At 69.4% G+C, this 112,981-nt stretch carries 108 protein-coding genes, 2 tRNA genes, 1 pseudogene and 1 riboswitch (1 of these 112 only partly in view); of the genes and pseudogenes, 71 read left to right on the top strand and 40 right to left on the bottom strand.

The genetic code is table 11. The features are described from left to right. The first annotated feature begins 56 nt into the window (after nt 1-56). On the top strand, nt 57-1,064 hold the full coding sequence (locus QJS31_RS17220; protein ID WP_282785578.1) for a 3-isopropylmalate dehydrogenase: 1,008 nt from the start codon (nt 57-59) through the stop codon (nt 1,062-1,064). A 202-nt stretch (nt 1,065-1,266) separates the two neighbouring features. Here the strand turns inward: QJS31_RS17220 and QJS31_RS17215 are convergent, their stop codons facing one another. Continuing rightward, nucleotides 1,267-2,460 (bottom strand): MFS transporter, encoded by a 1,194-nt coding sequence (locus tag QJS31_RS17215; RefSeq protein ID WP_306357146.1) that lies wholly within the window; start codon nt 2,458-2,460, stop codon nt 1,267-1,269. Nucleotides 2,461-2,775: 315 nt separating this feature from the next. Here QJS31_RS17215 and QJS31_RS17210 point away from each other — a divergent pair, with 315 nt between their 5' ends. From QJS31_RS17210 to QJS31_RS17195, 4 genes are all read left to right on the top strand, one after another. Further along, nucleotides 2,776-3,549 (top strand): fumarylacetoacetate hydrolase family protein, encoded by a 774-nt coding sequence (locus tag QJS31_RS17210; RefSeq protein ID WP_029930121.1) that lies wholly within the window; start codon nt 2,776-2,778, stop codon nt 3,547-3,549. A 15-nt stretch (nt 3,550-3,564) separates the two neighbouring features. Then, nucleotides 3,565-5,064: a glutamate--tRNA ligase gene (gene gltX, locus QJS31_RS17205; RefSeq protein WP_306357145.1), complete on the top strand. Its 1,500-nt coding sequence runs from the start codon at nt 3,565-3,567 to the stop codon at nt 5,062-5,064. 120 nt (nt 5,065-5,184) lie between these two features. Continuing rightward, a tRNA-Gln gene (locus QJS31_RS17200) sits at nt 5,185-5,256 on the top strand. Nucleotides 5,257-5,296: 40 nt separating this feature from the next. After that, a tRNA-Glu gene (locus tag QJS31_RS17195) sits at nt 5,297-5,369 on the top strand. Between the two features lie 79 nt (nt 5,370-5,448). Here the strand turns inward: QJS31_RS17195 and QJS31_RS17190 are convergent. Continuing rightward, nucleotides 5,449-5,949 (bottom strand): pyridoxamine 5'-phosphate oxidase family protein, encoded by a 501-nt coding sequence (locus QJS31_RS17190; RefSeq protein ID WP_306357144.1) that lies wholly within the window; start codon nt 5,947-5,949, stop codon nt 5,449-5,451. 140 nt (nt 5,950-6,089) lie between these two features. Between QJS31_RS17190 and QJS31_RS17185 the strand changes: the two genes are divergently transcribed. Beyond that, complete coding sequence (locus QJS31_RS17185) at nt 6,090-6,227, top strand: hypothetical protein (RefSeq protein ID WP_306357143.1); 138 nt, start codon at nt 6,090-6,092, stop codon at nt 6,225-6,227. 122 nt (nt 6,228-6,349) lie between these two features. Here the strand turns inward: QJS31_RS17185 and QJS31_RS17180 are convergent, their stop codons facing one another. Further along, nucleotides 6,350-7,051 (bottom strand): IclR family transcriptional regulator, encoded by a 702-nt coding sequence (locus QJS31_RS17180; protein ID WP_029930118.1) that lies wholly within the window; start codon nt 7,049-7,051, stop codon nt 6,350-6,352. A 120-nt stretch (nt 7,052-7,171) separates the two neighbouring features. Here QJS31_RS17180 and leuC point away from each other — a divergent pair, with 120 nt between their 5' ends. The 3 genes from leuC to QJS31_RS17165 all read left to right on the top strand — a co-directional run bounded on the left by leuC (nt 7,172) and on the right by QJS31_RS17165 (nt 10,073). After that, nucleotides 7,172-8,596 (top strand): 3-isopropylmalate dehydratase large subunit, encoded by a 1,425-nt coding sequence (gene leuC, locus QJS31_RS17175; RefSeq protein WP_282786165.1) that lies wholly within the window; start codon nt 7,172-7,174, stop codon nt 8,594-8,596. 45 nt (nt 8,597-8,641) lie between these two features. After that, nucleotides 8,642-9,250 carry a 3-isopropylmalate dehydratase small subunit gene (gene leuD, locus QJS31_RS17170; protein ID WP_029930116.1) on the top strand — a complete coding sequence of 203 codons (609 nt, stop codon included), beginning with the start codon at nt 8,642-8,644 and terminating at the stop codon, nt 9,248-9,250. Between the two features lie 157 nt (nt 9,251-9,407). Continuing rightward, nucleotides 9,408-10,073 (top strand): HU family DNA-binding protein, encoded by a 666-nt coding sequence (locus tag QJS31_RS17165; protein WP_282786164.1) that lies wholly within the window; start codon nt 9,408-9,410, stop codon nt 10,071-10,073. A 405-nt stretch (nt 10,074-10,478) separates the two neighbouring features. Here QJS31_RS17165 and QJS31_RS17160 read toward each other — a convergent pair whose 3' ends face one another. From QJS31_RS17160 to cofC, 3 genes are read right to left on the bottom strand one after another with little or no spacing between them, the layout of a single operon-like run. Further along, the gene (locus QJS31_RS17160; RefSeq protein WP_282786109.1) at nt 10,479-11,438 is read right to left on the bottom strand and encodes an NUDIX hydrolase; all 960 of its coding nucleotides are present in this window, start codon (nt 11,436-11,438) and stop codon (nt 10,479-10,481) included. Between the two features lie 17 nt (nt 11,439-11,455). After that, the gene (locus tag QJS31_RS17155; RefSeq protein WP_306357142.1) at nt 11,456-13,642 is read right to left on the bottom strand and encodes an RNA degradosome polyphosphate kinase; all 2,187 of its coding nucleotides are present in this window, start codon (nt 13,640-13,642) and stop codon (nt 11,456-11,458) included. A 52-nt stretch (nt 13,643-13,694) separates the two neighbouring features. Continuing rightward, nucleotides 13,695-14,606, bottom strand: coding sequence for a 2-phospho-L-lactate guanylyltransferase (cofC, locus tag QJS31_RS17150; protein WP_306357141.1), 912 nt, complete (start codon nt 14,604-14,606; stop codon nt 13,695-13,697). Nucleotides 14,607-14,778: 172 nt separating this feature from the next. On the opposite strand from cofC, the gene QJS31_RS17145 reads away from it, so the two are divergent. The 3 genes from QJS31_RS17145 (at nt 14,779) to QJS31_RS17135 (ending at nt 17,339) form a co-directional block, all read left to right on the top strand. Continuing rightward, nucleotides 14,779-15,774 carry an NAD(P)H-dependent glycerol-3-phosphate dehydrogenase gene (locus QJS31_RS17145; RefSeq protein WP_306357140.1) on the top strand — a complete coding sequence of 332 codons (996 nt, stop codon included), beginning with the start codon at nt 14,779-14,781 and terminating at the stop codon, nt 15,772-15,774. A gap of 81 nt (nt 15,775-15,855) precedes the next feature. Next, nucleotides 15,856-16,956, top strand: coding sequence for a D-alanine--D-alanine ligase family protein (locus QJS31_RS17140; protein WP_306357139.1), 1,101 nt, complete (start codon nt 15,856-15,858; stop codon nt 16,954-16,956). Between the two features lie 95 nt (nt 16,957-17,051). After that, on the top strand, nt 17,052-17,339 hold the full coding sequence (locus QJS31_RS17135) for a DUF6191 domain-containing protein (protein WP_081592640.1): 288 nt from the start codon (nt 17,052-17,054) through the stop codon (nt 17,337-17,339). 6 nt (nt 17,340-17,345) lie between these two features. On the opposite strand, the gene QJS31_RS17130 is transcribed toward QJS31_RS17135, so the two are convergent. Then, entirely contained in the window at nt 17,346-17,951 is a 606-nt protein-coding gene (locus QJS31_RS17130; protein ID WP_282784283.1) for a DUF3515 domain-containing protein, read from the bottom strand. Nucleotides 17,952-18,155: 204 nt separating this feature from the next. Between QJS31_RS17130 and QJS31_RS17125 the strand changes: the two genes are divergently transcribed. Genes QJS31_RS17125 through QJS31_RS17115 form a run of 3 tightly spaced genes read left to right on the top strand, consistent with a single transcriptional unit; the run spans nt 18,156 to nt 20,118 of the window. Further along, nucleotides 18,156-19,100 (top strand): thiamine-phosphate kinase, encoded by a 945-nt coding sequence (locus QJS31_RS17125; protein ID WP_306357205.1) that lies wholly within the window; start codon nt 18,156-18,158, stop codon nt 19,098-19,100. A 39-nt stretch (nt 19,101-19,139) separates the two neighbouring features. Next, nucleotides 19,140-19,817, top strand: coding sequence for a uracil-DNA glycosylase (locus QJS31_RS17120; protein ID WP_282784284.1), 678 nt, complete (start codon nt 19,140-19,142; stop codon nt 19,815-19,817). Nucleotides 19,818-19,857: 40 nt separating this feature from the next. Next, nucleotides 19,858-20,118 carry a hypothetical protein gene (locus tag QJS31_RS17115; protein ID WP_282784285.1) on the top strand — a complete coding sequence of 87 codons (261 nt, stop codon included), beginning with the start codon at nt 19,858-19,860 and terminating at the stop codon, nt 20,116-20,118. A 36-nt stretch (nt 20,119-20,154) separates the two neighbouring features. Here the strand turns inward: QJS31_RS17115 and QJS31_RS17110 are convergent, their stop codons facing one another. Both QJS31_RS17110 and rpmB read right to left on the bottom strand, forming a co-directional pair. Further along, entirely contained in the window at nt 20,155-20,664 is a 510-nt protein-coding gene (locus tag QJS31_RS17110) for an N-acetyltransferase (RefSeq protein WP_282784286.1), read from the bottom strand. A 115-nt stretch (nt 20,665-20,779) separates the two neighbouring features. Next, on the bottom strand, nt 20,780-20,971 hold the full coding sequence (gene rpmB / locus QJS31_RS17105; protein ID WP_011210730.1) for a 50S ribosomal protein L28: 192 nt from the start codon (nt 20,969-20,971) through the stop codon (nt 20,780-20,782). 313 nt (nt 20,972-21,284) lie between these two features. On the opposite strand from rpmB, the gene QJS31_RS17100 reads away from it, so the two are divergent. From QJS31_RS17100 to QJS31_RS17080, 5 genes are all read left to right on the top strand, one after another. Continuing rightward, nucleotides 21,285-23,168 carry a DAK2 domain-containing protein gene (locus QJS31_RS17100; RefSeq protein WP_282784299.1) on the top strand — a complete coding sequence of 628 codons (1,884 nt, stop codon included), beginning with the start codon at nt 21,285-21,287 and terminating at the stop codon, nt 23,166-23,168. After that, nucleotides 23,169-25,433, top strand: coding sequence for an ATP-dependent DNA helicase RecG (gene recG, locus QJS31_RS17095; protein WP_282784301.1), 2,265 nt, complete (start codon nt 23,169-23,171; stop codon nt 25,431-25,433). A gap of 29 nt (nt 25,434-25,462) precedes the next feature. Further along, nucleotides 25,463-26,377 carry a DMT family transporter gene (locus QJS31_RS17090; RefSeq protein WP_282784302.1) on the top strand — a complete coding sequence of 305 codons (915 nt, stop codon included), beginning with the start codon at nt 25,463-25,465 and terminating at the stop codon, nt 26,375-26,377. Between the two features lie 119 nt (nt 26,378-26,496). Then, on the top strand, nt 26,497-27,237 hold the full coding sequence (locus tag QJS31_RS17085; protein ID WP_306357138.1) for a FadR/GntR family transcriptional regulator: 741 nt from the start codon (nt 26,497-26,499) through the stop codon (nt 27,235-27,237). Further along, entirely contained in the window at nt 27,218-27,919 is a 702-nt protein-coding gene (locus tag QJS31_RS17080; protein WP_282784721.1) for a sterol desaturase family protein, read from the top strand. Before QJS31_RS17085 ends, QJS31_RS17080 begins: the two co-directional genes overlap by 20 nt. A gap of 11 nt (nt 27,920-27,930) precedes the next feature. Here QJS31_RS17080 and QJS31_RS17075 read toward each other — a convergent pair whose 3' ends face one another. After that, nucleotides 27,931-28,566, bottom strand: coding sequence for a response regulator transcription factor (locus tag QJS31_RS17075; protein WP_306357204.1), 636 nt, complete (start codon nt 28,564-28,566; stop codon nt 27,931-27,933). Further along, on the bottom strand, nt 28,566-29,729 hold the full coding sequence (locus QJS31_RS17070; RefSeq protein WP_282784723.1) for a sensor histidine kinase: 1,164 nt from the start codon (nt 29,727-29,729) through the stop codon (nt 28,566-28,568). Before QJS31_RS17070 ends, QJS31_RS17075 begins: the two co-directional genes overlap by 1 nt. A 131-nt stretch (nt 29,730-29,860) precedes the next feature. Here QJS31_RS17070 and QJS31_RS17065 point away from each other — a divergent pair, with 131 nt between their 5' ends. Then, complete coding sequence (locus QJS31_RS17065; RefSeq protein ID WP_282784724.1) at nt 29,861-30,817, top strand: SDR family NAD(P)-dependent oxidoreductase; 957 nt, start codon at nt 29,861-29,863, stop codon at nt 30,815-30,817. A gap of 123 nt (nt 30,818-30,940) precedes the next feature. Beyond that, entirely contained in the window at nt 30,941-31,240 is a 300-nt protein-coding gene (locus tag QJS31_RS17060) for a DUF1540 domain-containing protein (protein WP_029930094.1), read from the top strand. A gap of 68 nt (nt 31,241-31,308) precedes the next feature. Here QJS31_RS17060 and QJS31_RS17055 read toward each other — a convergent pair whose 3' ends face one another. Both QJS31_RS17055 and QJS31_RS17050 read right to left on the bottom strand, forming a co-directional pair. After that, a complete protein-coding gene (locus tag QJS31_RS17055; RefSeq protein WP_282784727.1) occupies nt 31,309-32,025 on the bottom strand; it encodes a hypothetical protein in 717 nt (238 codons plus the stop codon). 175 nt (nt 32,026-32,200) lie between these two features. Then, nucleotides 32,201-33,622 (bottom strand): short-chain fatty acyl-CoA regulator family protein, encoded by a 1,422-nt coding sequence (locus tag QJS31_RS17050; protein WP_282784729.1) that lies wholly within the window; start codon nt 33,620-33,622, stop codon nt 32,201-32,203. Between the two features lie 390 nt (nt 33,623-34,012). Here QJS31_RS17050 and QJS31_RS17045 point away from each other — a divergent pair. Next, nucleotides 34,013-34,657, top strand: a pseudogene (locus QJS31_RS17045) (YitT family protein); the annotation flags it as partial. 380 nt (nt 34,658-35,037) lie between these two features. Continuing rightward, complete coding sequence (locus QJS31_RS17040) at nt 35,038-35,853, top strand: alpha/beta fold hydrolase (protein ID WP_306357137.1); 816 nt, start codon at nt 35,038-35,040, stop codon at nt 35,851-35,853. A gap of 120 nt (nt 35,854-35,973) precedes the next feature. Here the strand turns inward: QJS31_RS17040 and metE are convergent, their stop codons facing one another. Continuing rightward, nucleotides 35,974-38,238, bottom strand: a complete 2,265-nt coding sequence (metE, locus tag QJS31_RS17035; RefSeq protein WP_306357136.1) for a 5-methyltetrahydropteroyltriglutamate--homocysteine S-methyltransferase — start codon at nt 38,236-38,238, stop codon at nt 35,974-35,976. Between the two features lie 136 nt (nt 38,239-38,374). Further along, nucleotides 38,375-38,566, bottom strand: a riboswitch (cobalamin riboswitch). Nucleotides 38,567-38,780: 214 nt separating this feature from the next. Here metE and QJS31_RS17030 point away from each other — a divergent pair. From QJS31_RS17030 to coaD, 3 genes are read left to right on the top strand one after another with little or no spacing between them, the layout of a single operon-like run. After that, nucleotides 38,781-42,185 carry a pyruvate carboxylase gene (locus tag QJS31_RS17030; RefSeq protein ID WP_306357135.1) on the top strand — a complete coding sequence of 1,135 codons (3,405 nt, stop codon included), beginning with the start codon at nt 38,781-38,783 and terminating at the stop codon, nt 42,183-42,185. After that, complete coding sequence (gene rsmD, locus QJS31_RS17025; protein WP_282785610.1) at nt 42,182-42,748, top strand: 16S rRNA (guanine(966)-N(2))-methyltransferase RsmD; 567 nt, start codon at nt 42,182-42,184, stop codon at nt 42,746-42,748. Before QJS31_RS17030 ends, rsmD begins: the two co-directional genes overlap by 4 nt. Before the next feature lie 23 nt (nt 42,749-42,771). Beyond that, on the top strand, nt 42,772-43,257 hold the full coding sequence (gene coaD, locus QJS31_RS17020) for a pantetheine-phosphate adenylyltransferase (protein WP_306357134.1): 486 nt from the start codon (nt 42,772-42,774) through the stop codon (nt 43,255-43,257). Between the two features lie 54 nt (nt 43,258-43,311). On the opposite strand, the gene QJS31_RS17015 is transcribed toward coaD, so the two are convergent. The 3 genes from QJS31_RS17015 to QJS31_RS17005 form a co-directional block, all read right to left on the bottom strand. Next, nucleotides 43,312-43,584 carry a hypothetical protein gene (locus tag QJS31_RS17015; protein WP_282779422.1) on the bottom strand — a complete coding sequence of 91 codons (273 nt, stop codon included), beginning with the start codon at nt 43,582-43,584 and terminating at the stop codon, nt 43,312-43,314. 64 nt (nt 43,585-43,648) lie between these two features. Next, nucleotides 43,649-44,659 (bottom strand): hypothetical protein, encoded by a 1,011-nt coding sequence (locus tag QJS31_RS17010; protein WP_306357133.1) that lies wholly within the window; start codon nt 44,657-44,659, stop codon nt 43,649-43,651. Between the two features lie 492 nt (nt 44,660-45,151). Further along, the gene (locus QJS31_RS17005; protein ID WP_143982094.1) at nt 45,152-45,667 is read right to left on the bottom strand and encodes a GtrA family protein; all 516 of its coding nucleotides are present in this window, start codon (nt 45,665-45,667) and stop codon (nt 45,152-45,154) included. A gap of 250 nt (nt 45,668-45,917) precedes the next feature. Between QJS31_RS17005 and QJS31_RS17000 the strand changes: the two genes are divergently transcribed. The 6 genes from QJS31_RS17000 (at nt 45,918) to QJS31_RS16975 (ending at nt 49,949) form a co-directional block, all read left to right on the top strand. Further along, a complete protein-coding gene (locus tag QJS31_RS17000) occupies nt 45,918-46,664 on the top strand; it encodes a DivIVA domain-containing protein (RefSeq protein ID WP_029930082.1) in 747 nt (248 codons plus the stop codon). A 151-nt stretch (nt 46,665-46,815) separates the two neighbouring features. Next, nucleotides 46,816-47,445: a DUF177 domain-containing protein gene (locus tag QJS31_RS16995; protein ID WP_282779425.1), complete on the top strand. Its 630-nt coding sequence runs from the start codon at nt 46,816-46,818 to the stop codon at nt 47,443-47,445. Between the two features lie 2 nt (nt 47,446-47,447). Further along, entirely contained in the window at nt 47,448-47,630 is a 183-nt protein-coding gene (gene rpmF, locus QJS31_RS16990; protein WP_029930080.1) for a 50S ribosomal protein L32, read from the top strand. A gap of 25 nt (nt 47,631-47,655) precedes the next feature. Next, nucleotides 47,656-48,411: a ribonuclease III gene (gene rnc / locus QJS31_RS16985; protein WP_029930079.1), complete on the top strand. Its 756-nt coding sequence runs from the start codon at nt 47,656-47,658 to the stop codon at nt 48,409-48,411. Continuing rightward, nucleotides 48,411-49,268: a bifunctional DNA-formamidopyrimidine glycosylase/DNA-(apurinic or apyrimidinic site) lyase gene (gene mutM, locus QJS31_RS16980; RefSeq protein WP_306357132.1), complete on the top strand. Its 858-nt coding sequence runs from the start codon at nt 48,411-48,413 to the stop codon at nt 49,266-49,268. Before rnc ends, mutM begins: the two co-directional genes overlap by 1 nt. 99 nt (nt 49,269-49,367) lie before the next feature. Continuing rightward, entirely contained in the window at nt 49,368-49,949 is a 582-nt protein-coding gene (locus QJS31_RS16975; RefSeq protein WP_029930077.1) for a dihydrofolate reductase family protein, read from the top strand. 107 nt (nt 49,950-50,056) lie between these two features. Here the strand turns inward: QJS31_RS16975 and QJS31_RS16970 are convergent, their stop codons facing one another. The 8 genes from QJS31_RS16970 to QJS31_RS16935 all read right to left on the bottom strand — a co-directional run bounded on the left by QJS31_RS16970 (nt 50,057) and on the right by QJS31_RS16935 (nt 54,902). Continuing rightward, the gene (locus tag QJS31_RS16970; protein WP_143982092.1) at nt 50,057-50,500 is read right to left on the bottom strand and encodes a DUF350 domain-containing protein; all 444 of its coding nucleotides are present in this window, start codon (nt 50,498-50,500) and stop codon (nt 50,057-50,059) included. Between the two features lie 64 nt (nt 50,501-50,564). Further along, a complete protein-coding gene (locus tag QJS31_RS16965) occupies nt 50,565-51,728 on the bottom strand; it encodes a glutathionylspermidine synthase family protein (RefSeq protein WP_282779414.1) in 1,164 nt (387 codons plus the stop codon). Then, a complete protein-coding gene (locus QJS31_RS16960) occupies nt 51,728-52,378 on the bottom strand; it encodes a hypothetical protein (RefSeq protein WP_306357131.1) in 651 nt (216 codons plus the stop codon). The genes QJS31_RS16965 and QJS31_RS16960 overlap by 1 nt, the downstream gene beginning before the upstream one ends. Before the next feature lie 27 nt (nt 52,379-52,405). Next, nucleotides 52,406-52,687, bottom strand: coding sequence for an acylphosphatase (locus QJS31_RS16955; RefSeq protein ID WP_029930073.1), 282 nt, complete (start codon nt 52,685-52,687; stop codon nt 52,406-52,408). Then, nucleotides 52,684-53,148 (bottom strand): OsmC family protein, encoded by a 465-nt coding sequence (locus QJS31_RS16950; RefSeq protein WP_039816362.1) that lies wholly within the window; start codon nt 53,146-53,148, stop codon nt 52,684-52,686. The genes QJS31_RS16955 and QJS31_RS16950 overlap by 4 nt, the downstream gene beginning before the upstream one ends. Nucleotides 53,149-53,246: 98 nt before the next feature. Beyond that, nucleotides 53,247-53,843 carry an HD domain-containing protein gene (locus QJS31_RS16945; RefSeq protein ID WP_306357130.1) on the bottom strand — a complete coding sequence of 199 codons (597 nt, stop codon included), beginning with the start codon at nt 53,841-53,843 and terminating at the stop codon, nt 53,247-53,249. A gap of 64 nt (nt 53,844-53,907) precedes the next feature. Further along, a complete protein-coding gene (locus QJS31_RS16940; RefSeq protein WP_306357129.1) occupies nt 53,908-54,357 on the bottom strand; it encodes a hypothetical protein in 450 nt (149 codons plus the stop codon). 98 nt (nt 54,358-54,455) lie between these two features. Beyond that, the gene (locus tag QJS31_RS16935; protein ID WP_195147135.1) at nt 54,456-54,902 is read right to left on the bottom strand and encodes a MarR family winged helix-turn-helix transcriptional regulator; all 447 of its coding nucleotides are present in this window, start codon (nt 54,900-54,902) and stop codon (nt 54,456-54,458) included. Nucleotides 54,903-55,098: 196 nt separating this feature from the next. Between QJS31_RS16935 and QJS31_RS16930 the strand changes: the two genes are divergently transcribed. Next, entirely contained in the window at nt 55,099-56,337 is a 1,239-nt protein-coding gene (locus QJS31_RS16930) for a Dyp-type peroxidase (protein WP_306357128.1), read from the top strand. Here the strand turns inward: QJS31_RS16930 and QJS31_RS16925 are convergent. From QJS31_RS16925 to QJS31_RS16910, 4 genes are read right to left on the bottom strand one after another with little or no spacing between them, the layout of a single operon-like run. After that, on the bottom strand, nt 56,334-56,996 hold the full coding sequence (locus tag QJS31_RS16925; protein WP_306357127.1) for an HAD family phosphatase: 663 nt from the start codon (nt 56,994-56,996) through the stop codon (nt 56,334-56,336). The two genes, QJS31_RS16930 and QJS31_RS16925, sit on opposite strands and share 4 nt — an antisense overlap. Before the next feature lie 25 nt (nt 56,997-57,021). Then, on the bottom strand, nt 57,022-57,723 hold the full coding sequence (locus tag QJS31_RS16920) for a response regulator (RefSeq protein ID WP_282779400.1): 702 nt from the start codon (nt 57,721-57,723) through the stop codon (nt 57,022-57,024). Continuing rightward, entirely contained in the window at nt 57,720-60,269 is a 2,550-nt protein-coding gene (locus tag QJS31_RS16915; protein WP_282779398.1) for a sensor histidine kinase KdpD, read from the bottom strand. The genes QJS31_RS16920 and QJS31_RS16915 overlap by 4 nt, the downstream gene beginning before the upstream one ends. Continuing rightward, on the bottom strand, nt 60,266-60,415 hold the full coding sequence (locus QJS31_RS16910) for a hypothetical protein (RefSeq protein ID WP_195147129.1): 150 nt from the start codon (nt 60,413-60,415) through the stop codon (nt 60,266-60,268). Before QJS31_RS16910 ends, QJS31_RS16915 begins: the two co-directional genes overlap by 4 nt. Nucleotides 60,416-60,673: 258 nt before the next feature. On the opposite strand from QJS31_RS16910, the gene kdpF reads away from it, so the two are divergent. The 4 genes from kdpF to QJS31_RS16890 are packed head-to-tail and all read left to right on the top strand — an operon-like array spanning nt 60,674 to nt 65,547. Then, a complete protein-coding gene (kdpF, locus tag QJS31_RS16905) occupies nt 60,674-60,862 on the top strand; it encodes a K(+)-transporting ATPase subunit F (RefSeq protein WP_306357126.1) in 189 nt (62 codons plus the stop codon). Next, a complete protein-coding gene (kdpA, locus tag QJS31_RS16900) occupies nt 60,863-62,533 on the top strand; it encodes a potassium-transporting ATPase subunit KdpA (protein WP_306357125.1) in 1,671 nt (556 codons plus the stop codon). Between the two features lies 1 nt (nt 62,534). Continuing rightward, complete coding sequence (kdpB, locus tag QJS31_RS16895; protein ID WP_306357124.1) at nt 62,535-64,676, top strand: potassium-transporting ATPase subunit KdpB; 2,142 nt, start codon at nt 62,535-62,537, stop codon at nt 64,674-64,676. A 1-nt stretch (nt 64,677) separates the two neighbouring features. Further along, entirely contained in the window at nt 64,678-65,547 is an 870-nt protein-coding gene (locus tag QJS31_RS16890; protein ID WP_306357123.1) for a potassium-transporting ATPase subunit C, read from the top strand. A 124-nt stretch (nt 65,548-65,671) separates the two neighbouring features. On the opposite strand, the gene QJS31_RS16885 is transcribed toward QJS31_RS16890, so the two are convergent. Continuing rightward, nucleotides 65,672-66,121, bottom strand: a complete 450-nt coding sequence (locus tag QJS31_RS16885; RefSeq protein ID WP_306357122.1) for a PaaI family thioesterase — start codon at nt 66,119-66,121, stop codon at nt 65,672-65,674. A 105-nt stretch (nt 66,122-66,226) separates the two neighbouring features. On the opposite strand from QJS31_RS16885, the gene QJS31_RS16880 reads away from it, so the two are divergent. Beyond that, nucleotides 66,227-66,781 (top strand): TetR/AcrR family transcriptional regulator, encoded by a 555-nt coding sequence (locus QJS31_RS16880; protein ID WP_306357121.1) that lies wholly within the window; start codon nt 66,227-66,229, stop codon nt 66,779-66,781. A gap of 1 nt (nt 66,782) precedes the next feature. On the opposite strand, the gene QJS31_RS16875 is transcribed toward QJS31_RS16880, so the two are convergent. The 3 genes from QJS31_RS16875 to QJS31_RS16865 form a co-directional block, all read right to left on the bottom strand. Beyond that, nucleotides 66,783-68,867, bottom strand: coding sequence for an acyltransferase family protein (locus tag QJS31_RS16875; RefSeq protein WP_306357120.1), 2,085 nt, complete (start codon nt 68,865-68,867; stop codon nt 66,783-66,785). Nucleotides 68,868-68,957: 90 nt separating this feature from the next. Then, nucleotides 68,958-70,241, bottom strand: a complete 1,284-nt coding sequence (locus QJS31_RS16870; RefSeq protein ID WP_306357119.1) for an ArsB/NhaD family transporter — start codon at nt 70,239-70,241, stop codon at nt 68,958-68,960. Between the two features lie 28 nt (nt 70,242-70,269). Then, on the bottom strand, nt 70,270-70,713 hold the full coding sequence (locus QJS31_RS16865; protein WP_029930056.1) for a CBS domain-containing protein: 444 nt from the start codon (nt 70,711-70,713) through the stop codon (nt 70,270-70,272). 167 nt (nt 70,714-70,880) lie between these two features. On the opposite strand from QJS31_RS16865, the gene QJS31_RS16860 reads away from it, so the two are divergent. Next, a complete protein-coding gene (locus tag QJS31_RS16860; RefSeq protein WP_306357118.1) occupies nt 70,881-71,348 on the top strand; it encodes a hypothetical protein in 468 nt (155 codons plus the stop codon). A gap of 66 nt (nt 71,349-71,414) precedes the next feature. Continuing rightward, nucleotides 71,415-72,785, top strand: coding sequence for an NAD(P)/FAD-dependent oxidoreductase (locus QJS31_RS16855; RefSeq protein ID WP_306357117.1), 1,371 nt, complete (start codon nt 71,415-71,417; stop codon nt 72,783-72,785). 89 nt (nt 72,786-72,874) lie between these two features. On the opposite strand, the gene QJS31_RS16850 is transcribed toward QJS31_RS16855, so the two are convergent. The 3 genes from QJS31_RS16850 to QJS31_RS16840 all read right to left on the bottom strand — a co-directional run bounded on the left by QJS31_RS16850 (nt 72,875) and on the right by QJS31_RS16840 (nt 75,810). Further along, complete coding sequence (locus QJS31_RS16850; RefSeq protein ID WP_306357116.1) at nt 72,875-73,315, bottom strand: carboxymuconolactone decarboxylase family protein; 441 nt, start codon at nt 73,313-73,315, stop codon at nt 72,875-72,877. 135 nt (nt 73,316-73,450) lie between these two features. Further along, a complete protein-coding gene (locus tag QJS31_RS16845; RefSeq protein ID WP_306357115.1) occupies nt 73,451-74,575 on the bottom strand; it encodes an acyl-CoA dehydrogenase family protein in 1,125 nt (374 codons plus the stop codon). A 2-nt stretch (nt 74,576-74,577) separates the two neighbouring features. After that, nucleotides 74,578-75,810 (bottom strand): acyl-CoA dehydrogenase family protein, encoded by a 1,233-nt coding sequence (locus QJS31_RS16840; RefSeq protein WP_143982073.1) that lies wholly within the window; start codon nt 75,808-75,810, stop codon nt 74,578-74,580. 146 nt (nt 75,811-75,956) lie between these two features. Between QJS31_RS16840 and QJS31_RS16835 the strand changes: the two genes are divergently transcribed. Together QJS31_RS16835 and QJS31_RS16830 are read left to right on the top strand one after the other, a co-directional pair. Then, nucleotides 75,957-76,409 (top strand): DUF1707 domain-containing protein, encoded by a 453-nt coding sequence (locus tag QJS31_RS16835; protein WP_306357114.1) that lies wholly within the window; start codon nt 75,957-75,959, stop codon nt 76,407-76,409. 10 nt (nt 76,410-76,419) lie between these two features. Beyond that, entirely contained in the window at nt 76,420-76,887 is a 468-nt protein-coding gene (locus QJS31_RS16830; RefSeq protein WP_306357113.1) for a hypothetical protein, read from the top strand. A gap of 17 nt (nt 76,888-76,904) precedes the next feature. Here the strand turns inward: QJS31_RS16830 and QJS31_RS16825 are convergent, their stop codons facing one another. After that, nucleotides 76,905-77,729 carry an isocitrate lyase/phosphoenolpyruvate mutase family protein gene (locus tag QJS31_RS16825; RefSeq protein ID WP_306357112.1) on the bottom strand — a complete coding sequence of 275 codons (825 nt, stop codon included), beginning with the start codon at nt 77,727-77,729 and terminating at the stop codon, nt 76,905-76,907. Then, nucleotides 77,726-78,436, bottom strand: coding sequence for a hypothetical protein (locus QJS31_RS16820; RefSeq protein ID WP_306357111.1), 711 nt, complete (start codon nt 78,434-78,436; stop codon nt 77,726-77,728). The genes QJS31_RS16825 and QJS31_RS16820 overlap by 4 nt, the downstream gene beginning before the upstream one ends. Nucleotides 78,437-78,500: 64 nt before the next feature. Here QJS31_RS16820 and QJS31_RS16815 point away from each other — a divergent pair, with 64 nt between their 5' ends. The 5 genes from QJS31_RS16815 (at nt 78,501) to QJS31_RS16795 (ending at nt 85,748) form a co-directional block, all read left to right on the top strand. Continuing rightward, nucleotides 78,501-79,208 (top strand): helix-turn-helix transcriptional regulator, encoded by a 708-nt coding sequence (locus QJS31_RS16815; protein WP_306357110.1) that lies wholly within the window; start codon nt 78,501-78,503, stop codon nt 79,206-79,208. Between the two features lie 75 nt (nt 79,209-79,283). Further along, the gene (smc, locus tag QJS31_RS16810; protein ID WP_282780601.1) at nt 79,284-82,892 is read left to right on the top strand and encodes a chromosome segregation protein SMC; all 3,609 of its coding nucleotides are present in this window, start codon (nt 79,284-79,286) and stop codon (nt 82,890-82,892) included. Nucleotides 82,893-83,015: 123 nt separating this feature from the next. After that, entirely contained in the window at nt 83,016-83,675 is a 660-nt protein-coding gene (locus tag QJS31_RS16805; protein ID WP_143982066.1) for an HAD family acid phosphatase, read from the top strand. A gap of 173 nt (nt 83,676-83,848) precedes the next feature. Continuing rightward, nucleotides 83,849-85,222, top strand: coding sequence for a hypothetical protein (locus QJS31_RS16800; RefSeq protein ID WP_306357109.1), 1,374 nt, complete (start codon nt 83,849-83,851; stop codon nt 85,220-85,222). A 112-nt stretch (nt 85,223-85,334) separates the two neighbouring features. Beyond that, on the top strand, nt 85,335-85,748 hold the full coding sequence (locus tag QJS31_RS16795; protein WP_306357108.1) for a hypothetical protein: 414 nt from the start codon (nt 85,335-85,337) through the stop codon (nt 85,746-85,748). Nucleotides 85,749-85,829: 81 nt separating this feature from the next. On the opposite strand, the gene QJS31_RS16790 is transcribed toward QJS31_RS16795, so the two are convergent. After that, entirely contained in the window at nt 85,830-86,306 is a 477-nt protein-coding gene (locus tag QJS31_RS16790; protein ID WP_306357107.1) for a pyridoxamine 5'-phosphate oxidase family protein, read from the bottom strand. Nucleotides 86,307-86,499: 193 nt separating this feature from the next. Here QJS31_RS16790 and QJS31_RS16785 point away from each other — a divergent pair, with 193 nt between their 5' ends. Further along, nucleotides 86,500-87,609, top strand: a complete 1,110-nt coding sequence (locus QJS31_RS16785) for an FAD-dependent monooxygenase (RefSeq protein ID WP_282786240.1) — start codon at nt 86,500-86,502, stop codon at nt 87,607-87,609. Nucleotides 87,610-87,681: 72 nt separating this feature from the next. Here QJS31_RS16785 and QJS31_RS16780 read toward each other — a convergent pair whose 3' ends face one another. Next, nucleotides 87,682-88,071, bottom strand: a complete 390-nt coding sequence (locus tag QJS31_RS16780; protein WP_029930042.1) for a DUF2237 family protein — start codon at nt 88,069-88,071, stop codon at nt 87,682-87,684. 259 nt (nt 88,072-88,330) lie between these two features. Here QJS31_RS16780 and ftsY point away from each other — a divergent pair, with 259 nt between their 5' ends. The 22 genes from ftsY to QJS31_RS16670 all read left to right on the top strand — a co-directional run. After that, nucleotides 88,331-90,004: a signal recognition particle-docking protein FtsY gene (gene ftsY / locus QJS31_RS16775; RefSeq protein ID WP_306357106.1), complete on the top strand. Its 1,674-nt coding sequence runs from the start codon at nt 88,331-88,333 to the stop codon at nt 90,002-90,004. Between the two features lie 281 nt (nt 90,005-90,285). Further along, on the top strand, nt 90,286-91,545 hold the full coding sequence (locus QJS31_RS16770) for an ammonium transporter (protein ID WP_282784038.1): 1,260 nt from the start codon (nt 90,286-90,288) through the stop codon (nt 91,543-91,545). 3 nt (nt 91,546-91,548) lie between these two features. Continuing rightward, nucleotides 91,549-91,887, top strand: a complete 339-nt coding sequence (locus tag QJS31_RS16765) for a P-II family nitrogen regulator (protein WP_029930039.1) — start codon at nt 91,549-91,551, stop codon at nt 91,885-91,887. Between the two features lie 196 nt (nt 91,888-92,083). Beyond that, on the top strand, nt 92,084-94,582 hold the full coding sequence (locus tag QJS31_RS16760; RefSeq protein ID WP_372341610.1) for a [protein-PII] uridylyltransferase: 2,499 nt from the start codon (nt 92,084-92,086) through the stop codon (nt 94,580-94,582). A gap of 182 nt (nt 94,583-94,764) precedes the next feature. Beyond that, nucleotides 94,765-95,049, top strand: a complete 285-nt coding sequence (locus QJS31_RS16755) for a hypothetical protein (protein ID WP_029930037.1) — start codon at nt 94,765-94,767, stop codon at nt 95,047-95,049. 66 nt (nt 95,050-95,115) lie between these two features. Next, nucleotides 95,116-96,687, top strand: a complete 1,572-nt coding sequence (gene ffh / locus QJS31_RS16750; RefSeq protein ID WP_306357104.1) for a signal recognition particle protein — start codon at nt 95,116-95,118, stop codon at nt 96,685-96,687. A 22-nt stretch (nt 96,688-96,709) separates the two neighbouring features. Beyond that, a complete protein-coding gene (locus tag QJS31_RS16745) occupies nt 96,710-97,804 on the top strand; it encodes an amidohydrolase family protein (RefSeq protein WP_306357103.1) in 1,095 nt (364 codons plus the stop codon). Between the two features lie 488 nt (nt 97,805-98,292). Continuing rightward, nucleotides 98,293-98,739 carry a 30S ribosomal protein S16 gene (gene rpsP / locus QJS31_RS16740; protein WP_282784033.1) on the top strand — a complete coding sequence of 149 codons (447 nt, stop codon included), beginning with the start codon at nt 98,293-98,295 and terminating at the stop codon, nt 98,737-98,739. After that, nucleotides 98,739-98,981 carry an RNA-binding protein gene (locus tag QJS31_RS16735; RefSeq protein WP_029930032.1) on the top strand — a complete coding sequence of 81 codons (243 nt, stop codon included), beginning with the start codon at nt 98,739-98,741 and terminating at the stop codon, nt 98,979-98,981. Before rpsP ends, QJS31_RS16735 begins: the two co-directional genes overlap by 1 nt. After that, complete coding sequence (gene rimM, locus QJS31_RS16730; RefSeq protein ID WP_306357102.1) at nt 98,982-99,518, top strand: ribosome maturation factor RimM; 537 nt, start codon at nt 98,982-98,984, stop codon at nt 99,516-99,518. It begins immediately after the preceding gene. 5 nt (nt 99,519-99,523) lie between these two features. Further along, a complete protein-coding gene (gene trmD, locus QJS31_RS16725; protein ID WP_195122015.1) occupies nt 99,524-100,207 on the top strand; it encodes a tRNA (guanosine(37)-N1)-methyltransferase TrmD in 684 nt (227 codons plus the stop codon). Nucleotides 100,208-100,327: 120 nt separating this feature from the next. Next, the gene (locus tag QJS31_RS16720) at nt 100,328-102,724 is read left to right on the top strand and encodes a Tex family protein (RefSeq protein ID WP_372341611.1); all 2,397 of its coding nucleotides are present in this window, start codon (nt 100,328-100,330) and stop codon (nt 102,722-102,724) included. A gap of 375 nt (nt 102,725-103,099) precedes the next feature. Further along, nucleotides 103,100-103,960, top strand: coding sequence for a hypothetical protein (locus QJS31_RS16715; RefSeq protein ID WP_306357202.1), 861 nt, complete (start codon nt 103,100-103,102; stop codon nt 103,958-103,960). Between the two features lie 208 nt (nt 103,961-104,168). Next, nucleotides 104,169-104,510: a 50S ribosomal protein L19 gene (gene rplS, locus QJS31_RS16710; RefSeq protein WP_029930025.1), complete on the top strand. Its 342-nt coding sequence runs from the start codon at nt 104,169-104,171 to the stop codon at nt 104,508-104,510. Between the two features lie 96 nt (nt 104,511-104,606). Then, the gene (gene lepB, locus QJS31_RS16705) at nt 104,607-105,395 is read left to right on the top strand and encodes a signal peptidase I (protein WP_029930023.1); all 789 of its coding nucleotides are present in this window, start codon (nt 104,607-104,609) and stop codon (nt 105,393-105,395) included. 165 nt (nt 105,396-105,560) lie between these two features. Next, a complete protein-coding gene (locus tag QJS31_RS16700) occupies nt 105,561-106,250 on the top strand; it encodes a ribonuclease HII (RefSeq protein ID WP_282786498.1) in 690 nt (229 codons plus the stop codon). A 53-nt stretch (nt 106,251-106,303) separates the two neighbouring features. Then, nucleotides 106,304-106,609, top strand: coding sequence for a DUF2469 domain-containing protein (locus QJS31_RS16695; protein ID WP_011210678.1), 306 nt, complete (start codon nt 106,304-106,306; stop codon nt 106,607-106,609). Between the two features lie 435 nt (nt 106,610-107,044). After that, nucleotides 107,045-107,410: a YraN family protein gene (locus tag QJS31_RS16690; RefSeq protein ID WP_143984237.1), complete on the top strand. Its 366-nt coding sequence runs from the start codon at nt 107,045-107,047 to the stop codon at nt 107,408-107,410. Further along, nucleotides 107,410-108,918: a YifB family Mg chelatase-like AAA ATPase gene (locus QJS31_RS16685; protein ID WP_282784269.1), complete on the top strand. Its 1,509-nt coding sequence runs from the start codon at nt 107,410-107,412 to the stop codon at nt 108,916-108,918. The genes QJS31_RS16690 and QJS31_RS16685 overlap by 1 nt, the downstream gene beginning before the upstream one ends. Before the next feature lie 350 nt (nt 108,919-109,268). After that, nucleotides 109,269-110,681 carry a DNA-processing protein DprA gene (dprA, locus tag QJS31_RS16680; RefSeq protein ID WP_306357101.1) on the top strand — a complete coding sequence of 471 codons (1,413 nt, stop codon included), beginning with the start codon at nt 109,269-109,271 and terminating at the stop codon, nt 110,679-110,681. A gap of 611 nt (nt 110,682-111,292) precedes the next feature. Then, nucleotides 111,293-112,216, top strand: coding sequence for a tyrosine recombinase XerC (locus QJS31_RS16675; RefSeq protein ID WP_306357100.1), 924 nt, complete (start codon nt 111,293-111,295; stop codon nt 112,214-112,216). Between the two features lie 105 nt (nt 112,217-112,321). After that, nucleotides 112,322-112,981: the 5' portion of a siderophore-interacting protein gene (locus tag QJS31_RS16670; RefSeq protein ID WP_306357099.1), read on the top strand. The gene runs 117 nt beyond the window's last position; only the first 660 of its 777 coding nucleotides appear in the window; its start codon is at nt 112,322-112,324; its stop codon lies beyond the right edge, outside the window.

Raw genomic sequence — 112,981 nt, 5'->3', positions numbered from 1 at the left:
CCGTCGATGCGGCGGAGCGCAACTCACGGGCGTCATATCCGAACGGAGCAAAGTTCATGAAACTCGCTGTCATCCCGGGCGACGGTATCGGTCCCGAGGTCATCGCCGAGGCCCTCAAGGTGCTCGACGTGGTGGTGCCCGGTGTCGAGAAGACCGAATACGACCTGGGAGCCAAGCGGTTCCATGCGACCGGCGAGATCCTGCCGGACTCCGTGCTGCCCGAGTTGAAGCAGCACGACGCTATTCTGCTCGGTGCGATCGGTGACCCGTCGGTGCCCAGCGGCGTGCTCGAGCGCGGACTGCTGCTGCGCACCCGGTTCGAACTCGATCACCACGTGAACCTGCGCCCGTCCAAGCTCTACCCCGGCGTCACCTCGCCGCTGTCGGCCAACCCGGAGATCGACTTCGTCGTCGTGCGGGAGGGCACTGAGGGCCCGTACACCGGTACCGGCGGCGCGATCCGGGTGAACACCCCGCACGAGGTGGCCACCGAGGTCTCCACCAACACCCGCTTCGGCATCGAGCGCGTGGTGCGCTACGCCTTCGAGAAGGCCAAGCAGCGCCGCCAGCATCTCACCCTGGTGCACAAGAACAATGTGCTCACCTACGCCGGTTCGCTGTGGCAGCGCACCGTGAACGAGGTCGCCGTCGAGTACCCCGATATCGAACTGGCCTACCAGCACATCGATGCCGCGACCATCCACATGGTCACCGATCCGGGCCGCTTCGACGTGATCGTCACCGACAACCTGTTCGGCGACATCATCACCGACCTGGCCGCCGCCGTCTCCGGCGGTATCGGCCTGGCCGCCTCCGGCAATATCGACGCCTCCGGCGCCAACCCGTCCATGTTCGAGCCGGTGCACGGCAGCGCCCCCGATATCGCGGGCCGGTCCAAGGCCGACCCCACCGCCGCCATCCTCTCGGTCTCCCTGCTGCTCGCCCACCTCGGCGACGCCGAGGCCGCCGCCCGTATCGAGGCCGCCGTCGCCAAGGACCTCGCCGCCCGCACCGGCGCGGCGTCTACCGTCGAGGTCGGCGACCGCATCGCCGCCTCGGTGTGATTCGGCGGGCCTGAGCTCTCGCGCCGCGGCGGCCGCCGATCGCGGCAACCCTTCGTGTTGTGGCTTCAACCTCGAAAACGCCCGTGCTGGAAGACCTTTCCGGCGCGGGCGTTCGGTTGTCCGAGGGTGATGCGCGCGGGCGGATCACCAGCGTGGATGTGTATGTCACATCAGTCGCTTCCGTGTATCGGTGTCACGGGAGTCACTGTGTTGCCCCTGGTTTCGGGTCGGCGGGCACCAATGGGACGGCCGCCACGGCGATTACGGCGGCCAGGAGGTAGGCGGCGGGGAAGCCCGCGACGGTGATGAGGGCCCCGAAGGTGGGGGCCAGGGCCGCCGAGGCCAGGTTCTGGCCGGTGTTCTGGATGCCCAAACCGCGTCCGCTCCAATACGGTCCGGCGATTTCGGCGACCGCGGTGAAGGCGAGGCCATTGTCCGAGACGGTGATGACCGAGGCCGCGAACATGATCGGGACCGCCAGCCACCACCATTCCAGCCAGGCCGTGACGCCCAGGGCGGCCATGGAGATCACGGCCGCGACGGCCACCGTGCGCAGCGGTCGCAAGCGGCTGCCGACCCGGTCGGACCAGATGCCCGCGCCGATGCGGCCACCCGCGCCCAGCAGCTGGGTGGCGGTGACCACCGCCCCGGCCACCGGCAGTGACCAGCCGATATCGCGGTGCAGCCACAGCAGTGCGAAGGTCCACAGCGCCGCCTGCGGGATGACCAGCAGCACCGAGACGATATGGATGCGCCACAGGGTGGCGTCACCTCGGTACGGATTGGCCGGTCGGCCGTACGCGCCCGTGGGTTCCGGGCGCGGCGGATCGACGATGCCGAGAAGGCAGCCGATGGCGGCGAGCCCCGCCATCACGGCCGGAACCAGGATGGCGGTCGAGAAGCCGTGCGCCGCAGCGACGGTGGGGATGCTCAGCGCGCCGATGCCCACCCCCAGCGGCTGGGCCGTCTGCCGGATGCCCATGGCCAGGCCGCGGCGCTCGGGCGGGAACCAGCCCACGATCACCCGGCCGCTCGCGCCATTGGTGCTGGCAGCGCCCATGCCGCCCAGGAACAGCAGTGCGCCGAGCGCGGCGTAATCGGTGACCGTGGCCGCTGCCACGCCCGCGACCAGCATCAATGCCGGTCCGGCCACCAGCACCCGGTGTTCGCCGATGCGGTCCACCACGTAGCCCCAGGCGATCAGCGTGCACACCAGGCCCACTGTGGGCATGGACACCAGCAGACCGGCCGTGGCCAGCGACAGTCCGCGCTCGGTCAGGGCGGGCAGCAGGAACGGGGTCCCGTGCACGAAGACCGCGCTGGCGGCCTGTGTGAAGACGCCGAGCGCGAGCATGGACCACCGTTTCGACGTGCCGATCTGGGTCACGGTGGCCATGGCCATCACCTCGCGTCTCAATATGTAGGATATGTGTCTTACTTTGTGGGCATCGTCGCTCACGGTACACCCGTGGCGCAAGTCGATTCCAGTGGCGAGCTGTCTGTTTGCTCACACCGGCGCGGCGGTTCGACGGCCTTGTCGATTTCCGTCGAGTTGCGTTGCGTTACGGTCGTTTTCACATCCGCCGCGACGGGTGTCGGAGAGGGTGGCTCGGCCGCTGCGCGGCCGTCGTGTTCCGGGCGTCCGAGGTTCGTGGCCGCCCTTGGCCGGGCACGTTCGGGCAGGTGGAAGCCGGTCGATAGACTGCGACCCATGCGCCTAGGTCGAGTTGCCAGCCCCGATGGGGTCGCTTTCGTCAGCATCGAAGGAGACGACGGCGACACCGTCGCCCGCGAAATCGCCGAACATCCGTTCGGTACACCGACGTTCACCGGCCGCAGCTGGCCGCTGGCCGACGTGCGGCTGCTCGCGCCCATCCTGCCGAGCAAGGTGATCTGCATCGGCAAGAACTACGCGGCCCACGCCGAGGAGATGGGCGGCCCGGCCCCGGCCGATCCGGTCATCTTCATGAAGCCGAATACCTCGGTGATCGGCCCCAACCTGCCGATCATCCTGCCGCCCAGCTCTTCTCAGGTGGATTACGAGGGTGAATTGGCCATCGTCATCGGCGGTGCCTTCAAGAACGTCCCGGCCGCCAAGGCCCACTCGGCGATTCTGGGCTACACCGTCGCCAATGACGTCACCGCCCGCGACCAGCAGCGTCACGACGGCCAGTGGACCCGGGCCAAGGGTTACGACACCTTCTGCCCGCTGGGGCCGTGGATCGAAACCTCGGTGGACCCATCGGATCTGGAGATCGTCACCGAGCTCGACGGCGAGGTGAAGCAGCGCAGCCGTACTTCGCTACTGCTGCACGACATCCCGAAGCTGATCGAGTGGGTGTCCACCGTGATGACGCTGCTGCCCGGCGATGTCATCCTCACCGGCACGCCGGAGGGCGTGGGGCCGATGCGGGAGGGGCAGAGCGTGTCCGTGACCGTCGAGGGCATCGGCACCCTCACCAATCCCGTTGCCACCAAACGCTGATCGAGAGAAGAGCTGATGTCACACCCCCACTCCCCGCCCGCCGGGTCCGACGTCCGGGTCCGGTTCTGCCCGTCGCCCACCGGCACGCCGCACGTCGGCCTGGTCCGCACCGCCCTGTTCAACTGGGCCTTCGCCCGGCACACCGGCGGCACCTTCGTCTTCCGCATCGAAGACACCGATGCCGCACGTGATTCCGAGGAGAGCTACCAGGCGATTCTCGACGCCCTGCGCTGGCTCGGCCTCACCTGGGACGAGGGACCCGAGGTCGGCGGGCCCTACGGCCCGTATCGGCAGTCGCAGCGGAGGGACATCCACGTGGACGTGGTGCGCCGGTTGCTGGAGGCGGGGGAGGCGTACGAATCCTTCTCCACCCCTGAGGAAGTGGAGGCCCGGCACCGGGCCGCCGGTCGCGACCCGAAACTGGGCTACGACAACTACGACCGCGATCTGACCGCCGAGCAGATCGCCGCCTACAAGGCCGAGGGCCGCCCCGCCGTCATCCGGCTGCGGATGCCCGACCACGACCTCACCTGGACCGATCTGGTGCGCGGGGAGACCACCTTCAAGGCGGGTGTGGTCCCGGACTTCGCGCTCACCCGCGGCACCGGCGATCCGCTCTACACGCTGGTGAACCCGGTCGACGATGCCATGATGCGGATCACCCACGTCTTGCGCGGCGAGGATCTGCTGTCGTCCACGCCGCGGCAGTTGGCGCTGTACGCGGCGCTGCGGCGGATCGGGGTCGCCGAGTTCACCCCGGAGTTCGGCCATCTGCCCTTCGTGATGGGGCAGGGGAACAAGAAGCTGTCGAAGCGTGACCCGGAGTCGAATCTCCTCCATCACCGCGACCGCGGGTTCATTCCGGAGGGTTTGCTGAATTATCTGGCGCTGCTCGGCTGGAGCATCGCCGATGATCATGACGTCTTCTCCATGGCGGAGATGGTGGCGGCGTTCGATATCTCGAAAGTAAATTCGAATCCGGCGCGTTTCGACCAGAAGAAGGCCGATGCGATCAACGCCGAACATATTCGTTTGCTGGAACCGGGTGACTTTGCTCACCGGCTGCGCGCTTACCTGACCGAACACGGTCATATCGGCGCGGAGGTGGACGACAAGCTGTTCGCCATTGCGGCCGATCTCGTGCAGACCCGGATCGTGGTGCTCGGCGATGCGTGGGATCTATTGAAGTTCCTTTTCGTCCCGGCCGACGAGTTCACCGTCGACGAGGCTGCCGCGCAAAAGAATCTCGGCCCCGACGCCGTTCCGGTGCTGGAAGCGGCCGTTTCCGCACTGGACGGAGTTTCCGAGTGGACCGCCGCCCCGATCGAGGAGGCGCTCAAGGGTGCGCTCATCGACGGGCTCGGCCTGAAGCCGCGCAAGGCGTTCGCGCCCGTGCGGGTGGCCGTCACCGGGTCGCACATCAGCCCGCCGCTGTACGAGTCCCTGGAGCTGCTCGGCCGGGAGACCGCCATGGCCCGGTTGCGTGCCGCACTGGTCGCCAGCGGCCCGAAATGACCGGAAACAGGGGGTCTGACCAGCCGATTTGTAGTTGACCGGGTGGCGTTTGGTAATCTCTTTCTCGGCCGGAAGCGAGGTCGAGAGCCCCACAAGGGAGCGACCGAACGCCCAGGTCATTGGGGTATGGTGTAATTGGCAACACAGCTGATTCTGGTTCAGCCATTCTAGGTTCGAGTCCTGGTACCCCAGCGGAGCTTTCCGGAGCTCTCGGTTGCTCGCAACCAATCCTGGTCCCGTCGTCTAGCGGCCTAGGACGCCGCCCTCTCAAGGCGGTAGCGCGGGTTCAAATCCCGTCGGGACTACAAGGAAAGGCCCCCAACCTCGGTTGGGGGCCTTTCACTGTTCTCGCCGGGTTCGCGCGAGGCGTGCCGAACGAGATTCTCAGTCCAAGGCTTTCGCGGTTGAACCGCCCAACGGCATCGCGGGCATGCCGAGTTTGCGGTGATCCCAGCTGCGCACCCGTTCCGGCACCACGCGCACGGCCACGCGCTTGTTCAGCATCTGCTCCACGAACGGCTTCATATCCTCGCTGTAGGGGCCGGTGTAGCGCTCCCACACGCTGACGCCGACCCGGAACAGCGCCTCGGGATCATCGACGATTTCGGCCCGCCCCTCGATGGACACACCGCGTAGCTGGTCATAGGTGTCGCCGGCCTCGACCAGCACGGTGACGCGCGGATCGCGGCGCAGATTGACGGCCTTCTGCGACTTGGCCTTGGTCTCGAACCAGATGTGACCGTCGATCAGGCCGTACCACATGGCGGTGAGGTGCGGCGTGCCCGTGGGGCCGAGCGTGGCCAGGGTGGCGATGCGGCTGCGTTCGAGGAAATCGGTGATCTCCTGGTCGGTCATCACGATCGCGGCGCGTTGATTAACTCCCATGCGGAGACTGTACTTTACGGCGTATGGGCCAGGTCACGCCGCTGACGCGGTGGTGACGGCGGCCGCTGGCGAGGGCGGCTACTATGACGGCATCATTCGCCTGATAGGGAGGTCGACCCATCGCTGAAATCGCGGCGTTCGTGGCCCTGGTGCTGGTCGCCATCGGTGTGATCGCGATCTGCTGGCTCGTGCTGCGCTCGGTGCGCGCGGGCTCGGTGCGGGTCGAACTCGAATCCGACGAGACCGACCGGCCCGGCTCGTCGTCGGGCGAACGATAGCCCGTCTCGGACGGGCCGCCCGGCGGTCGTGTGACCGGTGATCCCGGAGAGGTGATTGTGGGCGCTGTGGCGGCTGTGGGGCCGCCGCGCGCATCGCGGCCCGTCGGGGTCCCGAACGCCCGTCAGAGGCGCTTGTGGAGGGCCTCTGCGGCGGCCACCAGATCGGCGGCCCAGCGCGCCCCCGGGCGGCGGCCCATCCGGTCGATGGGTCCGGATACCGAGACGGCGGCGACCACCGCGCCCGCGGCGTCGCGCACGGGGGCCGACACGCTCGCCACCCCGGCCGCGCGTTCGGCGGCGCTCTGCGCCCAGCCGCGGCGGCGGACCTCGGCCAGCGCGCGCTCGCCGAAGACGGCATCGGCCAGCACGGTGCGCTGCAGGTCGGTGTCCGCCCAGGCGAGCAGCACCTTGGCGGCCGATCCCGCGGTGAGCGGCATGCGCGCCCCGATCGGCACGGTATCGCGCAGTCCGGCGGCCGGTTCCATGGCCGCCACGCAGACGCGGGCGTTGCCGTCGCGGCGGTAGAGCTGCACACTCTCGCCGGTGATCTCGCGCAGGCGCGGCAGGATGGTGGCGGCCGCGTCGAGCAGGGGGTCGCTGGCGGTGGTGGCCAGCTCCGACAGCGCGGGTCCGGGTCGCCACAGGCCCTGGTTGTCGCGGGCCAGCATCCGGTGCACCTCCAGGCCCACGGCCAGCCGGTGCGCGGTGGCGCGGGGCAGGCCGGTGCGGGTGCACAGCTCGTTGAGGCCGCAGGGTTGCTCGGCGACGGCGGCCAGCACCGCCATGGCTTTGTCGAGCACCCCGATACCGCTATGCTGTCTCATAGAACGATATTAGCGTCTCGTATGTTGGGAATTGCAACTCGACTCCCCGACGGCCCGCGAGCCGCTACGACCGCGCCACCAGCCCGGGCGCGGCGATGTCTATCGAAAGGTGATGGAGATATGGCCCACCGGCCACGCACTCTGGCGGAGAAGGTCTGGGAGCAGCACGTCGTCGTCCGCGGCGCGGGCGAGGGCGATCAGCGCGAACCCGACCTCATCTACATCGACCTGCACCTGGTCCACGAGGTGACCAGTCCGCAGGCGTTCGACGGCCTTCGGCAGGCGGGTCGCCCGGTGCGCCGCCCGGATCTCACCATCGCCACCGAGGACCACAACGTCCCGACCATCGACATCGACAAGCCGATCGCCGATCCGGTGTCGCGCACCCAGGTGGAGACGCTGCGCCGCAACTGCGCGGAATTCGGCATCCGGCTGCACCCGATGGGCGATCTGGACCAGGGCATCGTGCACGTGGTCGGCCCGCAGCTGGGACTGACCCAGCCGGGAACGACCGTGGTGTGCGGTGATTCGCACACCTCCACGCACGGCGCGTTCGGCGCGCTGGCCATGGGAATCGGCACCTCCGAGGTGGAACATGTGCTGGCGACCCAGACTCTGTCGTTGCGGCCGTTCAAGACCATGGCCATCAATATCGACGGTGAGCTGCCGCCGGGCGTGACCTCCAAGGACGTGATCCTCGCGGTCATCGCGCAGATCGGCACCGGCGGCGGGCAGGGCTATGTGCTGGAGTACCGCGGCGATGCGGTGCGCTCCATGTCCATGGAGGCCCGGATGACCATGTGCAACATGTCGATCGAGGCCGGTGCCCGGGCGGGTATGGTCGCGCCCGACGAGGTGACTTACGAATTCCTGAAGGGCCGCCCGCACGCCCCGCAGGGTGCGGACTGGGACGCCGCCGTGGCGGCCTGGGAGGCCCTGAAGACCGACGAGGGCGCGGTTTTCGACGCCGAGGTGCATATCGACGCGTCGGCGCTGACGCCTTTCGTCACGTGGGGCACCAATCCGGGGCAGGGCGCGCCGTTGGGCGCCACCGTGCCGGTTCCGGCCGAGATCGCCGACGAGACCGAGCGCGAGGCGGCCGAGAAGGCGCTGCGCTACATGGATCTGACCCCGGGGATGCCGCTGCGCGAGGTCGGTGTCGACACCGTTTTCGTGGGTTCGTGCACCAATGGCCGCATCGAGGATCTGCGCGCGGTCGCGGAAGTTCTGAAGGGCCGCACGGTCGCGGCGGGTGTGCGGATGCTGATCGTCCCGGGCTCCATGCGGGTGCGGGCGCAGGCGGAAAAGGAGGGGCTGGGCGAGATTTTCACCGCCGCCGGCGCGGAATGGCGCCAGGCCGGGTGTTCGATGTGCCTGGGCATGAATCCCGACCAGCTGTCCCCCGGTCAGCGCTGTGCCTCCACCTCGAACCGCAATTTCGAGGGCCGCCAGGGCAAGGGCGGCCGCACGCATCTGGTCTCGCCGCTGGTCGCGGCGGCCACCGCGGTGCGCGGAACCCTGTCCTCACCGGCCGATCTGAACTGATCCGGCTCGATTCGGCCCTTTCTCACCAGACTTCAGGAGTAAACGATGGAAGCGTTCAAGGTTCACAAGGGGATCGGTGTTCCGCTGCGCCGGTCCAACGTCGACACCGACCAGATCATCCCGGCCGTGTATCTGAAGCGCGTCACCCGAACGGGATTCGAGGACGGTCTGTTCGCGGCCTGGCGAACGGATCCGCACTTCATTCTGAACACCGAGCCTTACAAGCGGGGTAGTGTCCTGGTCGCCGGTCCGGATTTCGGTACCGGATCCTCACGAGAGCACGCGGTTTGGGCGCTCATGGACTACGGCTTCCGGGTCGTGATCTCCTCGCGCTTCGCCGACATCTTCCGGGGCAACGCCGGCAAGGGCGGTCTGGTGGCCGCTCGAATGTCACAGAACGATGTCGAATTGCTCTGGAAGTTGCTCGAGGAACAGCCCGGTCTGGAATTGGTGACCGACCTCGAGGCGCGCACGGTGTCGGCGGGAACCGTTGTGTTGCCGTTCGATATTGATGACTACACCAGGTGGCGCCTGCTCGAAGGGCTGGACGACATCGGTCTCACTCTGCGTCGCTGCGACGAGATCGACGCCTACGAAAAGGCAAGGCCAGCTTGGAAACCGACGACGATTCCGGCCCATATTTCGCAGACGTAATCATTGGGAACCGTTAGCTGAACCCTCCCAAACCAGGTTGCTGGGCGTGTGCCACGCCACATGAATTTTGGCGTGGCACATAGACTCTTGCCCAATGAAGGTTTAACGTGGTACCTAGTCGGTCCGACGACGGGCCATTTAGTCTGCGGAGGATTCAATGAACAAGGCGGAACTGATCGATGTTCTGACCGAGAAGTTGGGTACTGACAGGCGCACGGCTACTGCGGCAGTGGAGCAGATGGTCGACACCATCGTGCGCGCTGTGAACAAAGGCCAAAGCGTCACCATCACCGGATTCGGTGTCTTCGAACAGCGTAAGCGGGCCGCTCGCGTCGCCCGTAACCCGCGCACCGGCGAAACCGTCAAGGTGAAGCCGACTTCGGTCCCCGCGTTCCGTCCGGGCGCGCAGTTCAAGGCGATCATCGCGGGTAAGCAGAAGATCGCGGCGAGCGGCCCGGCCGTGAAACGCGGTGTGGCCGCCCCGGTGTCGGGCAAGGCGGCGGGCGCCAAGAAGACGACCGCCAAGAAGACGGCCAAGAAGGCCGCCGCGAAGAAGACCACCGCCACCAAGGCCCCGGCCAAGACCACGGCGAAGAAGGCCGCGTCGAAGGCCCCGGCCAAGAAGGCGGCGGCCAAGAAGACCGTGGCCAAGAAGACCACGGCCAAGAAGACGGCCGCGAAGAAGGCCCCGGTCGCCAAGAAGACGGCGGCAAAGAAGACCACTGCCAAGGCAACTGCGGCGAAGAAGACCACGGCCAAGAAGACGGCCGCGAAGAAGGCGCCCGCGAAGAAGACCGCCGCCAAGCGCACCGCCCGTCGCTGACGGGGGTAGCGTCCAGCGGAGGCACTGCGCTACGCAGTGGGACGACATATGCGAAACGGCCCGGCCATCGGCCCGGGCCGTTTCGCATGTCAGGGCCCGGATTCGCCTGCCGGGACGGGGAATCGGGCCGGTCGGGGGCAGATCGCCCCGTCAGGGGCCGGATCGGCCTGTCGGAGCGGGGTTTTGGACCGGTACGCCGCCTGCGCGGTGAAATGCGCTAGCGCTGATGCGAAATGGGCCTGTGACGGTGCGAAATGGTGCCGGTGTGCCGGAATGGAACGGCTGTGACGGCGGAAATGATCTCAGTTGGAATGGTCGGATGACCGTATAAATGGAGACCGTATCTCCGCCCGACGAATACGCCGCTGACGGCGCTGCATCCGCCAGCGGCACACCGAATTTGGTCTAGTGTCCGATATTGATGGTGAGGGCGCGGTCGAGGTGGTCGGCGGCCACCAGGCGACCCCGGCGCAGTGACAACACCCATACGCTGCCCTTGCGATTGCGGGCAGGCGGCAAACCCACGCCGTCGCGGGCCGCCCAGCGGTCGAGCAGATCCGGAATCACCTTGCCCTGGCTGCAGATGACCGGAACGGTGTCCTCGGAAACCAGTTCCACGGCCCGCCGCAGCGCCGCATCGGGCGCCTGCGCGTACCCGGCCTCGGAGAACAACGGCTCCCGGACGATATCGACGCCCAGTTTCTCGGCCAGCGGGGCCACGGTCTGCACGCAGCGCAGCGGTGGGGCCGAGTGGATTTCGTCGGCGCCGAAGGCGAGCAGATTCGGCACCAGCGCCGCGGCCTGGGCGCGCCCCGCCTTCTCGAGCGGCCGCTCGTCGTCCGGGCCGGAGAAGCGCTCCTTGCGCCCGGCCTTGGCGTGCCGCACCACCAGCAGGGTGGCGGTATCGGCCGGTAACCGCAGGAAGCTGCGCACGACGGTGCGATCCATCGGATAGGACAGCTGATCCATCAGCCCGTCGATGTGCTGCCACTGCAGCTCGTCCACCTCGGAATTGGCCGAGAACGCCCCCTCGACCACCTCGGCCGCCCAGTAGTACACCCGCTTGAGCTTGCGATGCCCCGGGATCGGATAGGTCACATGCCCCAGATAGCGGCCCAGCCGGCACTGTAGGCCGGTCTCCTCCGCCACCTCGCGCACGGCGGTGACCATCGGCGTCTCACCGGGATCCAGCTTGCCCTTGGGCAGCGACCAGTCGTTGTACTTGGGCCGGTGCACGACGGCGATCTCCAGCCCGCCCGAGCGATCGTGACGCCACAGCACGGCGCCGGCGGCGAGGATATTGGGTGTCACGCGGGGATCATTGATCCCGTTGCCGTTCTCAGCGGTCGCGGTGCCCTCGGTCATATCGGTGCGCGCGCCGCTCACCGGCGATCCGGACGACGCAGCCGCATCAGGTGCTCCTGGTGGTCGCGCACCTGCTCACCCGCCACCGAGGTATCCGGCCGTGCCAGCCAACTGCTGTCGGATTGCAGCACCCAGCAGCGGGTGTCGGGATGCAGCGCGGAATCGAAGACCTCGCCCAGCTGCTTGGCCAGGCGCGGATCCTTCACCTGCGCCATGACCTCCACACGCCGGTCCAGATTGCGGTGCATCATATCGGCGCTGCCGATCCAGTACTCGTCCTGCGCCTGGAAGTGCAGCACCCGGGAGTGCTCCAGGTACCGGCCGAGAATCGAACGCACCTCGATGTTCTCGCTCATCCCGGGCACGCCGGGGCGCAGGCCGCAGATGCCGCGCACCACGATCTGCACCGGCACCCCCGCCTGGGAGGCGCGATAGAGGGCGTCGATCACCTGTTCGTCGACGATGGCGTTGGCCTTCAGCCGGATTCGCGCCTGCTCACCCTGCTCGGCGAGTTCGATCTCGCGTTCGATGCGCTCGATGATCCCGGCGCGCACCCCGATCGGGGCCACCAGCAGATCGCGGTAGTTGGCCTTGCGCGAGTAACCGGTCAGCGAATTGAACAGATCGGTGAGGTCCGCACCGATCTCCGGTGCGGCCGTGAGCAATCCGACGTCCTCGTAGAGGCGCGCGGTCTTGGGGTTGTAGTTGCCGGTGCCGATATGGCAGTAGCGGCGGATGGTCGCGCCTTCTCGACGCACCACCAGGCAGGTCTTGCAGTGCGTCTTGAGGCCGATGAGGCCGTAGACCACGTGCACACCCGCCTGCTCCAAGGCGCGGGCCCACTTGATGTTGGCCTGCTCGTCGAAGCGGGCCTTGATCTCCACCAGCGCCACCACCTGCTTACCGGCCTCGGCGGCGTCGATGAGGGCGTTGACGATGGGGGAGTCGCCGGAGGTGCGGTACAGGGTCTGCTTGATGGCCAGCACCTGCGGATCGGCGGCGGCCTGCTCGATGAAGCGCTGCACGCTGGTGGAGAAGGAGTCGTAGGGGTGGTGCACGAGTACATCGCCCTCGCGCAGAGCGGCGAAAACGTTTCGCGGAGTTTCCCGTTCACCGAAGGCCGGGGGCGTGGCGGGCACGTAGGGCGCGTCCTTGAGGTGCGGGCGATCCACCCCGTACACCTGCCACAGGCAGGACAGGTCGAGCAGGCCGGGCACCTGGATGACATCGCCGGGATCGACGTCGAGCTCGCGCAGCAGCAGATCGAGCATGTGCTCGGTCATATCGTCGGAGACCTCCAGCCGCACCGGGGATCCGAAGCGGCGGCGGGCGAGTTCGCGTTCCAGGGCCTGCAGCAGGTCCTCGTCGCGGTCCTCGTCCACCTCGAAATCGGCATTGCGGGTGATGCGGAACGAATGGTGTTCCACCACTTCCATTCCCGGGAACAGCAGCGGCAGATGCGCCGCGATCAGCTCCTCCATGGGCAGGAAGGCCGCCATGGCGGATCCGCTGGGGGAGTTGGCGTCCCGCGCCGGGTTGGAGCGGCGCACCCGCACGAAGCGGTCCACATTGTCGGGCACCTTCACCCGGGCGAAGTGCTCGCCGCCGGTCTCCGAATCCTTCACCGTCACGGCCAGATTGAGACTGAGGCCGGAGATGTAGGGGAAGGGGTGGGCCGGATCCACCGCCAGCGGGGTGAGGACGGGGAAGACCTGGTCGGTGAAGTAGCCGGAGAGGCGTTGACGCTCGGCGTCGTCGAGGTCGGCCCAGCCGATGATGGCGATGCCCTCCTCGATCAGGGAGGACAGCACCGAATCGAGGAAGACGCGGGCGTGCCGGTCGGCGAGTTCCTGGGCGCGGGCGGCGATCAGGTCGAGCTGTTCGGTGGGGGACAGGCCGTCGGCGGAGCGGACCGAGAGACCGGTCTCGGCGCGGCGCTTCAGCCCGGCCACGCGAACCATGTAGAACTCGTCGAGATTCGACGCGAAGATGGCGAGGAATTTGGCGCGCTCGAGCAGGGGCTGCGAGTGGTCCTCGGCCAAGGCCAGCACGCGGGCGTTGAAATCGAGCCAGCTCAGTTCCCGGTTGAGATAGCGATCCTGCGGCAACTTCGACTGGGTGGGCGGTGGGGTCGCCGCGGGCGGGGCCGCGGGTAGCTGCGGCGGTTGCTTGACGGTGTCCGTATCGCTCACACTCACGATCATTCCCTATCTGCCGAGGGGCTCGCCTGTCCGACACCGCCCATTGCAGCGCAGATCACGCCGGTCGTCGCACCGGCGGACCCGTGCGGTCCACTGAATGTTTGCCATCTCGCCGTCGCGACACACCGAGTTCACTCAGCAGGGCGCGGGTGTTCACGCCCACGCCGAGTGCCATCGCCCGGCCCAGATCGTCGGCGGTGTCCACGTCCTGCCGCAACCCGGGCCAGTCACCGAGCAACTCCACCGCACCGGCGGCGATGTGGCGGCGGGCCGAATCGGCGCCGAAAAGTGGGGTGAGCGGAGTGGATCCGTCGCGCACGAGCAGGGCGACGGTGCCGGTCCCGGTGTGGTCGGCCACCACCGCGCGGCGGCATTGCCCGGCGGCGGCCAGCGCCCCCGACAGTTCGGTGGGCCGCAGCGCGGGCAGATCCGCTTGCAGGGCGAGCAATTCCACCGGTCCGTGCCTGCGGCGCACCGCGTCCGCGGCGGCGGACAGGGCCGCGTTCAGCCCGCCGCGCGGGGGGACGGGGTCGAACTCGGCCGTGTGGAGCGCGCGCCCCGGTACCCCGCCGACGCGCGGGCGCGCGGCGCTGACGTCGGTCTCCTCGCCGCGCAGGTATGTCATCGGGTCGTGCGGCTGAGCGCGGTAGCCGGTCGGGGCCGCCATGGCATCGAGCGGCTCGGCGGCGGCGCGTGGCGCCGCGTCCGGCAGCCGCCCGGTATCCGGATCGAGGGGTTCGGGATGGACGTGTGCCCCCAGTCCGCGCACCAGGTCGGCGACCCGCGGATCGGGCGTGACGACCGTGACCGAGCCGATCTCCGGCGTCGCGGTGGCCGCGTCCACGGTGTCGGCGAGCATGGCCAGCACCAGGCGGGGCCGGTCGCGTGGATGCAGCCGGTCGGCGAGTCGGCTCTTGGCGAGCTCGAGACTCTTCACCGCGATGACGGCGTGCACGGACGAGCGCATGCCCGAATCCTCCCACTCGATGGTTACCCGGCGCGCGGCGGTGGCAGTAAACGCCGCGTGAACGCCCGTCCGCGACCACCGCTCTGGAATGCCAAGCGGTCGAGCACGCGGGAATGTTCCCGGGTGTGGCGGTGTGGCCCGGCCGGGCGCGGCGGGTGCATATATTGGTCTGATGACGAGGGCAGCGGTGCTGGGAGCGGGGTCGTGGGGGACCGCGTTCGCGAAGGTGTTGGCGGAGGCGGGAACCGAGGTCACCATGTGGGCTCGGCGGCCGGAGGTGGCGAAGGCGATCGCCGGTGAGCATCGCAACCCCTGGTATCTGCCCGAGGTGGAGCTGCCGCCCATCGCCGCCACCGACGACCACCGAATCGCGCTGGACGGCGCGGACATCGTGGTGCTGGCGGTGCCGTCGCAGTCGCTGCGGGCCAATCTCGCGGCGTGGAAGGCCGATATCCCGGCCGACGCCACGCTGCTGAGCCTGGCCAAGGGCATCGAGACCGGCACGCTGCTGCGTATGAGCCAGGTGATCGCCGAGGTGAGCGGCGCCGACCCGAGCCGGGTGGCGGTGCTGTCCGGCCCGAACCTGGCCAAGGAGATCGCCGCCCTCCAACCCGCCGCCACCGTGGTCGCGTGCAGCGACGCCGCGCGCGCCGAGGCGGTGCAGCGGGCCTGCGCCACCGGCTACTTCCGGCCCTACACCAATACCGATGTGGTGGGCTGCGAGATCGGCGGTGCGTGCAAGAACGTCATCGCCCTGGCCTGCGGTATCGCCTCCGGCATGGGGTTGGGTGACAACTCGATCGCCAGCCTGATCACCCGCGGGCTCGCCGAGATCATCCGGCTCGGTGTCGCCCTCGGCGCGGAACCGGTGACCCTCGCCGGTCTGGCCGGAGTCGGCGACCTGGTCGCCACCTGCACCTCCCCGCTGTCACGCAACCGCTCCTTCGGTCATGTGCTCGGCTCCGGCGGCACCATGGAGACCGCCCAGGAGGCCACCCACGGCCAGGTCGCCGAGGGCGTGAAGTCCTGCACCTCGGTCCGCGCGCTGGCGGAGCGGACCGGCGTGGAAATGCCGCTCACCGATGCCGTGCACCGCGTCTGCCACGAAGGCCTGTCGGCCGCCGAGGCGGTGGGGCAGCTGCTGGGGCGGCGGCTCAAGTCGGAGTGACGCCGCTGCCGTCCGGTTCGAGAGCGGGGCGAGTCACCCGTGTAACCGAAGCGTCATCGGTGACCGGGTACGGTTCCGGGCATGACCAACAGGATCCGGGTGGCGGTGGTATTCGGCGGGCGGAGCAATGAGCACGGCGTCTCGTGCGTATCGGCCCGCACCGTGCTGGGCAGCCTCGATCCCGAACGGTACGAGCCGGTTCCGATCGGGATCACGCGCGAGGGCACCTGGGTGCTGGGCGGCCGGGATCCGCGGGAGCTGAGCGGCAAGGCTCGGGAGCTGGCCGTCGAGGCGTCCCCGGGGACCGCGCTGACGCTGGCCGTCGATCCCAGCCGGTCCGGACATCTGATGCCGGTCGGCGGGGGCGAGGTGCTGGGGAGCGTGGATGTGGTGTTCCCCGTACTGCACGGCGCCTGGGGCGAGGACGGCACGCTGCAGGGGCTGCTGGAACTGGCCGGGGTCCCGTACGTGGGTCCGGGCGTACTGGCCAGCGCGGCCGGTATGGACAAGGAGTTCACCAAGAAACTCCTTGCCGCCGAAGGACTTCCCATCGGCACCCAGGTGGTGCTGCGACCAGGTGCGCCCACCCTGAGCGAGGCCGACCAGCGGCGGCTCGGCCTGCCGGTCTTCGTCAAGCCCGCACGCGGCGGCTCCTCCATCGGCATCACCAAGGTGGTCTCCTGGGACGATCTCGACGCCGCCATCGCCACCGCCCGCGAACACGATCCGAAGGTGATCGTGGAGGCGGCGATCGTGGGGCGTGAAGTCGAGTGCGGCGTACTGGAATTCCCGGACGGCCGGGTGGAGGCCAGTGTGGTGGCGGAGATCCGGATGCCGGAGAGCGACCCCGCCGCCGATGGTCCGGGGTTCTACGACTTCGACACCAAGTACATCGACGACGTCTGCGAGTTCGATGTTCCGGCCAAACTCGACGACGATGTGGCGGCGCAGGTCCGCGACATGGCGGTCGAGGCGTTCCGGGCGCTGGACTGCCAGGGTCTGGCCCGCGTCGACTTCTTCGTCACCGCAGACGGTCCGGTCATCAACGAGATCAACACCATGCCCGGGTTCACCGCCATCTCCATGTATCCGCGCATGTGGGAGGCCACCGGCATCGACAATTCGACACTGGTGAGCACGCTCATCGAGACCGCGCTGGCGCGCGGCACCGGGCTGCGCTGACGGTCCGCGCGGCGCGGTGCCGCTTCGGTTCGGCGCGATTCGTCCCCTGAATCGCGCCGGGCCACACGGGTATCGTCGACATGGTGATCGTCGCGATGACCCTTCCCGGCTTGGCCCTGCTGCTCATCGCGGTGGCCTTCGCCGATGTGGCCTACCGCAGGACCACCGGACGCACCGCGCTGCCGTGGATGCGCGGTGATGAGCAGCGCACCGCGAGCGCGATCGGCTTCGAACAGCTCGACACCGTGTTCTCCTCCGGCAAACGCGTCGAATTCGAACAGCGGCAGTCGGTGCTCATGCACCGCGAGAATCCCGGCGACGGCGCTCCCGGGGGCTTCGACATCGACCTCCGCTCCGGGACCGCCCGCCTCGCCAAGTCCTGAGCGGGTCTAGTTCGGCAGCTCGCCCGGGTCGAGCGGCTGTGCCGGGATCGTTGCGGTGATCGCGTTCGAGATCTCCTGCAACGGAGTCGGGCCCGCGCTGTCGGGCATGGTGATCGCGATATACGTGCCCCGGTCGACCGCGATCCACGTCCCCGAGGTCACCCCGCTGGTCTCGTCGCGCACCGCGAACCAGTTCACCCCGTTGACCACCTGCAACGGCGACGCCCGATGGAACTCCAGCGGCCGATCCAGCCCGCAGCGCAGCACGATCGGCTCCCCGCCCTCGGGCAGTTGCCACGCCTTGGTGGCGGGCGGCGCGGGCTCGACCAGTTCCGAGGTGGTGTAGTCGCCGAGTTCGCCGGGCAATGCGGGCAGCAGCGCGGTGCACGCCGGTCCGTCGGAACCGGGCGCGGGCACCGATCCGAGCGCGAGCGGTTCGCGCGTTACGTTCTGCCGCGCCACCACGGCCATCAGGATCACACCCACCAGCAACGCGAGAGGCAGCGCGACGGCCGTGGCGATGAGAGCGGGCGACCGTCCCGTGTCGGTCGATTCGGCTGGCTGCGCGGTGGACGTGGGTTCCGTCTCGTTCCCGTGCGTGTCCTTGCTCATCCGGTCCGACATCCTCGATCTGCTCGGCCGGGCGGTGGCGTCCGGCTGGTGGTCTGCGAGTGCAGGGACGAGGGTACCGTCGGTGGGTCCACCGTTCGCAGCGCACTCGGCCGTAAGGAGACCGCCATCACCGGCAGGAGCAATCGAGATGTCGGCGGGCCTGCCGGGCCTGGAAGTGGAGCGGAGCGCGCCACACCGGTGACGGTGGCCGAGTTCGGGGAGTTCGCATTGATCGCGGCGGTGAACGCCGGGCGGGAGCAGGCTCCGGGTGTGCTGCTGGGGCCGGGTGACGATGCCGCCGTGGTGGCCGCACCGACCGGCAGGTTCGTGGTGACCACCGACATGCTGGTGCAGGATCGGCACTTCCGTTTGGACTGGTCGAGCGCATACGAGATCGGGCGCAAGGCCATCGCCCAGAATGCCGCCGACGTGGTGGCCATGGGTGCGGCACCGAGCGGGTTCGTGGTGGCGCTGGGCTGTCCGGGTGACACCCGGGTGGATTTCGTGCGTGCACTCGCCGACGGCATGTGGGCGGAGGTCGCACGTTCCGGCGGCTCCATCGCCGGGGGCGATATGGTCCGCAGCGCCCAACTGGTGATCTCGGTGACCGCCTTCGGCGATCCGCACCGTGCCCCGATCCTGCGGTCGACCGCCCGCCCCGGCGATGTGGTGGCGGTGGCCGGGCGGCTGGGCTGGTCGGCGGCGGGGCTGGCGGTGCTGAGCGCCGGCATCGATCCGGAACCGTTCGCGAATATTGTTGCCGCCCATCGCGTTCCGCATCCCCCCTACGGTGCGGTACTGGAGCTGCCCGCTGCCGCGCCGGTCTCGGCGCTGACCGACGTCTCCGACGGTCTGCTCGCCGATCTCGGGCATATCGCCCAATCTTCCAGTGTCGCCATCGATCTCGATGCCGCCGCGCTGCGCGATCCGGCCCTCGATGCGGTGTCCACCGCCCTGGACACCGATCCGCTCGACTGGATCCTCACCGGCGGCGAGGATCACGCCTTCGCGGCCACCTTCCGCGATCCCGAGGGGATTCCCGCAGGTTGGAGCGTGATCGGTCGCGTCGGCGCGGGTGCGGGCGTGACCGTCGACGGCACGTCTCGGCCCGGACCCGCCGGGTGGGAGTCGTTCGCTTCGGGTGGGTGAGGTTTCGCCGTGAATTCGCGCGCCGTATGTTATCCGGACATGGGTGCCAAACCACTGTCGGAGGTCATCGATTCGGGCTGGGCCGAGGCCCTCGAACCGGTCGCCGACCGCATCGCCGCCATGGGCGAATTCCTGCGGGCCGAACTCGCCGCCGGGCGCGGCTATCTGCCCAAGGGCGAGAACGTGCTACGAGCCTTCCAGCGTCCGTTCGACAAGGTGCGGGTGCTGATCGTCGGGCAGGATCCCTATCCCACGCCCGGCCATCCCATGGGCCTGAGTTTCTCGGTGGCCCCGGATGTTTCGCCGGTGCCGCGCAGCCTCGCCAATATCTTCTCCGAGTACTCCAAGGACCTCGGCCACCCGACGCCGTCCTGCGGTGATCTGTCGCCATGGTCGGACCAGGGCGTGCTCATGCTGAACCGCGTGCTCACCGTGACGCCGGGACAGCCCGCCTCGCATCGCGGCAAGGGCTGGGAGGCGGTGACCGAACAGGCGATTCGCGCGCTGGTGGCCCGGGACCAGCCGCTGGTGGCGATTCTGTGGGGCCGCGATGCCGCCACGCTCAAGCCCATGCTGGGGTCCACGCCGTACATCGAATCCGCCCACCCCTCACCGCTGTCCGCTTCGCGCGGTTTCTTCGGATCTCGTCCGTTCTCCCGTACGAACGAATTGCTCGGTACCCTAGGGGCCGCCCCGGTGGACTGGCGTCTGCCGTGAGGGGTGTACAACCCGCCAGAGCCTATTCAGGAGCAAATGCATGCAGAGAAAGACCGCCCGCGGTGTCGTCGCCGCCCTCGCCGTGGGTGCCGCGTTCGCAGCCGTCCCCGCCGCCCAGGCCGCGCCGCTGACGCTGGAGCCCTACACCGCCCCGGCCGCCACGCCGTCGGAGGCCACTCCGGTCGGCAGCCTCTTCGACACCAACAGCGCCTCGTCGCTGTCGTCCGGAACGACCTCGACGCTCGCGTGCTTCGTGCAGTCGATCAGCCAGCAGGTGCAGTGCATCGGCGGCGCGCAGTAGCCGTCGGCGCGTCATCGAGGATTGCGTAGTCGAGGACTAGGAATGGTGCGGTAACGCTGCGGCGTGCCGCACCATTCGCACTTCCAGGGCCGGACTGAAGGCTTCCACGCGGCGTCCGCCGTCGAGCGCGAAGCCGTATGTGCGGTAGAACGCCCGGGCGCGCGGATTCTCCTCGAACACCCACAGCGAGGTGTCGACATCGGGGACCAGGACAGCGCGCATCAGATCGTGGGCCACCCCGGTGCCGTGCCAGGCGGCGCGCACGTACATGGCATTGATCTCGTGCGGGGTGGGCGCGGCATCGTCGAGGGACGGGCCACCGCTGCCGAAGCCGATAACGGCATCGGCAGCCACGGCCACCACGGTGCGGCCCGGATAGCGCAGGCGTTGCTTCTCCAGCTGTTCGGCGCGCCGGTCGACGTCGAAGGCGTCGAGCACCTGCGCGGGAACCAGATTCGCGTACGCCTCACGCCAACAGGCGATATGGCATTCGGCCAGGCTGTGGACGTGCTCGGCCCCCAGTGGGAGCACCTGCCAGCGCTTCACTTCCGCCCCCTTCGTGTGCGCGACCCCACCCTACCGACGACAACGCCCCGGATCACCCTGTGACGGGTTCCGGGGCGTGGACGCGGTGGTGCTGAAAGGCGGTGGTGCTGAAAAATCAGCCGCGGACGACCTTGCCGGCCTTCAGGCAGGAGGTGCACACGTTCATGCGGCGGGTGTTGCCGGGGGCAACCTGCGCGCGCACGGTCTGGATGTTCGGGTTCCAGCGACGGTTGGTGCGCCGGTGCGAGTGCGAAACCGACTTACCGAAGCCGGGGCCCTTGGCGCAGACGTCGCAGACGGCAGCCATAGTCGCGAGCTCCTTCATGTCATGTGGGGACGCGCCGCCCAGGGCGACGTGTCCGAAAACTTAATGTCGTGGACGTGCCAGCCAGCAGGTGGCTGGCGAACGCGGGCCGATACCTGAGAGGGCAGGACCGGTGCCCCGCGTGAGGCAACCCTGCAAGAGTAACCACCCGGCGACGGCGATGTCCAATTGCCCCCCGGATCGTCCGTTACAGCGGGGGCACCGGGTCATCGGGCGACGGCGAGTTGTCGGGGCGGGCGACTAGGCTGGCGGCCGGGGGTTTCGCAGGCGACGGCGTGGTGGAAGGACGGTGACGGTGCCCGGGGAAGGGGACGTGTTCGACGGTGCCGCGCTCACGCGCTGGGGGCAGCGCTGCCTCGAAGGACTCGAACGGCATCGCGACGAGATCAATGCGCTGAATGTCTTCCCGGTGGCCGACGCCGATACCGGGAACAATCTGCTGACCACCATGCGGGCGGCGGTGCGCGCGGCGGAGGCGGAGACCGAACAGGAGCGGCCGACGGCCGACGGCGCCGGGCCGAGCGCCCACGCGGTCGCCGTCGTCATGGCGCGGGCGGCGACGGTCGGGGCGCGGGGGAATTCCGGCATCATTCTTTCCCAGGTGCTGCGCGGTATGGCCGAGGGCGTGACCGCGGGGGCACTCACGGCCGGATCGCTGCGGCATGCGCTGCGCCGCGCCGCCGTGCTGGTGCGCGAGGCATTGAGCTCTCCGGTCGAGGGCACGATGCTGACCATCCTCGACCGCGCCGCCGAACACGCCGCCGACTGTGCCGATGATGCGCTGCCCGCGGTGGCACTGGCCGCGGCGGACGGCGCTGCCAAGGCGCTCGGCGAGACCCCCACCCTGCTGGGCGTATTACGCGAAGCGGGCGTGGTGGACGCGGGCGCGCGGGGGTTGCTGGTGCTGCTGGACGAACTCGTCGCGGCCACCGGTGGGCGTATGCCGGTCCGTCCGGCGTACGTCCGCCGCACACCGGATCGGAGCGGGTCGGGCGCGGCGGCCCGGAGACCCGGCGTCGTGGAGGCGAAACCCGCCGTCCGCCCTGCGGCCGATCGCTCCGGCGCGTTCGAGCGGACCGATCGTCGGGCGGCGATATCCGGCACGGTCGACTGGGTCGCCGACGCGACGGGAGGCTCCGGTTGCGCCCCACGCGTCGGAGGTGACGAGACGGGTGGGCGCCCCGGCCGCGCCGAGGATGGCGGTGTCATCGCGCGCAACCGTGAGTCGACCAGCGGGTCCGCCGGACGCGGCGGTGCCGACGTGCCCGTCGCGGCCGTGCCCGCGCCGCAGTACGAGGTCATGTACCTGCTGACGCGGACCGACGAGCGGCGGGCGGGGCGGTTACGGGAAGTGCTTGCCGGATTGGGGGATTCGGTGGTCGTGGTGGGGGATGGGGCCGGGGCATGGTCGGCGCACGTGCACTGTGCCGATGCGGGGGCGGCGGTGGAGGCCGGACTGGCGGCGGGGGCGCTGAGCCGGATCCGGATCGAGACGCTGGCGGTGTCGGCGCATGCGTCGGCGGGGCCAGCGGATCGCGGCATCCTGGCCGTGACTTCGGGTTCGGGTGCGGTGCGGCTGTTCGAGGACGCGGGGGCGACGGTATTGGAGGGGGAGGTCACCGCGGAGGAGCTGCTGGCCGCGATTCGGGCGCTCCCGCATCGTGAGGTGCTGGTGCTGCCGAACGGCGCGCTGCCCGCGCACGAACTGGTCGCGGTGAGTGTGGCCGCCCGCGACGGCAATCGCGATGTGCTCATGCTGCCGTGTGCGTCCACCGTGCAGGGGCTGGCGGCGCTGGCCATGCACGATGCGGGCCGCTCCGCCGCCGACGACGTGTTCGCCATGTCCGAGGCGGCCGCCGTAACCCGCTGGGGCGCACTGCGGGTGGCCGCCGAACGGGCCCTGACCATCGTCGGCACCTGCGAAGCCGGGGACGGGCTCGGGCTCGTCGGCCACGATGTGGTGGTGATCGATCCGGATGTGCGCTCCGCCGCGCGCACCCTGCTGGACCGCATGCTCGGTCTCGGTGGGGAATTGGTCACCATCCTGCTCGGCGCGCAGGCGCCCGCCGGGCTGGCGGAAGAATTGACCGAACACATCACGGCCGGATTCCCGGGCGTGGAGGTGGTGGTGTACCCCGGCGGTCAAGCCGGGGATCTGGTGCAGATCGGGGTGGAATAGATGGCGACACTGGCCGACCGGCTCGACCACGTGCTGGGCGTGAAAGCCGCCGAGCCGTTGGCGGACGCGTTCGATATGCACACCGTCGAGGATCTGTTGCGCCACTACCCGCTGCGCTACGCCACCCAGGGCCAGCCGCTCACCGAGGAGGCGCCGGAGGAGGGCGCGCACATCACCGTGATGGGCCGCGTCACCAAAACCGAACTGCGGCCGATGAAGAACCGCCGCGGCAGTCTGCTCAAGGTGGCGCTCGACGTGGGCGGCGCGCGCCCGGTGGACATCACCTTCTTCAATGGCGACAAGGTGAGGTACCTGGTCAAGGACGGCGTCAAGGCCATGATGTCGGGCACCGTGCACTGGTGGCGGCCCGACCGCTGGAACCTCTCCCATCCCGACTACCTCATCCTGCCCGACAAGGGCGACGGCACCGTGGAGAGCCTGACCTCGGTGCGCGGCGGCGGTGCGCTGCGCGGTCTGGCGCAGACCGCCAAAGGTAAAGGGGGCATGGATGTCTCGTTCTTCGAACGCGAGTTCATCCCGGTCTACCCCGCCACCGCCAAGGTGCAGAGCTGGGACCTGCTGCGCTGTATCCGCCAGGTGCTCGACCAGCTGGACCCGATCGACGACCCGCTGCCGGAGGAACTGCGCACCGAGCACGCCCTGATCGCGGTGTCGGACGCGCTGCGCCTCATTCATCTGCCCGAGCACAAGTCCGATATCGAACAGGCGAGGGGCCGTTTGCGTTTCGACGAGGCGCTGGCACTGCAACTCGTGCTGGCACAGCGCCGCCACGATGTCGAGGGCCGTACCGCCCGCGCCTGCCCGCCCCGCACCGACGGTATCGCCGCCGCCTTCGGCAAGCAGCTGCCCTTCGAGCTGACCGAGGGGCAGCGCGCCGTCATCGGGGAGATCTCCGACGACCTGTCGCGCACCCACCCCATGCACCGGCTGCTCCAGGGCGAGGTCGGCTCGGGCAAGACCATCGTGGCCCTGGAAGCCATGCTCCAGGTGGTGGACAACGGCCGCCAGTGCGCCATGCTGGCGCCGACCGAAGTGCTTGCCGCCCAGCATTATCGGTCGCTGCGGAAGATGCTCGGCGAACTCGGCGCCGCCGGTGAACTGGGTGCGGCCGACCAGGCCACCAAGATCGTGCTGGTGACCGGCTCCATGTCCACCAAGGAGAAGAAGGCGGCCCTGCTCGACGCCATGACCGGTGAGGCCGGCATCGTGATCGGCACGCACGCGCTCATCCAGGACACTGTGGAGTTCCACGATCTGGGCATGGTGGTGGTCGACGAACAGCACCGCTTCGGCGTCGAGCAGCGGGATGCGCTGCGCGCCAAGGCCAAGGACGGTGTGAGTCCGCATCTGCTGGTCATGACCGCCACCCCGATCCCGCGCACCATCGCCATGACCACCCTCGGCGACCTGGAGACCTCCACCCTCACCCAGCTGCCGCGCGGCCGCTCGCCCATCACCACCAAAGTCGTTCCCGCCAAGGTGAAACCGTCCTGGGTGGATCGCGCGTGGGAGCGCATCCACGAGGAGGTGCGGGCGGGCCGCCAGGCGTACGTGGTGTGTTCGCGCATCGGCGGCGACGAGGAGGAGAACGGCAAGAAGAAGAGTAAGGCCGCGGCCGAGAAGGAGGGGCTGACCACGCACGCGGTGGTGGACGTCTACGACATGCTCCGCGGTGGCCCCCTCGCGGATCTGCGTGTCGGCCTGCTGCACGGTCGCCTGCCCGCCGATGAGAAGGACAGCGTCATGCGGGCCTTCAACGACGCGCAGATCGACGTGCTGGTGTGCACGACGGTCGTCGAGGTCGGCGTGGACGTCCCGAACGCCACCATCATGGCCATTGTCGACGCCGACCGCTTCGGGGTGAGCCAGCTGCATCAGCTGCGCGGGCGCGTCGGGCGCGGCCAGCACGCCGGTCTGTGTCTGCTCATCACCGAGACCAATCCGGTCGGCTCGGCCATGGCCCGGTTGGAGGCGGTCGCCGCCACCACCGACGGTTTCGAACTGGCCGTACTGGATCTGCGGCAGCGGCGGGAGGGTGATGTGCTCGGTTCGGCGCAGTCCGGCACGGCGCGTTCACTGCGGCTGCTGTCGCTGCTGGACGATCTCGAAGTCATCACCGCCGCACAGCAATTGGCGCGTGAGGTGGTCGAATCGGATCCGGGGTTGACCCGACATCCGGGGTTGGCGGGCATGATGCATGCCGCCGTGGACGCCGAGCGGCTGGAGTATCTGGCCAAATCCTGAGGCCGCGCGCGGGGAGTGGAGGAGACAGCGTGGTAGCCATCGACGTCGATCGGACGTGGAAGTCACCGGAGCGCCGGCCGTTCCGGCAGCGGGTGGCCTGGCAGGGGTTGGGCGGGGTGCCGCCCACCGCCCTGGTGCTGGCCGGGATCGTGAGCGTGCAGATCGGCGCGGCCTTCGCCAAGCAGCTGTTCGCCTCCACCGGTCCCGCGGGCGCGGTCAGCCTGCGGCTGGGATTCGCCGGAATCGTGCTGCTGGTGCTGTGGCGTTCGGCGCTGCGGATCGAGCGCCGCGCGATTCCGGTGGTACTGGCGTACGGTGGCGTGCTCGCCCTGATGAATCTGTGCTTCTACGAGGCCATCGACAGGATTCCGCTCGGTATGGCGGTGACGCTGGAGTTCCTCGGCCCGCTGGCCATCGCGCTGGCCGGATCGCGGCGGTGGATCGATCCGGTGTGGGCGCTGCTCGCCGGTGGCGGCGTCTTCCTGCTCACTCGTTCCGACGGTGCGGTGGTGTGGTCGGGGGTGCTGCTGGCGCTGGCGGCGGGAGTGTGCTGGGCGGGCTACATCCTGCTGTCGGCCACACTCGGCGAACGCACCAGCGGCGGTGGCGGTTTGGCGCTCGCCATGGCCTTCGGCGGCATTGTGATGGCACCGGTCGGCATTCTGGACGCGGGGGCGGCGCTGTTGCAGCCCGCCGTGCTCGCGGCGGGGTTCGCGGTGGCAATGCTGTCGTCGGTGGTGCCCTATTCGGTGGAGTTGGAGGCGCTGCGCAAGATTCCGGCGCGGGTGTTCGGGGTGCTCATGAGCCTCGAGCCCGCGGTGGCGGCGCTGGCGGGTCTGCTGGTGTTGGGGCAGGTGCTGAATGTCGGGCAGTGGGCGGGCGTGGTCTGTGTGGTGGCCGCCTCGGCGGGGGCTACGCGAACGGCTGCCGAACCCGAGGTCTGAGTGTTGGCTCCCGGTGCGCCCGGGAGCGGTGCGGCTCGCATCGATCAGACGGTATTGGTTCCATCAATATTGGTCTGACCACTTGACCTCTGACCAATTGTCGTCGTAGCGTCGTAGGCATGGCGTTGCAGCGCATCGATCGCAGAACCGTTCCCGACGAGGTCTTCGAACAGCTCGTGGACACCGTGCTCGACGGTGAACTCGCACCGGGGGAGACGCTGCCCGCCGAGCGGCAGCTCGCCGAGGCGCTCGGTGTCTCCCGGCCCACCGTGCGGGAGGCGTTGCAGCGGCTCGCGCACACCGGACTCGTCGAGGTGCGGCAGGGTGGTGGTACCACGGTGCGCGACTTCCGCCGCTTCGGTGGCCTGGATATGCTGCCGCGCTTGCTTTTCCGGCGCGGTGAGCTCGACCACGCGGTATTGCGCAGCATTCTGGAGGCGCGCGCCGCCCTGGGCCGCGAGGTGGCCGGGCTGGCGGCCGAGCGCGGCGGCGCGGACGCGCTGCCCGCACTGCGCGCCGGTGTGGACGAGCTGGCGGCCCACCCGGATCCGGTCGCCCAGCAGCGGGCAGCGCTGGCCTTCTGGGATCACCTGGTGGATGCCGCCGACTCCATCGTCTACCGGCTGCTCTACAACAATCTGCGCGCCGTCTACGAGCCCGCCATCGAGGCGCTCGCGGTGCTCATGGCCGCCGAGGTCACCCGCGTCGATCGCTATCGCGCCATCGCCGATGCCGTCGCGGCGCGCGACAGCACCGCCGCCCGCACCGCCGCCACCGATCTACTGTCCACGGCGACAACGGAATTCGCCACACTTATTCGCCGTCTACAGGAGGCGCCCGATGAACCCGAACGATCCTGACCGCGCCGCCCGAGCCCGGCTGGCCGCCGATGAGGCGGCGTCCGCCCGCCGCGCTACACTCTCCCTGCCCGACGCCTTCCGGGTATTCGTGCGGCAGCCCTCGCCGTGGATCATCGCGGCCCTGTTCGCGACGGCGCTCGCGGCCCGGATCGCGGTGGGGGACTGGCGGATCACCGACGCCCTGGTGCCGGTGGTGATGCTGGCGCTGTTCCCGCTCGTCGAATGGCTCATCCACGTCTGCGTGCTGCACTGGCGGCCGCGCCGGATCGGCCGTCTCACCGTCGATTCGCTGCTGGCGCGCAAACACCGGGAGCACCACCGCGATCCGCGCGATATCCCGCTGATCTTCATCCCCTGGCAGACCTTCCTGTGGCTCATCCCGGTGCTGGTCACCATTGCCGCCCTGGCCTTTCCACGGCCCGGCCTGGGCCTGACCTTCCTGGTGGTGCTCGCTCTGCTCGGCCTCAACTACGAGTGGACCCACTACCTCGTGCACACCGACTACCAGCCCAGCGGCCGGCTCTACCGCGCCGTCCGCCGCAACCACCGCCTGCACCACTTCAAGAACGAGCACTACTGGTTCACGGTCACCACCTCCGGCACCGCCGATCGAATGCTGCGCACCTACCCGGACCCCGGTGCGACCCCCAACTCGCCGACCGCGAAAGCCTTGCACCAGTAGGCAGGTGCGCGTCAGCGCCGACCGTGTCCGAGCAGAGCGAGCCGGACGCGGTTGTCGGCGCCGGTCTTGGCCATCAGGTTGGTGACGTGGGTTTTGACGGTGGTGACGCCGACGTGCAGCCGGTTCGCGATCTCGGTGTTCGACAGGCCCTCGGCCACCAGGTCGAGCACCTCCCGCTCGCGGGCGGTGAGATCGGCGACGGGTGCGGCGGGATCGGCCTCCGTGCGCGCCGTCACCGCCGAATCCAGCACGCGCCGTAGCACTTCCGGTGTGAAGGGATGGTCGCCCGCCGCGGCGCGGCGGATACCCGCCAACAGGTCCGCCGGGGAGGCGTCCTTCACCAGGAAACCGCAGGCTCCGGCGGCGAGTGCGGGGTACAGGTGATCGTCGTCGTCGAAGGTGGTCAGCACGACCACGCGGGCGGTCGGCCGGTCGGCGAGAATGCACGCGGTGGCGCGGATGCCGTCCATACCGGGCATGCGCAGATCCATCAGCACCACATCGGGGGTGAGCCGCGCGGCCAACCGCACGGCCTCGGCTCCGGTGGCGGCCTCGGCGACCACCTCGAGGTCGTCGGCGGTCTGGCAGAGCATCCGCAGTCCGGCGCGGACCAGCTGCTGATCGTCGACGACGAGTACCCGGACGATCACGGCGCGACTCGCGACCGGGTGGGCAGCTGCGCGGTGACCCGCCAGCCGCCGGTGACGGCTGCGGCGGTGAACGCCCCGCCGAGCAGTTCCACGCGTTCGCGCAGGCCGATCAGGCCGACGCCGGGCGGACCGTCGCCGGTGCGCGCCGCCGAACCCTGGTCGCGCAGTGTGAAATCCACCTTCTCATCATGGCGGACGATCGTCAGGGCGGCCCGTGCCCCGGGCCCCGCATGCCGCACGGTGTTCGCCAATCCCTCCTGGGTGAGGCGCAGCAGTGTCAGTCCGGTGAGGGCGTCCACGTCGGTGATCGCGGCGTCCACCTCCGCGTGCGTCCGAATGCCCAGCCGCCGTGCGCGTTCCACGGCGGCGGCGAGGGCGTCGGGCAGATCCGCGGGCGCGAGGAAGGATTCGTCATCGCCGTTCGGATCACGCAGGACGGTCACGAGCTTGCGCAGATCCGCCAGCGTTTCCCTGCCGCTGGCATGAATATCGTCGAGCACCTCGAGGACGGCGGGTGGGGCGTCGGGCAGCGCGTGGCGCGCGATGCCGACCCGCAGCACGGTGGAGGACACGTGGTGTGCGATGAGGTCGTGCAATTCCCGTGCGATGGCGGTGCGTTCCAGCGCCCGCGCGGCGGCCACCTCGGATTCGCGGCGCTGGGCCAGTTCGTGGGCTTGGTGTCGCGCGCGTGCGGCGCTGTCGCGCGCGGTGCGCAGCAGGGAGCCGATGAGCAGTGGCAGTCCGGCCATGACCGCGGCGCGGTACGCGGTGGCGGCCGCGCTCTCACCCGGATGCAGCAGGTACGCACCGGCGAGTACCGCCGCGCCGAGCAGCGGCCGCCAACCCCGGTGCCGCGCGGCGAGTTCGGTGAGCGCGATGGCGGCGGCCACCTTGGCGACCACCGGGCCGGTGTGCCCGAATTCGAAGCCGACCATGAGCACGGCGGTGGTGGTCAGCGCCGTGGCCAGCGGCCAGCGCACCCCACCGGCGGTGAGCAGCACCGAGGCAAGGGCGATGGCCCAGTCGAGCGGGTCGGTGGTTCGGGTGAGCAGCAGCAGGCATCCGGCCGCCAGTGCGGTCAGCACCAGCAGTCGGATCGGAATCGACCGGGCGTCGAGCATCCACTCGATACCGCGCCGCATTCCGGTCGACTCCACCACCTTTCACATCATGCCCGCTCACACCCGCCCCCGCGTCTCCTCCCGAGGGAGGAGACGGCTCCTCCCCGCGGCCGCCGGGAGGAGCCGCCGGTCGGATCCGCGGCGGGGCGCGGCGGGGCACGGTGGACGTCATGAACGATGCGACCGACACTCCGCCCACCGCGGACGACCACTCGAAACCCAACCGCCGCAAGCTGTTCGGCCTCACCGCCTCCGGCCTGGCGGTCGGCGCGGCGGCCGGATTGGCCGGGGGAGTGGCGCTGGGGGCCGACTCCAACCCGCCCCCGGTGCCGTCGATCGGGAGACGGCGCTTCGAGAACCAGGTGGTGCTCATCACCGGCGCGACCTCCGGCATCGGCGCGGCGGCGGCCCGGCAGTTCGCCGCCGAGGGGGCACGGGTCGCCTTCTGCGGTCGCCGGGTCGATCGCGGTCAGGCGGTGGAGCGGGAGATTCGCGCGGCGGGCGGGGAGGCCACCTATATTCGCGCCGATGTGCTGGTCGAGAACGAGGTGCGCGAATTCGTCGATACCGCCGTGCGGATCTACAACGGGCTGGACGTGGCGTTCAACAATGCGGGCATCACCATTCAGAAGAAACTGCACGAATACAGCGCCGAGGATTTCGATCGCGTGGTCGGCACCAATCTGCGCGGAGTTTTCCTGGCGATGAAATACCAAGTGCCGCATATGCTCCGCGGCGGTGGCGGCACCATTGTGGTGACATCCTCGAGCAATGCGCTGGCCACCGATGCCGGTCGCGCCGCCTATACCGCGAGCAAGCGGGCGCTGGTCGGTCTGGTGCAGTCGGCGGCCCTGGATTACGCGGCTGCCGGAATCCGGGTGAACACCCTGGTCCCGGGCACCACGGACACCGAACTGGTCTGGCGGGCGGGTGGTCTGGAGTCCATGCCCGCCGATGCGCGGCAGGTGTTCTTGAAACAGTGGGCCAGTTCGAATGTTCCGGGCCTCGGTCGCCTTGCCACCCCGGAGGAGATCGCCGCTTTCGCACTCACCCTCGCCGCACCCGAACACACCTATCTCACGGGTGCGCAACTGGTGATCGACGGCGGGAAAACGGCGCACGCCTGAATAGGGTCCGGAGTGCACAGGCAAGGCTGACCTTGCTGTTTATCGGGACGGAACCGATATAGGATCACTGTCGGATCCCCCGTGGGTCAGCCCACCCACGGGCCCAACGGCACGGAGGAATTCATGACCACATTGGAAATGCCTCACGTCAGCGAATGTACGGTCAGCGACTGCTCGTACAACCACGATGGCTGCCACGCCTACGCGATCAATGTGGCCGGGGAGAACGGCCACGCCGACTGCACCACCTTCATTCCGCTCTCGAGCAAAGGCGGGCTGGATCGCGTCACCTCCATGGTCGGCGCCTGCCAGCGCGCCGACTGCACCCACAACAAGGATCTCGAATGCACCGCGCCGGAGATCCGGGTCGGCCTCGGTGCGTCCGACCATACGGCGAACTGCCTGACCTACACACCGGCCTGACGGCCGCGGCAGACAGCGCGACTCGACCGTAGCGATGCGGTCGGGCCGCGCTGGCCGCTGTGCGGATATCAGAAGTAGACGCCCGGTACGCAGTAGCCCGTAACCAGCTGGCGGTCGCCGTAGCGGACGGCGGCCGAGTCCCACTGTGCGCCCAGGCCGCGGACGAAGGCCCGCGCCACCTCGAGATCGGCACGGTCGGCGATCAGGACGAGTGTGCCGTCCTCGGTGACCGAGCCGCCGCCGAGCCGTTCCCGCGCCACCGGATCCGCCAGCAGGGCATTGTGCACGCGCGATAGTTCGACACCCGGCACCCGGACGAGGAACCCGTCGGCGCGCTCGTCGTCGGCCGGGAGGAACTCGATGCCAACCACGGCTTCCTGGTTGTAGCGCACCCGCAGGTCGTCGGCGATCCAGCACAGATTGTCGCGCCCGGTGCAGGCCAGTTCGAAACGACGGGCGGGCTCATAGGTGAGCTGGCGGGACTGCGCCGACCAGTAGACGCCGTCGACGGGTTCGGAGTACACCGTGAGCCCGAGCTCCATGGCCGCCGTGAGATTCACTTCCAACTCGAACTGGGTGAGCGGATCATCCATCCGGGGATCGGCCGGGTCGGTGATGGTGGCGGTATTCCACGTGCCGATCAGCTCCGCGGTGGGCCGCAACGGATCGTCGGGCGCACACGACCACGGTCCGTACGCGTGGGCGGTACCACCGCCCGCCGTCAACAGTGCGCCGGTGAGCGCGACTACGACAGCCAACGCGGCGACGATTCTGCTGCTGATCATTGCGGCCGCACCGTTCTCCAGAATCTATTCATGCGCAGTGTAGGACCGGACCGCCCGCCCCGGCAGCGCATTGACCAGGATCGCCACACCGCGAGCGGGTGTCGATACCGTCGTGCACCGTGGCCGCCGCCGTCCGGCCTTCGACATCGTGCGGTGTCGGCAGCTCCGGCCGCTGTCAGTGGGGCAGGCGCGGGTAGGGCAGGTCGGTGCAGGTGGTTTCGCTGACCGCCAAGGGGCGTCCGATCTGGGGGAAGGCGCGTTGCGGACAGGCGGGGCGTTCGCACACCTTGCAGCCCGCGCCGATCGGGACCGCGGCGGCGGGGTCGTCGAGTTGCAGTCCCTGGGAGTACACCAGGCGGTCCGCGTACTCCAGATCGCAGCCGAGGCCGATGGCGAATTCCTTGGGACCGGTGCCGAATCCGTGCGGGGCGGGATGGGTGGTGCGCGCGATCCACAGGTAGCGGCGGCCGTCGGGCATGGACGCCACCTGGGTGAGGGTGCGGCCCGGATTGGCGAACGCCTCGTAGACCACCCACAGCGGACAGCTGCCGCCCACCCGGGAGAAGTGGAATGCGGTGGCGGACTGGCGTTTCGAGATGTTCCCGGCGCGGTCGGTGCGGATGAGGAAGAACGGCACCCCGCGATGTCCCTGCCGCTGCAGTGTGCTCAGCCGATGACACACCGTTTCGAAGCCGACCTCGAAGCGCAGGGCGAGCAGGTCGATGTCGTAGCGCAGTTCCTCGGCGCTGCGCAGGAACTTCCCGTAGGGGAGGACGAGCGCCCCGGCGAAGTAGTTGGCCAGTCCGATGCGGGCCAGCGCGCGGGATTCGCCCGCCAGCGACGGGGTTTCGTCGAGCACCTCGTCGAGGAGCTGGCCGTAGAGCAGGAAGGCGAGGGTGGTGGCGATCTGGAAGGCGCGCTGTCCGGGGCGTAGCCGCCGCGCCAGGGTGAGAGTCCGGGTTTCCTTGTCGTAGTGGCGCTTCGGGATATTCGGGTCGGCTCCGTCGCCGCGCACCAGGACGGTCACACCCGCGCGTTCCTCGGCCACCCGCGCCAGCTGCCGGTCCAGTGAGCCGATGGTGAGCCCGCATTCCTCGAACAGCCGCTCGGCGGCCAGGTCCACGTGGGCGATGTGATTGTGGTGGTCGTAGAAGAAGTCCCGCACATCCTCGTAGGGCATGGGCACGCCGGGCGCGCCGGTGGGCGCGGCCACCTTGGAGGATAGTAGATCCAGTTGGTCGGTGGCGGCCCGTAGCCGCCGGTGCATGGCGACGATGATCTTGGCGACCTCGGGTAATCGGGTGGCCAGGTCTTCGACCTCGGCGACCGGCGCGGAGTTGCCGCCGCTGGCCTCGACGAGCACCTCGTGCAGATCCGAGACCAGCCGGGCATCGGAGTCTGCGGCGAAGAACTGCACATCGAGGTCGAAGGTCGAATTCAGTTTCAGCAGCACGGGAATCGTGAGGGGTCGCTGATCGCGCTCCAGCTGGTTGAGGTAGCTGGGGGACAGATCCAGGGACTTCGCCAGCGCGGCCTGGGTCATCCGCCGTTCCTCGCGCAACCGCCGTAGTCGGGCACCCGCATACATCTTGCGCACGCGTGGAACTCTACCCAGATGACTTCGCAATCATCGCAATTTCGCGCGGGTTCGTCGCCGGAAATCTGCTACTGCAAGGTATTTTCGCGCCACGCGGAGAGTGCGTAGCGTGCGAAGAAAGAACGGTTGCTCCATTGATGAGCAAAACACATGAAGACCCATATAGTACGTGTTCTCGCCGTCGCCGAGGCGTTTCCGCGGCAGGAATCTCGAGCGGGAACGTTTGCCGAGGTCGCTGCCGGCCCACGGCACCGACCTGCTCAGCGGTCGAGTACGAGCGCCTGCGCGGCGATCACCGTGGCCGGTCGCCCACGCGTGATCGCGTGTGTTCGGGCCAGTTATTGCCGACTGGCTCTGTATTCGCAGGCCAGTTGTCGACATATTGGTCGAATGTTGCTTCGACGGTTGATCGCGCTCTATGTCGGATTGGTGCTCTACGGGCTGTCGATGGCCGTCATGATTCGAGCCGGGCTGGGTTTGGATCCGTGGGATGTGTTCCATCAGGGCGTGGACCTGCGGGTGCCGATCAGTTTCGGGGCGGTGGTCGCCGTGACCGGGGTGGCGGTGCTACTGGCCTGGATTCCGCTGCGGCAGCGGCCAGGTCTGGGAACGGTGAGCAATGTGGTGGTCATCGCGGTGGCCGTGGACGCCGGGTTGTGGCTGCTGCCGCAGGTGCACGGGCTGGGCTGGCGGATCGCGGCCATGGGGATCGCGGTCGTGGCCAACGCCGTCGCGACGGTGCTCTACATCGGCGCGGGCATGGGCCCCGGACCGCGGGACGGCCTGATGACCGGACTGGTACGCCGCACCGGTCGACCGGTCTGGATGATCCGTACCGGCATCGAGGCCACCGTGCTGGCCACCGGCTGGCTGCTCGGCGGCAGCGTGGGCATCGGAACCCTGGTCTACGCCTTCGGAATCGGCCCGCTCATCCAACTGATGATCCCGTTCGTGGACGACTGGCTGCCGGGCTTCCGTGATCCGGACAGCGCCGCGCCGGAACAGCCGTCACCCGCCGCCGGTGTGCCGGCCGGCCGTGTCCACCGCCCCCGGCAGCGGACGTTCTTCCCGCCGGAACGGTCCACCACGACGGCCTCCGCCCGTGGTTCCGCCGTGAACGCGTACAGCGCCAGACCCGAATACGTGTTGACGGCCAGGAGAATCGCGAACGTCAGCGCCAGCGCCAGGGCTCTGCGGGGGTGCATCGACCCACCGTAGGCGCGATGGGGGCGGCGGGTCGCTGCGCGGTGCGGCCGAACGGTGGCGGTGCTCGTGTACGCATCCGGTCGCGTGGTCGAGCGCAGCAGGCGTAGTTCCGGCCGCCAGCAGTGATACGTCTTGGACGGTCGCGTTTGTGCTGCGGCAGACTCGGATCCGACGGACAATAGGGTCCGGCTCGGCACACGGAGGACACCATGGCGAAACCCGGCCCATCCGCGCAACTGGACGTCACCGAGGGGGCGCTGGCGCACAACCTGCCCTATCTCGCGCTGGGTTCCGGTCGGCCGCTGGTATTCCTGCGCTGGTTCACCCCCGACCATGCCAATCCGACCGGCTGGATGCGGACCTCGGAGATCAAGACGTTGAGTCCGCTCGCCCGGCACTTCCGCGTCTACGCGGTGAACCGGGCGCCCGGCACCCCGGCGGGCACCACCATGGCCGATATCGCCGACCAGCACGCCGAGGCGCTGCACAAGGAATTCGGTGAACCCGTGGATGTGATCGGCGTCAGCTCCGGCGGTTCGGTCGCGCTGCAACTGGCCGCCGACCATCCGGAGGCGGTGCGGCGGCTGGTGGTCGTCTCCTCCGGCTACCGGCTGGAACCGCACGTGCGGGAGGCGCAGCTGAACTACGCGCGGGCCGTCGAGTCCGGGCGGCGCGGGATGCACCACATCGCGGGCGAAACTATCCAGAACCCCGTGGCCGCGCGCCTGGTGGCCGCGGTGGCGTGGCTGCTCGACCCGCTGGCGCGGCCGCACGACCCCGCCGCCACCGCGGCGTTCATCCGCGCCGAGGACGCCTTCGACCTCACCGATCGGCTGGGTGAGATCAGCGCGCCCACCCTCGTCCTCGGCGGTGACAAGGACGCGGCCTACCCGGTGCGGAACCTGGAGTTCACCGCCGCGGGCATTCCGGGCGCTCGCGCGCGGGTGTATCCCGGCGCCTCGCACATGGGCGCGATCAAGGACCCGCGGCTGGTCGCCGACGTGGTGGAATTCCTCGCGGACTGAGGCAGGGCGGAACAAGGCAGGGCGGACCGAGGCAGGCGGACCGAGCCGACGGGAAGGTCCGCGGCCACCGGCCGCGGACCTCCGCTACTCCGGGCGCGGTGATGCCCGGGCCACGCGGGCTCAGCGCACGGCATCCGCGGCCGCGCGCATATTGCGCAGCGCGGCCTCCACCTCGACCGGACCGCGGGTCTTCAGCCCGCAGTCCGGATTCACCCAGAGCCGTTCGGCGGGCACGGCTTTCAGCGCGGCCCGCAGCGAACGCTCGATCTCCGCCACGCTGGGTACGCGCGGGGAGTGGATGTCGTACACGCCGGGACCGATGCCCAGCGCGAAACCGGCCGCATTGAGGTCGTCGAGCACCTCCATATGCGAGCGGGCCGCCTCGATGGAGGTGACGTCGGCGTCCAGGGCGGCGATCGCGTCGATCACCTCACCGAATTCCGAATAGCACAGATGCGTGTGGATCTGGGTCGCGTCGGAGACCCCGGAGGTGGCCAGCCGGAACGCGGCCACCGACCAGTCCAGGTACTCCGGCTTGGCCTCGGCTCGCAGCGGCAGCAGCTCCCGCAGCGCCGGTTCGTCCACCTGGATGACGCGGATGCCGGCGGCCTGCAGGTCCACCGTCTCCTCGCGAATCGCCAGCGCCACCTGCCGCGCCGAATCGGCCAGCGGCTGGTCGTCACGCACGAACGACCACGCCAGAATGGTCACCGGACCGGTGAGCATGCCCTTCACCGGCTTGTCGGTGAGCGACTGCGCGTACTCGATCCATTCCACCGTCATCGGCGCGGGCCGGGCCACATCGCCGAACAGGATGGGCGGCCGCACGCAGCGGGTGCCGTAGGACTGCACCCAGCCGTTGGCGGTGGCGGCGAAGCCGTCGAGCTGCTCGGCGAAGTACTGCACCATGTCGTTGCGCTCGGGCTCGCCGTGCACCAGCACGTCCAGGCCCAGCCGCTCCTGCAGCGCGATGACGTCCGCGACCTCGGCGCGCATGCGCTCGGTGTACTGCTCGGCGGTGAGGTCGCCCCTGGTGTACGCGGCGCGTGCCTTGCGGATCTCCGGCGTCTGCGGGAACGAGCCGATGGTGGTGGTCGGCAGCAGTGGCAGGTTCAGCCGATCCCGTTGCAGCGCGGCACGATCCGCCGCCGGTGCGCGACGGGTCGCGTCGGACCCCAGCGCCGCCAGCCGCGCCCGCACGGTGTCGTTGCGCAGCCGCGGGTCGGCGGCCCGATTCGCCAGCGCCGCACGGGCGGAAGCCAATTCGCCGGCGACCTCGTCGGTGCCCCGGTGCAGGGCGGTGGCCAGCATCCGCACCTCGGCGACCTTCTCGTCACCGAACGCGAGCCAGGAACGCAGCGCCTCGTCGAGTCCGGGCTCCGCCGTCAGCGTGTACGGCACGTGCAGCAGTGAGCAGGAGGTCGACACCACCAGCGCGCCGGTACTGCCGAGCAGGGTGGCGAGGGTGGACAGCGCTCGGTCGGGATCGGTGCGCCAGATATTGCGGCCGTCGACCACACCGGCCACCACGAGCTTGTCGCGCAGCGGCCGCACCGCGGCCACGTCCTCGACGGTGGTCCCGGCGGTGAAATCCAGGGCGATCGCCTCGACCGGGGTGGAAGCCAGCACCGGCAGCGCGGCATCCGGATGCCCGAAGTAGGTGGCGACCAGGACGGCCGGGCGGTCGGTCGCGGACGCGAGGTCGCTGTAGACGGTGCCGACCAGGGCGAGCTCGTCGGCGGTGAGATCGGTCACCAGCACCGGCTCGTCGATCTGCACCCACTCCGCACCCGCGGCGGCCAGGCGGCTCAGCAGGTCGCGGTACAGCGGCAGCAGTTCGGTCAGGCGCGACAGCGGTTCCGCGCCCACACCCTTGGCCAGTTTCAGGAAGGTCAGCGGACCGATGACCACCGGCCGCGCGGGAATGCCGAGCTCCCGCGCCTCGGCCAGCTCACCCAGCAGTTTGTCCGGGTGCAGGGAGAAACGGGTCTCCGCGCCGATCTCCGGGACCAGATAGTGGTAGTTGGTGTCGAACCACTTGGTCATCTCCAACGGCGCGACCGCGTCGGTGCCGCGCGCCGCCGCGAAATAGCGGTCCAGCGGATCGGCGATCTCCGCCACCCGCGGCGGCAGCGCGCCGAGCAGGACCGCGGTGTCCAACATCTGGTCGTAGTAGGAGAAGGTGCCGACCGGGATCGAATCCAGTCCCGCGGCGTGCAGCGCGGTCAGCTGCGAGTCCCGCAGCTTCCGCCCGACGGCGTGCAGCGCGTCGGCGTCGATGCGACCGGCCCAATAGGACTCGGTCGCCTTCTTCAACTCCCGGTTCGGCCCGATGCGCGGAATGCCGAGCACCGTGGCGGTGAAGGGGGTCGGTGTATTGGTCACGGATATTTCTCCAGTGTTCCAGAGCCACTGGCCACCACCGCGGGCGCGAACAGCCGTGCCACGCGCACACCGAACGGCATGCGAATACGCACATGCGGTCCATCGCCCAATCCACGAGGCGGAGGCCGCCGGATACGGCGTACCCGGCACAGTCGGCAGGTCTTCGGACTCACGGGCTCCGGCCGAATGGCCGACCTACTGGCCGTCGCTTCCCAGGTGTGGCACCCAGTGCGTGGTACGGCGGTCGTTCCCGTATACCGCTGCGGGACAGTCCCGGATTCTCACCGGGTTCCCTCTCATCGGATGAACTCACGCGTGGTGAGCATCCGGTTTCGACGCCGACTGGGGGCTCCCGTCCGGCGAACCGATTGCGAGATGAGCATATAGCCGCGCCGGCGGCTCCGGCGACGGGGCCGGAGCCGGTCCGGTGTGTATCGTCCGGATGAACACATCTTCGCAACCCGGCTAACGTCGGTTGTGAAGATTCCTGCGAACCCGACATCGTGACCGAAGGGTGTCCGGGGAGCGGGTACCTTAGGCGGATGTTCTCCAAAGTCCTGGTCGCCAACCGCGGCGAGATCGCCATTCGCGCCTTCCGCGCGGCATACGAACTCGGCATCGGCACGGTCGCCGTCTTTCCCCATGAGGACCGCAATTCGGTCCATCGGCTGAAGGCGGACGAGGCGTATCAGATCGGCACGCCCGGACATCCCGTGCGCGCGTACCTGTCGATCGAGGAAATTCTCGAGGCTGCGAAGACCTCGGGGGCCGACGCGGTCTACCCCGGTTACGGTTTTCTTTCCGAGAATCCCGACCTCGCGGCGGCGTGCGCCCGCGAGGGGATCACCTTCATCGGCCCGTCCGCGCAGGTGTTGGAGCTGACCGGGAACAAGGCCCGCGCGATCGCCGCGGCCAAGGCCGCCGGGCTGCCGGTGCTGACCTCCAGCGCACCCTCCGCCGACGTGGACGAGTTGCTGGCGGCCGCCGAGACCATGGACTTTCCCGTCTTCGTCAAGGCCGTGGCCGGGGGCGGCGGCCGCGGTATGCGCAAGGTCGACGACCGCGCCCTACTGCGCGAGGCGGTGGAGGCGGCCATGCGCGAGGCCGAATCCGCCTTCGGTGACGCGACGGTGTTCCTGGAGCAGGCGGTGGTCAACCCGCGCCACATCGAGGTGCAGATCCTCGCCGACTCGCACGGCGACGTGATCCACCTCTACGAACGCGACTGCTCCCTGCAACGGCGGCATCAGAAGGTGATCGAACTCGCGCCCGCCCCGAATCTGGATCCGGCCGTGCGCGACCGGATCTGCGCCGACGCGGTGGCCTTCGCCCGCCAGATCGGCTACAGCTGCGCGGGCACGGTGGAGTTCCTGCTCGACGAGCGCGGCCGGCACGTGTTCATCGAGATGAACCCGCGCATCCAGGTCGAGCACACGGTGACCGAGGAGATCACCGATGTGGACCTGGTGCAGGCGCAGATGCGCATCGCCGCCGGGGAGTCCCTGGCGGATCTGGGGCTGCGGCAGGAGTCGATCACGATCCGGGGCGCGGCGCTGCAGTGCCGCATCACCACCGAGGATCCGGCCAACGGGTTCCGGCCCGACACCGGCCGCATCACCGGCTACCGGTCGCCGGGCGGGGCGGGCGTGCGGCTGGACGGCGGCGCGAACGTGGGTGCCGAGGTGGGTGCGTACTTCGACTCCATGCTGGTCAAACTCACCTGCCGCGGCCGTGACTTCGCCACCGCGGTGGCGCGCGCCCGGCGGGCGGTGGCCGAGTTCCGCATTCGTGGCGTCACGACCAATATCCCGTTCCTGATGGCGGTGCTCGACGATCCGGAGTTCCGGGCCGGACGGGTGACCACGTCGTTCATCGACCAGCGGCCGGAACTACTCACTCAGCGCTCCTCGGCCGACCGCGGCACCAAGATCCTGCGGTATCTGGCCGACGTCACCGTGAACAAGCCGCACGGACAGCGCACCACCACGGTGTATCCGCACGATAAGCTGCCCGCGCTGGATCTGACGGCGCCGCCGCCCCCGGGGTCGCGGCAGAAGCTGCTGGAACTCGGGCCGGAAGGGTTCGCGCGCTGGCTGCGGGAGCGGCCGGGCGTCGCGGTCACCGACACCACCTTCCGCGACGCGCACCAGTCGCTGCTGGCCACCCGGGTGCGTACCAACGGGCTGCTGGACGTGGCCGGGCATGTGGCGCGGATGACGCCGGAACTGCTGTCCATCGAATGCTGGGGCGGTGCGACCTACGACGTCGCGCTGCGGTTCCTGTACGAGGACCCGTGGGAGCGCCTGGCCGCGCTGCGCGAGGCGATCCCGAATATCAACCTGCAGATGCTGCTGCGCGGGCGCAATACCGTCGGCTACACCCCGTACCCGGAAAAGGTCACGCGCGCTTTCGTTTCCGAGGCCACCGCCACCGGCATCGACATCTTCCGCATCTTCGACGCGCTCAACAACGTGGACCAGATGCGGCCCGCCATCGACGCCGTGCGCGAAACCGGAACGGCCATCGCCGAAGTCGCCATGAGCTACACCGGCGACCTGTCGAATCCGGACGAGAACCTCTACACGCTCGACTACTACCTCAAGCTCGCCGAGGAGATCGTCGACGCCGGGGCGCATGTCCTCGCCATCAAGGACATGGCGGGCCTGCTGCGGGCTCCGGCGGCGGCGACGCTGGTCACGGCCCTGCGCCGGGAGTTCGAGCTGCCCGTGCACGTGCACACCCACGACACCCCGGGCGGCCAGCTGGCCACCTACCTGGCCGCCTGGCAGGCGGGCGCGGACGCCGTCGACGGCGCCTCGGCCCCCATGGCGGGCACCACGTCCCAGCCCGCGCTCTCGGCCATCGTCGCGGCGGCGGCCAACTCACCGCACGACACCGGGCTGAACCTCCAGCACGTGTGCGATCTGGAGCCGTACTGGGAGGCGCTGCGCAAGGTGTACGCGCCCTTCGAATCCGGACTGCCGGGGCCGACCGGGCGCGTGTACCACCACGAGATCCCGGGCGGCCAGCTGTCGAATCTGCGGCAGCAGGCCATCGCCTTGGGGCTGGGCGACCAGTTCGAGGAGGTGGAGGCCAAATACGCTGCCGCCGACCGCATGCTGGGCCGCCTGGTCAAGGTCACCCCGTCGTCCAAGGTGGTCGGCGACCTCGCGCTGGCACTGGTCGGCACCGGCGTGGACGTGGACGAATTCGCCGCCGACCCCGGCCGCTACGACATTCCCGATTCGGTGATCGGTTTCCTGCGTGGGGAATTGGGCACACCGGCCGGTGGCTGGCCGGAGCCGTTCCGCTCGCGCGCGCTGGCCGGACGCGGCCCGGCCAAGCCGGAAACCCAGCTCACCGCCGAGGACGAGGCTGGGTTGAACGGGACCTCGGAGCAGCGGCGCGCCACCCTGAACCGGCTGCTGTTCCCCGGGCCCACCGCCGAATTCCTGGCCCACCGCGAGAAGTACGGCGACACCTCCGGGCTGTCGGCCAACCAGTTCTTCTACGGCCTGCGCCACGACGAGGAACACCGCGTCCAGTTGGAGAAGGGCGTCACCCTCCTCATCGGCCTGGAGGCCATCTCCGAACCCGACGAGCGCGGCATGCGCACCGTGATGTGCATCCTCAACGGCCAGCTGCGACCGATCATGGTGCGCGACCGCTCCATCGCCAGTGAGGTCCCCGCCGCCGAGAAGGCCGACAAGAACAATGCCGGGCATATCGCGGCCCCGTTCGCGGGCGTGGTCACGCTGTCGGTCGGCGACGGCGACACCGTCGGCCCCGGCGACACCATCGGCACCATCGAGGCCATGAAGATGGAGGCCGCCATCACCGCGCCGCGCGGCGGCACGGTCAAGCGCGTCGCCATCGGCAAGGTGCAGCAGGTGGAGGGCGGCGATCTGCTGATCGAACTGAGCCTCAACGAGGCCGCGGCGGAGTGACGCGGATCGTCGCTGGGAGCGCGGGCGGGCGGCGGTTGCGGGTGCCGCCCGCCGGGACCCGGCCCACCTCCGATCGGGTGCGCGAGGCGCTGTTCAACCTGCTCGCCGCCCGGCTGGACTTCGGCGGGATACGAGTCGCGGATCTCTACGCGGGGTCCGGGGCGCTGGGGTTGGAGGCGCTGTCACGCGGGGCGTCGCGGGCGTTGTTGGTGGAGTCGGATCGTAAGGCGGCCAGTGTGATCCGGGGCAATATCGATGATCTCGGGCTGCCCGGGGCCGAACTGCGGCAGGGGAGCGTGGCGGCGGTGCTGGCGTCCCCGCCCGCCGACGGGCCGTACGACCTGGTGTTCTCCGATCCGCCGTACGCGCTGGACGTCACCGGGGTGATCGCCGATCTCGGTCTGCTCGCCGCCAACGAATGGCTGGTCGACGGTGCGCTCGTGGTGGTGGAACGTTCCAGCCGTTCACCGGAACTCGCTTGGCCCGCAGGGTATTACCCGCTGAAGTCCCGCACCTACGGGGAGACCCGGATCGACCTGGCGGAGTACGAGGCAGGGTCGTGAGCAGCACCTGCTAGCGTCGGCCCATGGCTGGAGCAATCTGCCCGGGCTCCTTCGACCCGGTGCACAACGGACATCTCGATGTGATCACCCGCGCGGCCGCGCAGTTCGACGAGGTCGTGGTGACGGTGGTGGTGAATCCGAACAAGCAGGGGATGTTCACCGTCGACGAGCGCATCGAGATGATCCGCGAGGTCACCGCCCACCTGCCGAACGTGCGGGTGGAGCGCTGGCAGGGTCTGCTCGTCGACTTCGCCAAGCAGCAGGGCATCACCGCCATCGTGAAGGGCCTGCGCGACGCCACCGACTTCGGCTACGAAATGCAGATGGCCCAGATGAACCGCAAACTCACCGGCGTCGACACCTACTTCATCGCTGGAGACCCGGTGCGCGGATTTATCTCCAGCTCCCTCACCAAGGAAGTCGCCACCCTCGGCGGCGACGTCTCCGACCTGCTGCCCGAACCGGTCCACAAGCGCCTCCTGGCCCGCATCGCCGAACGCCGCAAGTGAGCCCCGCGCCCGTGCCCCACGGCACGGGCGCTGTGGAGTCGCCCGCGTGGACCGCTAGTCGGCGGATTCCGCTTCGAGGAGGACAGTCACGTCGAGGGCCAATGGCAAGGACGGCGGAGGATCGAAGCCCTCCCGCAGCTTCACGACTGCCATGAGTCTCTTCTGCTGACGCAGCAGACACACAACTTCGGAGCGCACCGATTCCGGCAGGTCGGCGAGAAATGCGCTCGCCTCGCAGCGTGAACAAGACTCGCCCAGCCGGTCGACGTTCCGCAGTGAGCGCTGGCCGCATACCGGGCACTTCCACTCCGTCAATGTGTTGCCCACTCGCGCATTGTGGCAGCTCGGACGCGCCCGCTCTACGTCGCCGGGCGGGTGCGGCGACGTAGCGCTATAGCGCGCGGAAGGTGAGGGGTTGTGGGGTGGGGAGGGCTGCCTGGTGGATGTAGCCTGCGCGGTTGAGGCGGCGGGCGCGGTAGAGGGCGGCGCGGACTCGGGCGCCGATCTCGGGGGAGGGGAGTTCGGCGGCGGACCAGCGGACGACGTGGAAGCCCAAGGCGCGCAAGGACTCTTCGCGGCGCAGGGCCGCTCGGCTCGCTGCCGCGTCGGTCTTCCCCGTGCGCGTCATACCCGTGTTCGTAGCGGCGGATGTGGGTGCGCGTCGGGGCGGGTGGTGCTGGTCGAAGAGGCCGATGACGCCGGTGTCGGGGAAGTAGAAGTCGACCTGGTCGACCAGACGGCCGCCGGTGGTGAAGACCTCGCCGCGGGAGTACGGGACCGGGAGGCCGAGGTGCCGGAACAGGACGCGGCTGCGGGATTCGCCGATGCTGGCGCTGTGCGGGTCCAGGAATTCCGCCACTCGGTGCGCCTGGGTGCAGCCGTGGCGGCGCTTCGCCGTTCCGAGTTCCTCCTCCAGATCGAGCGCGCTGACCCCGAATCGGCGAGCGATGGCGTCACCGGCCACCACCGCGGCCTCGAACGGCAGCGTGCGCGCGAGATCGACGATGGTGCGCGCGGGCGTGGTCACCACCAGCGCGCCCAACTGCACCACCCGGTCCACCCGCGCGCAGTGCACCCGCACGTCGGTCCGCACCCGCCCGCCACCGCGCCGATTGCGCGTCACGCACACCCGCCCCAGCTCCGCCGTCGGAATCGGGGCCCCGTACAGCACCGCCGCCGACTGGTGGCTCACGATCGCCGCCACCGACAGTCCCGGCACGGCCGCCTCGATCAGCAGCCGATGTCGTTCGGCCGCACCGAGATCCGCGTATGTCGCCTGCTCGGCGTACACCCCGCGCCGCACCCGCCGCCACGTTCCACCCGCACACCGCCGCCGGATCTCGTCGTCATCGACCCCCGCCAGCAGCACCTCGGGCCGCCGATGCACCGGCCCGGCGCTCATGCGCCACGCCGACGGAGAGTACGGACGATCGCGGGGTGCAGGCGAGGCCGCCCCGGAACCCGCTGGTGCGCAGGCGCTCCCGACACCCCACCGCCGCGCCGCCCGATCCGGCTTCCCGTATAACGCTTCATGGCTCGAACCTCCCGAGAATCGCACTGAACCGAGGTGGCTCCGCCGTCGCCGAGCCACCGTGGTGCTGAATCGAACCGACAACACCTCGACGCGATGCGGAACCGCAGCGGCCCGCACCGGCTCCGAACCGCTATGCCTTCCTTGGACGCGCCACACCGCGCCGAGGTTCCCCCGATCCCGGACCAGTTGTTTCCCGCACCGCGAGCAAGCTGCCGCTACCGCCACCGACCGTGTACGCGACCGGGTGTCAGGGGCATACGGATACTCGGCTGTAGCACCGATCAGTACGCAGCGCCGCCGGGACGTTCGCGGCCCGCGCGAGGTACGTGCATCGCAGAGGTCGCGGGCTCAGCCGGTTCGTTAGAACACCCAGAGGCGCAGGGTCAGGAAGCGCAGGGTGCCGACGCCGGCGGTGATGCCGAGGACCGCGGCGGCCTGGGCTGGGCCGCCCAGTTGCGGTGCCGTCCATTCGAGCAGGGCGATGGCTCCGGCGGTGATCGCCAGGCCGGTCAGGGCCAGCGCGCCGCCCTCGAGCTGCGCGGTGTGCCAGCGCACCCGTTCCGAGGCGTGGAAGGTGAGGCGGCGGTGCAGTTCGTTCGCCATGGCCGTGCTCACCACCGACCCGGCCAGGTTGGCCAGTTGCGCTCCACTGCCGTAGAGCGCCACGAACAGCAGCAGGTAGCCGATATTGCTGAGACCGCCGACCAGTGCGAACCGGATCAGCTGGGCGAAGGCGTGCTCACCGCGCAGGAAGGAGCCGAGCTGTCCGATCCAGTGCGCCCAGGTGCGCCGTAGGGCGAGGTAGCCGTCGGTGTAGACGGTGAGGACTTCTCCGGCGGGGATGATGGCCCGCTGCGGTAGATCCAGGACGGTCATTGTCTCTTCCGATCGAACTCGCCGAACCCGGGGCCGGTGGGCCAGGTGCGACTGCGCTGTCGGAGACAAATGTAGCATCAACCGGAGGGTTTTCCTCCACTTTAATCTGTGGCCTGCGAGACACTCTGTGCGCTAGGAAACAGTGACCGACACGCCGGAGTCGCACACAGTTGACAGCCGCCCCTCGGGGCACACTGGCCAGAAGCGGAGAGTGTCGCCGTGAGTCCGGCAGGAGAAGTGGGGTAGCAGTATGTACCGGGTATTCGAAGCACTCGACGAGCTCGTCGCCATCGTCGAAGAGGCGCGTGGGATTCCGCCCACCCGCAACTGCATCGTGCCCAGAGGCGAAGTGCTGGAACTGCTCGACGACGTGCGCGAGGCCCTGCCCGGCGAACTCGATGACGCCCAGGACGTGCTCGACCACCGCGACAAGATCGTCACCGATGCCCGCACGGCCGCCGACACCACCGTCACCACCGCCAATCAGCAGGCCGATCACACGGTCACCTCGGCGCGCGAGGAGGCCGACCGCATCCTGGCCGACGCCAAGGCGCACGCCGACCGCATGGTCGCCGAGGCCCGCGCGCACGCCGACCACCTGGTCAGCTCGGCGGAGCAGGAGGCCGAACGCACCGTGGCCGAGGGCAAGGCCGAGTTCGAGGCGGTCACCGGCCGCGCCCGCGTCGAGGCCGAGCGGATGACCGCGGCCGGACAGGCGTCCTACGACCGGTCGGTCGCCGACGGCAAGGCCGAGCAGGAGCGCCTGGTCTCGCAGACCGAGGTGGTGCGCGCCGCGCACGCGGAATCCGCGCGACTCATCGACACCGCCCAGGCGGAGGCGGACCGGCTGCGCGAGGAATGCGACCAATACGTCGACGGCAAGCTCGCGGACTTCGAGGACACGCTGAACAACGCGCTGCGCGTGGTCGGCAGGGGGCGCACCCAGGTGCGTACCGCGCCGAGCGTCCCGGATTACGCGGCGGACTTCCGGCGCTGACCGAGATCTGGGCACTGACTGGGATTTGGGCACTGACTGGGATCTGGGCCCTGACTGGGATGTGAGCACCGAATGGGATTTGGGCGCGGACCGGCTCGTCCCGTATTGTTGAGTGGTTGCCCATTCCACACCGAGCGTGAGTGAGTTCGTGATGTCCGCCCAATCCGGTTCCAATCCGCGTCACCGTCGTCAGGCGACCGACGCGGGTTTCGTGCTGGACGTGCGCAGTCTCGGACGTGCTCCCGGATCGATGAAGCAGGTGCGCCGCACCGTCACCACCGACGCGAAGATCGGCCTCGAAATGGTCGGCATTCCCGCCGGTGCGCAGGTCGAGCTGGATCTGACCCTGCAGGCGGTATCCGAAGGCGTCCTGGTCACCGGCACGGTCTCCGCGCCGATCGAGGGCGAATGCTCGCGCTGCCTCGAACCGTTCACCGACGCGATCGAGTTGCGGCTCACCGAGCTGTTCGCCTACCCGGACAGCGCGACCGAGCAGACCACCGAGGAAGACGAGATCCACCGCCTGGTCGACGACCTGATCGACCTGGAACCGGTGGTCATCGATGCCGTCGGGCTGGAACTGCCGTTGCAGCCGCTGTGTGAGCCGGACTGCCCGGGCCTGTGCCCGGAATGCGGGGTTCGGATGGCGATTGCGGGTTCCGAACACGGTCATGAGATACTTGACCCTCGCTGGGCCAAGCTCGCGAGCCTCGCCGTGCAGAACGGTGCCGATGGCACCGGGGCAAACCAGTCAGCCGATTCAGATTCAGAGGAGAAGTAGTCGTGGCCGTTCCGAAGCGCCGGATGTCTCGTGCCAACACCCACTCGCGCCGGAGCCAGTGGAAGGCCACCGCGCCGACCCTGATCACCTGCCCGAACCGCGCCTGCGGCGAGAAGACCCTGCCGCACATCGCGTGCCCCAGCTGCGGCACCTACAAGGGCCGCCAGGTCACCGCTGCCGTCTGATTCCCGGACCTCCGGTAGCGCAACCGTGACCGCCAGCAAGGACGCGGCGGACGTACCCGCCGTAGGCGACTCAGCCGACCACACCAGCCTGCTCGAGGCACTCGGCGTCGATGTGCGACCGGACCTGCTGCGCCTCGCGCTCACCCATCGCTCGTACGCGTACGAGAACGGCGGACTGCCGACCAACGAGCGACTGGAGTTCCTGGGCGATTCGGTGCTCGGGCTGAGCATCACCGAACGCCTGTATCTGGAACATCCGGACAAGTCCGAGGGTGAGCTGGCGAAGCTGCGCGCGAGCGTGGTCAATATGCACGCGCTCGCCGAAGTGGCGCGCGGGTTGGGCGAGGGCGGCCTCGGCCGTCACCTGCTGCTGGGCAAGGGCGAAGAGCTCACCGGCGGCCGGGACAAGCCGAGCATTCTCGCCGACGGTATGGAGTCGCTGCTGGGTGCGGTGCACCTGCAGCACGGCATCGATGTCGCGCGCAGCGTGGTGCTGCGCTTGTTCGCGGACCTGCTCGAGCGCGGCCCCCGCATGGGCGCCGGGCTGGACTGGAAGACCAGTCTGCAGGAGCTGACCGCGGAACGCGGTATCGGCGTGCCCAGTTACGAGATCACCTCGACCGGGCCCGACCACGACAAGGAGTTCACCGCCACGGCGGTGATCGGTGGTCGTGCCTACGGTCAGGGTGTGGGCCGCTCCAAGAAGGAAGCGGAGCAGAAGGCGGCCGGGGCCGCCTATCAGTCGCTGCATGCCGAGACCGTGGAGAACCCAGGGGCCTGATGCCCGAACTTCCCGAAGTCGAAGTCGTACGACGCGGCCTCGCCGAGCATGTGGCGGGCCGCGTCGTCGAATCCGTCACCGTCAAACATCCGCGCTCGGTGCGCAGGCATGTGCCCGGCGGCGACGATCTGGCCGCGCGGCTGGCCGGTCTCCGCGTCGAGGCGGCGCAGCGCCGCGGCAAATTCCTGTGGCTCACCTTCGACGAGCCCGATACCGCGCTGGTCGTGCATCTGGGCATGAGCGGGCAGATGCTGGTGCAGCCCGCCGACGCGCCCCTGGAGAAGCACGCCCACATCATCGCCACCCTCGATTCCGGCAGCGAGCTGCGCTTCGTGGATCAACGCACGTTCGGCGGCTGGATGCTGGCCCCGCTGGTCGAGGTGGATGGCACGCCGCTGCCGGACGCGGTGGCGCATATCGCGCGCGATCCGGTCGACCCGCACTTCGATCCGGACGCGGTCGTGACGGTGTTGCGACGCAAACATTCCGAGATCAAGCGGGTACTGCTCGATCAGACGGTGGTCTCGGGTATCGGCAACATCTACGCCGACGAGGCGCTGTGGCGGGCCGGGATCCACGGCGAGCGCATTGCCGCCAAGCTCTCCAAGCCCGCCCTGCACGGTCTGCTCACCGAGGTGCGGGCGGTGATGGGCGAGGCGCTGCTCGCGGGCGGCACTTCCTTCGACGCGCTCTATGTGAACGTGAACGGTCAGTCCGGCTACTTCGAGCGCTCGCTCAACGCCTACGGCCGCGAGGACGAGCCGTGCCGCCGCTGCGGTGCCCCCATGGCGCGGGAGAAGTTCATGAACCGGTCCTCGTTCTCCTGCCCGCGCTGCCAGCGCCGACCCCGCCCCTGAACTGGGGGCTTGCCCTCCGGCCACCCGACGGCCTCGCCGCGATCACTTTCAGGCGCTACCGTTTTTCTATCGGCCGCACTGCGCGGCCATGGAGGACGAATGCGCAAACTGACCTACTACGTCGCGTCGACCATCGACGGGTTCATTGCCACCGAGGACGGCTCGGTCGATTTCTTCCCCGTGGGCGGTGACCACGGTTCGGCGATCGCCGCGCACTATCCGGAGACATTGCCGACCAAGGTGCGGGAGGCGCTGGGCATCGACAAGTCCGGCACCACCTTCGACACCGTCGTAATGGGCCGCAAGACACATGATTTCGGTGTCCGGACGGGCACCTCGAGCCCGTACGCGCATCTGCGCCAGTTCGTGGTGTCGGGTGCGCTGCCGGAGAGTCCGGATCCGGATGTGGAGCTCATCTCCGCGGATCCGCTGGGCCGGGTGCGAGAGCTCAAGCGGGAGAAGGGACTCGGCATCTGGCTGTGCGGCGGTGGGGAGCTCGCCCAGGCGCTGTTGCCGGAGATCGACCAGATCTTCCTGAAGCTGTACCCGATCGTGCTGGGGCGCGGCCGTCCGCTGTTCGGTTCCAGCGCACGGCTTCCCGACGCGGCCCGCTTCCGGGTGCTGACCAGCCGCGTGTTCGAGGACGGCGTGGCTTTTCTCAAGTACAGCCGGATTCGCTAGCGCGGCAGCGACTGTCGCCACCGAGACGGTCGTGCGACGCGATGCGCGCCCGCCTCGTGGACGGAGGCGGGCGCGCATCGGACGATATCGCCCCGGTGGCGGATATGTCAGAGGATGGCGACGGCGACCACGAGGCCGAGGGACAGGTGCGCGGCGGCCACCATCCAGGCGGCAGCCGTGTAGTCGGTGTTCTTCAGCATCGCACCGATGTCGATGCCGACCGCCAGCTCCAGCAGCCGCACCGAAACCACCTGCGCCACAATGCCGACCAAGCCGTACACGCCGGCGGTGACGAGGCCGTCGGAGAGCTTGCCCGCCGAGGCGTAGATGGCCAGCACCACGATGAGCGCCATGCTGATCATCCCGCTGGCGCTCACCAGCACCGCATTGGGCCGCCCCTCGGCGACCATGGCGCGCAGCGGACCCGGGGTGGTCAGATCCACGGCGAGGAAGCCGAGCACCATGAGCACCAGGCCGAGTACGGCGTAGCAGAGGATGGCCCCCACGCCACGGCCGAGCGTGCTCGCTTCCAGCGCGAGTGTGGCTGTCATCGATGTCCTCCAGGTAGGGGGTTGGTCAAAGCTTGCGCACCGGCGGGCTCGGTCACCGGTGCGGTCACTGCGGAATCCGGTGCGGTACGAAGGCCGCCCCATCATCGGTGATGAGCCCGGCGGTTTCCCGGATGCCGAGGCCGGCCGAGGTGTCGCCGACGATCCAGGCGCCCAGCACCGGCCGCATACCGTCGAATTCCGGCAGCGGGTCCAGCAACTGGTACACGAAACCCTCCGCGCCGTAGACGCCGCCGGTGGCGGCTTCCAAGCCCGCGCCGACGATGGTCATATTCGCGCCCTCGCGGCCGAGTTTCGGCTTGCGGATGTATTCGGTGAGTTCGTGCGGGTCGTCGAGGTAGGTGGGCAGCAGATTCGGGTGTCCGGGGTACATCTCCCACAGCACCGCGAGAATGGCCTTGTTGGACAGCAGCGTCTTCCACAGCGGTTCCAGCCACATGGTCTGCGGCAGGGAGCCCACCACGCGCTGCCCGAAGTCGTCGTCGAGCACCCACTCCCAGGGGTAGAGCTTGAAGACCGACTCGATGGGCGCTTCCGCCAGGTCGACGAAGCGCTCCAGTTCGGTATCCCAGCCGATCTCCTCGATGGGCAGTGCGACCGTGTCGAATCCGGCCTCGGCGGCCGTCTCCTGCATGTACGCGGTGGTGACGTTGTCCTCGCCGGTGGCGTCGGCGCTGGACCAGGTGAAGTGCAGTTCGCCGCCGGGCAGCGCGTCACGCAGTTCGCCCCAGCGCTCGACGAGCTTCTCGTGCAGGGAGTTCCACTGGTCGTCGTCGGGATGGGTGTCGGTGAGCCAGTGCCACTGCACGATCGCCGCCTCCAGCAGCGAGGTGGGTGTATCGGCGTTGTACTCCAGCAGTTTCGCCGGACCGCGACCGTCGTAGCGCAGGTCGAAGCGGCCGTAGACGTGCGGGTCGGCACGCTTCCAGGAATTGGCGATGGGTTCCCAACTCCACTGCGGCAGACCGAAATCGGCGAACCGCTCGGTGAGCACGACCTGTTCGACGGCGTGCAGGCACATGGTGTGCAGCACCTCGACCTGCGCCTCGAGGGCCAGGATCTCGTCCATGTCGAACTCGTAGTGCACCGACTCGTCCCAGTACGGGCGGGGCTGCCCGCTGGCGTCGCGACCCGGGGAGCCGTATACCAGCCCCTGCGCCGCGGTGATGTCCTTCCAGCCCGGGCGCGGGGTGCCGCGCAGTCGCCGCATTACGACCCGCCGCCGATCCGGGTGCCCAGCCCGCCGCGCTGAATGGTGGTGCCGCTCTTGGTCTTGATCTCCGCACCCTTGGGCTTCACCGTGGTGCCACCCGACGGCGGTTTGCCGATGGTGTTCGTGCCGCCGTAGTAGTAGCGGTACTGGTTGCCCGCGAGAATGAAGACGCCGGTGCTGTTGCCGCCGCTGGAACGGGAGGCTTCATCGCAGTACCGGTCGGGAACCACGATCTCCTCATTGTTCCTGGTGGCGGTGTAGGTCTCGCCATTGTTGCCGACGACGACCGTCTCACCCTTGTCGACGATGACGGTGCAGTAGGCGGTGACATCGGGTCCGGTGAGTGCGCTGTAGGCGAGGTAGCCGCCGCCGACCAGGCCAGCCACGCCCACCACGGCGACACCGCCGATGAGCAGCTTCTTGCGCTTCTTCTGCTTGGCCGCCTCGGCGTCGGCCGCGGCCCGGGCCTGCTCCTCGGCTCGCCGCCGGGCCTTCTCGCGCGCCCGCGCTTCGGCCACCGTGGGCGGGCGCGGCTGGGTGACTCCGGGTTCCTGGCGCTGCATGCTGCCGCGCGGCGGGGTCGGCAGGGCGACGGGGCGGTCGTCGTCGGCGGGGTTCGGTGGTCCGCCGGGATGTTCGTCAGTCACCGCTCGACTCCCAGGCCACCCCGCGCACTACCGCTCCTCGAATCCGTTCATTCCACCCTGTGCGGCGCCCCAGTCTTCCACAACGAGATCGACTCGGCCAGGTGTGTCACCGGCGCGCAGCAGCGTCAGAAGTGTCTCACAATTCCGCCGCGGCCCCTCGGCGATCACGTGCACCCGGCCGTCGCGGTGATTGCGGGCGTAACCGGTGAGCCCGAGCTCGAGCGCCCGCGACCGCGTCCACCACCGGAAGCCCACCCCCTGGACGAGTCCGTGCACCCAGGCGCTGAGCCGGACGGGGTCGGCGCTCATTCGTCGATGGTGAAGGACAGGTTGACCACGGTGCCCGCCTTCAGGGTGCGGCCCACGGTGCACACCTTGTCGATGGCGCGCTGCGCGGCGACCAGCAGCCGCTGCCGGGACTCCTCGTCGAGTTCGCTCATATCCAGTTCGAAGGATTCGTTCAGCTCGGGGTAGAGCTCGTTCTCGCGGTCGGCGTCGCCGGAGACGCGCACGGTGGCGTCGAAGTTGTCGCCGAGGCGGCGCGACAGGGTGAAATCGGCGCTGAGTCCGGTGCAGCCCGCCAGCGCGATCTTCAGCAGTTCACCGGGCGTGAACGCGCCGGGTACGCCCTGGGAGGCGATGAGCACCTCGCCGCCGCGATTGTTGCGGCCGGTGTAGGCGCGGGTGCCGGTGCGCTCCACCCACAGTTCGACCGGTTCGGCGGCCAGGGTGGGAGCGGCGGTCTGCGGTGCGGCGGTCTGTTCGGACATGACACGATCCTCCCATTGCTCGGTGGCGGACCCGGCGGGACCCGTCCGGATATGCCGAACGTCGATCGGGTCGGCCGCATTCCGCCGCACCGGTCGGCTCAATCCCGCCAGCCGCTGGCGTCGAGCACGGTATCCCAGGTGAACGGCACCAGTTCCGGATGCCGCAGCCGCAGGATCTCGCCCGGCAGACTGCCCGGCGGGGCCTTGCGCGGATTCGCGATCACCTGTTTCGCGATGGACTCGGTGAGGGCGCGGGTGCCGCCGAGGCGCGGGTAGGCGGCGTGCACGGCATCGGCCAGGCCCGGCGGCAGATCATTCGGGCCGCCGCCCACGTCGATGCCGATACCGCTGACCGAGATCCAGATCTCGGCCGGGCGGCGGCGACGGTAGACGGGCGACGAACTCAGTCCCGTGGTGTGCGCGGCGATGGCGTCCCAGATGATGTCGACGCGCTCATCGGAGACGCCCTGGCCTTCCAGCCACCGCGCCGCGTAGTCCGCGCCGTCCATCTCGAATCGCTGTGTGCCATTGGCGCGTTCGGCCAGCCCGATATCGTGCAGGACGCAGATGAGGAACATGATCTCCTCGTCGTAGTCCCGGCCGGGGGTGAGTCCCTGGGCGGCGGCGAGCGCCCGCCCGAAGAAGAAGCCGCGCAGGCTGTGGTGGCACAAATGGGGCTCCAGCGCCTCGAACATCAGCTGGTTGGCGGCTTCGGCCAGCGGGGTCGCGGGGGGGGGGGGTGAGTGACATGAGCTTCTCCTATTCCGCGCCGGGGCGCACGATCATGAGGACGACCACGACCGTCCACAGCAGGTTGTAGATTCCGGCGAGCATGCCGAGGGTGCGCAGGCGCTTGCCGTCGTCCGGGGCGTCGAGGGCTTGGCGCTGCATGGGGTGGATGACGACGGCGAGCAGGCCGCCCGCGGTGAAGGTGAGGGCCATGGCGAGGCCGATCCAGATCTCGCTCATCCGGCCCTGGACGGTGGCCAGGATGATGCCGACGATCGGCACGCTGAGGGCCAGTAGCGCGTAGGTGCCGGTGATCCGATGAAAAGCCTTGGCGACGGCCGGGTTTCGTTCGGGCGCGGGAGGTCCGGCCGCGGTGGCGGCGACGGGTGCGTAGCGCGGGAACAGGCTCGCGGCGACGGCCGAACCGCCGACGAAGATGATTCCGGCCAGCACGTGTATCGACAGCAGTGCCTTCTGCATGGCATCACTCCAACCTTCAGGGTGGCTGAAGCGTAGCAGTAGGCTTCAGTTAGGCTGAAGGGGGTGGGAAACGTCACCGCGGGCGGGGAAAGTGGCTGTCAGGAACCGCTTCCGGCCCGGAAGGCCGCCATCACCGCCTCGCCGATCCGGCGGCGGTCGGGATCCGCCTCGGCTCCGAACAGGCGCTCGTCCACCTCGTCGACCACCTGCTGGGCCGCGCGCAGCAAGCGTCTGCCCTTCGCGGTGAGTTCGATGGTCGACGCCGATCCGGCGCGAGCCGTGCGATCGCGCACCAGTCCCGCGGCGACCATGGATTTCACCGCGGTGTGCACACTCTGCACGCTGATGCCGCCCATGCGCGCCAACTCGCTGAACGACGCCCCTGGAATGGCGGCGATATGGCCGAGGACCGCCAGGCGGGCGACGGTGAGGCTCAGCGGGGCCAGTGCCGCGCCGAGTTCGGCCTCGATGCGATGCGCCAAGGTCAGCACGATGATCGAGGTGCTGGCGGGTGGCGGTTCGGGCAGGCCGTTCTGGGTGGTCACCGGGATATTTTCGCGCACGCTCCGGCGCGGGGGTGGTTGCCGGGGCGCGCTGGCAGGTCGCGGTAGCCTTCAGTCTGGTTGAAGGTTGGCCCGTGCGCGGCTACGCTGCGAGCCCATGGACGAATCTACTACTGCGCGTAGTAATTCTGGCGGCTCCGGCCGTTTGCCGCGACGCACGCTCCTCGGCTCGGCACTGATGGCGGCGGGTGCGGCGAGCGCCGGGATCGTGGCGGGCCGGGTGAGCGCGCCGGAGCGCTCGGCGGACCCATCCGTCGAACCGTTCCACGGACCGCATCAGGCCGGTATCGAGACTGTCGTACAGTCGCACGCGCTCTTCCTGGCCTGCGATGTCGCGCGCCCGGATCGCGGGGTGTTGCGCGAGCTGCTGGCCGCCTGCACGGAGACCGCGGTCGCGCTCACCGCGGGTGAGCGGGTGCCGGATACCGCCGACACCGATCCGGGCTTCAGCAATCACACCGATTTCGCCAGTGGGCTCGATCCCGCCCGCCTGACCGTGACCTTCGGCCTCGGTCCGTCGCTCTTCGACGACCGTTTCGGTCTGGCCGACCGCCGCCCCGAACACCTGCGGCAGCTGCCCGAATTTCCCGGCGACGCACTGAATCCCGCCTGGTGCGGCGGCGACGTCCTGGTACAGATCTGCGCCGACGACGCCCAGGTGGTGAGCCATGCCTTCCGGTCGCTGCGGGCGCGGCTGCCGGGCCTGGGACGGATGCGCTGGACCCAGCACGGCTTCCTGAGCCGTCCGAAGGACGGCGGCACCCCGCGAAATATGTTCGGCCACAAGGACGGCACCGCCAACCCCCGCCCCGGCACCCCGGAGTTCGCGCGCACGGTCTGGGTGGACGGCTCCGCCGAACCCGCGTGGTTCCACGGCGGCAGCTATCTGGTGTTCCGCAAGATCCGCATGAAGACCGCCGACTGGGACATGTTGGCGCTGGCCGAGCAGGATCGCATCGTGGGACGTCGGCGCGGTGACGGCGCGCCGCTCGGCGGCACCGGGGAATTCGATCCGGTGGACCTCGACGCCCGCTCCGCCGACGGCGAGCTGATCATTCCGGCCGACGCCCATATCCGCCTGGTCCACGACATCCCGATGTTCCGCCGCGGCTACAACTACGACTACGGCACCCTCGTCGCGAACGCGGGCGGCGAGCCGGAACCGGTCGGCCCGCACAGCCACCCCGAGGGCACCGATCCGAACCACACCCACGGCGGGCACGGCTCCCTGGATGCCGGACTGCTGTTCGTGGCCTACATGAACAACCCGCCGGCACAGTTCATCCGGGCGCAGCGGGCACTCGCCGCGTCCGATCGGATGAACGCGGTCATCCAGCACACCGGTAGCGCCCTCTTCGCCGTACCGCCCGGCGTGGCACCCGGTGCGCCGGTCGCCGCCGGGCTGGGCTTGGACTAGCTCGCCAGCGACGAAACCAGTTCGGGTGTCAGGTCTTTCAGACCGTCGGCGACGTAGGCGGCAAGGTTCAGGGCGTCCTCGGCCGGTGGGTAGCGTGGGTGGGGGACGGCGATCACCGTGAGTCCGGCGGCGTGGGCGGAGCGCAGGCCGTTGCTGGAATCCTCGATGGCCGCGCCGGATTCGGGGGTGATGCCGAGCCGGGCCACCGCCGCCAGATAGCCGTCCGGGGCGGGCTTGCCGCGCGAGACCTCCTCGGTGGAGACGGTGGCCCGGAACAGCCGGGTCACCCCCATGTGGTCGAGGGCGACGTCGATGAGCCGTCGCGGCGACGAACTGGCCAGGCCGAGGATGAAATGCTCGCCCATGCCGCGCACCGTCTCCACCGCGTGCGGCATGAGCGGCAGGTGGTCGGCGTAGCGGTCGCTCATGCGGTCGATGACGTCCGCGGCCACCTGTTCGGGCGTGCGCCGCCCATCCAGCAGGTTGGTGCTCAGGTATGCGGCCCACTCGGCGGTGCTCATGCCCATGAGCCGGTCCTGGGTGTCGGACAGCCAGCGGCCGCCCAGCTCGTCGATATAGCCGCGCCGGACCTCCTCCCAGATGGGCTCGGTGTCGAGCAGTACGCCGTCCATGTCGAACACGATCGCCTGGAATGACATGGCCCCATCGTGCGCCATCCCGGCCTCACGCCTGGAACCGGTACCCCATGCCCGCCTCGGTCAGCAGATGTTTGGGCTGCGACGGGTCGTCCTCGAGTTTGCGCCGCAACTGCGCGAGATAGACCCGCAGATAATGGGTTTCGGTCGCGTACGAGGGACCCCACACCTCGCGCAGCAGCTCCCGCCGCCCCACCAGCTTGCCGCGATTGCGCACCAGCATCTCCAGCATCCCCCATTCGGTGGGGGTGAGATGCACATCCTTGCCGTGCCGGGTCACCTTCTTCATGGCCAGATCGACCGTGAAGGAGGCGGTTTCCACCACCGGCTCGGCATTGTCGCCGGAGGTCGCGGCCCGGCGCACGGCCGCGCGCAGCCGGGCCAGCAGTTCGTCCATGCCGAACGGCTTGGTGACGTAGTCGTCCGCGCCCGCGTCCAGCGCCTCCACCTTGTCGGAGGAGTCCGTGCGCGCCGACAGCACGATCACGGGTGCGGTGGACCAGCCGCGCAGCCCGCCGAGCACCTCGATGCCGTCCATATCCGGCAACCCCAGATCCAGCACCACCACGTCGGGATGCTTCTCCGCGGCCGCTCGCAGCGCGGCCGCCCCGTTCGCGGCGGTGATCACCTCGTAGCCGCGCACCGACAGGTTGATGCGCAGCGCCCGCAGAATCTGCGGTTCGTCGTCGACCACGAGGACCCTGGTCGGCGCAGTCGCCGATGTCGTCACCCGATCTCCTGTTCTGTAGCCGTACCCGCCGGGGATTCCGTCTCGGTGGAGTCTTCGGAGTCACCACCACCCGCGGGTAGGTCGATCACCATCGTCAATCCGCCGCCCGGGGTCGGTTCCGCGTGCACGGTGCCGCCCATGGCGTCCACGAAACCGCGCACCACCGACAATCCCAGTCCCACGCCGGTGGAATTGTCCCGGTCGCCGAGCCGCTGGAACGGTTCGAACAGCTGGTCCTCCATCCCGGTGGGCACGCCCGGCCCGGTGTCGACCACGGTGAGCGACACCCGGTCACCGGTCTGCTCGGCGGTCACCCGCACGGGCGCGTCGGCGGGGGAGTACCGCACCGCGTTGTCGATCAGATTGGCCAGCACCCGTTCCAACAGCCCGCTGTCGGCGCGGACCGAGATACCGTCGACCGCCACCCGCACCCGGTCGCGGGCCGTCCGCCGCAGACCCCGGGTGCCCATGCCGAGCAGCGCCCGGTGCACCACCTCATCCAGGTATACCCGCCGCATCCGCGGTCGCACGACACCTACCATGAGCCGCGACGAATCCAGCAGATTGCCCACCAGCGCGGTGAGCTGATCCACCGATTCCTCGATGGTCTCCAGCAGTTCGGCGGTGTCCTCGGGGGAGAACTCCACATCGTCGCTGCGCAGGCTCGACACCGACGCCTTGGCGGCGGCCAGGGGGGTGCGCAGATCATGGCTCACCGCCGACAGCAGCGCGCGACGCAGCTTGTCGGCCGCCAGCAGCGCCTGCGCGGCGCTGGCCTCCTCCCGCAGCTGTCGCTGATTCACCAGTCCGGCGGCCTGATTCGCGACCGCGCCGAGTACCAGTCGGTCGGCGGAGGTGATCCGGGGGCCGCGCAGCAGCAGCCGGTGGCGGCCGTCGCCCGCCTCGATGGCGGTATCGGCGTCCGGAACCCGTTGCGGCGCATCCGCACCCACGCTCGCCACCACACCGTCGGCGGCGACGAAGCTGACCGCGTGCTGCCGGTAGGTCTCGCGGGCGCGTTCCAGCAGCGCGGGCAGATCCGCGCCGTGCAGCACCGCGCCCGCGAACAGCGTGAGCAGTTCGGCCTGCCGGGATGCCTTGCGCGCCTCGCGGGTTCGCTGCGCCGCCACGTCCACCAGCGCCGCCACCGCGACCGCGACCAGCAGCAGCACCACGATGGTGAGGAGATTGTCGAGTTCGGAGATGGTCCAGCTGTGCCGCGGCGAGGTGAGGTACCAGTTCAGCAGCAGGCCCGACAGCAGCGCGGACAGCGCTGCCGGAGCCACGCCGCCGAACAGCGCGACCGCGATCACCCCGATGAAGAACAGCGCGCTCTCGCCGCCGAGATCCAGAAACCGGTCCAGCCACAGCACATTCACCAGGCAGATGAGCGTGGGCACCAGCAGCGCCGCCACCCAGGAGGTGAGGGCGCGGTCGCGCGGGGACAGCGCCGACCACCGGACGCCGCGCCGGGACTCCTCGTGCGTCACCATGTGCACGTCGATGCTGCCGGACTGCTGCACCACGGCCGCCCCGATGCCCTCGTCGAAGGTGCGTGCCCACCGCGACCGCCGGGAGGTGCCAAGCACCAGTTGGGTCGCGTTCACCTGGCGCGCGAAATCCAGCAGGGCGGTAGGCACCTCGTCCCCGGCGACGGTGTGCAGCGAGGCGTCGAGACCGGTGGCCAGCTCCCGCAGCCGCGCCAACCGCTGCGCCGACACCCCCGCCAGCCCGTCGCCGCGCACCACGTGCACGACGATCAGTTCGGCGCTGGACTTGGTGGCGATGCGGCTGGCGCGCCGCACGATGGTCTCCGACTCCGGTCCACCGGTCACCGCCACCACGACGCGTTCGCGCGCCTCCCAGGTGTCGGTGATGCGGTGGTCGGCACGGTATTTCGCGAGCGCGGCGTCCACCTGATCGGCCAGCCACAGCAGCGCCAGCTCCCGCAGCGCGGTCAGGTTGCCGGGGCGGAAGTAGTTGCGCAGCGCGGCGTCCACCTGGCTCGCGGCGTACACATTTCCGTGGGAGAGCCTGCGCCGCAACGCTTCCGGCGTGATGTCCACCAGCTCGACCTGATCGGCCCCGCGCACCACCCAGTCGGGCACGGTCTCCCGCTGCACCACCCCGGTGATCCGCTCGACGACATCGTTGAGGCCCTCCAGATGCTGCACGTTCACCGTCGAGATCACATCGATCCCGGCGTCGAGCAGTTCGTGCACATCCTGCCAGCGCTTCTCGTTGCCGCTTCCCGGCACATTGGTGTGCGCCAGCTCGTCCACCAGCACCACCGCCGGAGCCCGCCGCAACACCGCCGCCACATCCAGCTCCGGCATCGTGGTGCCCCGGTACTCGACCAGCCGAGGCGGAATCCGCTCGATCCCCGCCAACAGCTCGGCGGTCTTCTCGCGCCCGTGCGTCTCGACCACCGCCGCCACCACATCGCGCCCACGCGCCAGCCGCCGATGCGCCTCCGCCAACATCGAATACGTCTTGCCGACCCCCGGGGCCGCCCCCAGGTAAATCCGCAGTTGCCCGCGTTTCACTGCCTCATCATCGCGCGTGGGTCGCGGCGCGGGACGCGCGCCACCCGCACGCGCCGCGCCGCGGTCGCTCCGGCGAGGACGCGCAGGCACAGGGCCGCCGTGAGGAAGCCGAAGACCACCAGCAGGGTGCACGCCATGTCGGGCACTGACATCTCCTTGTGTAGGTGCGCGGGTCTCGCGCGTTCGGGTCTCACACTGTTTACCGCCGCGAATATCGATCGGCCGGAGATTAGCGGTTTCTTGACGCGAAGTGCGGGTGCGTTGACGATTTTCGACGACACGCGGCGAGTTTGCTGTCAACGACTCGTCAAAGCGGCGGGCCGGGGCGCTAAGGAAGCGTCAAGAGCATCGAAATCCGGCCGAGCGGGCGCTTGACTCACTCCGGCGCATCCACGGATGCGCTCGTGAGGAGAGAGGTTCGGATATATGTCCATCGTGGTGTTCACGGTGTTGACCGTCGCGGTCTTCGCCCTGCTCGGCCTGATCCAGCGGGGGGTGGAGCGGCTGTGACCCAGAACGTCGTCGGTCTGGTCCTGGCCTTCGGCATCGCCGTCTATCTGATTGCGGCGCTGCTGTTTCCGGAGAGGTTCTGAGTGAACACGACTACCGCGGGGATCGCCTTCCTGGCGTCCCTGGTGCTGGCGTTGGCCCTCGTCCATGCGCCGCTGGGCGACTACATGTACCGGGTGTACAGCGGTACCCGGCACTCCCGCGTGGAGCGCCGCATCTACCGGCTCATCGGGGTGCACCCCGAGGTCGAGCACAGCTGGGGCGTGTACGCCCGCAGCGTGCTCGCCTTCTCGGCCATCAGCGTGCTCTTCCTGTTCTTCCTGCAACTGCTCCAGGGCAGGCTGCCGCTGCGTCTCGGCGAGCAGGGCACCGAGGTGACCGCCGCACTGGCCTGGAACACCGCGGTCAGTTTCGTCACCAATACCAACTGGCAGAACTACGGCGGCGAATCCACCTACGGGCATCTGGTGCAGATGGGCGGCCTGGCGGTGCAGAACTTCGTCTCCGCCGCGGTCGGCATCTCGGTGGCCATGGCCTTGGTCCGCGGATTCGCTCGCCGGCACACCGGCGAGCTGGGCAACTTCTGGGTGGATCTGGTGAGGGGAACCATCCGGATTCTGCTGCCGATCTCGTTCGTGGCGGCGCTGGTCCTGGTGATCGGCGGAGCCGTGCAGAACTTCCACGTGCACGACCAGGTGGCGAATACCGTTGCGGGAGGGCGGCAGACGCTGCCCGGCGGCCCGGTCGCCAGCCAGGAGGCCATCAAGAACCTGGGCACCAATGGCGGCGGCTTCTACAACGTCAACTCGGCCCACCCGTTCGAGAATCCGACGACCTGGACCAACTGGGTGGAGATCTTCCTGCTGCTGGTGATCAGCTTCTCGCTGCCGCGCACCTTCGGGCGCATGGTCGGTAGCCGGAAGCAGGGCTTCGCCATCGCGGGCGTCATGAGCACCATCGCCATGGTCAGCTGGTCGCTGACGCTGTTCTTCCAGCTGCGGCACCACGGTACGGTGCCATCGGCCGTCGGCGCGTCCCTGGAGGGCGTGGAACAGCGCTTCGGCGTGGCGAACTCGGCCGTCTTCGCGGCCTCCACCACGCTGACCTCGACCGGGTCGGTGGACTCGTTCCACGACTCCTACACCAGCCTGGGCGGTCTCATGCTGCTGTTCAACATGCAGCTCGGCGAGGTCGCGCCCGGCGGCGTCGGCTCCGGGCTGTACGGCATGCTGATCCTCGCGGTGATCACCGTCTTCGTGGCCGGGCTGATGGTGGGGCGCACCCCGGAGTATCTGGGCAAGAAGATCACTCCGCGTGAGATCAAGTTGGCCGCGGCCTATTTCCTGGTTTCGCCGCTGCTGGTGCTCGTCGGCACCGCGCTCGCCATGGCCATGCCGGGCCAACGCGCGAGCATGCTCAACTCCGGTCCGCACGGACTGTCGGAGGTGTTGTACGCCTTCACCTCCGCGGCCAACAACAACGGCTCGGCCTTCGCCGGACTGACCGGCGACACCGCGTGGTTCAACACCGCGCTAGGCCTGGCCATGGCCTGCGGCCGTTTCCTGCCCATGATTCTCGTTCTCGCCCTGGCCGGTTCGCTGGCCCGGCAGGGTCGCACCCCGGAATCGATCGGCACGCTCCCGACCCATCGGCCGCAGTTCGTCGGCATGGTCGTCGGCGTGACCGTCATCCTGGTCGCCCTGACCTTCCTGCCCGCGCTGGCGCTCGGGCCGCTCGCCGAAGGAATCCACTGATATGACTGCTCCTAGCATCGAACACACCTCGGCCGAGCAGCCGAGCAGGGGGCGGGCGCGGCGGGGGCTGTTCGACCCCGAGCTACTGCTGAAGTCGTTGCCGGACGCCTTCCGCAAGCTCGACCCGCGCACCCTGTGGCGCAACCCCGTCATGCTGATCGTGGAGATCGGCGCGGTCTGGGCCACCGTGCTGGCGCTGGCGGATCCGAGCTTCTTCGGCTGGGCCATCGTGCTCTGGCTGTGGGCCACGGTGCTTTTCGCGAATCTGGCCGAGGCCGTCGCCGAGGGGCGGGGCAAGGCGCAGGCCGACACGCTGCGCAAGGCCAAGACCGACACCGTGGCACGGCGGCTGATCGACTGGTCACCCGGTGCGCACGTCATCGAGGAGCAGGTCGCGGCCCCGGAGTTGCGGCGCGGCGACCACGTCGTGGTCGAGGCGGGGCAGGTGATTCCGGGTGACGGCGATGTGGTGGAAGGCATCGCCTCGGTGGACGAATCGGCCATCACCGGGGAGTCCGCGCCGGTGATCCGGGAATCCGGCGGGGACCGCTCGGCGGTGACCGGCGGCACGACGGTGCTGTCGGACCGTATCGTCGTGCGGATCACCCAGGAACCGGGCGGCTCGTTCATCGACAAGATGATCGCGCTGGTCGAGGGCGCGAGTCGGCAGAAGACGCCGAACGAGATCGCGCTGAACATCCTGCTCGCCGCGCTGACCATCATCTTCGTGTTCGCGGTGGTGACATTGCAGCCGCTGGCGATCTACGCCAAGGCCGACAATCCGGGGGTGCCCGACAGCCTGGCGCTGACCGGCGACGGGATCACCGGCATCGTGCTGGTGTCGCTGCTGGTGTGCCTGATTCCCACCACGATCGGCGCGCTGCTGTCGGCCATCGGCATCGCGGGGATGGACCGCCTGGTGCAGCGCAATGTGCTGGCCATGTCCGGCCGTGCCGTGGAGGCCGCCGGGGATGTGAACACGCTGCTGCTGGACAAGACCGGCACCATTACGCTGGGCAACCGGCAGGCATCGGAGTTCGTGCCCATGCCGGGCGTGACACCCGACGAGATGGCCGACGCCGCACAGCTTTCCAGCCTCGCCGACGAAACCCCCGAAGGCCGCTCCATCGTCGTGTACGCGAAGCAGGCATACAACAAGCGCGAGCGGCACGCGGGTGAGCTGACCGGGGCGACCTGGGTGGAGTTCACCGCCCAGACCCGCATGTCGGGCGTGGACCTGCACGACGGGCACCGGCTGCGCAAGGGCGCGGCCAGCGCCGTCACCGAATGGGTGCGGGTCAACGGCGGCGAGGTGCCCGAGGCTGTCGGTCGGACCGTGGACGGCATCTCCGCCTCCGGCGGCACCCCGCTGGTGGTCGCGGAGATCCAGAACGGCACGGCCCGGCTGCTCGGCGTCATCCATCTCAAGGATGTCGTCAAGGCAGGCATGCGCGAGCGCTTCGACGAGATGCGCCGCATGGGCATCCGCACCGTCATGATCACCGGTGACAATCCCTTGACCGCCAAGGCCATTGCCGAGGAGGCGGGCGTGGACGACTTCCTCGCCGAGGCCACCCCCGAGGACAAGCTCGCGCTCATCACCTCCGAGCAGGCCGGTGGCCGCCTGGTCGCCATGACCGGTGACGGCACCAACGACGCGCCCGCCCTGGCTCAGGCCGATGTGGGCGTCGCCATGAACACCGGCACCTCCGCGGCCAAGGAGGCCGGGAACATGGTCGATCTGGATTCGGATCCGACCAAGCTCATCGAGATCGTGGAGATCGGCAAACAGCTGCTCATCACCCGCGGCGCGCTCACCACGTTCTCCATCGCCAACGACATCGCCAAGTACTTCGCCATCATTCCGGCGCTGTTCGTGGTGCTGTACCCCGGCCTGGACGCGCTGAACATCATGCGCTTGGCCAGCCCGCAGTCGGCGATCCTGTCCGCGGTCGTATTCAACGCCGTCGTCATCGTGGCGCTGATCCCGCTGGCGCTGCGGGGTGTGGCCTATCGACCGGCCGCGGCGTCGAAGCTGTTGAGCCGCAATCTCGCGGTGTACGGCGTCGGCGGCATCATCGCGCCGTTCCTCGGCATCAAGCTCATCGACCTCGTGGTCCGATACCTCCCCGGGATGTCCTGATATGCGTACGTCAACCTGGATTCGGCAACATCTCGCGGCGCTGCGCGCGCTGCTGGTGCTCACCGTGATCACCGGAATCGTCTATCCCGTCGCGGTTTTCGCGGTGGCGCAGCTGCCCGGCCTGCGCGACAAAGCCGATGGCTCGCTGCTCGAGCGGGACGGAGGCGTGGTGGGCTCCAGCCTGATCGGGCAGTCCTTCACCGATGCCGACGGCAACGCTCTGGCGCAGTACTTCCAGAGCCGCCCGTCGGTGGCCGGCGACGGCTACGATCCCCTGTCGACCTCGGCGAGCAATCTCGGCCCGGAGGACATCGTCGACACCGCCGACACCACCAGCCTGCTCACCGAGGTGTGCACGCGCAGTAAGGAAGTCGGCGAGCGCGAGGGTGTGGACGGGCGACGCGCCTACTGCACCCCGGCCGGGGTCGGCGCGGTGCTGTCCGTCATCGGCCCGCGCTCGGCCGACGGTACGGTCGAGCATCCCACCACGGTGGTCAGTGTCAACGAACTCTGCCCGGCCACACCGTTTCTCGCCACGTATCGGGGCGTGACGGTGGAGTGCGCGGTGGCGGGGGAGGACTACTCGATCGGCCGTCTCGTGCCGATCGCGGGTGATGTCCCGGCCGTTCCGGCCGTGCCCGCTGACGCGGTCACCGCCAGTGGCAGCGGGCTGGACCCGCACATCTCCCCGGCGTACGCCGCGATTCAGGTCGCGCGGGTGGCCAGGGCGCGCGGTGTTTCCGCCGAGGAGGTCCGCGCACTGGTGGCGGCCCACACCAGCGGCCGGGATCTCGGCTTCCTGGGTGAGCCGAGGGTGAACGTGCTCGAACTGAACCTGGACCTGGACAGTCGATTCCCGCTGCGTGGCTGATCGTTTCGGCATCGGTGTCGTGTGGCATCGGCCGTGGCGGGCGAGCCGCCCCGATCGCGCAGGGCGGGCGATCGGGGCGGCTCTGGCGTGCGCGACATGTGGGGCCGCGCACGTGGTTGGGGCGTCAGCGGAAGATGACGCAGGTGGTGGTGGCGTGCGCGACCAGGCGGCCCTGGTCGTCGGTGACGCGGCCCTCGGCGGTGGCGGTGGTGCGGCCGACGTGGATGGTGGTGCCGGTGGCGGTGAGCGTGCGGCCGTCGGTGGGGACCGCGCGAATGTATTTGATCTCCAGCCCGAGCGTGGTGTAGCCGACCCCCGCCGGGAGGGTGGTGTGCACCGCGCAGCCCATGACCGAATCCAGCAGGGTGGCGCAGATGCCGCCGTGGGTGGTGCCGAGCGGGTTGGCGAAGTCCGGGCGGGTGCGCAGGCTGAACACGACCTCACCCTCCTCCAGCGAATCGACCTCGATACCGAGCAGATCGCCGATGTAGGGCGGGCGCTCCGACATGCTCATGGCGGTCCGCAGCAGCTCCAGGCCCGACAGTGCGGCGAAGTCGATCTCGGGGGCGGTCATGAATGGCATCCTTTCGATGAACCGATCGGTTCACATCTGTCATGATTGGACCATGGACCGATCGGTTCACGCAAGACCCGTGCCGCACGACCGTCAGGAGATCGCATGAGCGCCGGACCCCGGGACCGGTTGATCGAGAGCGCCATCGAACTGGTGCGGGAGCAGGGTGTGCACGGTGCGGGACTGTCCGCCCTGCTGGATCGCAGCCGCGCCTCCCGCAACTCGCTCTACCAGCACTTCCCCGAGGGCAAGGGGGAACTCGTGGAGGCCGCCACCCGGGTGGCGGCCGACCGCATGTCCGCGCTCATCGACACGTTCATGTCCACCGGCACCGCGGAGGACTGGCTGGTGTCCCTGCTCGACTGGTGGAAGCGCAATCTGGAACGCAGCGCCTTCGGCGCGGGCTGCCCGGTGGTCAGCGCCGCCCTGGCCGAGGACGAGCCACGCGTGCAGGCCGTCGCGGCACTGGCCTTCGGCGACTGGACCGAACGGCTCGCCGCCGCGCTCACCTGCCAGGGTCTCCCCGAGGAGCGGGCGCGGTCACTGGCCGGATTCATGCTCAGCGCCATCGAGGGGGCCATCATCCAGGCGCGGGCGTTGAAAACGACCCGGCCGCTGGACGAGGTGCGGGAACAGCTGGTGCCGCTGCTGCCGCGCTAGCTCACCACCAACCCAGCAGCGGTTGCAGCTGGCGGCCCAGTTCCGGTGCCAGCGACCGCGAGTAGCTCGCGGTCAGGTGGTGCTCGTCGTGGTAGACGAGGATATTGCCCTCGATCACCGAGCACACGTCCGGACGGCACACCGCGTCGGAGAGATCCAGCGGGAAGACATTCGGGAAGTCCTCGGCGGGCGCGGCGGCCGGATTGACGTTGGACAGCGCGTCCTCCCGCTTCATGCCGCAGCTCACCCGATCGCCACCGGCGGCCAGACAGTCGATGGCGCGGTAGCGCACCTTGTCGCGGCGCAACCACGGGGTGTCGCGCATCGCGAGCACGTGCAGGCCGCGATCCTCCAGGGCGGTCCACACATCCAGGTAGTCCGTCGGCGTCTCGTCGCCGCCCGCGTCGGCGGGGCGGGTGCCGGTGGTGAACACCCAGTCCGGCTTGTCCTCGCCGAGCCGGTCGATGACCTCCGCGGACCAGTCGCGGCAGTCGGCGATGGGCAGACCCTTGTACATGGGCTCCGCGGCCACGGTCAGCGGACAGCCCATCTTCAGGAAGACGACCAGCCGGAAACCGTGCTCCTCACCCAGTAGGTGCAGGGCCGGAATCCAGTGCTCGGCATGGGAATTGCCGACCACGGCAATGGTGCGGGTCGCCGAGGTGTCGCCGTACTCGCAGGTGATGACGGCGCGGGTGTCGAAGTCGGAGATGCAGCCGTCCCGGGTGGGATAGGCGTTGTCGGCGGGCGCCTCCGCGATGGTCGGGCGCATCTCGGCATTGGGCACCGGCGCGTGCGCGATGAGCGCCTCCGCCCCCGGGTAGCGCACCGGATCGAGCTCGCCCACCGGTTGCAGCTTCGAGCCGTTGATCACCTGCCAGGTGAACGCGCATCCGACCAGCAGAATGCCGACGGTCGCGGTGGCGAAGCCGGTGCGCAGCCGGTAGTCGCGGTCGGCGGTGGGTTCACCGCGCACCCGCAGCGGTTCCTCGATGAAGCGGTTGGTGGCGTAGGCGAGCAGCAGGGAGGCTGCGATCACCGCCGAACCGCCGACCAATCCCGCTGTGCGCGACTGTGTTTCGCCGAGCATGAAGATGAGAATCGGCCAGTGCCACAGGTACAGCGAGTACGCGAGCGATCCCAGCCGCACCGCCGGAGCGCTGGCCAGCATCCGGTTCACCCACGGCTGCCGCGCCCCACCGAGATTCGCGCCCGCCGCGATGAGGGCCACGGTCGCGCCCACCGGCAGCAACGCCGCCGGACCGGGGAAGCGGGCGGCGCCGTCGATCAGCCAACCGCAGGCCACGATGGCGGACAGGCCCGCGACCGCCAGCACCGCGCGGGCCAGGCGAGGCAGTGCGATGTGCGGTGCGGCCATCGCCAGCAGCGCACCCACCAGCGGCTCCCAGGCGCGCGCGAAGGTGTCGTAGTAGTTCCAGCCCTGCTGATTCGAAACCCCTTGCGTCGCATGCAGAAGTGCGGCGACGGCCAGCACGCCGAACAACGCGGCCACCCACGCGGTCACCGACCCGGTTCGATCGTTGCGGCGACAGACGAAGGTCACCAGGGCGACCAGGGCCAGCAGCGCCACGTACATCTGCCCCTGCACCGACATCGACCACAGATGCTGGAGCGGACTCACGGCGGGATCGGCCGCCAGGTAGTCGGTCCACGCCGCCGCCAGGTACCAGTTCTGGTAGTAGAACAGCGAGGCCAGCGTCTGCGCGGCCATATCGGACCAGCGGGTGTACGGCTGGAAGACGACCGTCGCGACGGCCACGGCGGTCAGCACCACCACCATGGCCGGGAGCAGCCGCCGTCCGGTGCGCCGCAGCGTCTGCCGGATACCCACCGAACCCGTCTCGGCCTGCCGCAGCAGCATCCCGGTGAAGAAGAAGCCCGACAGCACCAGGAAGACGTCCACGCCGCCGGACACCCGGCCGAACCAGATGTGGAACACCACCACCAGCGCGATGGCTATTCCGCGTAGGCCGTCCAGGTCGAGACGGTATTCGCGGCGGCGCGGGGCGGCGTCGCCGGACCCGGTGCCCGGCGTGGTCGACGATGACGTGGAAGAGACAGACATGGCGCGGCAATTCTGGAGTATCGCACGCCTCAGCACGAAATCGCCACGCAGATCGTGACGGTAATGTGCGGATTCTCACCGGTGGGCGGGTCAGGCGAGAACGAAATAGCGCAGCCAGAGATACGGTGCCGCCACCGCGACGCTCACCGCCGTCACCACCATGCCCTTGCGAGTGAATTCCCAGAACGAGATCGGCGTGTCGGCTCGTCGGGCGATGCCCAGCATGACCACGTTCGCGCTCGCGCCGACGGCGGTGAGATTGCCGCCGAAGTCCGCGCCCAGGGCCAGCGACCACCACAGCGCCTCCGCGTGCTGGTCCATACTGCCCGCCAGATCCGCCACCAGCGGACTCATGGTGGCGACATAGGGGATGTTGTCGATGATGCCCGAGAGCACGGCCGAGACCACCAGGATGAGCATGGTGGCCAGCAGGGCATCGCCGCCGGTGACCTCGGTGGCGCGGGCGGCGAGCCGCTCGATCACGCCGGTCTTCACCAGTGCGCCGACCATGATGAACAGGCCGACGAAGAACAGCAGCGTCTCCCATTCCACGGAGGCGAGGTAATCGCGTTGCGGCAGGCCGGAGATCAGGACCAGGACGCCCGCGCCGAGCAGGGCCACCACCGACGGTTCGATCTGGAAGACGGAATGCCCGACAAATCCGGCGAATACGGCGGCGAGCACGATGCCGCACTTCACCAGCAGCCGCGGATCGCGAATCGCCTCGCGCTCGTTGAGCGCCATCACATCGGCCGCCCGCTCCGGATTCACCTCGAACGAACCCCGGAACAGCCGGGGCAGCAGCGCGATGAGCACCAGCAGCACCAGCAGCACGATGGGGGCCATATTCCACAGGAAGTCGTTGAACGACAGATCGGCCCGGCTGCCGATGATGATATTGGGCGGATCGCCGATGAGGGTGGCCGCGCCGCCGATATTCGACGCCAGCACCTCGGCGATCAGGAAGGGCGCGGGCGACACCTCCAGGCGTTCGCACACCAGCAGCGTGACCGGGGCGATGAGCAGCACCGTGGTCACATTGTCGAGGAAGGCCGACGCGACGGCGGTGATGAGGGTCAGCAGGATCATGACCCGCAGCGCGGAACCGCGCGCGCGTTTGGCCGCCCACACCGCCGTGTACTCGAAGACCCCGGTCTGGCGCAGCACACCGACGATGATCATCATGCCGAGCAGCAGGAAGATGACATTCCAGTCGATGCCGGTCTCGTGCGAGTAGAAGACGTCGTCGGCATCGAGCACGCCCAGCGCCAGCACGATGGCCGCGCCGCCCAGCGCCGCGGTGGTCTTGTGCACCCGCTCGGAGGCGATGAGGGCGTAGGCGATGAGGAAAACCGCCACGGCCACCGCGGTCATCGGGCGACCCCGTGGGCGCGGACGGCCGTCAGACCTGGAGTGCGGCGGCCAGCAGTCGCGACGAGGTGACCACGCCGAGCAGTCGCCTGCCGTCCAGCACCGCGACGATCGGCGAGCGGTGCCGGGCCATGGTCGCCGCCACTTCCACAATGGTGTCGTCGGGTCGGGCGGTCGGAATACCGCCGGGCTTGTCCGGCATCACGTCGCGGACCTTCTTGCCCCGCAGGCGTTTCACGGTCTTGTCGCACATGGGCTCGTCCAACACCCCGGCCAGCGACGGATCGTCCTGCACGTACTTCGGGATGATGAAGCGCACCACCTGCCAGGCGGCCAGCACGGCCGCCGGACAGCCGTCCGGTCCCATCACCATGATGCCCGGCAGCCGATGCTCCGCCATGAGTCCGGCCGCCTCCAGCGCATCGGTGTCCAGGGACACCACCGGGAACTCCTCGGCCAACTGTGCGGCATGCATAGGTGCAGGATACGACGCTCCGCCCGGCCATCACGCGAAGAGAATACGTCAAGATCGAATTAGCGAGTGTGACCGAAACTCACTGGTCCCGGGGCTGTGAGCGGAGTCGCGGCGGTCGCGGTCGCGCAATTGATGCGTAAAGGCGTGTCGAAACAGATAATCCGGACATGGTGTCACTCGTGATGATCATCGGCGTGGTTCTCGCACTGCTCGCGTTGGCGGCGCTGCTGGTCGTGCTGATCGCCCGAAGCACGCGGCGGCGCGTCGAACGCGTCGACCCCCTGGCCTTCACCCCGCAGGGGCCGGGACAGCGCGGCCGGGGCGGACCACCGCCGGGATACCGGCCGTCCGGGTACGACGGGAGCCCGGCATGGCATCCCGACCTTCCGAGGGGCGGTTCGGACCGATACGACGACGGCCACCACCCGGGTGGTCAGCACGGCCAGCACCACACCGGCTATCACGGGCACGCGAATCACGGCTACGTCCACGGCGACTCCGGCTGGTGGAACGGCGGTTCCGGCGACGGCGGATCGGGCGGCGGTGTCGGCGACAGCGGCTACAGCGGCGGTGCCTCCGACAGTTCCGGCGGAGGTTCCAGCGACAGCGGCTCCGGCGGCGGTTCCTCGGATTGAGTTGGGCCGCCGCGTATCGTCGGCACGGCGTGCGGGTGGCCGGAATCCAGTGAGAGGGAGCGGGGCATGGCGGTCGAGACGGTCGATGCGGTGGTGGTCGGAATGGGGCCCGGCGGTGAGGACGCCGCGACCCGGCTGGCCGAGGCCGGACTGTCGGTGGTCGGTGTGGAGGGGCAGCTCGTCGGCGGCGAATGCCCCTACTACGCGTGCATTCCCACCAAGATGATGGTGCGGGCGGCCGCCGCCGTGGCCGAGGGGCGGCGGGTGGACACGCTGGCCGGGTCGGCCACCGTGCGGCACGATTGGGCTCCTGTCGCGCGCCGCATTCGCGACGAGGCCACCGACGACTGGAACGACGCCGCGGCCGTGCACCGGTTCGAGAAGTCCGGCGGCCGGTTCGTGCGCGGATGGGGACGGATCAGCGCGCCGGGGGAGGTGACCGTCGACACCGCCGACGGGGCGCGGGTGTTCCGGGCCGAACGTGCGATCGTGCTCAATCCCGGTACGGCACCGACGATTCCGCCCATTCCCGGCCTCGACCGCACGCCGTTCTGGACCAACCGGGACGCGGTGACCGTCACCGCGGCCCCCGAATCGGTGATCGTGCTCGGCGGCGGGCCCGTGGCCTGCGAATTCGCGCAGATCTTCGCGCGCTTCGGCAGCGCGGTGACCATGCTGGTGCGCAGCCGACTGGTGCCCAGGGACGAACCGGAGGCCGCAGCGGTGCTGGCCGAAGCCTTTGCCGCCGAAGGGATTCGAGTGCGCACGGGCACCACGCCGAAACAGGTGGACCACGACGGGTACCGGTTCGTCGTGCACACCGACGACGGCGATGTGCACTACGCGCAGCGGATGCTGGTCGCGACCGGTCGCCACACCGACCTGTCCCGGCTCGGCGTCGGCGCGGTCGGCCTGGACGAGAGCGCGAAGCGCATCGAGGTGGACGGGCGGATGCGGGCCGCCGACGGGGTGTGGGCCATCGGCGATGTCACCGGCAAGGGCGAGTTCACCCACATGTCCATGTACCAGGCGCGGATCGCGGTGCACGACATCCTCGGCGGCAGTGGCGAATCCGGCGACTACCGGGCGGTGCCCCGGGTCACCTTCACCGATCCGGAAATCGGTGCGGTCGGTCTGACCGAGGCGCAGGCGCGCGATGCCGGGCTGTCGGTGCGCGTCGGCAGCGTCGAGGTACCGGCCTCGACGCGCGGGTGGATACACAAGGTCGGTAACGCGGGCTTCGTCAAGGTCGTCGAGGATGCCGGGCGCGGCGTGCTGGTGGGCGCCACCTCGGTCGGCCCGTGGGGTGGTGAGGTGCTCAGCGCGCTGTCGATCGCGGTGCACGCGGAGGTACCCGTCACCACCCTGCGCCGAATGATCCTGGCGTATCCCACGTTTCACCGTGCCATCGAGGCCGCACTGGCGGATCTGTCCTGATCGCACTCCCTGCCCGGGTGCCCGACGGCACCTGGCAGGGAAGCTCGACGTGGTCGCCAGCCGGCGTGGTCGGGATCCGCGCCCGGTGATCAGTAGCCGCCGGGCTGGAGCCGCAGTGGCACGCCGAGCCGGTTCCACAGGTTGATCTGCGCGGTGATGGCGACCAGGCCGCCGCGCTGGCCCTCGTCGAAGTGCTTTTCGACGGCGGCCCAGATCTCGTCGCTCACGCCGTGCGGGCCGAGTTCGGTTGCCGCCTCGGCATAGTCGAGGGCGGCCTTCTCGGTGTCGGTGAACAGGGTCGATTCCCGCCAGGCGTTCAGGTGGAAGACCCGCTGCTCGCTCTCGCCCTCCTTGCGGGCCTGCGTGGTGTGCATGTCGATGCAGAACAGGCAGCCGTTGATCTGGGAGACGCGAATCTTCACCAGCTCGCGCACCACCGGGTCGAGCGGGCCCTGCCCGATCGCCGTCTCCGCGGCGGCCCAGGCCCGGTAGACCTCGGGGGCCAGCTTCGGCAGATTCAGACGCGACATGTGCTCATCCTTTCGTCGATGCCGAACGGTTCGGCACAACCCTTGGACGAGGCAGGGGCGTGGCGCGTGACGGGTTCGAATGTGGCGTCCGTCACCGACCGCGCGGCCCGCCCGGAGCGGACCGCGCGGGTGGCGTCAGGGGCGGGTCAATGCCGCATAGCGGGCGATGTGGTGATCGGCGCTGCCGTACTCGTGTTGAATCGCGGTGAGCCGTTTGAAGAAGTGGCCGATGGCCAGTTCCTCGGTCATGCCCATGGCGCCGTGCAGCTGCACGCCCTCCTGCCCGATGGTGCGGGCGGCGCGGGCGACGGTGGCCTTGGCGGCGGCGACCGCCCGGGCCCGCTCGGCGGGCTCGGCGGTGAGCTTCATGGTCACCAGATAGGTTGCGGCGACGGCCTGTTCGAACTCCAGATGCATATCGACCATGCGGTGTTGCAGGGCCTGGAAGCTGGCGATCGGCACCCCGAACTGCTGGCGCTGCTTGGTGTACTCGACGGTGTCGGTGAGCACCTTGCGCATGGCCCCGACGGCCTCGGCGCAGACCGCGGCGATGGCCTCGTCCCGGGTGGCGGTCACCGCGTCGGCGGCGTCGGTCAGCAGCAGCGCGTCGGCGGGCAGGCGTACGCCGGTGAAGGTGAGGTCGGCGGCGCGGCGCTCGTCGATGGTGCGGTAGCTGTCGACGGTGAGCCCGGCGGGTGGGGCGGCGGCATCGAAATCGAGGACGAACAGGGCGATGCCATCGTCGACGGTGGCGGTGACCAGCAGGTGGGTGGCCAGGGGAGCGGTGGTGACCACGATCTTGGTGCCATCCAGCACCCAGTCGTCACCCTCGCGGCGCGCGGTGGTGCGCACCTGCCCGAGGTCGTATCCGGCCTGGGGTTCCAGCGCGGCGAAGGCGGTGACCACCTCGCCCGCGGCGATGCCGGCGAGCAGATCCTCGGCGCGTTTGCCGTCCGACCGCCGCAGCAGGCCGCCGCCGACCACCACGGTGTCGACATACGGTTCCACCACGAGTGCGCCGCCGAGCGCTTCGGCGACGATCATCGTCTCGACCGGCCCGCCACCGATACCGCCCACCGATTCCGGCAGGCTCGCGCCGAGCACGCCGACCTCCTCGGCCAGCCCGCGCCAGATCTCGGGCTGCCAGCCCGCGCCCAGACGGGCCGCGGCACGGCTGGTTTCGAGGTCGTAGCGGGCCGCGAGGAACCCGGTGACGGCGTCGCGGAGCATGTTCTGCTCGGGTGTGAATTCGAAGTCCATGACTACAGTCCCAGGGTGGCTTTGGCGATGATGTTGCGCTGAATCTCGTTGCTGCCGGCGTAGATCGAACCGGCGCGGTCGTTGAAGTACCGCAGCGGCGCGACCGCCTGCCATTCCTCGCCGCTGACGAATCCGTCTGCGGGAGCGGTGAAATCGACGACCGGGCCACCGGGCATGGTGGCGTGCGGTTGATAGGCGCGGCCGCGCGGGCCCGCCGCCTCCAGGGCGAGTTCGGTGAGCACCTGACTCAGCTCGGTGCCGAGGATCTTGATGGTCGACGCCGCCGAACCCGGATCCTTGCCGCGCGATATGGCCGACAGGGTGCGATATTCCAGCACTTCGAGCACATCGGCGCGGATCCGCGCGTCGGCGAGCCGGCGGGCGAATCCGGGATCGTCGATGAGCGGCGTGCCGTCCGGGCCGGGCTGGGTGGCGGCGGCCTGCGCGAGTTCCTCGGCCATCACCTGGAGCGCGGGCGCGGCCGCCCCGCCGCCGCGTTCGAAGATCAGCAGATATTTGGCCACGGTCCAGCCGTCGTCGATCTGGCCCAGCACATTCTTCTTGGGCACCCGCACCTGGTCGAAGAAGACCTGATTCTGCACCTGCTCACCGGAAGTCATGACCAGCGGCCGGATCTCGATGCCGGGGGTGCGCATATCGATGAGCAGGAAGGTGATGCCCTGCTGCTTCTTGGCCTGCTTGGAGGTGCGCACCAGGGCGAAGATCCAGTTGGCCTCGGTGGCGTGGGTGGTCCAGATCTTCGAGCCGGTGACGATGAAATCGTCGCCGTCGTCGACCGCGGCCATCGACAGCGAGGCCAGATCCGACCCTGACTCGGGCTCCGAATAGCCCTGGCAGAAGAACACCTCGCCGGTCAGGATGCCCGGCAGGAAGTAGTTCTGCTGTTCCTCGGTGCCGAACGCCATGATGGCGTGGGCGACCATGCGGATGCCCATGGGGGACAGGTTGGGCGCACCGGCGAGCGTGCACTCGCGGCTGAAGATGTAGTGCTGCGTCAGGCTCCAGTCGCAGCCGCCGTGCCGCACCGGCCACGCGGGAGCCGCCCAGCCGCGTTCGTGCAGGATGTGCTGCCACCGCATGCTGGCTTCGTGATCCGGGTAGACGCTCGTCGCCAACTGCCCGGCCCGACGAAGATCAGGGGTTAACTTTTCGTCGAGGAAACTTCGCACCTCATCACGAAACGCCAGATCGGCGGGCGACCAGTCCAGATCCACGATGACTCCTTGCCTGAGAACTGCTCATAACCATCTCATCGCGAATGCCCTGCTGGCAAATGTGCTGGCACCTGCCATCACTTGAGCCACCGGCAATACCCTTGACATTCCACTGTGGAGTATTAATATGAGTCTCACCTTCCACAATGGAAGAATCTCGGGAGGATCTGGACATGGACATCGCCTCCGGCACCCGCGCCTCGGACGCCGAGCGCGCGGCCGTCATCGAACAGCTCGGTCGCCACATGGCCGAAGGCCGCATCACCACCACCGAATACGACGAGCGCGCGGCCCAGGTCTACGCCACCCCCACTCGCGAAGGGCTGCACGTGGTCCTCGCCGACCTGCCCGAACTCGCGAAAACAACAGTGCGGCAGCGCACCCCGCGCATCCCCGTCTGGCAGCGCATCGAGGGCAGCGCCTGGTTCGGCGTCGGCCTGCTGTGCCTGGCCATCTGGGCCATGATCTCCATCGCGGCGGGCGAACCCACCTACTTCTGGCCGTTCTGGGTCATCGTGCCGTGGGGCGGAGTACTGGTGTTCCGCATGCTCACCGGCTGGGAATCGTCCACCTGCGGAAGGCATCCGCGAGCGAGGTAGGTGCAGGCCCGTGTACGCGACCGTCCTGACGTTCCACATTCTCGTCGGTGCGGCCGGACTGCTGCTCGGCCCCGTGCTCATGTGGGCCGATGCGCACTGGCGGCGATCGGGAGACATCGGCGTCGCCTACCTGGGAGTGGTTGCCGCCGTCTGCCTTTCGGCCGTCGCCCTGGTGCTGTGGTGGCGGCCCGAACTGTGGGGGCTGATTCCGCTCTCCGTGCTGACATTCGGTCTGGCGTGGCTGGGGCGGTATTCGGCCGGGCGAGCGGGAAAGTGGACCCATGCTTACGTGCACGGTCTCGGTGGCTCCTACATCGCGCTCATCACGGCGACGGTGGTGGTCAGCTTCGCCATCGACGGGCCACTGCGCGGCGGGGCGCAACTCGTTGCGTGGTTGGGGCCTACCGTGATCGGGGTGGTGCTGCTGGACATGTGGCGGCGGCAGTTGGTGCAGGGGGCACGCGATCGGGACGTGTAGCCGCCGAGAGCAAAAGGCTATTGAATGTGTTCCGCGATGTGGCGGCGTGCGACCGCGTCGGGCACTGGATTGGAAATCGACGATTGTATCTCTGAATAGCTCGGCATTTCGCCGATGACATCCTGGCCGGTTCGAACTGCGAGAGCTGCTGCTACCGCCGCGCCCAGCGCTCGTCGATACAGCAGTGACCCCGTGCTGATCCGCCGTACCCCGACGGCGGCGAGTTCCGAAATGGCCGGCCCTCCCGTGGAATAGAGCACGTTGAGCGGCACGGGCACGGCCTGGACATATCGTGCGATCTCGGTGATGTCCGAGACCCCGGGAATGAAGACGCCGTCCGCACCGGCGGTCACGTATCTCCCGGCTCGGGAAGTCGTTGAATCGAGGTCCAGGTTCAACCAGTAGGTGTCTACTCTGGCATTGACGAAAATGTCCGGAGTTCGTTTCTTGATCGCGGTGATGATGTCGGCCTGCTGTTCCAGGGTCGCGAGTGAGGTGCCGGTGCGACCGTCTTCCACGTTCACGCCCGCCGTGCCGAATTCGGCCAGTTCGGCGACGAAAGCCGCGATCTCGGCGGGGTCGGTGTGAAATCCGGCTTCGATATCGACCGTCACCGGAATCGATAGCCGCGCCAATTGCCGTGCCAGTGTACGGGTTTCGGCTGCGGTCGCGCCGATTCCGTCGGTAAGGCCCGCCGCCGCCGCGATGCCGAGGCTGGTGGTGCCGACGGCCGGGAATCCGGCGGCGGCCAGGAGCGCCGCCGAGCCGAAATCCCAGGCATTGGACAGTATCAGGGGTTCGGGGCCGTAGTGCAGCTCGCGGAAGATCTCGGACTTGGTCACGCGGTGGTCCCTTCGAGGATTCCGGCGGCGAGGGCAATCGCCTGGGGGCGGCCGGGGCAGGCGTGTGGGCCTGCGCCCCAACCCAATCCGGGGTGGCGCAGATCGAGTTCCACCTGTTCACCTCCGATGACACGTCGGGTCGAGCGCAGCGGCGGGCTCTCGATCATGGTTCGGGCGAGGATCTCGTCGGGGGACCACGATCGGGGTGTGTGGCGGGCGATCAGGTCGCGGGCATGGGTGACCAGTACATCGGTGGCCACGCAGGCTTGGACGAGGACGCAGATCCGGGCGGCCGTCACCTCGTCGGCTACTCCTCCGCACGCCGCGACCAAGGCGTCCACCGCGGCGTCGGCCGCGGTGCTGTCCGGCTCGTGCGGCTGGTAGTGCGCGGCGATCACCGCCACGGTGGCGGCCGGGACGTGGTGCAGACCCATCGCTTTCAGCAGCACCTCGATGTGCGGCAGCGGGTGGTCGGTCACCGCGTGCACCCGGTGGCGCAGGTCGGTGGGGGAGAGTCGGTCGAGTTCCGCGATCACCAGGGCGCGGCGGCGCGCGTGGTCCGGTCCTTCGCTGAAACGGGGCACGTGGGCGCGCAGCCAGGCCGTGCCGGTGGCGGCCGTCGCGGTGGGAAAGGTCGGTACGGGCATGGTGCGCAAGGCTTCGCGCACCCGGTTCGGGTCGGTGATCATCGGGCAGGTCCGGCGCATGGGCCGACCGTAGGGCCGGAACGTTTCGGTGCGCGCCGAAGTGTCGGCGCGCGATCATGGTCCGGTGCTCTCCCGAGGAACCGAACTGGCTCGGCTGGCGGCTCTGCTGGCCGACCGCACCCGCGCTGTCATGTGCTTGGCGCTGCTGGACGGTCGCGCCTGGACGGTAGGGGAACTGGCGCGGTACGCCGAGGTGGCCGCGTCGACGGCCACCGAGCAGGTGCACCGACTCGTCGACGGCGGGCTGCTGGCGGAGCATCGGCAGGGGCGGCACCGCTATGTGCGGGTGGCGAATCCCCGGATCGCCGAACTGCTCGAGGCGTTGGCGGCCGCGGTCGACGCGCCGGATGAGCCGGTGACCGGGCTGCGGGCCGGTACGGTCGCGGCCACACTGGCTCGGGGACGCACCTGCTACGACCACCTCGCGGGTCGGCTCGGCGTTGCCGTCACCGATGCGCTCGGCGCGCGCGGACACCTGGAGACCACCACCGGATTCGCGCTCACCGAATCCGGAATGGTGCTGCTGACCGACCGGCTCGGCATCGACCCGGCCGCGCTGCACCGAACCCGCCGCCCCGTGGTGCGTCCCTGCCTCGACTGGACCGAACGCCGCATCCACCTCGGCGGTGCGGCCGGGGCGCAGCTGTGCCGCCGTCTGCTCGAGCTGGGCTGGCTCGAGCGGATAGGGAGGGGGCGGGCCGTGCGAGCCACCGGCGCGGGCGAGTCCGGTTTGTTCGATCTGCTCGGTATCGATCCGGCCCTGCTGCGCTGATCCCGCCGCCCGCCGCCGGACTCGGGCACCGGCATACGCATGGCTACCCGAGCCGAGCGGGTAACCTGGCCGACTGTGCACCTGAAGAGTCTGACGCTGAAGGGCTTCAAATCCTTCGCGTCCGCGACGACGCTCCGGTTCGAACCGGGTATCACCTGCGTGGTGGGGCCGAACGGGTCGGGGAAATCGAATGTCGTCGATGCGCTCACCTGGGTGATGGGTGAGCAGGGGGCGAAGGCGCTGCGCGGCGGGAAGATGCAGGACGTCATCTTCGCCGGGACGGCGGGTCGCGCCCCGCTGGGTCGTGCCGAGGTCACGCTCACCATCGACAACTCCGACGGGGCGCTGCCCATCGAATACTCCGAGGTCTCCATCACCCGCCGCATGTTCCGCGACGGCGCGGGCGAGTACGAGATCAACGGCAACTCCTGCCGTCTCATGGATGTGCAGGAACTGCTCAGCGACTCCGGCATCGGCCGCGAAATGCACGTCATCGTCGGGCAGGGACAGCTGTCGGCCATCCTGGAATCGCGGCCGGAGGATCGGCGCGCCTTCATCGAGGAGGCCGCGGGCGTGCTGAAGCATCGCCGCCGCAAGGAGAAGGCGGTGCGCAAGCTCGATGCCATGCAGGCCAATCTGGCGCGCCTCACCGACCTCACCACCGAACTGCGCCGCCAGCTCAAACCGCTCGGGCGGCAGGCCGAGGTCGCGCGGCGGGCGGCGACCGTGCAATCCGAGCTGCGGGACGCGCGGCTGCGACTGGCCGCCGACGATCTGGTGTCGCGCCGCCGCGACCTGGACGGGCAGCAGAGCAAGGAAGCGTACGCGCGCGAACAGCAGATCAACGTGCAGGCCGAACTCGACGCCGCCAATGCGGCGCTCGCGCAGCAGGAATTCGAGCTGTCCAAGCTCACCCCGGGCGCGGAGGCGGCGGCACAGAGCTGGTTCCAGCTCTCGGCGCTGACCGAGCGGGTCAACGCCACCATCCGCATCGCCCGCGACCGGGCCCGCAACCTCACCATCGAACAGCCCACCGGCAGCGGGCGCGACCCCGAACAGTTGGAACGCGAAGCGGATCGAGTGGAGGCCGAAGAGGCCGAGCTGGTCGCGGCCGTCGAAATGGCCGCGGAAACACTGGAAGCCGCCCGGGAACAGCTGCACGAACGGGAGCAGGCCGCCAAGGCCGCCGAGCAGGCGCATCTGGCCGCCGTGCGCGCCATCGCCGACCGGCGCGAGGGTCTCGCCCGCCTGTCCGGGCAGGTGGACTCGCTGCGGATTCGCGCCCAGTCGGTGGACGGCGAGATCCAGCGCCTCTCGACCGCCATCGCCGAGGCACGGCAGCGCGGCGAGGCCGCCGACGCCGAATTCGAGTCCGTCCAAGCCGAATTGAGCGAACTCGACGCGGGCGAGGAAGGGCTCGACGCACAGTACGAACATGCCGCGCAGGCCCTCGAACTGGCCGACCAGCGGGTCACCGAACTGCGTGAGCGCGACCGCGAGGCGGGCAAGCGGGTCGCCTCGCTCGCCGCCCGCGTCGAGGCGCTGACCATGGGTTTGCAGCGCCGCGACGGTGCCGCCTGGCTGCTCGAACACCGCGCCGAGGGACTGCTCGGACCGCTGTCCGGGCAGTTGCGGGTGGACAGCGGTTTCGAAGCGGCCGTGGCCGCCGCGCTCGGGCCGCTCGCCGACGCCGTCACCGCCGACACCGGATCCTCCGCCCACGGTGCGGTGCGAGCGCTCAAGGAGGCCGACGGCGGACGCGCCGCCGTGGTCTACTCCGATGCCGCACAGGCGAATTCGGTGCCGAGCGGGGAACTGCCCGGTGGCGCGCGCTGGTTGCTGGACGTGATCGACTGCCCCGCATCCCTGCGCGCCGCGGTCGCCGCCCTCACCACGGGCGTCGCCGTTGTCGAGAACCTCTCCGCCGCACGGGAACTCGTCACGGTCCGACCCGAGCTGCGGGTCGTCACCCGCGACGGCGATCTCACCGGCTCCGGCTGGGTGCTCGGCGGCTCCGACCGTGCCCCCAGCCAGCTCGAGGTGCAGGCCGAGATCGATGCCGCCCAGCAGGAATTGGCGTCCTGGCAGCGCCAGTCCGAGGAGTTCGAGGCGGCCCTGGCGGGAGCGCTGGCCGAGCAGGCGGACCGCAAGGAGGCTGTCGACCACGCCCTGCTCGCCCTGCACGAATCCGATCAGGCGCTGGTCTCCATCTACGACCGGCTCGGCCGCCTCGGCCAGACCGCCCGCGCCGCCCAGAAGGACTGCGAACGCCTGCTCGCCCAGCGCGACGACACCGAGGCCGGCCGCGCGGAAACCCTGGAGAAGCTGGCCGAACTCGAGGATCGGCTGCGCCACGCCGAACTCGAACAGTCCGATATGGATCCCGAGGCCGCGGGCACCGAGACCGCCGGCTACGCCCGTGAGGAGGCCGCCGCCGCGCTGGCCGAGGCCCGCTCCCTGGAGGTGGAGGCCCGGCTCGCCGTGCGCACCGCCGAGGAACGCGCCGAATCCGTACGTGGCAAAGCGGATTCGCTGCGCCGCGCCGCCCGCGCCGAACGGGAGAACCGGGCCCGCGCCGAACGTGCCCAGGCCGCCCGCCGCCAGGCCGCCGCGGTGGCCGCCGTGGTCGCCGACTCGGCCGAACGGGTGGCCGCCGAACTCGAGAAGGTGGTCGCCCAGGCCGGGGCCCGCCGCGACGACCTGGTGCGCCGCCGCACCGAATGCGCCGCGCAGGTGGATCAGACCAAGGAGCGCGCCCGCGCCCTCACCACCCAGCTCGCCCAGCTCACCGATGCCGTGCACCGCGACGAGGTGGCGCGCGCCCAGGCGGCGCTGCGCATCGAACAGTTGGAGACCACCATCTCCGAGCAGTTCGGCATCGCCCTCGACGACCTCATCGACGAGTACGGCCCGGATGTGCCCATGCCGCCGACCGCGCTGGAGATGATGGAGTACGAGCAGGCCAAGGAGCGCGGGGAGGCGGTCAGCCCGCCGCAGCCCATGCCCTACGACCGGGCCACTCAGGAGCGCCGCGCCAAGCGCGCCGAGAAGGATCTCACCACCCTCGGCAAGGTGAATCCCCTTGCGCTGGAGGAGTTCGCGGCCCTGGAGGAGCGCTACAACTTCCTCGCCACCCAGCTCGAGGATGTCAAGAAGGCCCGCCAGGACCTGCTCGACGTGGTCGCCGAGGTGGATGCCCGCATCCTGCAGGTCTTCACCGAAGCCTACGAGGACGTGGCGCGCGAGTTCGTCGGTGTCTTCAGCCGCCTGTTCCCCGGCGGCGAGGGCCGCCTGCTGCTCACCGACCCCTCCGACATGCTCGCCACCGGCGTCGAGGTGGAGGCCCGCCCGCCGGGCAAGAAGGTCAAGCGCCTGTCCCTGCTCTCCGGTGGCGAGAAGTCCCTCACCGCGGTGGCCCTGCTGGTCGCCATCTTCCGCGCCCGTCCCTCCCCGTTCTACGTGATGGACGAGGTCGAGGCGGCCCTGGACGACACCAATCTGCGTCGCCTCATCGGCCTGTTCGAGCAACTCCGTGAGAAGTCCCAGCTCATCGTCATCACCCACCAGAAGCCGACCATGGAGATCGCCGACGCCCTCTACGGCGTGAGCATGCGCGGCGACGGCATCACCCAGGTGATCTCCCAGCGTATGCGCGGGGAGAATCTGGTGGGCGCGACGACCTGATACCGGTTGTCCCGGCAGCGCGTCAAGACTGCGGCGACAGGTGTCCCGGTGAACGGGAATTCGTCGGTGCCGCAAAGTGAAACGCCTGCGCGTCTGAACGTTGCCGGTTAGCGTCCCCGAGTCATGAAGCGCTCTATCGCAGGTATAGCACTCGGCATCACCGTCACCCTGGCCGCACCGCTGCCGTCGGCACTGGGCGATACCGGATCGTCCTCCCTGTCGGGTGGGTCCGGATCGTCCTCACTCTCCGGTGGTTCCGGCTCGTCGTCATTGTCCGGTGGCGGTGAGCTGCCGCCGTACTCCCAGTGGATCTCCGAGGTGCAGACGGTCGCGGCGCAGGCTCGGGACTATCTGACCGGGGCGTTGCCCGGGTCGACCAAACCAGCCGTCGTGTTCGACATCGACAACACCGTGCTGGAGACGCAGTACAACCCGAGCGTGATTACTCCGGCCATGGCACCCATGCTGGCGCTGGCGCAGTGGGCGAAGGGGCAGGGTGCGGCGATCATCTTCGTCACCGGTCGTCCGGCACTGATGAACATCTACACGCAGATCAACCTGTCGGCGGTGGGCTATCCCGTCGACGGCCTGTACGGCAGCCCGTTCACCACGCTGTCCGCGGGGTCGGCCGGATTGCAGGAGTACAAGACCAACGCCCGCATCGATATCGAGGGTGACGGCTACACGATCGTCGCCAATATCGGCAACAGCGCCTCGGACCTCGCGGGCGGGCATGCGCAGCAGACCTTCAAACTGCCCGATTACGACGGCGCGCTCTCCTGACCGCCTGTCGGATGCCCGCGCGGGACGGATGCTCCGGCAGCGCCCCTCCCGTCGCGCGGCACCGACACCCGGATCGATCGCGGTCGGCGCGTCCGAGCCACCACTGCCGCGAACGTCGACGGGCCGCCCGGAACCGGGGCGGCCCGTCGTACGCGGCGAAGTAGGCTCACAGCGTGTTGTGGGTGACGGCGGCCGCTTTCGGAGTCGCGTGGTGGCTGGGCTTGTATCTGCTGGCGCGGGACGTGGGAAAGCCGGTGCTGCGCAGGGCCGGAGCCGGACTGCTCGGCTACGCCGTCGCGGTCGTCTTCGGTTACCTCTTCGGCGCGGACGAGCGGTTCGACGGGGTGCGCGCCGTGCTGGTGTGCGTGCCCGCGGTGGCGTGGAGCGGGGTGTTCGTGCGGCTGCTGCCCGAGCCGCCGGGGGAGCGCGCCGACCGGTGGTGGCGGTTCGGGCTGGTGCCGGTGTGCACGGTCGTGGCCCTGCTCGCGGCCGCGGGGATCGGCGCGGCGGCGTATGCCCTCGGCGTCTGCGCGGTCCTCGCGCTGTTCGGCTCGCTGATCGCGCTGCTGCGCCATCGCTCGGCGCTCGTCGCGGGCTCGGCGCGCGGGACCGTCGCGGGGCTGTTCACCGTGGGCGCGATCATGTTCGGTCTCAGCGCCGCACTCGTCCTGCTCGGCCTCGAACTGGTGCCCGCCACCCTGGTGCTGGCGCTCGTGGTCGTGGATCTGGTGCTGCTGGGCGTGGGCATCGCTGTCCTGGACGCCTTCGAGGAGGGGGAGGCGCTGCGGGCGGATATGCTGCGCTCCCTCATGGTCGCTGAGGCGACGGCCATTGTCTTCGGCGGGCAGGCGGCTGTCGCCATCGTGCTGACCGGGCCGCGGCTAGCCCTGGAGGTGTTGTTCTTCGGCACCATCGCCGCCGCCATCGCGCTGCAGGTGCTGTACGTGCCCCTGCAGGCGGCCGTCGACCGGCTGGTCTTCGCGTCCGCACCGGAGCTGCGCGAGGCGCGCGACGAGTTGCGCACCGCCGCGGAGGCACTACCGCGGAAACGGGCGGTCGAGCCATCGGCCGGAGCCGACGCGTCCGGTCTGGCGGCGCTCGGCGAGGACGAGTTCGCACGTCTGACCCGCCGCGCCCTCAGTCACTACGCCGATCTGGGCAAGCTGGTGTCGAGTCCGCTCATCGACCTGCCCGCCATCGACAGCCGCCTCGCCGCACGCGACAGCGCCCCGGGACCGCTCGATCGTGCCGCCGAACTCAAGACACTGCTCACCGACGCCATCGCGGCGCTGAAGCCGCGCACCGGCGAGGAGTTCGGCACCAGCGAGGAATGGCGGCACTACAACGCCGTGTACTTCTACTACGTGGTCGGCATTCGGCCCTACAGCGTGCGTACCAAACGCACCGATCTGGACCCGGTGTCGCGCAAGGCGCTCGCCTGGTTCGTGGACCAGGTGCCGGAGCGGACCCTGCACAACTGGCAGAACTCGGCAGCGCGCATGATCGCCGCACAACTGCGATCCGGATTCGGCAGTATGTCGAAATAGGGCTCTGACCTGCGGTTGGCAGTATTCGGCAGCGGATGTGGTGGGGTCGGCAGTGGATTTCGGGCGACGGTATCGGCAGTCACCGACACCGAACGGAAAGGTTCCGATTCCCATGACCGCCACCACCGCCACCGGTACCCGCACCATCGCCGGCATGAGCCCGCTGCGCCTGGCCTACACCTTCGACGGCGTCGCCACCCTGGCCTCCGGAATCCTCGTTGCGGCGCTCGCCGGAGTGCTCGATTCGGCACTGGGCCTGTCCACTCCGCTGCTGCTCGGTGTCGGGGCCTTCTTCATCCTCTACGCGATCGACGTCCTGATCATGGCCACCCGCCCGGTGATCTCGCGCCGCGCCGCCACCGTGATCATCGCGGTGAACGCGCTGTGGGCGGTCGACAGCCTGGTGGTGCTGGCCGCCGGATGGCTCGACCCCACCGCCCTCGGGGTGGCCGCCATCCTGGTGATCGCCGCCTTCACCGCCGCCATGGCCGCCGTGCAGGCCTACACGCTGCGCGCGGATCGCTGACCCCGACCGCGACGCGAAGAAGCGATGCCGCCCGGGCCCGGGCGGCATCGCCGCGTGCGCGAGGCGAGGGTGCCGGGGCCGTCAGCCCAGCCGGACCACGGTGGGCGTGAAGGTCCCGGACGACTTGGCCACGTCGAGGACCTGTACGCGATCGGGATCCAGGCGAAGCACGGTGAAATTGAGATCCTCCGGGCCGCTCACTCCGAACGCGGTGAGGTCGAAGCCGCGCGGCTCCGGCGTGGTGGTGAACAGGTCCCACACATGCTTCTTCACGGCGTCGTCCGTCACCCAGGTGGCGACGGCCTCGCCCGATACAGTGTTGTGCGCCGGGCTCCAATAGCTGAACGCCACAGTCGGATTGGCGGCCAGATGGCGCGCCTTGATCGGCGAGGGGCTGGTGAAGATCCAGCCGACCGGGCGGTCGCCCTCCATCTCCCAGATCGGGTGCAGGATGCGCGAGCGCGGGCGACCGTCGGCATCGACGGTGGTGATGGTGCACCACACGATCTCGCCGGTGAATCGGAAGAACTCATCCCTGATGGTGTCGAATGTCGTCATCGCCAACTCCCTCGTCATCGCCGCCCCCCGTCGTGGCCGCTTTCCCCGCGCCGATCGTGTGTGGGCGCATCATCGCACGGAGCACCGACAGATTGCCGTGATCGCCGAAGTTCATGCGCCGACCGGCTTTTCGTCGCATCCTCGTAGGGGGCGGCACAGGTGGGATCGTCCCGACGCGGGTGAGGTGGATGTCATGAGCGCGACAGTGCTGATTTCCGGTGCCGGTATCGCGGGATCGACGCTGGCCTACTGGCTCGGCGAGTACGGATTCGCGGTGACCGTGGTCGAACGGGCGACGCACCGGCGGACCAGCGGCAGTCCGGTGGATGTGCGCGGGGCCGCCGTGGATGTGGTCACCGAAATGGGCATCATGCCCGAGTTGCGTGCGGGCGCGACCCATGTCGAGCGGATCACCTTCGTGGACGGCACCGGGCGGCGGCGAGCCACTGTGCGCACGTCGGCATTCGGGGAGCGTGAGGACGAAATCGAGGTGGCGCGAGCCGATCTGGCGGGCGTCCTGCTCGCGGCGGCGGGTGACCGGGCCGAGATTCGCTGGGGCGACACGATAACCGGGCTGGTGCAGGATGTCTCCGGGGTGCGCGTCCGCTTCGACCAGGCACCGCCCGAGCACTTCGACTACGTCGTCGGCGCGGACGGCCTGCACTCCACGGTGCGGCGGCTGGTCTTCGGGCCCGAACGAAACTTTCTGCGGCACAGCGGGATCTACGTCTCCACTCTGCCGGTGGAACGCCTGGTCGGTGACGATCGCGAAGTGCTCATGTACAACACACCCGGCCGGTCGGTCTCCGTGCACCCGGCGGGTGGCCGACCGCTCGCTGCGTTCATGTTCCGGCGCGGGGAGATTCCGGGGCTGGACTATCGCGAGACCGCAGCGCACAAGCGCATCCTCATCGGCGAATTCACCCACCGCACCGGCATCTTCGCCGATCTGCTCGACCAGGTGCGCGCCGCGCCGGACCTCTACTTCGACTCGGTCGGCCAGGTGCGGCTGCCCCGCTGGTCGGACGGCCGGGTCGCCCTGGTCGGCGACGCCGCCTCCTGCGTCTCACTGTTCGGCAACGGCTCCAGTACGGCCATCGTCGGCGCGCGCACCCTCGCCGAGGAACTGGCGCGCACCCCCGAACTGCCCCGAGCGGCGTTGTACCGTTACGAGCACCGGCACCGCGGCGTCGCCGGAGGCGAACAGCGCGGTCTGCGGCTCGCGGCCGCCTTGCTCATTCCCGGTTCCCGCCCCGCGATCCTGCTTCGCGACACCGCGATCCGCCTGCTGCCCTCCCGGTGACAATCGATCGCATACCGCCGAGGTCGCGCCGGTATCCGGCGGTGACCGTGACCCCGACGAACCCGCACGTTCTCACAGCAGATCGCTGACGTCGTCGGGGACGTCGACGGCGTATTTGCGCAAGGTGTCCATGGGGATCACCTCCAGGGCGTTCTCGTGGGTGGCGGCCAGGATCACGGGGGCGGCGACGCCGTCCTCGTGGGCGTGCAGCCAGCGGACGGCCACCACGCACCAGCGGTCGCCGGGTTGCAGGCCGGGGAAGTTGTTCTCGGGACGCGGGGTCAGCAGGTCGTTGCCGATCGACTTCTGGTGGTCCAGGAATTCGGCGGTCACGACGGTGCACACCGTATGACTGCCCAGATCCTCGGGGCCGGTACTACAGCAGCCGTCCCGATAGAAGCCGGTGAGAGGATCGGTGCCACACTCCTCCAGCGGTCCCCCAAGCACATTTCGATCGGTCACGTGGCCGATCCTATTGTCTTGGTGTCGGATTCGCCGCTGCTTCGCGGGCTCGGCACGTTGTCGTCCAAACCGGTCGGTAGATGGAGCCTCCGCGCATACTCGTTCCGGCGTGTCCTCCGGTTCCCGTACCGGCCTGTGTGTTATTGCACACGCCGTCGTCCGATTCGGCATGTCGGCAGGGCTCACGGGCCGGTCGGAGCGCCCTCGACGGACAGGTGGGCGAATCGGGCGGCGGCGAACTCTCTGAAAGGATGGTGCCGTGACTGCAGACGCCTGGATTCTGATTGCCGCGATCGCCGCGGTGCTGCTGGTGGCCTTCGTCGCCGGTTTCGTGCTGTACAAGCGTCGGCGTATCTCGCTGACCCCCGACACCACCGAGACCAAGGAGGTCACGGACAAGTCGGGCGGTTACACGGCAGCGGGCGGCTTCAGTTTCAGCCAGGGCGGTGGCACGGCCACGGCGCCGAAACCCACCCCGGAACCGGTACGGCCACCGACGCCGCCGGTCGAGCGCACCGACGACGAGGGCCAGCCGCATATCGGCGACGACGCGGCCGTGCCTCGCGACGCGGCCCGACGCGGCATTACCGACGTGCGTCTGCCGGAGCCCGAGCAGGGTCCGCAGGCTCCCCCCGCGCCCGAGTCCGACACGCCCGGCGCGACCACCGAGCCCGAGGCCACCGGAACTGTCGCACCTGAGAAGTCTGACGTGGCTGAGAAGCCGGGCGTGGCTGAGCAAGGGACCGCCCCGGATCTGGTCGCCCCGCCCGCCGCCCCCGCATCCGACACCGCCGCGCCGGAGCAGACCACCGCGCCCGAGCGGGCCGGTACGCCCGATACCGCCGCCGAGGCCGCGACCAGGGTTTCCGACGGCACCTCCGCACCGGCCGCGGCCGTGGAAACCCCGACCGCCACCCCCGTTCCCGAGGCCCCGGTGCAGTCCGCCCCGGTCCCCGTGGACGTCCCCGACTCCGCCCCCACCGTGGCCGAGGCCCCGGTCGTCCCCGAGATCGAGCCCACCGCGGGTCGGCTGACCCGCCTGCGCGGGCGCCTCTCCCGTTCGCAGAACGCCATGGGCAAGTCCCTACTCGGGCTGCTCGGCGGCGGCGACCTCGACGAGGACTCCTGGGAGGAGATCGAGGACACCCTGGTGATGGCCGATCTGGGCACCGCCTCCACCGTCGCGGTGGTCGAGCGGTTGCGCGAGGAGATGGCCGCCCGCAGCGTGCGCACCACCGAGGAGGCCCGCGCCGTGCTGCGCGATGTCCTCATCGAGGCCCTGCGTCCCGAACTGGACCGCTCCATCCGTGCCCTGCCGCACGACGACCGTCCGTCGGTACTGCTGGTCGTCGGCGTGAACGGCACCGGAAAGACCACCACCACCGGCAAGCTGGCGCGGGTGCTGGTCGCCGACGGCCGCCGGGTACTGCTCGGTGCGGCCGACACCTTCCGCGCCGCCGCCGCCGACCAGCTCCAGACCTGGGGTGAGCGGGTCGGTGCGGAGACCGTGCGCGGCAAGGAGGGAGCGGACCCCGCCGCCGTCGCCTTCGACGCCGTGAGCGCCGGTATCGCGGGCGGTGTGGACGCCGTCCTGGTCGACACCGCGGGCCGTCTGCACACCAAGACCGGTCTGATGGACGAGCTGGGCAAGGTCAAGCGCGTGGTCGAGAAGAAGGCCCCGGTCGACGAGGTGCTGCTGGTGCTCGACGCCACGGTCGGCCAGAACGGGCTGACCCAGGCTCGGGTCTTCCGCGAGGTCGTCGATATCACGGGTGTGGTGCTCACCAAGCTGGACGGCACCGCCAAGGGCGGCATCGTCTTCCAGGTGCAGCACGAACTGGGCGTGCCGGTGAAACTGGTTGGTTTGGGCGAGGGGGCCGATGATCTCGCTCCGTTCGAGCCCGGCGCCTTCGTCGACGCCCTGCTCGGGTAAACCCGCCCCGACCTGGCGCGACGCCGGGAATCAACATCATCCTCACAATGTGTTCGTAACAGCCGTGCGGATCGGGAAACACGCTGGCAACAGTGCAATCTCATCCGTTCACCTAGGCGAAACGCCGAAGGATCACGGATGAAACACCGACTGAGGACCCTCGTTGCAGGCTTCGTTAGCAGTACACCGGCGAGGCCCGAGATGAGGAGGACAAGGTGGTGGATCCCGTAATCCTGGCGGGCGCTGAAATCGGCGCGCCCGACACAGGTGACACGGCCTGGATGCTGACAAGCGCGGCCCTCGTGCTGTTGATGACCCCCGGGCTCGCGTTCTTCTACGGCGGCATGGTCCGTAGCAAGAACGTGCTCAACATGATCATGATGAGTATCAGCGCCATGGGCATCGTCACGGTGCTGTGGGTGCTGTACGGCTACTCGGCCGCATTCGGCACGGACAAGGGCAGCCTGCTCGGCGACCCCGCCGAATACTTCGGCCTACGGACTCTGATGTCCGGCTTCGGTGAGGAATCGGTCGGTGTGCCGCTGGTCGGCACCGTGCCCGCGACCGTGTTCGTGGCCTTCCAGCTCATGTTCGCGATCATCACCGTGGCCCTGATCTCGGGTGCGGTCGCCGACCGGATGAAGTTCGGCGCCTGGATCCTGTTCGCCGCGGTCTGGGTGACCGTCGTCTACTTCCCGGTCGCGCACTGGGTCTGGGGTGGCGGCTGGATCATGGAGAAGGTCAAGGCCATCGACTTCGCCGGTGGTACCGCCGTGCATATCAACTCCGGTGCCGCGGCGCTGGCGCTGGCGATCATCATCGGCAAGCGCAAGGGCTGGCCGCAGACCCCGTTCCGTCCGCACAACCTGCCCTTCGTCATGCTCGGCGCCGGTCTGCTGTGGTTCGGCTGGTTCGGCTTCAATGCCGGTTCGGCGGTCGGTGCCAACGGCGTCGCCGGTGTCACCTTCGTCACCACGGTCGTCGCCACCGCCGCGGCCATGCTGGCCTGGTTGCTGGTGGAGAAGATCCGTGACGGCAAGCCCACCTCGCTGGGCGCGGCCTCCGGCATCGTCGCGGGCTTGGTGGCCATCACCCCGGCCTGTGCCTCGGTGAACATCGTCGGCGCGCTGGTGGTCGGCCTGGTGGCGGGCGCGATCTGCGCGCTGGCCGTCAGCCTCAAGTTCAAGTTCGGCTACGACGACTCCCTCGACGTGGTGGGCATCCACCTGGTCGGCGGTGTGATCGGCACCGTGCTGGTCGGCTTCGTCGGCACCGCCGATGCGCCCACCGCGGTCGACGGCCTGTTCTACGGTGGTGGTGTCGACCAGCTGTGGCGGCAGATCGTGGGTGCGGTCGCGGTGCTGGCCTACTCCTTCGTGGTCGCCGCCGTCATCGCCTTCGCGATCAAGGCCACCATCGGCCTGCGGGCCGACGCGGAAGCCGAGTCCGCGGGCATGGACGAGTCGGAGCACGCGGAAACGGCATACGATTTCGCTGCTGTGGGTGGCACGACACGTACCACCGCCGTCAAGGAGGCATGACGCATGAAACTGATCACCGCAATCGTCAAACCGTTCACCCTCGAGGACGTCAAGTCCGGGCTCGAGCAGGCCGGCGTGCTGGGCATGACGGTCAGCGAGGTCCAGGGTTACGGGCGACAGAAGGGCCACACCGAGGTCTACCGCGGTGCGGAGTACTCCGTGGATTTCGTCCCGAAGGTTCGGGTCGAGGTGGTCGTGGACGACGCCTCCGTGGAGAAGGTCGTCGAGGTCATCGTGGAGGCCGCGCGCACCGGCAAGATCGGTGACGGCAAGGTCTGGGTGACCCCCGTCGAGTCGGTCATCCGGGTTCGCACCGGCGAGCGCGGCTCCGACGCGCTGTAAGCGGACAGCAGCTCGAGCGGCGGCCCCGCTCCCGCCGGACCGGTGGGAACGGGGCCGCACTCATGTGACGGGTCGGTGCGACCGATCCGACGGGTCGGCACGACCGATGTGTCAGATCGGCACGACCGATGTGACCGGGTCGGCACGACCGATGTGACGGGTCGGCACGCCGACGCGCGGCGGCAGGACAACTGAGATGGGTGGTGTGGTCGTGGGTTTCGAGCGAGCGCGAAACGAGCAGGTCGCGGGTGGTGTGGTCGCCAACGGGGCGTCGGATCTGGTCCGTGCCCGCGATCAACTGCTCGGGGAGGCGGGCAGGAATGCGGGCGGCGGTGCGCGCACCCCGCGCCTGGACTCCGAGGCGCTGCGCCAGGCGCTGGTCGATCTGTTCGAATTGTGGTTGACCACCAAGGGTTCCGAGGTCGGCATCACTCCCGACAGCGGCCTGGCTGTGGTGGCGGTGGGCGGCCTGGGCCGCCGCGAGATGCTGCCGTACTCGGATCTGGATCTGGTGCTGCTCTACGACGACGTCGATCCGCAGCGCGTCGCCGAGGTGGCCGATCAGCTCTGGTATCCGCTGTGGGACGCCCACATCAAACTCGACCACAGCGTGCGCACCGTCCCGCAGGCGCTGCGCGTGGCCGCCGACGATCTGACCGCCGCGCTCGGCATGCTGGAGGCGCGACATATCGTCGGCGACCAGGCGCTGAGCGATCTGCTCGTCAACGGGGTGCGCCGGGACTGGCGCAGCGGTATCCGCTCCCGCTTCGACGGTCTGCTCGAGCAGGCCGAAACCCGCTGGCGCCGCAGCGGGGAGATCGCGCACCGCGCCGAACCCGATCTCAAGAACGGCCGCGGCGGACTGCGCGATATCCAACTGCTCGACGCCCTCGCCATCGCCCAGCTGACCGACGCCATGCCGGGGCTCGGTCCGGACGTGCCGGGCGGCGGGCTCGAAATCGCGCACCGGCGGCTGCTGGACGTGCGCACCGAACTGCACCGGGTGGCCGGGCGCGGGCGGGATCAGCTGCGCGCCCAGGACGCCGACGAGATCGGCGCGGCGCTGCGCATCGGCGATCGCTTCGATCTGGCCCGCACCCTGTCGGACGCGGCGCGCACGGTGAGCTACTCCGTCGACGTCGGACTGCGCACCGCGGCGAACGCCCTGCCGCGCCGCGGACTCGCCCGGCTGCGCCGCATGCCGGTACGGCGACCACTCGATGAGGGGGTGGTCGAACACGCCGGTGAGGTGGTGCTGGCCCGCGATGCCCGCCCGCAACGCGATCCCGGACTGATCCTGCGGGTGGCGGCGGCCGCCGCGCAGACCGGACTGCCCATGTCGGCCACCACGCTCAACCGGTTGTCCGAGGACGCGCCGGAACTGCGCGAACCGTGGCCCAAGGAGGCGCTCAACGACCTGCTGGTCCTGTTGGGATCGGGGCGCAACGCGGTGGACGCCATCGAGGCGCTGGATCGAACGGGCCTGTGGGGCAGGCTGTTTCCGGAGTGGGGTGTGGTGCGGGATCTGCCGCCGCGCGACGCCATCCACACCTGGACCGTGGACCGGCATCTGGTGGAGGTGGTGGTGCGGGCCAGCGCGCTGTCGACGCGGGTGTCCCGTCCGGACCTGCTGCTGCTCGGCGCGCTGCTGCACGACCTGGGCAAGGGTCGCCCCGAGGACCACAGCGTGGTCGGCGCGGAACTGGCCACCCAGATCGGTCGGCGGCTGGGGCTGTGGCCCTCCGACGTGCGGACGCTGTCGGCCATCGTGCGTCACCACCTGCTGCTGCCCGAGACCGCCACCCGCCGCGATCTCGACGATCCGAACACGGTGCTCACGGTGGTGAAATCCCTCGACGGTGACGCGCAGCTGCTGGAGTTGCTGCACGCGCTCGCCGAGGCGGACGCGCTGGCCACCGGACCGGGCGTGTGGAGCGATTGGAAGGCCTCGCTCATCGCGGAGTTGGTGCGCCGCTGCCGGCTGTCCATGGCGGGGGAGGACCTGCCGGAACCGGATCCGATTCCGGCGGAGCTGGTCGCCAAGGCCGAGGCGGGCGGGGTGCATGTGGACCTGCGCGCGGGGGACGGGCGCTACACCCATGTGGTCACGGTCGTGGCCCCCGATACGCCCGGCCTGCTGTCGGATGCGGCGGGCGTGCTGGCCGTGCATTCGCTGCGGGTGCTGTCGGCCTCGCTGGGCGGGGCCGGGGAATCGGCCATCGACACCTTCGTGGTGGCGCCCCGATTCGGTGATCCGCCGGATCCCGGTCTGCTGCGCCAGGAATTGATCCGGGCCCGCAACGGCGATTTGGATCTGGCGGGCGTGTTGGCGCGTAAGGAACGCGAGGCGGGCGGGGGGCAGCGCAGTCCCTACGCGCAGGCGGCGCCACGGATCATCTGGTCCGAAACGGCCGATCCGGGACGGGTGCTGCTGGAATTGCGCGCCGAGGACAGAATCGGTTTGCTCAGCCGTTTGGCGGGCGCGCTGGCCCGGGTGGGCGCTAATGTGCTGTGGGCGAAAGCGGTGACCCTCGGCGCGGCCGTGGTGGACGTATTCTGCCTGGATCTGGGCCCGGGGGATACGCCGGAGCGGCGGGCGGAGATCGCGGCGGCGCTGCTCGCGGTGGTGCCGCCGCAGCAACCGAAGAAATCGCCCGAATCGGACACGGAAATGGGTTCCGGCAGAGTTTTCTGACCAGTCGCCATGTAGTTGGATTAACTGGCAAACCCCGCGTTTGCCAGTTAATCCGATCGTTGCGTGCAATTTGCTGGAATAGGTATGGGTACCCCGTTCCGCGCTTTAATATCCCCCTCTAGAGAAAGCTATCGCGAGCATGAGGGGAGCAGTCGGTGGCAATTGAAGTGGTGTCGGCGTCAATGATGACGTCGGACTTGACCCAGCACATCGCGCGCTGTGTCGGCGGCGACCGCTGGGTCGTTTCCTGGTTGCCCGGACGCACCCTCACCGGACAGCAGGCGGTGACCGCCATGACCATCGCCTCGACCGTCGCCGCCCAGCCGCCCACCGAGGCCGAATGGGCGCTGCTGGACGGACTCGCCCTCGAACTCGGCCTCACCGCGCGCGAGGCGGTGGGCATGGTGGTGCAGGAGAACCACGACCTGTGCCGCCCCGCCACGGCCGCGCGCCGCAACCTGGAATAACTCTTCTCCGCCGGTCCCACTACCCTGGTACCCGAGTGACGTCCCTCGAGATCAGGAGCGCGATCGGTGTTCGAATCCCTGTCCGACCGGTTGGCCGGTGCCCTCAAGGACCTTCGTGGCAAAGGGCGACTGTCACCGGCCGATATCGACGCGACCGCGCGTGAGATCCGGCTGGCGCTGCTCGAGGCCGACGTCGCGCTGCCCGTGGTGCGCGGTTTCATCGCCAAGATCAAGGAACGCGCCAAGGGCGCGGAGGTCTCCGCGGCGCTGAACCCGGCCCAGCAGGTCGTCAAGATCGTCAACGAGGAACTGGTCAACATCCTCGGCGGCGAGACCCGGCGGCTGCGGTTCGCCAAGAATCCGCCGACCGTCATCATGCTGGCCGGTCTGCAGGGCGCCGGTAAGACCACCCTCGCGGGCAAGCTCGCCAAATGGCTGAAGGGGCAGGGGCATCAGCCGCTGCTGGTGGCCTGCGACCTCCAGCGTCCGGGCGCCGTCACCCAGCTCCAGGTCGTCGGCGAGCGGGCCGGTGTGCCGGTCTTCGCACCGCATCCGGGCACCTCCATCGGCGGTGGCGACAACCCGCTCGGGATCACCGCCGCCGATCCGGTGCAGGTGGCGCAGGCCGGTATCACCGAGGCGAAGCAGAAGCAGTACGACGTGGTCATCGTCGACACCGCGGGCCGCCTCGGCATCGACGCCGAACTCATGGCGCAGGCCGCGGGCATTCGCGACGCGGTGCAGCCCGACGAGACCCTGTTCGTGCTCGACGCCATGATCGGTCAGGACGCGGTCACCACCGCCGAGGCGTTCCGCGACGGCGTCGGCTTCACCGGCGTGGTGCTCACCAAGCTCGACGGCGACGCCCGCGGCGGTGCGGCGCTGTCGGTGCGCGAGATCACCGGCCAGCCCATCCTTTTCGCCTCCACCGGTGAGAAGCTCGAGGACTTCGACGTCTTCCACCCGGACCGCATGTCCAGCCGCATTCTCGGCATGGGCGATCTGCTCACCCTGATCGAGCAGGCCGAACAGGTCTACGACCAGAAGCAGGCCGAGGAGGCCGCCCGCAAGATCGGCTCCGGTGAGCTCACCCTCGAGGACTTCCTCGACCAGATGCTCGCCATCCGCAAGATGGGGCCGATCGGCAACCTGCTCGGCATGCTGCCCGGCGCCGGTCAGATGAAGGACGTCCTGGCCCAGGTCGACGACAAGCAGCTCGACCGCGTCCAGGCCATCATCCGCGGTATGACACCCGCCGAACGCGATAACCCCAAGATCATCAACGCCTCCCGCCGCCTGCGCATCGCCAACGGCTCCGGCGTCTCGGTCTCCGAGGTCAATCAGCTCGTCGACCGTTTCTTCGAGGCCAAGAAGATGATGGGCATGATGAGCCGCCAGTTCGGCCTGCCCGGCTCCCGCGGTGGCGGCGGCAAGGGCAAGAAGGGGAAGAAGGGCAAGAAGGGCGGCCGCGGACCGACCCCGCCGAAGGTCAAGGGCGGCTTCCCCGGCATGCCGGGCCTGCCGGGCGGTATGCCCGCGGGTATGCCCAATGTCTCGAACATGCCCGCCGGTCTGAACGAATTGCCGCCGGGGCTGGAGGGTTTCGATCTGTCGAAGCTGAAGTTCCCGAAGAACTGAGTGCTCTCGACAGGAGGTCGGCATGCGGCTGCGGGGCGTGGTGCTGCCGGACGGGGAGGTTCGTGAGCTGTGGGTGCGCGACGGGCGCATCGCGGCCGAACCGGTGCCAGGGGCCGAAACCCTGTGTGAGAGCGGCTGGATCGTGCCCGGACTGGTGGATGCGCACTGCCATGTGGGCATCCGCTACGGCGGCGGCCACGAGGATCACGACGGGGCCGTGGCCCAGGCCGAGATCGAACGCGACGCGGGGGCGCTGCTGCTCCGCGACGCGGGATCCCCGATCGACACCCGCTTCCTCGACGAGCGCGCGGATCTGCCGGAGATCATTCGCGCGGGCCGCCATATCGCCCGGCCCAAGCGCTACATTCGCGAACTCGGCATCGAACTCGACGACGAGCGCGACCTACCTGAGATCGTCGCCGAGCAGGCCCGGCGCGGCGACGGGTGGGTCAAGATCGTGGGCGACTGGATCGACCGTGGTGTCGGCGACCTGCGGCCGCTGTGGAGCGACGCCATCCTGAAGGAGGCCATCGACGCCGCCCATCGGGAGGGGGCCCGGGTCACCGCGCATGTGTTCGGCGAGGACGCCCTCTACGGCTTGCTGGACGCCGGAATCGACTGCATCGAACACGGCACCGGGCTCACCGATGACACCATCGCGCTCATGGCCGCCCACGGCACCGCGTTGGTGCCGACCCTCATCAATATCGACACCTTCCCCGGAATCGCCGACAGCGCAACCAAATTCCCCACCTACGCCGCCCATATGCGCGATCTGCACCGTCGATCCCGCGACACCGTGGCCACGGCGCACGCCGCCGGAATCCCCATCTACACCGGAACCGACGCGGGCGGTTCCATTCGCCACGGCCGCATCGCCGACGAGATCACCGCCCTCATGCACGCGGGCCTGTCACCGCACGACGCCCTGGGCGCGTCCTCCTGGAATGCCCGCGCCTGGCTCGGCCGTCCGGGTATCGAACCCGGGGCCCCGGCCGACCTCGTCGTCTACGAGCGGGACCCGCGTACCCATCCGGAAGTCCTCGCCCACCCGACCTGGGTGGTCCTGCGCGGCCGGGTCTACGCCCGCCACACGCCGGTCACCGGCCACCGCTGAGCCGGAATCCGCCGAATCCGCCACGAACCCGAAGTGAATCATTCATGCTTCACATGTTTGTGTAGCTCCAACCTGATGAGGTGAACACCGTGGGTTCCGTGGAAAGCCTGCTCACGGCCGTGCTGGCCGGTTTGATCGTGAAGTTCCTGACCGGCAGCGCCGACTGACGATGCCGCACTCGCAGCCCATCGCGGTCGCCGACCAGGTGGGCTGCCCGTGGTCGCCTCCGTAGTCGACGGCGGGCGGCTGCGCGGACCACAGGGCGATGCGGGTCGCCGGCGAGGCCGATTTTCTCGGCGTCCGCGGTGTCTGGCAGAATGGACGACCGTCCTCATCGAGGACAGTGTCAGCCCGTCTCCGGTTACGTACCGCGCGGCGGTCACAACACTCAACGCAAAACCGGGTCCACCCGCGGGTGGGCTGCTGAATTGCGGCCGTGACCACTCCGGCTGCCCCTCGGGGCGGCCGAAAAACGAAAGGCGCAGCACATGGCTGTTCGCATCAAGCTGACCCGTCTGGGCAAGATCCGCAACCCGCAGTACCGCGTCGTCATCGCCGACGCGCGTACCCGCCGTGACGGCCGGGCCATCGAGAACGTCGGCAAGTACCACCCGAAGGAAGAGCCCTCGCTCATCGAGATCGACTCCGAGCGCGTGCAGTACTGGCTGAGCGTCGGCGCGCAGCCGACCGAGCCGGTGAAGCGGCTGCTGGAGATCACCGGCGACTGGCAGAAGTTCAAGGGCCTGCCGGGCGCCGAGGGCACCCTGAAGACCAAGGCCGCCAAGCCGTCCAAGTTGGACCTGTTCAACGCCGCGCTGGCCGCCGCCGACAACGAGCCGGTCACCGAGGCCGTCACCCCGAAGAAGAAGGCCGCCAAGAAGGACGAGGCCGCCACCGACGCCGCTGCCGAGGCCGCCACCGAGGCTGCCGAGTAATGAGTGCCGTTGTCGCCGATGCCGTCGAGCACCTGGTGCGCGGCATCGTCGCCAATCCCGACGACGTCCACGTCGAGCTGATCACCAGCCGACGTGGCCGGACCGTCGAGGTGCACGTGCACCCGGACGATCTGGGCAAGGTGATCGGCCGCGGCGGACGCACCGCGACCGCGCTGCGCACCCTGGTCGCCGGGATCGGCGGTAAGGGCATCCGCGTCGACGTTGTCGACACGGATCAGTAGATGGAACTGGTCGTCGGGCGGGTCGCCAAATCGCACGGGGTGCGTGGCGAACTCGTCGTGGAAGTCCGCACCGACGAACCGGAGCTGCGGTTCGCGCCCGGCAGTGTGCTGAAAGGCCGGCTGCCGCGGGCGACGGCGACCCAGGAGTACGTGGTGGAGTCGGCCCGGGAGCACTCGGGCCGACTCCTGCTGCGTCTGGTGGGCGTCGACGACCGCACGGCGTCGGATGCGTTGCGCGGCACGCTGTTCGTGGTGGACACCGCGGATCTGCCGCCCTCGGCGGATCCGGACGAGTTCTACGATCACGAACTCGAGGGGCTCACCGCGACCCTCACCGACGGCACCGTCGTCGGCACCGTGGCCGAGGTGCTGCACTCCGCCGCCGGAGAACTGCTGTCGATCAAGGCGTCCGAGGATTTCCCGCCCGCAGGCCGGGAGATCCTGGTGCCGTTCGTCACCGCCATCGTGCCGACGGTGTCGGTGGCCGAGGGCCGGATCGTCCTCGACCCGCCCGAAGGGCTGCTGGACGCGGAGTGAGCGCCATGCGTATCGACGTCGTCACCATCTTCCCCGAATATCTGGAGCCGCTGCGAACGGCCTTGCTGGGCAAGGCGGTCGAGAAGGGCATCCTCGAGGTCGGCGTGCACGATCTGCGCGACTGGACGCACGACGTGCACAAGGCCGTGGACGATTCGCCCTACGGCGGCGGCCCCGGCATGGTCATGAAGCCGGTGGTGTGGGGTGACGCGCTGGACGCGGTGTGCCCGGACGACGCGCTGCTCGTGGTCCCCACCCCGGCCGGGGTGCCGTTCACCCAGGCGACCGCCCGAAGATGGTCCGCCGAAAAGCATCTCGTCTTCGCCTGCGGCCGCTACGAGGGCATCGACCAGCGCGTGTTCGACGACGCCGCCCGCCGGGTGCGGGTCGAAGAGGTGAGCATCGGCGACTACGTGCTGATCGGCGGCGAGGCCGCGGTCCTCGTGATGACCGAGGCCGTCGTCCGCCTCATTCCGGGCGTCCTGGGCAATCAGCAGTCCCACGAACAGGATTCGTTCTCCGACGGCCTACTCGAAGGGCCCAGCTACACCCGCCCGGTCTCCTGGCGCGGTCTGGACGTCCCGGACGTCCTGCTCTCCGGCAATCACGCCAAGATCGACGCCTGGCGTCGCGAACAATCGTTGCGGCGCACCCGGGAACGCCGCCCCGATCTGCTGCCGCCGGACTGACTCGTCGCCGCGGTGGGCCGTCGGCTCGCGGATTCGGCGCACCGGTTTCGCGTGCCGCCACGGCGGTTCGGGAGTGGCACCTCGACGCGGCGTCACCCGCCGCGGGTAGTGTCTGCGGGCGTGACGACAGCCTCCGAAACCGTCAACGCAGACAGCACCGGAACTCCGAGCACCGTCGGGCTGGCGAGCGTGAGCCGCCGGATCGCCGATGAGCTAGGGGTGCGGGACGAGCAGGTGCGTGCCGCAGTCGAACTACTCGACGGCGGATCGACCGTGCCGTTCGTCGCGCGCTACCGCAAGGAGGTCACCGGCGGACTCGACGACGCCCAGCTGCGGCAGCTCGACGAACGCCTGCACTACCTGCGCGAACTCGACGAGCGCCGGGCGTCGATCATCGAATCCATTCGCGGCCAGGGCAAATTGGACGCCGAGCTGCACGCGCAGCTCATGCTCGCCGAGACCAAGGCGCGGCTCGAGGACATCTACCTGCCGTACAAGCCCAAGCGGCGCACCAAGGCGCAGATCGCCCGCGAGGCCGGGCACGAGCCGGTGGCCGACGCGCTGCTGACCGACCCGACCACCGACCCCGCCCAGTACACCGCCGAACAGCTCGACGGCGCCCGCGCCATCCTGGTGGAACGCTTCGCCGAGGATGCCGACCTGGTCGGTGAACTGCGTGAACTCATGTGGAGCCGGGGACAGATCACCTCCACCGTGCGCGCGGGCAAGGAGGAGGCGGGCGCGAAGTTCGCCGATTACTTCGACTTCAGCGAGCCGTTCGAGAAGCTGCCCTCGCACCGGATCCTGGCGCTGCTGCGTGGGGAGAAGGAAGAGGTGCTCACCCTGCATCTCGAACCCGATGCGGACGAGCCCGCCCCCGGCGAACGCACCATCTACGAGGGCCGGATCGCGCACAAGTTCGGCATCGCCGATCAGGGCCGCGCCGCCGACTCCTGGCTGCTGGACACCGTGCGGTGGGCGTGGCGCACCAAACTCCAGGTGAGCCTGGGCATCGACACCCGCATGCGGTTGCGGCAGTCCGCCGAACGCGACGCCGTGGACGTGTTCGCCGCCAACCTGCGCGATCTGCTGCTGGCCGCGCCCGCGGGCACCCGCACCACCATGGGCCTGGATCCGGGCTACCGCACCGGCGTCAAGGTGGCCGTGGTGGACGGTACCGGCAAGGTGGTCGCCACCGAGGTCATCTATCCGCACAAGCCGCAGGGGCAGACCGAGAAGTCCCTGGCCGTGCTGGGCGCACTGGTGGCCCGCTTCGGGGTGGAACTCATCGCCATCGGCAACGGCACCGCCTCCCGGGAGACCGACGCGCTTGCCGCCGAACTGATCTCGCGCATTCCGGAGAACAAGCCCACCAAGATCGTGGTGTCCGAGGCGGGCGCGTCGGTGTACTCGGCGTCGGCGTACGCCACCCAGGAGCTGCCGGATCTGGATGTGTCGCTGCGCGGTGCGGTCTCCATCGCCCGCCGTCTCCAGGATCCGCTGGCCGAGCTGGTGAAGATCGATCCCAAATCCATCGGCGTCGGTCAGTACCAGCACGACGTGTCCGAAACCCTGCTGGCCAGGTCGCTCGGCGCGGTGGTCGAGGACGCGGTGAACGCGGTCGGCGTGGACGTGAACACGGCGTCGGTGCCGCTGCTGTCGCGGGTCTCCGGTATCGCCGGCTCGCTGGCGGAAAGCATTGTGGCCCACCGCGATCAGAATGGCCCGTTCCGCAGCCGGGCCGCGCTCAAGGAGGTGCCGCGCCTGGGCCCCAAGGCTTTCGAGCAGTGCGCGGGCTTCCTGCGCATTCGCGGCGGCGAGGATCCGCTCGACACCTCCGCGGTGCACCCGGAGGCGTACCCGGTGGTGCGGCGCATTCTCGACTCCACCGGCCGGGGTATGGCCGAGTTGATCGGCAACACCACGGTGCTGCGCGCACTGCGGCCCGCCGAGTTCACCGATGAGAAGTTCGGTGTCCCCACCGTCACCGACATCATCGCCGAACTCGAGAAGCCCGGCCGCGATCCGCGCCCGGAGTTCAAGACCGCCGAATTCGCCGCCGGTATCGAGAAGGTCGCCGATCTGAAGCCGGGCATGGTGCTCGAGGGCGTCGTCACCAATGTCGCCGCCTTCGGCGCGTTCGTCGACGTCGGCGTGCATCAGGACGGTCTGGTGCACGTCTCGGCCATGTCGCACAACTTCGTCAAGGACCCGCGCGAGGTCGTCAAATCCGGTGACGTGGTGAAGGTCAAGGTGCTCGAGGTGGATGTGCAGCGCCAGCGCATCGGCCTGTCGCTGCGCCTCGACGACGAGCCGGGTCAGGCCAAGCAGGCTGACGGCGGCCGTCCGCGTGGCCAGGGCCAGCGCGGCTCGAACGGCGGCGGACGTCCGCAGCAGCGCGGCGGCCAGGGCGGCAATCGCGGTGGTCAGGGGCGCGGCGGTCAGGACCGCCGCAACCAGCCCGCGCCGAGCGGCGCCATGGCGGATGCCCTGCGCCGCGCGGGATTCGGCAAGTAGGGGACACCGGGGTAGACGGTCGGCGGACCGAGGGCCGCGGTCGCCGCTCCGGGTGTCGAACGGCACACGGAGCGGCGACCGCCGCGAGTGCCGCTCGCGCGGCCACCATCCGTCGCATCCGTGTGGGCAGCCGGGTCCCGCGGTACCGCCACGGCCACACGGGATCACCGCAGCAGCCCGGCTACCGCGGCGGTGGCTGAGCGGACCGCGCCCGCGTCGTCGGCCGCACCCGCGTTGCTGGCCGGTGGCTCGCGACCGCTGCACAATGGGCAGGGCGGTCCGGTGCTCGGCGGCCGAACGGATCGTGACGACGGCGCGTGCCGTCGGCGGCCGCACAGGTGGGCACGGAGCGGAGTCAGCGGGCTGATGGACGAAATGCGGCGGTGGCTCGACGATGTCGTGATCCCGAACGGACGGTTGCCGCTGCTGTGCCTGCTGTTCGGCTTCATTCTCGGGTTCGTGCTGATCCGCGTCAGCGTCCGGCTCATCCGCGCGAAGGTGCGGTGGTGGCCGGGGAACGTGCGGGCCGGGGACACCCATATCCACCACATGGTGTTCGGCGTGATCATGGTGCTGGCCTCCGGGGTGGGTCTGGTCACCATGTACGAGAGCGGCGTCGGCACCATCAGCGCGCTGGCGGCGGTGTTCGGCCTGGGCGCGGCGCTGGTGCTGGACGAGTTCGCGCTCATCTACTACCTCCGGGACGTGTACTGGGAGGAGCAGGGCCGCACCTCCGTGGACGCGGTCTTCGTGGCGGTGGCGGTGACCGGGCTGCTGCTGCTCGGCTTCCATCCGCTGTGGCTGCTGGACCTCGGCGACGTCCGGCACGAGCCCGATACGGCGGCGCGGGTGCTCGTCGGCCTGTTCGCCATCACGAATCTGCTGCTGGCGGCCATCGTCATCGCCAAGGGGAAGATCTGGACCGGTCTGTTCGGCATGTTCTTCCCGCCGCTGCTGGTCATCGGTTGGCTGCGACTGGCCCGGCCCGGATCGCCGTGGGCGCGCTGGCGCTACGGGTCCCGTCCGAGGACCATGCGGCGCGCCATCATTCGCGAGCGGCGATACCGGCGGCCGGTCATCCAGGCCAAGATCTTCGTCCAGGATCTCATCGCCGGGAAGCCGGATCTCGTCCATGTGCGGCAGGCCACCGAGGAGGAGTTGGAGCACACGGTGCTCCCGGCCCCGTCCGCGCCGCCGCCGACGCATCGGCTCGGTAGCCGGAAGGTCGCCGACTGAGCTGCCGGGTCGCGGCCGGTGTTGTGCGCGGATACCGGTGACGAAGGCGACCCGATTACCGGGGCGGCCCGGCCATCTGGCACAATGCTCAGGTTGCCTTGGGCGCATCGCGCCCGACGCACCGCCCAATTATCCGGAGTACGAACCGGTCGAGCACGACCAGTGCCGCCAGGTTCCTCTGCTCGCGCGAACTTCCCAAAGGACGGACATGAACACCCTCGACTTCGTCGACGAAAAGTCGCTGCGCAGCGATATCCCCGAGTTCCGCCCGGGTGACACCGTGAATGTGCACGTGAAGGTCATCGAAGGCAACAAGGAGCGCATCCAGGTCTTCAAGGGCGTCGTCATCCGGCGTCAGAACGGCGGCATCCGCGAGACCTTCACCGTGCGCAAGGTGTCGTTCGGTGTCGGCGTGGAGCGCACCTTCCCGGTGCACAGCCCCAACCTCGACAAGATCGAGGTCGTGACCCGCGGTGACGTGCGTCGTGCCAAGCTGTACTACCTGCGCGACCTGCGCGGCAAGGCCGCCAAGATCAAGGAAAAGCGCTGAAGTAGCCTTCCCGAGCAGCCGCAACGGCGCTCACCGGAACTGCCGAGTAGCCCGGCACCGCACGGTTCGTCGCGGTGCCGGGCTACTCTGTTCCGCGTGGCAGACGAGAGCGACTCGGTGAACCTTTCCTCCGACGACGGACAGCCCAGGGGCCGGTCGTCGCGGAAGGGAAAGAAGGAGAAGAAGCAGCGGCCGTTCTGGCAGGAACTGCCGCTGCTCATCGGTATCGCGGCCATCATCGCCGCCGTGGTCGTGACCTTCATCGGTCGCCCCTACGTCATTCCCTCGCAGTCCATGGAGCCGACCCTGCACGGCCGCAACGGCACCGGCGACCGCATCTACGTGCAGAAGCTGAGCTACTACTGGAGCGATCCCCAGCCCGGTGACGTGGTGGTCTTCGTCGGCCCGACCGACTCGTGGAACCAGCACTATCGGTCGATCCGCTCCGAGAACACCGTGGTGCGCGGGGTGCAGAACTTCTTCTCCATCTTCGGCCTGGTGCCGCCGGATGAGAACGACCTGGTCAAGCGCGTGATCGCGGTCGGCGGGCAGACCGTGCAGTGCTGTGACGACCAGGGCCGGGTGATCGTGGACGGCAAGCCGCTGGACGAGCCGTACGCGCAGTACCTGTACCCGTATGTGCCCGGTCTGCCGTACGGCCGCCAGAATCCCCAGGGGCGGGAATTCGGACCCGTCACCGTGCCGGAGGGCAACCTGTGGGTCATGGGCGACAACCGCAACGAGTCGGCCGACTCCCGCGCCCATATGGACGACGAACTGGACGGCACCGTGCCGATCGACGATGTGCGCGGCAAGGCGGTGGTCAAGATCTGGCCGCTGAGCCATATCGGACTGATCCGGTCGCAGAACCCCCAGACCAACTGAACACGGAGAGATAATCGACCGGTGGGGACTTCGGGCAATGGCGCGGCCCAGGGTGCCGCGCGCGACGGTGGACGCCAGCCTGCCGCTGCACGGGCCGGTGGCGGGACGACATCGACCAGGAACGCGAAGGCGACCAGGAACGCGAAGGCACAGGGCGGCAAGAAGATTCGATGGGAGGGCGGTGACTGGCCGCCGCGGGTGGTGATGCGCCGGGCCGGTGGGCTGCGCACCCTCGAATCGGCGCTGATCCGCAGCGGCCTCGGCCCGGTCGCGGGAGTGGACGAGGCCGGGCGCGGCCCCTCCGCCGGACCGCTGGTGGTGGCGGCCTGCCTGCTGCCGCCCAAGCCCCTGCCCGTGCTGGCCGGACTCGACGACTCCAAGAAACTCACCGAAGCGGTGCGGGAGGAGCTGTTCCCGGTCATCCGGCGGGTGGCGCTGGCGTGGCGGGTGGTGGTGATTCCGGCCTGGGAGATCGACGCCATCGGCATCCACGTGGCGAATATCGAGGGCATGCGGCGCGCGGTGGCGGGATTGGATCCCGCGCCCGGGTACGTGCTCTCCGACGGGTTCCGGGTCCCCGGCCTGCCCGTACCCTCGCTGCCGGTGATCGGCGGCGACGCCTCGGCGGCCTGTATCGCGGCGGCGAGTGTGCTGGCCAAGGTCACCCGCGACCGCATGATGGTGGAATTGGACGGGCAGTTCCCGGGGTACGGTTTCGCCGCGCACAAGGGCTACAACACCACCGAGCACACCGAGGCGCTGAACCGGCTCGGACCCACCTCCGAGCATCGCCGATCGTGGCGAAACGTACGAGAGACCGGCCGGGTGGCTACCGATACCGCGTATGCGGGATGATGTTCTGATAAGCCAGTGTGGCCAGTGTGGCGAGAAGGAGGATTTTCCACCCGATGAGCGCCGAGGATCTCGAGAAGTACGAAACCGAGATGGAACTCTCGCTGTACCGCGAGTACAAGGACATCGTCGGCCAGTTCTCGTACGTGGTGGAGACCGAGCGCCGCTTCTACCTCGCCAACTCGGTCGAGTTGCGGCCGCAGAACGCGGACGGCGAGGTGTACTTCGAGGTGCGGATGTCCGATGCGTGGGTCTGGGACATGTACCGGCCCGCCCGCTTCGTGAAGCATGTTCGAGTCATCACCTTCAAGGACGTGAATATCGAAGAGCTGGAGAAACCCGACCTGCGGCTGCCTGAGTAGGCGGTCCGGAGGCCCGGTTGTCCACAACCCGGCCGACTATCCCCAGACTTTCTGTTTTCCCAGCTCGGCGTGGGCGGGACCATCGCGGTCCCGCCCACGCTGGTCGTTATGGCACAGAATCCGCTGGCACAGCATCCGGCGCTCGAGGGCGCGCATACACCGGTATTGCTCCCGGACGGTGGTCCGCCGGGGGGCGGTCTGCCGGGAGAGGGTTTGCTGAGCAGCGATCCGTCGACCGCCGGTCTGCCGGGTGCCGTCCCGCCGGGTGGCGGGCTGCCAAGGGGTGGTCTGCCGGGTGGCATTCCGCCGGGCGCTGGTCTGCCGGGTTCCGTTCCGCCGACCGGTGGGGCGGCGGGGGCTGTGGCGCGCGGTCGGGGTGGTGGTGGCGGCGGGGCGCACGACCGCGTTACCGGTGGTGAGCCGCGTGATCGAGTTCTGGACGGTGGGCCGCACAATCAGGTGCTGGGTGCGCGCGGGGAGGAGCTGGCGGCGCGGTACCTGCGGGCCGCGGGTATGGAGGTGCTCGCCCGCAACTGGCGGTGCCGCTACGGCGAACTCGACCTCATCGTGCGTGATGCGGAGGTCACGGCCTTCGTCGAGGTGAAGACGCGCAGCGGTGTCGGATTCGGACTGCCCGCCGAGGCGGTGACCTTCACCAAGCAGCGGCGCATCCGGCAGCTGGCGCTGCTGTGGTTGCGGGAGCAGACCGGGCCGTGGCTGCGCATCCGTTTCGACGTGGTCTCCGTGCTGCTGCCGCCCGGCGGGGAACCGGAGATCACACATCTGCCGGGGGTGTTCTGATGCCGCTGGGGCGGGCGTATTCGGTGGCGGTCGCGGGGGTGGACGGGCAGCTGGTCGAGATCGAGGCCGATATCGGGCAGGGGCTGCCGTCCCTGCACCTGGTGGGGCGGCCCGACACCACGTTGCAGGAGTCGCGGGATCGGGTGCGGGCGGCGGTCACCAACTCGGGGGAGCGGTGGCCAGACGGGCGCGTGGTGCTCGCGCTGTCACCGGCGACGCTGCCCAAGGTCGGCAGCGTGTACGACCTGGCGCTGGCCACGGCGGTGCTCGATGCGGCGGGCGCCGTGCCGGTCGATCGGCTGGCGAAGGCGGTGCTGCTGGGTGAGCTGGCCCTCGACGGTCGCGTGCGCCGGGTGCGGGGCGTACTGCCCGCCGTACTGGCCGCGCGCACGGCCGGACGATCCACGGTGGTGGTGCCCATGGCGGCCCTGCCCGAGGCCGGACTGGTGGACGGCATCGAGGTCTTGGGTGCGCCCACCCTGCGCGCGCTGCTGGACTGGCTGCGAGGCGACGGAGATCTGTTCGCCCCCGACCGCGTGCAGCCCGCACCGACCTGGACCGGTGGTGATCTCACCGAGGTGGTCGGTCAGGACGAGGCGCGGTGGGCGCTGGAGGTGGCCGCCGCGGGCGGGCACCATCTGCTGCTCACCGGCCCGCCCGGCATCGGCAAAACCATGCTGGCCCAGCGACTTCCGGGGCTGCTGCCGCCGCTGAGCGAACGTGAGTCACTCGAGGTGACGGCCATTCATTCGGTGGCGGGCACACTGTCGGGCGATCATCCGCTGATCACGGTCGCCCCCTTCGTCGCGCCGCATCATTCGTCGTCGGTGAGCGCCATGGTGGGTGGCGGCTCACCCTCGGCCCGGCCCGGGGCGGTCAGCCGGGCGCACCGCGGCATTCTCTTCCTCGATGAATGCGCGGAGGTCTCCAAGGCCGTATTGGAAGCTCTCCGAACACCTTTGGAAGAAGGCGAGGTGCGTATCGCGCGGCGCGACGGGGTCGCGCGCTTCCCCGCGCGGTTCCAGCTGATCCTGGCCGCCAACCCGTGTCCGTGCGCCCCGGCCCGCGATATCGACTGCATTTGCGCCCCTTTGGCCCGCCGCCGCTACCTGGGCAAACTGTCCGGCCCGCTGATGGACCGCATCGATCTCTGGGTGCAGATGCACGCGCAGGCGGCGGGTGCGTTCAGCGGCGAGAAGGCCGAGAGCAGCGAAACCGTGCGCGCCCGCGTCACCGCCGCCCGCGAGGTCGCGGCCAACCGCTGGAAGGCGGTCGGCTGGTCGCTCAATGCCGAAGTGCCGGGACATGTGCTGCGGCAGCGCTTCCGGTTGCCGCGCGAGGCGCTGGCCCCGGTGGAGAACGCGCTCAAACACGGCCGGATGTCCGCACGCGGTGCGGACCGCGCCATTCGCGTCGCCTGGACCATCTGCGACCTGCGCGGCGGCGAGGTGCCCACCGCGCAGGATGTATTGCAGGCATTGACCTTTCGGCAGCGGGGGACATCATGAGCGAGCCGCTGCCCGCACCGCCTCCCACACTGTGTTCGACGCCGACGCCGCCGCCGACGACGTCTATACCGATGCCGGATTCGGATGCGTGTGCGTCTGCGTCTGGATGTGCGGCCGCAGGGGTAGGGGCGGGTGCGGGTGGCGCGGATGCGGGTTCGACCGAACCAGATACAGGGTCAGCCGCTTCCGGTTCGGGTACGGCCGACCCGGGCACCGCTACGGGTGCGTGGCAGACTCGCGCGCCGGACGGTCGGGATACCGCGCTCCGTCGCCAGCGGGAGACCTCCGATGCCGACGTGGCCAGCGCGGCAAGCGGGTTCCGCACGAGAGTCACAGCGAGCGCGAGCGGCGTGGTGAGCGCGAGCGGCGTGGCGAGCGGCGTGGCGGGTGCGAGCGGCGTGGTGAGCGCGAGCGGCGTGGCGAGCGGCGTGGCGGGTGCGAGCGGCGTGGTGAGCATGAACGGCGTGGCGAGCATGAACGGCGTGGCGGGTGCCACGGGAGTGCAGGGTGGATTGGGCGCGGCGCGGGAGGCGGGCGTGTCCGGTGCGGTGAGCGCAAGCGCTGCGGTGGGTGGAACCGACGTTGCTGGCGTGCGGTTGAGCACCGAAATCGTTGTATCTGAGGTTGATTCGGAGGCTCGTCGGTTGGCGTGGGTGTACCTGTCTCGGGTTGTCGAAGGGCCGTGCGCGCCGCTCTCGGCGCTGATCGAATCGGTCGGGGTGGTGGAGGCCGCGCGGGCGGTGCGGGAGTGCGCGTTACCGGACACGCTGCGGGGGCCGACCGAGTCGCGTCGGGGAATCGACAGGGCCGAACGGGATCTGGAGCTCATGGAGCGGATCGGTGGACGGGTAGTGACGCCCGATGACGCCGAATGGCCCGCGTGGCGGGTGCTGGGATTGAGCCAGCTCGATCCGGGTGCGGATGAGGGCGGCGCGGTGCCGCTGGTGCTGTGGGTGCGCGGGCCGCTGTCGTTGGCGGAGTGCACGGAGCAGGCGGTGGCGGTGGTGGGCGCGCGGTGCAGCACCGGATACGGGAACCAGGTCACGGGTGAGATCGCCGGTGAGCTGGCCGCTCGTGGGTGGACGATCGTCTCCGGTGCCGCCTTCGGCATCGACGGTATGGCGCATCGGGCCGCGCTGGCGGCCGGGGGCGTCACGGTCGCGGTCCTGGCATGCGGGGTCGACCGCCCGTACCCCGTACAGCACGACCGGCTGCTCGCCGAGATCGCCGACACCGGGCTGGTGATCAGCGAGTACCCGCCGGGCGTCACCGCGCGCAAGCACTACTTCCTCGCCCGCAACCGGCTGATAGCCGCCCTGGCAGACGGCGTGGTGGTGGTCGAGGCCGGGCTGCGCAGCGGCGCCCGCAATACCGTGAAGTGGGCGCGCCGCCTGAGCCGCCCCGCCCTCGCCGTCCCCGGCCCGGTGACCTCGGCGGCCTCGGTCGGCTGCCATCGCATGATCCGCGAGGGCGAGGCCCTGCTCACCACCGGCGCGGAGGACATCGTCGACGAGGTGGGCCCACTCCGGCTCTCCCTGCCGGGCAGTGTCCCGCCGAACCCGGAGGACAACCTGACCGGTGACCAAGCAGCCGTCTACACGGCCCTGCCGACAACCGGATCCCGCCTGCCCCGCCTGCTGGCCGAGCACGCCGGACTATCCGTGCCCGCCGTCCGCGCCGCCCTGTGTGCCCTGGAACTCGCCGGTCTGGTGTCCTGCGACGAGAACGGCTGGTACCGACTCGCTGCCGCCGCGCGGCCGTGAAGATGCCGGTCACGTCGTGGTTCGGCGGTCCACTGTCCCTGCCGTCGCGGCTGATCCGATCAACTACGCCCGTGTCGTCCACGGTCGTGTCGCTCGTGTCGCTCGTGTCGCTCGTGTCGCCCGCGTGCGCGTGCCCGCCGCGTACGCGTGCTCCACCGCCGTGACGTACCAGTCGCCGATGATCCCCTCGTTAGTCTGCTGTGCTACCGGCGAATACGAAGCCTGGCAGGACACCTTGGAGCCGGACGGGTTCACCCCGGAGGACTTGCGCGACGCCGTCTACGGTGTATTGATCGCGCGGTGGGCCGGATGTTTGGCGGAGTGCGGAGCCGGAAGCCGACGGCGTCGGGACCGGCCGTCGCGCCCGTCGTGCTCGTGGTGCATGATGCCGCCGAACGTGGTGCCGGAGCGGCCCGACAGGACCCGACAGTTGAGAATCGGCCGCGTCACGGTCGGCCGACGGGGTGCCACGGCACTCGCAGCGTCGCACGGCCGAAGGCCGCTGGCCCCGCGGCTGGTGGTCGGCGTAGCGGTGTGCTGCTTCGCGACGCCGCGTGGTCCGGTGGCGCGTCGCTTGCGGGAGTGGCAGGGGAAGGGGGAATCATGGGGATATGAGTGGCCTGCCCGAGGATTTGGATGCGTTGCTGGTGGAGTACGGGCGGCATCTGCGGTTGGGGCGGAACCGGTCGGAGCATACGACGCGGGCCTATGTGGGGGATGCGCGGTCGCTGCTGGAGCATTTGGTGCAGCGGTCGGCCGACTCCGGAGTGGGGGAGGTGGACGTGGCGCTGTTGCGGTCGTGGTTGAGCGCACAGGCGGCCAAGGGGGCGGCGCGGACCACCATGGCGCGGCGGGCGTCCTCGGCGCGGACGTTCACCGCCTGGCTGACGCACACGGGGCGATTGGCGGTCGATCCGGGGCCGCGGCTGGGGTCGGCGCGCGCACATCGGGTGCTGCCCGCCGTCTTGGGACGCGAGCAGGCGCGATCGGCCATGGATGCGGCGGAATCCGGTGCGGCGCAGGAGGATCCGCTTGCCCTGCGGGACCGGCTGATCGTGGAGCTGCTGTACGCCACCGGAATTCGGGTGGGCGAGCTGTGCGGGCTGGACGTCGACGATGTCGATCGGGAGCGCCGACTGGTGCGGGTGCTGGGCAAGGGCAACAAGGAGCGGTCGGTGCCCTTCGGCGGCCCGGCCGACACCGCCCTGGAGAACTGGTTGCGTCGGGGTCGCCCCGCCCTGGCCACCGCCGATTCCGGCCGTGCCCTGCTGCTCGGCCGCCGTGGCCGCCGCATCGATCAGCGTCAGGCCAGAACCGTTGTGCACGAGGTGATCTCGGCTATCCCCGGGGCTCCCGACATGGGGCCGCACGGCCTGCGGCACACCGCCGCCACCCATCTGCTGGAGGGTGGCGCGGATCTGCGTGTCGTCCAGGAACTCCTCGGCCACGCGAGTCTGGCCACCACGCAGCTCTACACCCACGTCTCCATCGACCGTCTGAAGAAGGTGCACGACCAGGCTCACCCGCGCGCCTGAGGTCGCTGTGATCCATCCCTCACCGTCGTATCGCGACTGTATCGGCGAACTATCGTCAGCCAGGCGTATGGTTTGTTAGGTAATCCTAATACGGAGGTGATTCACTTGGCTCGTCCCGCACGTCCTCGGACGAAACTCGTCGTCCAGAGCACCACCCGGCTCACCGACCACCTGATTCGCGTACACCTCGGCGGACCCGAATTCGCCACGTTCCAGCCCAACGATTTCACCGACGCCTACGTCAAACTGCTGTTCCCCGGCGAGGACGGCGAGACCATGCGCACCTACACCGTGCGCTCGGTCGACCCCCAGGCCCAGCAGATCGCCATCGACTTCGTCTACCACGGCGATGAGGGTGTGGCCGGACCCTGGGCGGCGGCCGCCCGCCCCGGCGACGTCATCGAGATGTTCGGTCCGGGCGGCGCGTACGCCCCGCGCCCCGACGCGGACTGGCATCTGCTGGCCGGCGACGAATCCGCGCTGCCCGCCATTGCGGCGGCCTGCGCGGCCATGCCCGCCGCGGCCGTGGGCCGGGTCTTCGTGGAAATCGCCGGTCCCGCCGACGAACTCGACTTCGAACGCCCCGACGGCGTCCGCCTCACCTGGATCCACCGCGGCACGGCCGCACCCGGGGAGAAGCTGGTGGCGGCCGTGCGCGCGGAACCGTGGCTCGACGGGCAGGTGCAGGTGTTCATCCACGGTGAGGCCCAGGCGGTCATGCATCAGCTGCGGCCCTATATCCGCAAGGAACGCGGCATCTCCGCG

The organism is Nocardia sp. CC213A, from assembly GCF_030766805.1.
GTDB lineage: Bacteria > Actinomycetota > Actinomycetes > Mycobacteriales > Mycobacteriaceae > Nocardia > Nocardia otitidiscaviarum.
Note: the sequence above shows the minus strand (reverse complement) of the source record. Positions and strands in the feature narration are given on the sequence as shown.

What these genes read in the sequence shown, in the direction of transcription:
- QJS31_RS17220 (WP_282785578.1), top strand. Translation starts at nt 57, where the DNA reads ATGAAACTCGCTGTCATCCCGGGCGACGGTATCGGTCCCGAGGTCATC.
- QJS31_RS17215 (WP_306357146.1), bottom strand. Translation starts at nt 2,460, where the DNA reads ATGGCCACCGTGACCCAGATCGGCACGTCGAAACGGTGGTCCATGCTC.
- QJS31_RS17210 (WP_029930121.1), top strand. Translation starts at nt 2,776, where the DNA reads ATGCGCCTAGGTCGAGTTGCCAGCCCCGATGGGGTCGCTTTCGTCAGC.
- gltX (WP_306357145.1), top strand. Translation starts at nt 3,565, where the DNA reads ATGTCACACCCCCACTCCCCGCCCGCCGGGTCCGACGTCCGGGTCCGG.
- QJS31_RS17190 (WP_306357144.1), bottom strand. Translation starts at nt 5,949, where the DNA reads ATGGGAGTTAATCAACGCGCCGCGATCGTGATGACCGACCAGGAGATC.
- QJS31_RS17180 (WP_029930118.1), bottom strand. Translation starts at nt 7,051, where the DNA reads ATGAGACAGCATAGCGGTATCGGGGTGCTCGACAAAGCCATGGCGGTG.
- leuC (WP_282786165.1), top strand. Translation starts at nt 7,172, where the DNA reads ATGGCCCACCGGCCACGCACTCTGGCGGAGAAGGTCTGGGAGCAGCAC.
- leuD (WP_029930116.1), top strand. Translation starts at nt 8,642, where the DNA reads ATGGAAGCGTTCAAGGTTCACAAGGGGATCGGTGTTCCGCTGCGCCGG.
- QJS31_RS17165 (WP_282786164.1), top strand. Translation starts at nt 9,408, where the DNA reads ATGAACAAGGCGGAACTGATCGATGTTCTGACCGAGAAGTTGGGTACT.
- QJS31_RS17160 (WP_282786109.1), bottom strand. Translation starts at nt 11,438, where the DNA reads ATGACCGAGGGCACCGCGACCGCTGAGAACGGCAACGGGATCAATGAT.
- QJS31_RS17155 (WP_306357142.1), bottom strand. Translation starts at nt 13,642, where the DNA reads ATGATCGTGAGTGTGAGCGATACGGACACCGTCAAGCAACCGCCGCAG.
- cofC (WP_306357141.1), bottom strand. Translation starts at nt 14,606, where the DNA reads ATGCGCTCGTCCGTGCACGCCGTCATCGCGGTGAAGAGTCTCGAGCTC.
- QJS31_RS17145 (WP_306357140.1), top strand. Translation starts at nt 14,779, where the DNA reads ATGACGAGGGCAGCGGTGCTGGGAGCGGGGTCGTGGGGGACCGCGTTC.
- QJS31_RS17140 (WP_306357139.1), top strand. Translation starts at nt 15,856, where the DNA reads ATGACCAACAGGATCCGGGTGGCGGTGGTATTCGGCGGGCGGAGCAAT.
- QJS31_RS17135 (WP_081592640.1), top strand. Translation starts at nt 17,052, where the DNA reads ATGACCCTTCCCGGCTTGGCCCTGCTGCTCATCGCGGTGGCCTTCGCC.
- QJS31_RS17130 (WP_282784283.1), bottom strand. Translation starts at nt 17,951, where the DNA reads ATGAGCAAGGACACGCACGGGAACGAGACGGAACCCACGTCCACCGCG.
- QJS31_RS17120 (WP_282784284.1), top strand. Translation starts at nt 19,140, where the DNA reads ATGGGTGCCAAACCACTGTCGGAGGTCATCGATTCGGGCTGGGCCGAG.
- QJS31_RS17115 (WP_282784285.1), top strand. Translation starts at nt 19,858, where the DNA reads ATGCAGAGAAAGACCGCCCGCGGTGTCGTCGCCGCCCTCGCCGTGGGT.
- rpmB (WP_011210730.1), bottom strand. Translation starts at nt 20,971, where the DNA reads ATGGCTGCCGTCTGCGACGTCTGCGCCAAGGGCCCCGGCTTCGGTAAG.
- recG (WP_282784301.1), top strand. Translation starts at nt 23,169, where the DNA reads ATGGCGACACTGGCCGACCGGCTCGACCACGTGCTGGGCGTGAAAGCC.
- QJS31_RS17085 (WP_306357138.1), top strand. Translation starts at nt 26,497, where the DNA reads ATGGCGTTGCAGCGCATCGATCGCAGAACCGTTCCCGACGAGGTCTTC.
- QJS31_RS17080 (WP_282784721.1), top strand. Translation starts at nt 27,218, where the DNA reads ATGAACCCGAACGATCCTGACCGCGCCGCCCGAGCCCGGCTGGCCGCC.
- QJS31_RS17065 (WP_282784724.1), top strand. Translation starts at nt 29,861, where the DNA reads ATGAACGATGCGACCGACACTCCGCCCACCGCGGACGACCACTCGAAA.
- QJS31_RS17060 (WP_029930094.1), top strand. Translation starts at nt 30,941, where the DNA reads ATGACCACATTGGAAATGCCTCACGTCAGCGAATGTACGGTCAGCGAC.
- QJS31_RS17055 (WP_282784727.1), bottom strand. Translation starts at nt 32,025, where the DNA reads ATGATCAGCAGCAGAATCGTCGCCGCGTTGGCTGTCGTAGTCGCGCTC.
- QJS31_RS17040 (WP_306357137.1), top strand. Translation starts at nt 35,038, where the DNA reads ATGGCGAAACCCGGCCCATCCGCGCAACTGGACGTCACCGAGGGGGCG.
- QJS31_RS17030 (WP_306357135.1), top strand. Translation starts at nt 38,781, where the DNA reads ATGTTCTCCAAAGTCCTGGTCGCCAACCGCGGCGAGATCGCCATTCGC.
- coaD (WP_306357134.1), top strand. Translation starts at nt 42,772, where the DNA reads ATGGCTGGAGCAATCTGCCCGGGCTCCTTCGACCCGGTGCACAACGGA.
- QJS31_RS17010 (WP_306357133.1), bottom strand. Translation starts at nt 44,659, where the DNA reads ATGAGCGCCGGGCCGGTGCATCGGCGGCCCGAGGTGCTGCTGGCGGGG.
- QJS31_RS17005 (WP_143982094.1), bottom strand. Translation starts at nt 45,667, where the DNA reads ATGACCGTCCTGGATCTACCGCAGCGGGCCATCATCCCCGCCGGAGAA.
- QJS31_RS17000 (WP_029930082.1), top strand. Translation starts at nt 45,918, where the DNA reads ATGTACCGGGTATTCGAAGCACTCGACGAGCTCGTCGCCATCGTCGAA.
- QJS31_RS16995 (WP_282779425.1), top strand. Translation starts at nt 46,816, where the DNA reads ATGTCCGCCCAATCCGGTTCCAATCCGCGTCACCGTCGTCAGGCGACC.
- mutM (WP_306357132.1), top strand. Translation starts at nt 48,411, where the DNA reads ATGCCCGAACTTCCCGAAGTCGAAGTCGTACGACGCGGCCTCGCCGAG.
- QJS31_RS16975 (WP_029930077.1), top strand. Translation starts at nt 49,368, where the DNA reads ATGCGCAAACTGACCTACTACGTCGCGTCGACCATCGACGGGTTCATT.
- QJS31_RS16970 (WP_143982092.1), bottom strand. Translation starts at nt 50,500, where the DNA reads ATGACAGCCACACTCGCGCTGGAAGCGAGCACGCTCGGCCGTGGCGTG.
- QJS31_RS16965 (WP_282779414.1), bottom strand. Translation starts at nt 51,728, where the DNA reads ATGCGGCGACTGCGCGGCACCCCGCGCCCGGGCTGGAAGGACATCACC.
- QJS31_RS16955 (WP_029930073.1), bottom strand. Translation starts at nt 52,687, where the DNA reads ATGAGCGCCGACCCCGTCCGGCTCAGCGCCTGGGTGCACGGACTCGTC.
- QJS31_RS16950 (WP_039816362.1), bottom strand. Translation starts at nt 53,148, where the DNA reads ATGTCCGAACAGACCGCCGCACCGCAGACCGCCGCTCCCACCCTGGCC.
- QJS31_RS16945 (WP_306357130.1), bottom strand. Translation starts at nt 53,843, where the DNA reads ATGTTCGAGGCGCTGGAGCCCCATTTGTGCCACCACAGCCTGCGCGGC.
- QJS31_RS16940 (WP_306357129.1), bottom strand. Translation starts at nt 54,357, where the DNA reads ATGCAGAAGGCACTGCTGTCGATACACGTGCTGGCCGGAATCATCTTC.
- QJS31_RS16930 (WP_306357128.1), top strand. Translation starts at nt 55,099, where the DNA reads ATGGCGGCGGGTGCGGCGAGCGCCGGGATCGTGGCGGGCCGGGTGAGC.
- QJS31_RS16925 (WP_306357127.1), bottom strand. Translation starts at nt 56,996, where the DNA reads ATGTCATTCCAGGCGATCGTGTTCGACATGGACGGCGTACTGCTCGAC.
- kdpB (WP_306357124.1), top strand. Translation starts at nt 62,535, where the DNA reads ATGACTGCTCCTAGCATCGAACACACCTCGGCCGAGCAGCCGAGCAGG.
- QJS31_RS16890 (WP_306357123.1), top strand. Translation starts at nt 64,678, where the DNA reads ATGCGTACGTCAACCTGGATTCGGCAACATCTCGCGGCGCTGCGCGCG.
- QJS31_RS16885 (WP_306357122.1), bottom strand. Translation starts at nt 66,121, where the DNA reads ATGACCGCCCCCGAGATCGACTTCGCCGCACTGTCGGGCCTGGAGCTG.
- QJS31_RS16880 (WP_306357121.1), top strand. Translation starts at nt 66,227, where the DNA reads ATGAGCGCCGGACCCCGGGACCGGTTGATCGAGAGCGCCATCGAACTG.
- QJS31_RS16875 (WP_306357120.1), bottom strand. Translation starts at nt 68,867, where the DNA reads ATGTCTGTCTCTTCCACGTCATCGTCGACCACGCCGGGCACCGGGTCC.
- QJS31_RS16870 (WP_306357119.1), bottom strand. Translation starts at nt 70,241, where the DNA reads ATGACCGCGGTGGCCGTGGCGGTTTTCCTCATCGCCTACGCCCTCATC.
- QJS31_RS16865 (WP_029930056.1), bottom strand. Translation starts at nt 70,713, where the DNA reads ATGCATGCCGCACAGTTGGCCGAGGAGTTCCCGGTGGTGTCCCTGGAC.
- QJS31_RS16860 (WP_306357118.1), top strand. Translation starts at nt 70,881, where the DNA reads ATGGTGTCACTCGTGATGATCATCGGCGTGGTTCTCGCACTGCTCGCG.
- QJS31_RS16855 (WP_306357117.1), top strand. Translation starts at nt 71,415, where the DNA reads ATGGCGGTCGAGACGGTCGATGCGGTGGTGGTCGGAATGGGGCCCGGC.
- QJS31_RS16850 (WP_306357116.1), bottom strand. Translation starts at nt 73,315, where the DNA reads ATGTCGCGTCTGAATCTGCCGAAGCTGGCCCCCGAGGTCTACCGGGCC.
- QJS31_RS16845 (WP_306357115.1), bottom strand. Translation starts at nt 74,575, where the DNA reads ATGGACTTCGAATTCACACCCGAGCAGAACATGCTCCGCGACGCCGTC.
- QJS31_RS16835 (WP_306357114.1), top strand. Translation starts at nt 75,957, where the DNA reads ATGGAAGAATCTCGGGAGGATCTGGACATGGACATCGCCTCCGGCACC.
- QJS31_RS16820 (WP_306357111.1), bottom strand. Translation starts at nt 78,436, where the DNA reads ATGCGCCGGACCTGCCCGATGATCACCGACCCGAACCGGGTGCGCGAA.
- QJS31_RS16805 (WP_143982066.1), top strand. Translation starts at nt 83,016, where the DNA reads ATGAAGCGCTCTATCGCAGGTATAGCACTCGGCATCACCGTCACCCTG.
- QJS31_RS16795 (WP_306357108.1), top strand. Translation starts at nt 85,335, where the DNA reads ATGACCGCCACCACCGCCACCGGTACCCGCACCATCGCCGGCATGAGC.
- QJS31_RS16790 (WP_306357107.1), bottom strand. Translation starts at nt 86,306, where the DNA reads ATGACGACATTCGACACCATCAGGGATGAGTTCTTCCGATTCACCGGC.
- QJS31_RS16785 (WP_282786240.1), top strand. Translation starts at nt 86,500, where the DNA reads ATGAGCGCGACAGTGCTGATTTCCGGTGCCGGTATCGCGGGATCGACG.
- QJS31_RS16770 (WP_282784038.1), top strand. Translation starts at nt 90,286, where the DNA reads ATGCTGACAAGCGCGGCCCTCGTGCTGTTGATGACCCCCGGGCTCGCG.
- QJS31_RS16765 (WP_029930039.1), top strand. Translation starts at nt 91,549, where the DNA reads ATGAAACTGATCACCGCAATCGTCAAACCGTTCACCCTCGAGGACGTC.
- QJS31_RS16760 (WP_372341610.1), top strand. Translation starts at nt 92,084, where the DNA reads ATGGGTGGTGTGGTCGTGGGTTTCGAGCGAGCGCGAAACGAGCAGGTC.
- QJS31_RS16755 (WP_029930037.1), top strand. Translation starts at nt 94,765, where the DNA reads ATGATGACGTCGGACTTGACCCAGCACATCGCGCGCTGTGTCGGCGGC.
- QJS31_RS16745 (WP_306357103.1), top strand. Translation starts at nt 96,710, where the DNA reads ATGCGGCTGCGGGGCGTGGTGCTGCCGGACGGGGAGGTTCGTGAGCTG.
- rpsP (WP_282784033.1), top strand. Translation starts at nt 98,293, where the DNA reads ATGGCTGTTCGCATCAAGCTGACCCGTCTGGGCAAGATCCGCAACCCG.
- QJS31_RS16735 (WP_029930032.1), top strand. Translation starts at nt 98,739, where the DNA reads ATGAGTGCCGTTGTCGCCGATGCCGTCGAGCACCTGGTGCGCGGCATC.
- rimM (WP_306357102.1), top strand. Translation starts at nt 98,982, where the DNA reads ATGGAACTGGTCGTCGGGCGGGTCGCCAAATCGCACGGGGTGCGTGGC.
- trmD (WP_195122015.1), top strand. Translation starts at nt 99,524, where the DNA reads ATGCGTATCGACGTCGTCACCATCTTCCCCGAATATCTGGAGCCGCTG.
- QJS31_RS16715 (WP_306357202.1), top strand. Translation starts at nt 103,100, where the DNA reads ATGCGGCGGTGGCTCGACGATGTCGTGATCCCGAACGGACGGTTGCCG.
- rplS (WP_029930025.1), top strand. Translation starts at nt 104,169, where the DNA reads ATGAACACCCTCGACTTCGTCGACGAAAAGTCGCTGCGCAGCGATATC.
- QJS31_RS16695 (WP_011210678.1), top strand. Translation starts at nt 106,304, where the DNA reads ATGAGCGCCGAGGATCTCGAGAAGTACGAAACCGAGATGGAACTCTCG.
- QJS31_RS16685 (WP_282784269.1), top strand. Translation starts at nt 107,410, where the DNA reads ATGCCGCTGGGGCGGGCGTATTCGGTGGCGGTCGCGGGGGTGGACGGG.
- QJS31_RS16675 (WP_306357100.1), top strand. Translation starts at nt 111,293, where the DNA reads ATGAGTGGCCTGCCCGAGGATTTGGATGCGTTGCTGGTGGAGTACGGG.